The 110679-nt window shown below is 68.3% G+C and carries 109 protein-coding genes, 9 tRNA genes, 1 other RNA gene and 1 pseudogene (2 of these 120 cut by a window edge); 40 read left to right on the forward strand and 80 right to left on the reverse strand.

Going from position 1 to position 110679, the window contains the following annotated elements:
- Nucleotides 1-894 carry the beginning of an EAL domain-containing protein gene (locus LK996_RS02770; RefSeq protein ID WP_230525647.1) on the reverse strand. Its footprint begins 1953 nt before the window's first position, so only the first 894 of its 2847 coding nucleotides appear in the window; the start codon lies at nucleotides 892-894; its stop codon lies off the left edge, out of view.
- A gap of 265 nt (nucleotides 895-1159) precedes the next feature.
- On the opposite strand from LK996_RS02770, the gene LK996_RS02775 reads away from it, so the two are divergent.
- The 6 genes from LK996_RS02775 to LK996_RS02800 all read left to right on the forward strand — a co-directional run bounded on the left by LK996_RS02775 (nucleotide 1160) and on the right by LK996_RS02800 (nucleotide 6095).
- Complete coding sequence (locus LK996_RS02775) at nucleotides 1160-1723, forward strand: RNA polymerase sigma factor (RefSeq protein ID WP_230525648.1); 564 nt, start codon at nucleotides 1160-1162, stop codon at nucleotides 1721-1723.
- Nucleotides 1720-2538, forward strand: a complete 819-nt coding sequence (locus LK996_RS02780) for a hypothetical protein (RefSeq protein ID WP_230525649.1) — start codon at nucleotides 1720-1722, stop codon at nucleotides 2536-2538. Before LK996_RS02775 ends, LK996_RS02780 begins: the two co-directional genes overlap by 4 nt.
- Entirely contained in the window at nucleotides 2535-3122 is a 588-nt protein-coding gene (locus LK996_RS02785; protein ID WP_230525650.1) for an IMPACT family protein, read from the forward strand. Before LK996_RS02780 ends, LK996_RS02785 begins: the two co-directional genes overlap by 4 nt.
- Nucleotides 3122-4897, forward strand: a complete 1776-nt coding sequence (locus tag LK996_RS02790) for an ABC transporter transmembrane domain-containing protein (protein WP_230525651.1) — start codon at nucleotides 3122-3124, stop codon at nucleotides 4895-4897. Before LK996_RS02785 ends, LK996_RS02790 begins: the two co-directional genes overlap by 1 nt.
- 8 nt (nucleotides 4898-4905) lie before the next feature.
- Nucleotides 4906-5499: an HD domain-containing protein gene (locus tag LK996_RS02795; protein ID WP_230525652.1), complete on the forward strand. Its 594-nt coding sequence runs from the start codon at nucleotides 4906-4908 to the stop codon at nucleotides 5497-5499.
- Between the two features lie 164 nt (nucleotides 5500-5663).
- On the forward strand, nucleotides 5664-6095 hold the full coding sequence (locus LK996_RS02800; RefSeq protein WP_230525653.1) for a hypothetical protein: 432 nt from the start codon (nucleotides 5664-5666) through the stop codon (nucleotides 6093-6095).
- Nucleotides 6096-6104: 9 nt separating this feature from the next.
- Here LK996_RS02800 and LK996_RS02805 read toward each other — a convergent pair whose 3' ends face one another.
- The 18 genes from LK996_RS02805 to rpoE form a co-directional block, all read right to left on the reverse strand.
- Nucleotides 6105-6614, reverse strand: a complete 510-nt coding sequence (locus LK996_RS02805; protein WP_230525654.1) for a hypothetical protein — start codon at nucleotides 6612-6614, stop codon at nucleotides 6105-6107.
- 44 nt (nucleotides 6615-6658) lie between these two features.
- Nucleotides 6659-8263 carry an acyl-CoA dehydrogenase family protein gene (locus tag LK996_RS02810; RefSeq protein WP_230525655.1) on the reverse strand — a complete coding sequence of 535 codons (1605 nt, stop codon included), beginning with the start codon at nucleotides 8261-8263 and terminating at the stop codon, nucleotides 6659-6661.
- Between the two features lie 80 nt (nucleotides 8264-8343).
- On the reverse strand, nucleotides 8344-8550 hold the full coding sequence (locus LK996_RS02815; RefSeq protein WP_036169005.1) for a cold-shock protein: 207 nt from the start codon (nucleotides 8548-8550) through the stop codon (nucleotides 8344-8346).
- 112 nt (nucleotides 8551-8662) lie between these two features.
- Nucleotides 8663-9415 carry an S-methyl-5'-thioinosine phosphorylase gene (locus LK996_RS02820; protein ID WP_230525656.1) on the reverse strand — a complete coding sequence of 251 codons (753 nt, stop codon included), beginning with the start codon at nucleotides 9413-9415 and terminating at the stop codon, nucleotides 8663-8665.
- Nucleotides 9416-9417: 2 nt separating this feature from the next.
- Nucleotides 9418-9975, reverse strand: coding sequence for a hypoxanthine-guanine phosphoribosyltransferase (locus tag LK996_RS02825; protein WP_230525657.1), 558 nt, complete (start codon nucleotides 9973-9975; stop codon nucleotides 9418-9420).
- Nucleotides 9972-10970, reverse strand: coding sequence for a beta-N-acetylhexosaminidase (nagZ, locus tag LK996_RS02830; protein ID WP_230525658.1), 999 nt, complete (start codon nucleotides 10968-10970; stop codon nucleotides 9972-9974). The genes LK996_RS02825 and nagZ overlap by 4 nt, the downstream gene beginning before the upstream one ends.
- Before the next feature lie 37 nt (nucleotides 10971-11007).
- Complete coding sequence (gene rlmD / locus LK996_RS02835) at nucleotides 11008-12339, reverse strand: 23S rRNA (uracil(1939)-C(5))-methyltransferase RlmD (protein WP_255656223.1); 1332 nt, start codon at nucleotides 12337-12339, stop codon at nucleotides 11008-11010.
- A 191-nt stretch (nucleotides 12340-12530) separates the two neighbouring features.
- A complete protein-coding gene (locus LK996_RS02840) occupies nucleotides 12531-13199 on the reverse strand; it encodes a YdbL family probable chaperone protein (RefSeq protein ID WP_230525659.1) in 669 nt (222 codons plus the stop codon).
- 28 nt (nucleotides 13200-13227) lie between these two features.
- Nucleotides 13228-15252 (reverse strand): translocation/assembly module TamB domain-containing protein, encoded by a 2025-nt coding sequence (locus LK996_RS02845; protein ID WP_230525660.1) that lies wholly within the window; start codon nucleotides 15250-15252, stop codon nucleotides 13228-13230.
- 227 nt (nucleotides 15253-15479) lie between these two features.
- Nucleotides 15480-16208 (reverse strand): DNA repair protein RecO, encoded by a 729-nt coding sequence (gene recO, locus LK996_RS02850; RefSeq protein ID WP_230525661.1) that lies wholly within the window; start codon nucleotides 16206-16208, stop codon nucleotides 15480-15482.
- 3 nt (nucleotides 16209-16211) lie between these two features.
- Nucleotides 16212-17108, reverse strand: coding sequence for a GTPase Era (era, locus tag LK996_RS02855; RefSeq protein ID WP_230525662.1), 897 nt, complete (start codon nucleotides 17106-17108; stop codon nucleotides 16212-16214).
- A gap of 10 nt (nucleotides 17109-17118) precedes the next feature.
- Nucleotides 17119-17793 (reverse strand): ribonuclease III, encoded by a 675-nt coding sequence (gene rnc, locus LK996_RS02860; protein ID WP_230525663.1) that lies wholly within the window; start codon nucleotides 17791-17793, stop codon nucleotides 17119-17121.
- Complete coding sequence (locus LK996_RS02865; RefSeq protein WP_230525664.1) at nucleotides 17777-18157, reverse strand: DUF4845 domain-containing protein; 381 nt, start codon at nucleotides 18155-18157, stop codon at nucleotides 17777-17779. The genes rnc and LK996_RS02865 overlap by 17 nt, the downstream gene beginning before the upstream one ends.
- Nucleotides 18158-18191: 34 nt before the next feature.
- A complete protein-coding gene (gene lepB / locus LK996_RS02870) occupies nucleotides 18192-18989 on the reverse strand; it encodes a signal peptidase I (protein ID WP_230525665.1) in 798 nt (265 codons plus the stop codon).
- 44 nt (nucleotides 18990-19033) lie between these two features.
- Complete coding sequence (gene lepA, locus LK996_RS02875) at nucleotides 19034-20827, reverse strand: translation elongation factor 4 (protein WP_230525666.1); 1794 nt, start codon at nucleotides 20825-20827, stop codon at nucleotides 19034-19036.
- A gap of 66 nt (nucleotides 20828-20893) precedes the next feature.
- Nucleotides 20894-22444 carry a DegQ family serine endoprotease gene (locus LK996_RS02880; protein WP_343225845.1) on the reverse strand — a complete coding sequence of 517 codons (1551 nt, stop codon included), beginning with the start codon at nucleotides 22442-22444 and terminating at the stop codon, nucleotides 20894-20896.
- 60 nt (nucleotides 22445-22504) lie between these two features.
- Nucleotides 22505-23416 carry a sigma-E factor negative regulatory protein gene (locus tag LK996_RS02885; RefSeq protein ID WP_230525667.1) on the reverse strand — a complete coding sequence of 304 codons (912 nt, stop codon included), beginning with the start codon at nucleotides 23414-23416 and terminating at the stop codon, nucleotides 22505-22507.
- Complete coding sequence (rpoE, locus tag LK996_RS02890; RefSeq protein ID WP_230525668.1) at nucleotides 23413-24030, reverse strand: RNA polymerase sigma factor RpoE; 618 nt, start codon at nucleotides 24028-24030, stop codon at nucleotides 23413-23415. The genes LK996_RS02885 and rpoE overlap by 4 nt, the downstream gene beginning before the upstream one ends.
- Nucleotides 24031-24235: 205 nt before the next feature.
- Between rpoE and LK996_RS02895 the strand changes: the two genes are divergently transcribed.
- Nucleotides 24236-26287: a 3-hydroxyacyl-CoA dehydrogenase NAD-binding domain-containing protein gene (locus tag LK996_RS02895; RefSeq protein WP_230525669.1), complete on the forward strand. Its 2052-nt coding sequence runs from the start codon at nucleotides 24236-24238 to the stop codon at nucleotides 26285-26287.
- A gap of 148 nt (nucleotides 26288-26435) precedes the next feature.
- Here the strand turns inward: LK996_RS02895 and LK996_RS02900 are convergent, their stop codons facing one another.
- From LK996_RS02900 to LK996_RS02960, 13 genes are all read right to left on the reverse strand, one after another.
- Nucleotides 26436-26801: a PilZ domain-containing protein gene (locus LK996_RS02900; protein WP_230525670.1), complete on the reverse strand. Its 366-nt coding sequence runs from the start codon at nucleotides 26799-26801 to the stop codon at nucleotides 26436-26438.
- Nucleotides 26798-27775, reverse strand: a complete 978-nt coding sequence (locus LK996_RS02905; RefSeq protein WP_230525671.1) for a DNA polymerase III subunit delta' — start codon at nucleotides 27773-27775, stop codon at nucleotides 26798-26800. Before LK996_RS02905 ends, LK996_RS02900 begins: the two co-directional genes overlap by 4 nt.
- On the reverse strand, nucleotides 27772-28419 hold the full coding sequence (gene tmk, locus LK996_RS02910; RefSeq protein WP_230526815.1) for a dTMP kinase: 648 nt from the start codon (nucleotides 28417-28419) through the stop codon (nucleotides 27772-27774). Before tmk ends, LK996_RS02905 begins: the two co-directional genes overlap by 4 nt.
- A 23-nt stretch (nucleotides 28420-28442) precedes the next feature.
- Nucleotides 28443-29510 (reverse strand): endolytic transglycosylase MltG, encoded by a 1068-nt coding sequence (mltG, locus tag LK996_RS02915; protein ID WP_230525672.1) that lies wholly within the window; start codon nucleotides 29508-29510, stop codon nucleotides 28443-28445.
- Nucleotides 29507-30337 (reverse strand): aminodeoxychorismate lyase, encoded by an 831-nt coding sequence (gene pabC, locus LK996_RS02920; RefSeq protein WP_230525673.1) that lies wholly within the window; start codon nucleotides 30335-30337, stop codon nucleotides 29507-29509. Before pabC ends, mltG begins: the two co-directional genes overlap by 4 nt.
- A complete protein-coding gene (locus tag LK996_RS02925) occupies nucleotides 30334-31689 on the reverse strand; it encodes an aminodeoxychorismate synthase component I (protein WP_230525674.1) in 1356 nt (451 codons plus the stop codon). The genes pabC and LK996_RS02925 overlap by 4 nt, the downstream gene beginning before the upstream one ends.
- Nucleotides 31690-31694: 5 nt before the next feature.
- On the reverse strand, nucleotides 31695-32927 hold the full coding sequence (gene fabF, locus LK996_RS02930) for a beta-ketoacyl-ACP synthase II (protein WP_230525675.1): 1233 nt from the start codon (nucleotides 32925-32927) through the stop codon (nucleotides 31695-31697).
- Nucleotides 32928-33029: 102 nt separating this feature from the next.
- Nucleotides 33030-33269: an acyl carrier protein gene (acpP, locus tag LK996_RS02935; protein ID WP_036169052.1), complete on the reverse strand. Its 240-nt coding sequence runs from the start codon at nucleotides 33267-33269 to the stop codon at nucleotides 33030-33032.
- 123 nt (nucleotides 33270-33392) lie between these two features.
- Complete coding sequence (gene fabG, locus LK996_RS02940) at nucleotides 33393-34139, reverse strand: 3-oxoacyl-ACP reductase FabG (RefSeq protein WP_230525676.1); 747 nt, start codon at nucleotides 34137-34139, stop codon at nucleotides 33393-33395.
- Nucleotides 34136-35083 (reverse strand): ACP S-malonyltransferase, encoded by a 948-nt coding sequence (gene fabD, locus LK996_RS02945; RefSeq protein ID WP_230525677.1) that lies wholly within the window; start codon nucleotides 35081-35083, stop codon nucleotides 34136-34138. Before fabD ends, fabG begins: the two co-directional genes overlap by 4 nt.
- Before the next feature lie 107 nt (nucleotides 35084-35190).
- The gene (locus LK996_RS02950) at nucleotides 35191-36171 is read right to left on the reverse strand and encodes a beta-ketoacyl-ACP synthase III (protein ID WP_230525678.1); all 981 of its coding nucleotides are present in this window, start codon (nucleotides 36169-36171) and stop codon (nucleotides 35191-35193) included.
- A gap of 48 nt (nucleotides 36172-36219) precedes the next feature.
- Complete coding sequence (gene rpmF / locus LK996_RS02955) at nucleotides 36220-36411, reverse strand: 50S ribosomal protein L32 (RefSeq protein ID WP_230525679.1); 192 nt, start codon at nucleotides 36409-36411, stop codon at nucleotides 36220-36222.
- Between the two features lie 51 nt (nucleotides 36412-36462).
- Nucleotides 36463-36993, reverse strand: a complete 531-nt coding sequence (locus LK996_RS02960; RefSeq protein ID WP_230526816.1) for a YceD family protein — start codon at nucleotides 36991-36993, stop codon at nucleotides 36463-36465.
- A gap of 120 nt (nucleotides 36994-37113) precedes the next feature.
- On the opposite strand from LK996_RS02960, the gene LK996_RS02965 reads away from it, so the two are divergent.
- Both LK996_RS02965 and LK996_RS02970 read left to right on the forward strand, forming a co-directional pair.
- Nucleotides 37114-37479, forward strand: coding sequence for a hypothetical protein (locus tag LK996_RS02965; RefSeq protein WP_230525680.1), 366 nt, complete (start codon nucleotides 37114-37116; stop codon nucleotides 37477-37479).
- Between the two features lie 23 nt (nucleotides 37480-37502).
- Nucleotides 37503-38072 (forward strand): Maf family protein, encoded by a 570-nt coding sequence (locus LK996_RS02970; protein WP_230526817.1) that lies wholly within the window; start codon nucleotides 37503-37505, stop codon nucleotides 38070-38072.
- Between the two features lie 18 nt (nucleotides 38073-38090).
- Here LK996_RS02970 and LK996_RS02975 read toward each other — a convergent pair whose 3' ends face one another.
- Nucleotides 38091-39989: a glycosyltransferase family 39 protein gene (locus tag LK996_RS02975; RefSeq protein ID WP_230525681.1), complete on the reverse strand. Its 1899-nt coding sequence runs from the start codon at nucleotides 39987-39989 to the stop codon at nucleotides 38091-38093.
- 56 nt (nucleotides 39990-40045) lie between these two features.
- Here LK996_RS02975 and LK996_RS02980 point away from each other — a divergent pair, with 56 nt between their 5' ends.
- From LK996_RS02980 to LK996_RS02995, 4 genes are read left to right on the forward strand one after another with little or no spacing between them, the layout of a single operon-like run.
- The gene (locus tag LK996_RS02980) at nucleotides 40046-40996 is read left to right on the forward strand and encodes an AAA family ATPase (RefSeq protein WP_230525682.1); all 951 of its coding nucleotides are present in this window, start codon (nucleotides 40046-40048) and stop codon (nucleotides 40994-40996) included.
- A gap of 2 nt (nucleotides 40997-40998) precedes the next feature.
- Nucleotides 40999-41958, forward strand: coding sequence for a DUF58 domain-containing protein (locus LK996_RS02985; RefSeq protein WP_230525683.1), 960 nt, complete (start codon nucleotides 40999-41001; stop codon nucleotides 41956-41958).
- Nucleotides 41959-41971: 13 nt separating this feature from the next.
- Entirely contained in the window at nucleotides 41972-43894 is a 1923-nt protein-coding gene (locus tag LK996_RS02990; protein ID WP_230525684.1) for a transglutaminase TgpA family protein, read from the forward strand.
- Nucleotides 43895-43953: 59 nt separating this feature from the next.
- On the forward strand, nucleotides 43954-44463 hold the full coding sequence (locus LK996_RS02995) for a Slp family lipoprotein (protein WP_425493696.1): 510 nt from the start codon (nucleotides 43954-43956) through the stop codon (nucleotides 44461-44463).
- A 144-nt stretch (nucleotides 44464-44607) separates the two neighbouring features.
- Here LK996_RS02995 and LK996_RS03000 read toward each other — a convergent pair whose 3' ends face one another.
- From LK996_RS03000 to LK996_RS03025, 6 genes are all read right to left on the reverse strand, one after another.
- A complete protein-coding gene (locus LK996_RS03000) occupies nucleotides 44608-44961 on the reverse strand; it encodes a histidine triad nucleotide-binding protein (protein ID WP_230525686.1) in 354 nt (117 codons plus the stop codon).
- 26 nt (nucleotides 44962-44987) lie between these two features.
- Nucleotides 44988-45578: a recombination mediator RecR gene (gene recR / locus LK996_RS03005; protein ID WP_230525687.1), complete on the reverse strand. Its 591-nt coding sequence runs from the start codon at nucleotides 45576-45578 to the stop codon at nucleotides 44988-44990.
- Between the two features lie 22 nt (nucleotides 45579-45600).
- A complete protein-coding gene (locus LK996_RS03010; RefSeq protein ID WP_230525688.1) occupies nucleotides 45601-45921 on the reverse strand; it encodes a YbaB/EbfC family nucleoid-associated protein in 321 nt (106 codons plus the stop codon).
- Between the two features lie 49 nt (nucleotides 45922-45970).
- Nucleotides 45971-47770 (reverse strand): DNA polymerase III subunit gamma/tau, encoded by a 1800-nt coding sequence (gene dnaX, locus LK996_RS03015; RefSeq protein WP_230525689.1) that lies wholly within the window; start codon nucleotides 47768-47770, stop codon nucleotides 45971-45973.
- A 145-nt stretch (nucleotides 47771-47915) separates the two neighbouring features.
- An RNA gene (gene ffs, locus LK996_RS03020) (signal recognition particle sRNA small type) lies at nucleotides 47916-48012 on the reverse strand.
- 55 nt (nucleotides 48013-48067) lie between these two features.
- Nucleotides 48068-48160: transfer RNA gene (locus tag LK996_RS03025), tRNA-Ser, on the reverse strand.
- A gap of 212 nt (nucleotides 48161-48372) precedes the next feature.
- Between LK996_RS03025 and LK996_RS03030 the strand changes: the two genes are divergently transcribed.
- Entirely contained in the window at nucleotides 48373-48600 is a 228-nt protein-coding gene (locus LK996_RS03030; RefSeq protein WP_230525690.1) for a hypothetical protein, read from the forward strand.
- Here LK996_RS03030 and LK996_RS03035 read toward each other — a convergent pair.
- Genes LK996_RS03035 through LK996_RS03060 form a run of 6 tightly spaced genes read right to left on the reverse strand, consistent with a single transcriptional unit; the run spans nucleotide 48558 to nucleotide 52284 of the window.
- Entirely contained in the window at nucleotides 48558-48977 is a 420-nt protein-coding gene (locus LK996_RS03035) for a molybdenum cofactor biosynthesis protein MoaE (protein WP_230525691.1), read from the reverse strand. The genes LK996_RS03030 and LK996_RS03035 overlap by 43 nt on opposite strands.
- Nucleotide 48978: 1 nt before the next feature.
- Nucleotides 48979-49224 carry a MoaD/ThiS family protein gene (locus tag LK996_RS03040; RefSeq protein WP_230525692.1) on the reverse strand — a complete coding sequence of 82 codons (246 nt, stop codon included), beginning with the start codon at nucleotides 49222-49224 and terminating at the stop codon, nucleotides 48979-48981.
- On the reverse strand, nucleotides 49221-49715 hold the full coding sequence (gene moaC, locus LK996_RS03045; RefSeq protein WP_230525693.1) for a cyclic pyranopterin monophosphate synthase MoaC: 495 nt from the start codon (nucleotides 49713-49715) through the stop codon (nucleotides 49221-49223). Before moaC ends, LK996_RS03040 begins: the two co-directional genes overlap by 4 nt.
- A 1-nt stretch (nucleotide 49716) precedes the next feature.
- Nucleotides 49717-50757, reverse strand: coding sequence for a GTP 3',8-cyclase MoaA (gene moaA / locus LK996_RS03050; protein WP_230525694.1), 1041 nt, complete (start codon nucleotides 50755-50757; stop codon nucleotides 49717-49719).
- Nucleotides 50754-51518: an MBL fold metallo-hydrolase gene (locus LK996_RS03055; RefSeq protein WP_230525695.1), complete on the reverse strand. Its 765-nt coding sequence runs from the start codon at nucleotides 51516-51518 to the stop codon at nucleotides 50754-50756. The genes moaA and LK996_RS03055 overlap by 4 nt, the downstream gene beginning before the upstream one ends.
- A 1-nt stretch (nucleotide 51519) precedes the next feature.
- A complete protein-coding gene (locus tag LK996_RS03060) occupies nucleotides 51520-52284 on the reverse strand; it encodes a 3-deoxy-D-manno-octulosonic acid kinase (protein WP_230525696.1) in 765 nt (254 codons plus the stop codon).
- 24 nt (nucleotides 52285-52308) lie between these two features.
- Between LK996_RS03060 and LK996_RS03065 the strand changes: the two genes are divergently transcribed.
- Nucleotides 52309-53388, forward strand: coding sequence for a glycosyltransferase family 9 protein (locus LK996_RS03065; protein WP_255656255.1), 1080 nt, complete (start codon nucleotides 52309-52311; stop codon nucleotides 53386-53388).
- Between the two features lie 47 nt (nucleotides 53389-53435).
- On the opposite strand, the gene LK996_RS03070 is transcribed toward LK996_RS03065, so the two are convergent.
- Nucleotides 53436-53526 (reverse strand) — tRNA-Ser (locus tag LK996_RS03070).
- Nucleotides 53527-53644: 118 nt separating this feature from the next.
- Between LK996_RS03070 and LK996_RS03075 the strand changes: the two genes are divergently transcribed.
- Both LK996_RS03075 and LK996_RS03080 read left to right on the forward strand, forming a co-directional pair.
- Nucleotides 53645-54058: a DUF6165 family protein gene (locus LK996_RS03075; protein WP_230525697.1), complete on the forward strand. Its 414-nt coding sequence runs from the start codon at nucleotides 53645-53647 to the stop codon at nucleotides 54056-54058.
- Between the two features lie 148 nt (nucleotides 54059-54206).
- Nucleotides 54207-54911, forward strand: coding sequence for a PP2C family protein-serine/threonine phosphatase (locus tag LK996_RS03080; RefSeq protein WP_230525698.1), 705 nt, complete (start codon nucleotides 54207-54209; stop codon nucleotides 54909-54911).
- 134 nt (nucleotides 54912-55045) lie between these two features.
- Here LK996_RS03080 and dnaQ read toward each other — a convergent pair whose 3' ends face one another.
- The 3 genes from dnaQ to LK996_RS03095 are packed head-to-tail and all read right to left on the reverse strand — an operon-like array spanning nucleotide 55046 to nucleotide 56894.
- The gene (gene dnaQ, locus LK996_RS03085; protein ID WP_230525699.1) at nucleotides 55046-55780 is read right to left on the reverse strand and encodes a DNA polymerase III subunit epsilon; all 735 of its coding nucleotides are present in this window, start codon (nucleotides 55778-55780) and stop codon (nucleotides 55046-55048) included.
- Complete coding sequence (gene rnhA / locus LK996_RS03090) at nucleotides 55777-56232, reverse strand: ribonuclease HI (protein WP_230525700.1); 456 nt, start codon at nucleotides 56230-56232, stop codon at nucleotides 55777-55779. The genes dnaQ and rnhA overlap by 4 nt, the downstream gene beginning before the upstream one ends.
- Nucleotides 56229-56894: a class I SAM-dependent methyltransferase gene (locus tag LK996_RS03095; RefSeq protein ID WP_230525701.1), complete on the reverse strand. Its 666-nt coding sequence runs from the start codon at nucleotides 56892-56894 to the stop codon at nucleotides 56229-56231. The genes rnhA and LK996_RS03095 overlap by 4 nt, the downstream gene beginning before the upstream one ends.
- Before the next feature lie 47 nt (nucleotides 56895-56941).
- Here LK996_RS03095 and gloB point away from each other — a divergent pair, with 47 nt between their 5' ends.
- The 3 genes from gloB (at nucleotide 56942) to LK996_RS03110 (ending at nucleotide 59896) form a co-directional block, all read left to right on the forward strand.
- Entirely contained in the window at nucleotides 56942-57706 is a 765-nt protein-coding gene (gene gloB, locus LK996_RS03100) for a hydroxyacylglutathione hydrolase (protein ID WP_230525702.1), read from the forward strand.
- A gap of 68 nt (nucleotides 57707-57774) precedes the next feature.
- Entirely contained in the window at nucleotides 57775-59037 is a 1263-nt protein-coding gene (locus tag LK996_RS03105) for a lytic transglycosylase domain-containing protein (RefSeq protein WP_425493731.1), read from the forward strand.
- A gap of 70 nt (nucleotides 59038-59107) precedes the next feature.
- On the forward strand, nucleotides 59108-59896 hold the full coding sequence (locus LK996_RS03110) for an enoyl-ACP reductase FabI (RefSeq protein ID WP_230525704.1): 789 nt from the start codon (nucleotides 59108-59110) through the stop codon (nucleotides 59894-59896).
- A 123-nt stretch (nucleotides 59897-60019) separates the two neighbouring features.
- On the opposite strand, the gene LK996_RS03115 is transcribed toward LK996_RS03110, so the two are convergent.
- The 15 genes from LK996_RS03115 to LK996_RS03185 form a co-directional block, all read right to left on the reverse strand.
- Entirely contained in the window at nucleotides 60020-61987 is a 1968-nt protein-coding gene (locus LK996_RS03115; protein ID WP_230525705.1) for a SurA N-terminal domain-containing protein, read from the reverse strand.
- A 107-nt stretch (nucleotides 61988-62094) separates the two neighbouring features.
- A tRNA-Asp gene (locus LK996_RS03120) sits at nucleotides 62095-62171 on the reverse strand.
- A 77-nt stretch (nucleotides 62172-62248) separates the two neighbouring features.
- Nucleotides 62249-62323, reverse strand: a tRNA-Val gene (locus LK996_RS03125).
- A 16-nt stretch (nucleotides 62324-62339) separates the two neighbouring features.
- A complete protein-coding gene (locus LK996_RS03130; RefSeq protein WP_156641506.1) occupies nucleotides 62340-62612 on the reverse strand; it encodes an HU family DNA-binding protein in 273 nt (90 codons plus the stop codon).
- Nucleotides 62613-62767: 155 nt separating this feature from the next.
- Nucleotides 62768-65206: an endopeptidase La gene (gene lon, locus LK996_RS03135; RefSeq protein WP_425493697.1), complete on the reverse strand. Its 2439-nt coding sequence runs from the start codon at nucleotides 65204-65206 to the stop codon at nucleotides 62768-62770.
- A 295-nt stretch (nucleotides 65207-65501) separates the two neighbouring features.
- Nucleotides 65502-66788: an ATP-dependent Clp protease ATP-binding subunit ClpX gene (clpX, locus tag LK996_RS03140; RefSeq protein ID WP_230525706.1), complete on the reverse strand. Its 1287-nt coding sequence runs from the start codon at nucleotides 66786-66788 to the stop codon at nucleotides 65502-65504.
- Between the two features lie 119 nt (nucleotides 66789-66907).
- Nucleotides 66908-67534, reverse strand: coding sequence for an ATP-dependent Clp endopeptidase proteolytic subunit ClpP (clpP, locus tag LK996_RS03145; RefSeq protein ID WP_230525707.1), 627 nt, complete (start codon nucleotides 67532-67534; stop codon nucleotides 66908-66910).
- 31 nt (nucleotides 67535-67565) lie between these two features.
- Complete coding sequence (gene tig, locus LK996_RS03150) at nucleotides 67566-68858, reverse strand: trigger factor (protein ID WP_230525708.1); 1293 nt, start codon at nucleotides 68856-68858, stop codon at nucleotides 67566-67568.
- Nucleotides 68859-68971: 113 nt separating this feature from the next.
- Nucleotides 68972-69057 (reverse strand) — tRNA-Leu (locus LK996_RS03155).
- A gap of 35 nt (nucleotides 69058-69092) precedes the next feature.
- A complete protein-coding gene (locus LK996_RS03160) occupies nucleotides 69093-69410 on the reverse strand; it encodes a hypothetical protein (RefSeq protein WP_230525709.1) in 318 nt (105 codons plus the stop codon).
- Nucleotides 69411-69538: 128 nt separating this feature from the next.
- Nucleotides 69539-69614 (reverse strand) — tRNA-Lys (locus LK996_RS03165).
- A gap of 40 nt (nucleotides 69615-69654) precedes the next feature.
- A tRNA-His gene (locus LK996_RS03170) sits at nucleotides 69655-69731 on the reverse strand.
- A gap of 140 nt (nucleotides 69732-69871) precedes the next feature.
- Nucleotides 69872-71239, reverse strand: coding sequence for a hypothetical protein (locus tag LK996_RS03175; RefSeq protein ID WP_230525710.1), 1368 nt, complete (start codon nucleotides 71237-71239; stop codon nucleotides 69872-69874).
- Nucleotides 71240-71412: 173 nt separating this feature from the next.
- Nucleotides 71413-71489, reverse strand: a tRNA-Arg gene (locus LK996_RS03180).
- A gap of 19 nt (nucleotides 71490-71508) precedes the next feature.
- Nucleotides 71509-71585: transfer RNA gene (locus LK996_RS03185), tRNA-Pro, on the reverse strand.
- A 101-nt stretch (nucleotides 71586-71686) separates the two neighbouring features.
- On the opposite strand from LK996_RS03185, the pseudogene LK996_RS03190 reads away from it, so the two are divergent.
- Nucleotides 71687-72448, forward strand: a pseudogene (locus tag LK996_RS03190) (Bax inhibitor-1/YccA family protein).
- Nucleotides 72449-72571: 123 nt separating this feature from the next.
- Here the strand turns inward: LK996_RS03190 and LK996_RS03195 are convergent.
- The 3 genes from LK996_RS03195 to grxC form a co-directional block, all read right to left on the reverse strand.
- The gene (locus tag LK996_RS03195; protein WP_230525711.1) at nucleotides 72572-73597 is read right to left on the reverse strand and encodes an isocitrate dehydrogenase; all 1026 of its coding nucleotides are present in this window, start codon (nucleotides 73595-73597) and stop codon (nucleotides 72572-72574) included.
- 107 nt (nucleotides 73598-73704) lie between these two features.
- Nucleotides 73705-74097, reverse strand: coding sequence for a carboxymuconolactone decarboxylase family protein (locus tag LK996_RS03200; RefSeq protein WP_230525712.1), 393 nt, complete (start codon nucleotides 74095-74097; stop codon nucleotides 73705-73707).
- Nucleotides 74094-74378 (reverse strand): glutaredoxin 3, encoded by a 285-nt coding sequence (gene grxC, locus LK996_RS03205; RefSeq protein ID WP_230526819.1) that lies wholly within the window; start codon nucleotides 74376-74378, stop codon nucleotides 74094-74096. Before grxC ends, LK996_RS03200 begins: the two co-directional genes overlap by 4 nt.
- A gap of 168 nt (nucleotides 74379-74546) precedes the next feature.
- On the opposite strand from grxC, the gene LK996_RS03210 reads away from it, so the two are divergent.
- From LK996_RS03210 to ppx, 5 genes are all read left to right on the forward strand, one after another.
- Nucleotides 74547-76121, forward strand: a complete 1575-nt coding sequence (locus LK996_RS03210; protein WP_425493732.1) for a M48 family metalloprotease — start codon at nucleotides 74547-74549, stop codon at nucleotides 76119-76121.
- 127 nt (nucleotides 76122-76248) lie between these two features.
- Nucleotides 76249-76938, forward strand: coding sequence for a phosphate regulon transcriptional regulator PhoB (gene phoB, locus LK996_RS03215; protein ID WP_230525714.1), 690 nt, complete (start codon nucleotides 76249-76251; stop codon nucleotides 76936-76938).
- Nucleotides 76939-76948: 10 nt separating this feature from the next.
- Nucleotides 76949-78322 carry a phosphate regulon sensor histidine kinase PhoR gene (gene phoR, locus LK996_RS03220; protein ID WP_230525715.1) on the forward strand — a complete coding sequence of 458 codons (1374 nt, stop codon included), beginning with the start codon at nucleotides 76949-76951 and terminating at the stop codon, nucleotides 78320-78322.
- On the forward strand, nucleotides 78319-80403 hold the full coding sequence (gene ppk1, locus LK996_RS03225) for a polyphosphate kinase 1 (protein ID WP_230525716.1): 2085 nt from the start codon (nucleotides 78319-78321) through the stop codon (nucleotides 80401-80403). Before phoR ends, ppk1 begins: the two co-directional genes overlap by 4 nt.
- A 5-nt stretch (nucleotides 80404-80408) precedes the next feature.
- Nucleotides 80409-81938 carry an exopolyphosphatase gene (gene ppx, locus LK996_RS03230; protein WP_343225863.1) on the forward strand — a complete coding sequence of 510 codons (1530 nt, stop codon included), beginning with the start codon at nucleotides 80409-80411 and terminating at the stop codon, nucleotides 81936-81938.
- A gap of 13 nt (nucleotides 81939-81951) precedes the next feature.
- Here the strand turns inward: ppx and LK996_RS03235 are convergent, their stop codons facing one another.
- From LK996_RS03235 to LK996_RS03250, 4 genes are read right to left on the reverse strand one after another with little or no spacing between them, the layout of a single operon-like run.
- Entirely contained in the window at nucleotides 81952-84030 is a 2079-nt protein-coding gene (locus LK996_RS03235; RefSeq protein ID WP_230525717.1) for a prolyl oligopeptidase family serine peptidase, read from the reverse strand.
- Between the two features lie 15 nt (nucleotides 84031-84045).
- Nucleotides 84046-85881 carry a hypothetical protein gene (locus tag LK996_RS03240; RefSeq protein WP_230525718.1) on the reverse strand — a complete coding sequence of 612 codons (1836 nt, stop codon included), beginning with the start codon at nucleotides 85879-85881 and terminating at the stop codon, nucleotides 84046-84048.
- Nucleotides 85882-85900: 19 nt separating this feature from the next.
- Nucleotides 85901-86818: an ABC transporter ATP-binding protein gene (locus tag LK996_RS03245; RefSeq protein ID WP_230525719.1), complete on the reverse strand. Its 918-nt coding sequence runs from the start codon at nucleotides 86816-86818 to the stop codon at nucleotides 85901-85903.
- A 21-nt stretch (nucleotides 86819-86839) separates the two neighbouring features.
- Entirely contained in the window at nucleotides 86840-87250 is a 411-nt protein-coding gene (locus tag LK996_RS03250) for a GntR family transcriptional regulator (protein ID WP_230525720.1), read from the reverse strand.
- A gap of 195 nt (nucleotides 87251-87445) precedes the next feature.
- On the opposite strand from LK996_RS03250, the gene LK996_RS03255 reads away from it, so the two are divergent.
- Nucleotides 87446-88588 carry a glycosyltransferase family 4 protein gene (locus LK996_RS03255; protein WP_230525721.1) on the forward strand — a complete coding sequence of 381 codons (1143 nt, stop codon included), beginning with the start codon at nucleotides 87446-87448 and terminating at the stop codon, nucleotides 88586-88588.
- Complete coding sequence (locus LK996_RS03260) at nucleotides 88572-89102, forward strand: phosphatase PAP2 family protein (protein WP_230525722.1); 531 nt, start codon at nucleotides 88572-88574, stop codon at nucleotides 89100-89102. The genes LK996_RS03255 and LK996_RS03260 overlap by 17 nt, the downstream gene beginning before the upstream one ends.
- A gap of 239 nt (nucleotides 89103-89341) precedes the next feature.
- Here the strand turns inward: LK996_RS03260 and creD are convergent, their stop codons facing one another.
- The 3 genes from creD to creB all read right to left on the reverse strand — a co-directional run bounded on the left by creD (nucleotide 89342) and on the right by creB (nucleotide 92961).
- Nucleotides 89342-90700 carry a cell envelope integrity protein CreD gene (gene creD / locus LK996_RS03265; RefSeq protein WP_230525723.1) on the reverse strand — a complete coding sequence of 453 codons (1359 nt, stop codon included), beginning with the start codon at nucleotides 90698-90700 and terminating at the stop codon, nucleotides 89342-89344.
- An 85-nt stretch (nucleotides 90701-90785) separates the two neighbouring features.
- Nucleotides 90786-92228 carry a two-component system sensor histidine kinase CreC gene (gene creC / locus LK996_RS03270; RefSeq protein WP_230525724.1) on the reverse strand — a complete coding sequence of 481 codons (1443 nt, stop codon included), beginning with the start codon at nucleotides 92226-92228 and terminating at the stop codon, nucleotides 90786-90788.
- Nucleotides 92229-92283: 55 nt separating this feature from the next.
- Nucleotides 92284-92961, reverse strand: a complete 678-nt coding sequence (creB, locus tag LK996_RS03275; protein WP_230525725.1) for a two-component system response regulator CreB — start codon at nucleotides 92959-92961, stop codon at nucleotides 92284-92286.
- A 40-nt stretch (nucleotides 92962-93001) separates the two neighbouring features.
- Here creB and LK996_RS03280 point away from each other — a divergent pair, with 40 nt between their 5' ends.
- Complete coding sequence (locus tag LK996_RS03280) at nucleotides 93002-93856, forward strand: 23S rRNA (adenine(2030)-N(6))-methyltransferase RlmJ (RefSeq protein WP_230525726.1); 855 nt, start codon at nucleotides 93002-93004, stop codon at nucleotides 93854-93856.
- A gap of 3 nt (nucleotides 93857-93859) precedes the next feature.
- Here LK996_RS03280 and LK996_RS03285 read toward each other — a convergent pair whose 3' ends face one another.
- Nucleotides 93860-94807, reverse strand: coding sequence for a cation diffusion facilitator family transporter (locus tag LK996_RS03285; protein WP_230525727.1), 948 nt, complete (start codon nucleotides 94805-94807; stop codon nucleotides 93860-93862).
- A 114-nt stretch (nucleotides 94808-94921) separates the two neighbouring features.
- On the opposite strand from LK996_RS03285, the gene LK996_RS03290 reads away from it, so the two are divergent.
- From LK996_RS03290 to LK996_RS03315, 6 genes are all read left to right on the forward strand, one after another.
- Nucleotides 94922-95506, forward strand: a complete 585-nt coding sequence (locus LK996_RS03290) for a GNAT family N-acetyltransferase (protein WP_230525728.1) — start codon at nucleotides 94922-94924, stop codon at nucleotides 95504-95506.
- A 199-nt stretch (nucleotides 95507-95705) separates the two neighbouring features.
- On the forward strand, nucleotides 95706-99203 hold the full coding sequence (mfd, locus tag LK996_RS03295) for a transcription-repair coupling factor (RefSeq protein ID WP_230525729.1): 3498 nt from the start codon (nucleotides 95706-95708) through the stop codon (nucleotides 99201-99203).
- Between the two features lie 15 nt (nucleotides 99204-99218).
- The gene (locus tag LK996_RS03300; RefSeq protein WP_230525730.1) at nucleotides 99219-99668 is read left to right on the forward strand and encodes a DUF3592 domain-containing protein; all 450 of its coding nucleotides are present in this window, start codon (nucleotides 99219-99221) and stop codon (nucleotides 99666-99668) included.
- Nucleotides 99668-100330 carry a deoxyribonuclease V gene (gene nfi / locus LK996_RS03305; RefSeq protein WP_230525731.1) on the forward strand — a complete coding sequence of 221 codons (663 nt, stop codon included), beginning with the start codon at nucleotides 99668-99670 and terminating at the stop codon, nucleotides 100328-100330. Before LK996_RS03300 ends, nfi begins: the two co-directional genes overlap by 1 nt.
- A gap of 70 nt (nucleotides 100331-100400) precedes the next feature.
- On the forward strand, nucleotides 100401-100799 hold the full coding sequence (locus LK996_RS03310) for a hypothetical protein (protein WP_230525732.1): 399 nt from the start codon (nucleotides 100401-100403) through the stop codon (nucleotides 100797-100799).
- 19 nt (nucleotides 100800-100818) lie between these two features.
- Entirely contained in the window at nucleotides 100819-101679 is an 861-nt protein-coding gene (locus tag LK996_RS03315) for a pirin family protein (protein ID WP_230525733.1), read from the forward strand.
- A 199-nt stretch (nucleotides 101680-101878) separates the two neighbouring features.
- On the opposite strand, the gene LK996_RS03320 is transcribed toward LK996_RS03315, so the two are convergent.
- The 5 genes from LK996_RS03320 to LK996_RS03340 all read right to left on the reverse strand — a co-directional run bounded on the left by LK996_RS03320 (nucleotide 101879) and on the right by LK996_RS03340 (nucleotide 106665).
- Nucleotides 101879-102730 carry a pirin family protein gene (locus LK996_RS03320; protein WP_230525734.1) on the reverse strand — a complete coding sequence of 284 codons (852 nt, stop codon included), beginning with the start codon at nucleotides 102728-102730 and terminating at the stop codon, nucleotides 101879-101881.
- Between the two features lie 111 nt (nucleotides 102731-102841).
- On the reverse strand, nucleotides 102842-103426 hold the full coding sequence (locus LK996_RS03325; RefSeq protein WP_230525735.1) for a class I SAM-dependent methyltransferase: 585 nt from the start codon (nucleotides 103424-103426) through the stop codon (nucleotides 102842-102844).
- Nucleotides 103423-105597 (reverse strand): bifunctional 23S rRNA (guanine(2069)-N(7))-methyltransferase RlmK/23S rRNA (guanine(2445)-N(2))-methyltransferase RlmL, encoded by a 2175-nt coding sequence (gene rlmKL / locus LK996_RS03330; RefSeq protein WP_230525736.1) that lies wholly within the window; start codon nucleotides 105595-105597, stop codon nucleotides 103423-103425. Before rlmKL ends, LK996_RS03325 begins: the two co-directional genes overlap by 4 nt.
- Nucleotide 105598: 1 nt before the next feature.
- Nucleotides 105599-106126: an alpha/beta hydrolase gene (locus tag LK996_RS03335; RefSeq protein ID WP_230525737.1), complete on the reverse strand. Its 528-nt coding sequence runs from the start codon at nucleotides 106124-106126 to the stop codon at nucleotides 105599-105601.
- Complete coding sequence (locus LK996_RS03340; protein WP_230525738.1) at nucleotides 106123-106665, reverse strand: MOSC domain-containing protein; 543 nt, start codon at nucleotides 106663-106665, stop codon at nucleotides 106123-106125. Before LK996_RS03340 ends, LK996_RS03335 begins: the two co-directional genes overlap by 4 nt.
- A gap of 60 nt (nucleotides 106666-106725) precedes the next feature.
- Here LK996_RS03340 and LK996_RS03345 point away from each other — a divergent pair, with 60 nt between their 5' ends.
- The 5 genes in view from LK996_RS03345 to LK996_RS03365 are tightly spaced (at most 49 nt apart) and all read left to right on the forward strand, a layout consistent with a single transcriptional unit that may run on beyond the window.
- Nucleotides 106726-107301 (forward strand): N-acetylmuramoyl-L-alanine amidase, encoded by a 576-nt coding sequence (locus tag LK996_RS03345; protein ID WP_230526821.1) that lies wholly within the window; start codon nucleotides 106726-106728, stop codon nucleotides 107299-107301.
- Nucleotides 107298-108170, forward strand: a complete 873-nt coding sequence (gene tesB, locus LK996_RS03350) for an acyl-CoA thioesterase II (RefSeq protein WP_230525739.1) — start codon at nucleotides 107298-107300, stop codon at nucleotides 108168-108170. The genes LK996_RS03345 and tesB overlap by 4 nt, the downstream gene beginning before the upstream one ends.
- 1 nt (nucleotide 108171) lies before the next feature.
- The gene (locus tag LK996_RS03355) at nucleotides 108172-109062 is read left to right on the forward strand and encodes a hypothetical protein (RefSeq protein WP_230525740.1); all 891 of its coding nucleotides are present in this window, start codon (nucleotides 108172-108174) and stop codon (nucleotides 109060-109062) included.
- A 34-nt stretch (nucleotides 109063-109096) separates the two neighbouring features.
- Nucleotides 109097-110269, forward strand: a complete 1173-nt coding sequence (locus LK996_RS03360; protein ID WP_230525741.1) for an RNA polymerase sigma factor — start codon at nucleotides 109097-109099, stop codon at nucleotides 110267-110269.
- 49 nt (nucleotides 110270-110318) lie between these two features.
- Nucleotides 110319-110679: the beginning of an arginyltransferase gene (locus LK996_RS03365; protein WP_230525742.1), read on the forward strand. The gene runs 386 nt beyond the window's last position; only the first 361 of its 747 coding nucleotides appear in the window; the start codon lies at nucleotides 110319-110321; its stop codon lies beyond the right edge, outside the window.

The raw sequence follows: 110679 nt of genomic DNA on the forward strand, positions 1-110679 counted from the left end.
TTCGAGTTCGCTGCGCGCCTGGCGGCGATCGAGCGCGGTGAGGATGTGTTGCGCGACATACGACAGCAGCGCGCGGTCTTCGTCGCTGTAGCTCGCGCGATGTTCGTAGCTCTGCACCACGATCGCGCCGCACACCGTGCCTTCGCGCCGCATCGGCACGCCGAGCCAGTCTTCCGAATCGGGGCCGTGGGTCGGATCGTGCGGGATCTGCAGGCGCGCGCGCAGCGCGGCCGAGGGACCGAGCAGCGGTTCGCCGTGGCGCAGCAGCGCCATCGTCAGGCTCGTCGGGACTTCGGCGACGCCGATCTCGTGCGAGGGGTCGGCGATGTAGGGATCGTGGCGGTCGGCGAAATACAGGAAGCGCAGCGTCTGCCGCATCTCGTCGTACAGCACGATGAAGCAGTTCTCGGCGTACATCAGCCCGCCGACCACCGCGTGGATGCGGCGCAGCATCTCGTGCAGTTCGAGCTGCGATCCTGCGAGGTCGGCGATCTCGTACAGCGCCTGCTGCAGGCGTTCGCTCTTCTCGAGCGTCGCGATGCGCGAGCGCGATTGCCAGGCTTCGAGCGATGCCGCGACCGCGCGCCGCGCCATCGCCTGCCACGCATCGCGCAACGGCGTCACCACGCCCGACGCGCTCTGCGCGGCCAGCACGATTTCGCAACCCTGCTCGGTGGTCCAGTGATCGAGGATCTCGGCGTCGCGGGCGCGACCCTTGGTGCCGAGCATCGCGAGCGCGCGCGCGACCAGTGCCGCCGGTGCCGCGTCGTCCGCCGAATAGGCGTCGCCGCCGGAATCCCGCCAGCACACCACGACGCGGGCGTCGGCCGGCAACACTTCGCGGACCGAGCGCGCGAGCGCCGGTCCTGCGGATTGCGCCGCGGACCCCGTCATTCCAGCCAACTCCGGGCTGCGCACGTTTACGTCGTCCCCCCAGACATGGACCCGAGCATACAGCCTTCACGCCGTTGGTAGCGCCCCTCCGGAGGGAGGCCTGATGCGGGTCTCATGAACCGATGAACGGAAAAGGCGGGCGAATCCGGAACCCCATCGGCCACCGTCGAACGTTGGTCACCGGGTGAGCGCATCCACGACGACCTTCGCCATCGCATCCACCGGCCGCTTCCCCGCCCCCGCGCCAGCCCGTACGCTGCGCGCCATGGACGATGGGGCCCCGACCAGCGACGAGCAGCTGATGCTGGACTGGGTGGCCGGCGACGGCGCCGCGTTCGAGCAGTTGTACGGCCGCCATCGCACCCGTCTCTACCGGTACCTGCTGCGGCAGGTACGCGATGGCGCATTGGCCGACGAGTTGTTCCAGGACGTCTGGCAGAAGGTGATCATCGCGCGCACCAGCTGGGTGCCCGAGGCCGCCTTCGCCACGTGGCTCTATCGCATCGCGCACAATCGGCTGGGCGATCATTGGCGCGCGTCGAAGTACCGCCCGCCCGCGCCGGAAGACGCCGACGAGCGCGCCGCGCGCATCCCCGACCCCGACACGCCGGAGCGGCGATTGTCGGAGTTCGAACAACGCCGGCGGCTGCAGCTCGCACTCGATGCGCTGCCGCCGGAACAACGCGAGGTGGTGGTGCTGCGCCTCGAACAGGAACTGACCCTGGAAGAGATCGGCGCGATCACCGGCGCCGGTCGGGAGACGGTGAAATCGCGCCTGCGCTACGCGATGGACAAGCTTCGCGCGGGACTGGGATCGGACGACGCATGAGCACGCACGACGACAACGCGAGCGACACCGGCCTGACGCCGGAAGAGCGCGCGCTCGCGCGGCGCCTGTCGAAGATCGGGCCGCAGGGCGAGCCATCGGCTGCGCTGGATTCGCACATCCTCGCGGCGGCGCATGCGGCCGTGCGCCCGACCGTGGCGCCGCGTCGCAAGGTGTCGAAGTGGCCGGCGACGCTCGGCTTCGCGGCATCGCTCGCGATCGCATGCGGCATCGCGTGGCAGTTGCACCCCGTGCCGGAAGCGCCGCGGGAAGCGACGCAGGTGCTGGAGCACGACGAAGGCGTCGAGTATCGCGCGCCGCCGCCGATGCGCGCGCGCCCCGTGGCGCCCCGCGCGCTCAACATGCCCACGCCGCCGCCGGCCGAAGAAGCCGCCGCGCCGCGCCAGCGTGCGCGCATCCGTTCGGCGACGCCGGCCGATGCGCAGCGCAAGCCGCAGGCCTTCGCGATCGAAGGGCCGGTCGTGCTCGACGAAGCGGTGCATCCCGCGCCGCCTGCCGCGATGGCCGCGCCTGCCGCGCCGCCCCCGCCCTCCCCGCCGATGCAGGCGATGGAACGCGCCGACGCCGCCGCGCAGTCCGCGCGCCAGCGCGCCGAGCCCGAGTTCGCCGAAGCCGACGAAGAAGTCGTGCCGCCCGCGACCACCGAAAGTCCCGCGGTGCGCGACGCCTGGCTGCAACGCATCCGCGAACTCGTGCGCGACGGCCATGCCGACGCCGCACGCGAAAGCCTCAAGGCCTTCCGCGATCGCTACCCGGGCCACGCGATCCCCGACGATCTGCGCGCGCTCGAGGAATGAGCGACACCCTCGCCGGCCCCGCCTCGCATGCGATCGAGGTGAAGCACAGCCGTTTCCTCGCGCAGGCAACGCCCGTCGAATCGCCGGCCGACGCCCTTGCCTTCCTCGAAGAGCTCGCTCGCACGCCTGCGACGCACCACTGCTGGGCGTATCGCATCGGCGCCGAATACCGCTCGAGCGACGACGGCGAACCCGCGGGCACGGCAGGCCGCCCGATCCTCGCGGCGATCGACGGCCAGGGCTTCGATCGCGTCATGGTCGTGGTCACGCGCTGGTACGGCGGCGTGAACCTCGGCGCGGGCGGGCTCGTGCGCGCCTACGGCGGCGCCGCGGCCGAATGCCTGCGCACCGCGCCGCGCCTGCCGCTGATCGCCATGCGCGAGTTCGACATCCGCGCGCCGTTCGAAGACACCGGCGCCGTGCACGCGGCCCTCGCGGCGCACGGTGCGCAGCGGCTCGAAGACGCCTTCGACGCGGGCGGCCTGCGCGTGCGGGTGCGCCTGCCGGCCGATCGCGTCGACGCATTGGCCACGCATTTGCGCGACGCGACCCGCAACCGCGCCCGCATCGGGGACAATGGCTGATGGCTTCCCCCTCGACCGATATCGAAAAGACCGCGCAGGCCAAGGGCAAGTTGATCAGCCTGCGCGGCCTGTGGCCCTTCGTCCGCCGGCAGCGCGTGTTGTTCGTCGCGTGGTTGCTGGCGCTGTGCGCATCGTCGGCCGCGACGCTCGCGTTGCCCGTCGCCGTGCGCGGCATGATCGACCAGGGCTTCCGCAGCGCGACCAACATCGACGCGACGTTCGCGATGCTGTTCGGCGTGACCGCGGCGCTCGCGCTGGCGACGGCGGCGCGCTTCTACTTCGTCTCGCTGCTCGGCGAACGCGTCGTCGCCGACCTGCGCGAACGCCTGTATTCGCACCTGCTCGGCCTGGATCCCGCGTTCTTCGAGACCACGCGCAGCGGCGAACTCGTCTCGCGCCTGTCGGCCGACACCGAATTGTTGCGCAGCCTCGTGGGGTCGAGCATCTCGGTCGCCCTGCGCAGCTTCGTGATGGTGCTCGGCAGCATCGGCATGATGTTCGTGACCAGCCCGCGGCTGGCGACCTACACGATGATCGGCATCCCGTTGTTCGTCGCGCCGATCGTGATCGGCAGCCGGCGCCTGCAGAAGATGTCGCGGCAGAGCCAGGACCGCGTCGCCGACGCGAATGCGCTGGCGAGCGAAGTGCTCGGCAACATCCGCACCGTGCAGTCGCACGCGCGCGAACCCTACGAACGCGGGCGCTTCGTCGACGCGGTAGCGCGCGCCGTCGCCACCGCGCGCCGCCGCATCGGCATGCAGGCGATCGTCACCGCGGTCGCGATCACCGCGTTCTTCGGCGCGATGATCATCGTGCTGTGGTCCGGCGCGCACGATGTCGTGGCCGGCGACATGAGCGCGGGCACGCTCGGGCAGTTCGTGCTGTACGCGATGCTCGGCGGCGGTTCGGTCGGTGCGCTCGCGGAAGTCTGGAACGAAGTGCAGCGCGCGGCCGGCGGCATGGGGCGCATCAACGACCTGCTGATGCAACGCGCCGAACTGGTGGCGCCCGCGAATCCGACGCCGCTGCCGTCTCCAGTGCGCGGCGCCATCGATTTCGACGACGTGGTGTTCCACTACCCCTCGCGCGCCGATGCGCCCGCGCTGGAAGGTTTCTCGCTGCACGTGCGGCCCGGCGAAACCGTGGCGCTCGTCGGCCCGTCGGGCGCGGGCAAGAGCACGGTGTTCGCGCTGCTGCTGCGCTTCCACGATCCGCAGCAGGGCACGATCCGCATCGAAGGCGTCGACCTGCGCCAGCTCGATCCGTCGTCGCTGCGCGAATCGATCGCGCTCGTGCCGCAGGCGCCGACCATCTTCGCCGCCAGCGCCGGCGACAACATCCGCTACGGGCGCCTGGAAGCGAGCGACGCCGATGTCGAACAGGCCGCGCGTTCCGCCGAAGCGCACGAGTTCGTCACGTTGTTGCCGCAGGGTTACGCGAGCGAACTCGGCGAACGCGGCGCGCGCCTGTCCGGCGGGCAGCAGCAACGCATCGCCATCGCGCGCGCATTGTTGAAGGACGCGCCCGTGCTGCTGCTCGACGAAGCGACCTCCGCGCTCGACGCGCAGAGCGAACGCGCCGTGCAGCACGCGCTCGAAAACCTGATGCAAGGCCGCACGACGCTCGTCATCGCGCACCGCCTGGCGACCGTGTTGAAGGCCGACCGCATCGTCGTGATGGATCGCGGGCGCATCGTCGCGGAAGGCACGCATGCGGAACTGCTCGCGCAGGGCGGGCTGTATGCGGATCTCGCGAAACTCCAATTCCTCGATTGACCTTCTCGATGCAACCCGCTTCTATCCAGTACGCAGTCGACTTCATCCTCGAACTCGATCGCCTCAAGGGCGTCACCCGCAAGTCGAAGCCCGTCGGCCTCGACCGCTACGAGAACTCCGCCGAGCACAGCTGGCAGATCGCGCTGTTCGCGGGCGCGATGGCGGAGTTCGCCGACCCCGGCGTCGACGTGCATCGCGTGATGCAGATGCTGCTCGTGCACGACATCGGCGAGATCGACACCGGCGACACCATCGTCTACGACGACACGGGCCTGGCCGAACGCAAGGCCGCCGAGCGCGTGGCCGTCGAACGCATCTTCGGCATGCTGCCCAACGCACACGGCGCACGCTTCCTCGGCCTGTGGGAAGAATTCGAAACGGCCGAAACCCCCGAAGCGCGTTTCGCCCACGCCGCCGACCGCGCGATGCCCGTACTGCTGAACCTCGCCAACGGCGGCGGCAGCTGGGTCGAGAACGGCATCGCGTACGAACGCGTCATCGGCAAGGTCGGCCCGCCGATCGCCGCCGGCTGCCCGGCATTGTGGGAATGGCTAGCGCCGCAACTCGAAGACGCGCGTGCTCGAGGCTTCTTCGGCGCCTGAAAGCAAAACAGGGGCAAAAACAGGGGCAAAAACAGGGGTCAGAGCACTATTTCCCGCGGAAATGGTGCTCTGACCCCTGTTTTTGCCCCTGTTTTTGCCCCGTTCCTCACTTGCCGACGCGCCCCCGTCGGCGCAGATTCGGACACCCGCGCGGAGCACGTGCAATGCGCCTGTCTCCCCTCGCCCTCCTGGTCGTCGCGTGCGTGGGCCCCGCGCTCGCGCAGAACCCTTCCTTCTCCGACTCCGTCGCGATCTTCGAAGCCGCGGGCTACAAGCCGCAGGGCGCGCGCTGGGTCCGTTGCGAAGAAGATCCGCCGACCGCGGCCTACTCGCCCGGCAGCATCGAGTTGCAGGACTTGAACGGCGATGGCACTCGCGAAGCCTGGGTGCGCGAGAGCAGTTCGTTCTGCTACGGCGCCGCGGGTGAGCACGTCACGCTGTTGCGGCGCGACGGCGACAAGTGGGTGGTGTTGATCGAAAGCGCAGGCGTCGCGTTGCCGCATGCGACGAAGCACGACGGATGGCCCGACATCGAAGTCGGCGGGCCGACGGAGTCCGCGATGTATCGGTGGAACGGGACGGCGTACGGGCGCTAGGACGCGGAGTTACCGTTTCAATCGACAACCCGATTCACCTGGCTGCTTCGGTTGGAACCACAGCACGTCGCTGACGCGTTCGCCATCGAGCGCGACGTAGTCGTGCTTCCAACCCACGAGTCCATCGACATCCGAGTAGTAGAACTCGAATCCGCCGTTCTCCTGCACGGAGCGGATGACAGCGACCGGCACATCGCGCTCGCCGACTTTCACCGTGCGTTGCGAGGCCCGCTCGTATCGGGTGCCATCATCCGACCAGTCCTCCGTCGCGACTTCAGGAATCGCCAGGCGCATGTACGGGGACGTAAAACAGACGGGCCATCCGCCGCGCCGGCAGTCGACCATGCGATAGCCGTCCGACGTGACCACCAGCATGTCTTCATTGAGCAGCAACGCCGCGCCCATGCCCGATTCGCTCGCGTCCACGGTGTCGAACAGGAAGCCGCATGCCGAAGCCGGTTGCCCGGCAACACCCGCGCACAGCAGCAGAAGCATCATCGCCGCGAACTGTTTCGGCACCGTGCGAGCCCGCTGGAAATAGTGCTCTGACCCCTGTTTTTGCTTCACGGCAGCGCTCTCGCGAGGATGGCTTCGAAGGTCGCGTCGTTCGGGCGCAACGTGCCGAACGCGAGGCCATGCGCGCCCGCCAGTCGACTCTCGACGAACATCGGCGCGATCGCCGCATCGGCCTGCAGCAGCACCGACGCTTGCAACGCAAGCGCCATGCGTTCGACGAGCGTGCGCGCACTCGCCTCGTTGGGCGCGCGGAGCCATTCGCGCAGGCGGGTGATCTCGACGTCGAGCGCGGGGTGCAGTCCGGTCCAGAGTGCGTCGAAGAAGGCTTCCGCGGTTTCCGGCTCCTTGTGCAGCGCGCGCAACACGTCGAGGCACTGGATGTTCCCGCTGCCTTCCCAGATCGAATTGAGCGGCGCCTGGCGATACAGGCGCGGCAGGATCGATTCTTCGACGTAGCCCGCGCCGCCGAGGCATTCCTGCGCTTCGTTGACGAAGGCCGGGGCGCGTTTGCAGATCCAGTATTTGCCGATCGCGGTACCGATGCGCGCGAGGGCGGCTTCGCGCGGGTCGCGTTCGGCGGCGTCGACGGCGCGGGCGACGCGCATCGACAGCGCGAGCGCGGCTTCGCTCTCGATGGCGAGATCGGCGAGTACGTTGCGCATCAGCGGTTGGTCGATGAGCAACTTGCCGAACGCGCTGCGATGCCGCGCGTGGTGCAGCGCGTGCGCGAGCGCCATGCGCATCTCCGCTGCCGAGCCGAGCATGCAGTCCAGGCGCGTGAGCATCACCATGTCGAGGATGGTCGCGACGCCGCGGCCTTCTTCGCCGACGCGCGTGGCGCGCGCGCCCTGGAATTCGACTTCGGAAGACGCGTTCGACCAGTCGCCGAGCTTGTCCTTCAAACGCATCAGCGTGAACGCGTTCTTCGATCCGTCCGCGAGGCGTCGCGGCAACAGGAAGCACGTGAGTCCACCCGGCGCTTGCGCCAGCACGAGGAAGCCATCGGACATCGGCGCGGAGAAGAACCACTTGTGCCCGGTCAGCACGTAGTCGTCGCCCTCCAGCGGCACCGCGCGCGTGGTGTTCGCGCGCACGTCGGATCCGCCCTGCTTCTCGGTCATGCCCATGCCGATGGTGACGCCGGGCTTGTCGGCGATCGGGAGTTCGCTCGGGTCGTAGTGCGGTGCCGCGGCTTTGTCGGCCCATTCGGCGAGCGCGGGTTGCCGGCGCAGCGCGGGGATCGCCGCGTGCGTCATCGTCAATGGGCAACTCGTGCCGGGTTCGACCTGGTGGTGCAGGTAGCTCAGCGCCGCGCGCGCGACGTGCGCGCCGGGCGCGGGCTGCTCCTGCCACGACAGGCCGGCGACGCCGTGTTCGATCGCGGCCTGCATGAGCAGGTGGTAGTTGGGGTGGAACTCGACCCGATCGATGCGCGCGCCGAAGCGGTCGTGCGTGCGCAGGCGCGGGCGGTCGCGGTGGGCGTCGAACGAGAGCGCGTACAGCACGTCGCCGGCGAGCGCCCCGTACACCGCGACGCGTTCGGCGAAGGCACCCGCGCCTTCGCGCGCGAGGGCTTCGCGCAACGCGGCATCGTCGGCCCACAGGTCGCGCGGGGCGAACTCGGGCGGTTGGTTGGCAGGGGCGTCGGCCATCGCACGCAGCCTACCCCGACCCGCAATAAAAAAGCCCCGCTATTCGCGGGGCTTTCGAGGACGCGTTGGCGCCGCGTCGCTCAGGCGACGGGAACCACGCCTGCGGCTTGCGCGCCCTTCGGACCCTGGACGACGTCATAGCTGACGCGCTGGCCTTCCTGGAGGCTGCGGAAACCCTTGGAGTTGATCGCCGAGTAATGCACGAACACATCGGCGCTGCCGTCTTCCGGGGCGATGAACCCGAAACCCTTCGCGTCGTTGAACCACTTCACGGTGCCGTACTGCATAACCTGTCTGACCTCGTCTGGATGCGGTGACGTGCACAGGCGCGGGGGCATCCTTGCGCACGCGCCGAGTATGCATGAGCGTGAACGGTTGGCAACAGAGGTGAAGCGGACCTCACCCGGCCAAAATCGAACGCAACAGCGGGGGGATGCCGGTGGAAGCGGTTTCAACGTTCGCGAGCACCTCGGCCATCGTGATCTCGGCTTCGTCGCCGCAGCCCGCGGCCCAGTTCGCGACGATGCCGAGGCACGCGTATTGCAGGCCCAATTCGCGCGCGAGGCCCGCTTCGGGCATGCCGGTCATGCCGACCAGGTCGCAGCCGTCGCGGCGCATGCGGGCGATCTCGGCTTTCGTTTCCAGGCGCGGGCCCTGGGTCGCGCCGTAACAGCCGCCGTCGACGAGTGCGACGCCGCTTCGCTGCGCTGCAGCGAGGATCTGCGCGCGCAACGCAGGAGCGTATGGATCGCCGAAGTCGACGTGCAGCACGTCGGTGCCGGGCTCTTCGCTCAGCGTCGAGATGCGACCCCACGTGTAATCGATGAGCTGGTCCGGGCAGGCGAGCACGGTCGGGCCGAAGCGCTCGGTGATGCCGCCGACCGTATTGAGCGCGAGCACGCGCGTGGCGCCGATCATCTGCAACGCGACGAGGTTGGCGCGGTAGTTGATCTTGTGCGGCGGCACGCCGTGTTCTTCGCCGTGGCGCGCGAGGAAGGCCACGCGGTGGCCATCGATGCGGCCCACGCGCAAGGGACCCGACGGGAACCCGTAACGCGTTTCCGGCAGGTGGCTTTCGACGTCCGTCAGTTCGGCGATGCGATACACGCCGGTGCCGCCGATCACTGCGAGCGCAAGGTCCGCGTGGTGCATGCTCATTCCTCGTCGAGGGCGTAGATCGCCGGCAGGTTGCGGCCCTGTTCGTAGTAGTCGAGCCCGTAGCCGTAGACGTAGCGATCGGGCACGACGAGGCCGGAGTAGTCGGCCACGAGGCCAGGCACGCAGCGGTCGTGCGCCTTCACCGCGAGCGCGGCGATGCGCACGTCCTGCGCACCCTGCCCGCGCACCCATTCGCGCACGGCCATGAGCGTGTGGCCTTCGTCGACGATGTCGTCGACCAGCAGCACGCGACGGCCGCGCAACGGCGTCGCCGGACGATGCTTCCAGGTCACTTCGCCGCCCGAGGTCGCGCCGCGATAGCGCGAGGCGTGCAGGTAATCGAATTCGAGGTCGAGCCCGCGCGCGCCGAGTTCGAGCGCGAGCGCGCCGGCGAACGGCAGTCCGCCGTTCATCACCGTCAGGTACACCGGCACGCTGCCCGCGAAGTCGTTGCGGATGCGCACGGACATCGCGCTGATCGCGGTCTCGATCGCGCGGCGGTCGTGGACGATCGACGACCGCTTCAACGCATCGGCGAGCGTCGGCCGGCTCATGCGATGTCGCCGCCGAAGCGCGCGTGAAGGTCCTGGTAGCGCGTGTCGGCGAGCAGGCCTTCCCACGCGAGCGGACCACGACCGATCAGGCCGGCGAGCGCCATCGTGTTGAGCTTGCGGCCTTCGACCGCGGCGAGCGAATCGGCGACGAGGTCCGGCGCGCACACCAGCACGACGTCGCACCCGGCATCCAGATGCGCATCGATGCGCGCCTTGACGCCGCCGGCGGAGAACGCCGCCGCCATGCCGATGTCGTCGGAGAACACGACGCCCTTGAAGCCCATTTCGGCGCGCAGGATGTCCTCGATCCACACCTTCGAATAGCCGGCGGGTTCGGGCGCGACCTGCGGATACACCACGTGCGCCATCATCACCGCGTCGGCGCCGGCGTCGATGCCGGCGACGAAGGGCATGAGGTCGAGCGCGCGGATCTCGTCGAGCGTGCGCTTGTCGATCGCGTCGTCGTAATGCGTGTCTTCGAGCACCGAGCCGTGGCCGGGGAAGTGCTTGAGCGTCGCCGCCATCTCGGCCGCGTGCATGCCCTCGACATACGCGCGGGTGAACTCGGCGACGATCTGCGGCTCGGCGGAGAACGCGCGATCGCCGATCGCGCGATTGCCGCGCCCGAGGTCGACCACCGGCGCGAAGCTCAGGTCCACGCCGCTGGCGCGCACTTCGCTCGCCATCAGCCACGCGTGTTCCTTGGCGAGCGCGATCGCGCCGTCGGGGTCGCGGCCGTACAACTTGCCGAACTGGTCGAGCGACGGCAGCGCGCTGTAACCGTCGCGGAAGCGCTGCACGCGGCCGCCTTCCTGGTCGACGCACACCAGCTGCGGGCGCGGCGCCGCTTCGCGGATCGCCTGCGACAACTCGGCGACCTGCACGCGCGAGGCGAAGTTGCGGGTGAACAGGATCACGCCGGCGCACGCGTCGTGCTGGAGCCAGTCGCGCTCCCGGGCGGTGAGTTCGGTGCCGGCGATGCCGATCACGAGCATGCGATGGATTCCTTGCGAGAGGGGTCGATCATAGCGGTCAGCGCGGTTCGAACATCGCGATGCTCTCCACGTGCGCGGTGTGCGGGAACATGTCCATCACGCCCGCCGCGCGCAGCTTCCAGCCGCGCTCGTTCACGAGGTAACCGGCGTCGCGCGCCAGCGAACCGGGGTGGCAACTCACGTAGACGATGCGCTTCAGGCCGTCGAGGGGAAGTTGTTTCAGCACGACGTCGGCGCCGGAGCGCGGCGGGTCGAGCAACAGCCGGTCGAAGCCCGCGCGCATCCACGCGTGCGAGGCGAGGTCCTGGGCCAGATCGGCGGCGTGGAAGTCGACGTTGCCGAGCTTGTTGTGCTCGGCATTCTCGCGCGCGCGGCGGATCAGGCCCGCGTCGCCTTCGACGCCCACCACTTCGCCCGCGGTGCGCGCGAGCGGCAGCGTGAAGTTGCCGAGGCCGCAGAACAGGTCGAGCACGCGATCGCCCGACTGCACGTCGAGCAAATCGAGCGCATTGGCGATCATGCGTTGATTCAAGCCCGCGTTGACCTGGATGAAGTCGAGCGGACGGAACAGCAGTTCCAGGTCCCACGCCGGCAGCGTGAAGGCGAGCTTCGCCGAGTGACCGAGCGCATGCACCGTGTCGATGCCGCCGGGCTGCAGGAAGATCGCGAAATCATGTTCGTTGCCGAAGGCTTCGAGCGCGGCGAGATCGCGCGGCGACAGCGGTTGCAGGTGGCGGAACACGAGGGCGATGGTGTCGTCGCCCGCGATGAACTCGATCTGCGGGATGTCGCGGCGACCGTCCATCCCGTCGACCAGCGCCGACAACGCGGCGACCTTGAAGCCGATCTCCGGGATCGTGGTGTGGCATTCGCGCAGGTCGGCGACGAAGCGCGGATCCTGTTCGCGGAAACCGACCAGCGTCTTGTCCTTCTTCTCCACGCGGCGCACGGAAAAGCGGCCCTTGCGGCGATAGCCCCACGCCGCATCGACGAGCGGCGGCAACACCGACTCCGGCGTCACGTGACCGATACGTTCGAGGTTCTCCAGCAGCACACGCTGCTTGGCGTGGATCTGCTTCGCTTCGTCCAGGTGCTGCAGCGCGCAACCGCCGCAGGTGCCGAAGTGCGGGCAGCGCGCGGGCACGCGATCCGGGGACGCGACGAGCACGTCGAGCGTTCTTGCTTCGTCGAAGCTGCGATGGCGCGCGGTCTGCTGCGCGACGACGGTTTCGCCCGGCAAGGCGCCTGCGACGAACACGGCCTTGCCGTGGCCTTCCGACTTCGGATCGGGCCGGCGGGCGACGCCGCGGCCGTCATGGGTGAGGTCGGTGATCTGGACTTCGAAGGGGGTTTGGTCGAGGCGGGCCAAGCGGGACTTCGGTGTAGGCGTGGGGGCGGTGATTGTCCCATCCCTTGGTCGTAAAGCGGGGAAACGGGAAACGAGAAGCGGGAAACGGGAGATCAGCGCCCACTTCGGCCGATGGCGTATCGGCCGAAGCGAAGTCTTCCCTCCCGTTTCCCGCTTCTCGTTTCCCGTTTCCCGCTTCCCGCTGTTACGCCTTACTTCTGCTTCCAAGCCCCCGAAGCATCCTGATACCACCAGCCGCCGCGGGCGCTGTCGACCCACTGCTTGGCGAACACGGTGCGGATGTTCTTTTCCCAATCGGGGTGGCCGTTGGCGACCGCGATTTCCTTGTAGACGGCCGCGCGATCGCGGTTGTCGTCGGCGACGGCCTTCTGCATGCCGACGCGGTCCTTCAGTTCGAGCGAACCCGGATCGCGCAGCACGACGAGGCCGTCCTTGCTGAAGCCGAGCGCGCCCATGTCGAAGCCCTTGCGCAAGGTCGCGTCGAAGCGCGACGCCATGCGCGCCTGGATCGCCTGGATCGCGGGCGTCTTGATGGTGATGTCGGGCTGCGCCTGCGCATGCGCGGTGCCGATGCCGACGAGGCTCAGCGGGTCGATGCGGCGCAGGAGGCTGGCCATGCCGCCGCCGTTGGGCTTGTTGTCGGCTTCCGGCTTCGATTCTTCCGGCTTGGCTTCCGGCTTCACGCCGTTGGGCAGTTCGTCGCCGATCACCTTCTCGACGAATTCCTTCGCCGCTTCCTTCGCCTCGGCGGCGGGGAAGTAGACGTTGATCGTGACGCACGCGCTGAGCAGCACCATGGAGGCGAAGCCGGCGGCGGTGGGCGCGAGTTTGCGGCGGCGTGCGTGGCGGGTGGAAAACATCGGGAACTCCCCTTGCGGTGGTTGGGTGTCAGCGGACTTCGGGTGTCACTTCCCCGCCGGCGACCGCGGACAGGCGGTCCACCAGCGTAGGCCAATCGACGTTGTCGTGGATGCCGACGACGCTCAGGCGCGGGATGCCCGCCCCTTCCACGATAGTAAAAGTGTCGCCGGCTGAATGCAGGCCCCGCATCGTGCAGACTTCGTTCGCGAGGCGACAGCCGATGCCGATGCGGCGATAGCCGAAATCGTCGAACAGGCCGATCAGCTGCGACTGCAGGCTGGAGACGAAGGACGCGTCGCCCACGCTCGAGATGCTCTGCACCGCGCGCTGGCTGATGCGGCGCGGCCCCCTGGCGGCCGTGTCGGTGTGAAGGTCGGCGTCGAAGGCGGTCACGCTCCAGTCGACAAGGCGGAGTTGGTCGATGCGTCCGTCCAGGCGCCCGGTGATGCTGCCGAAGTCGAACACTTCGGTGAGCGCCAGCAGGTCGAGGTCTTCCAGGCGCAGGTCGGCAGCAACGGTGGGCGCAACGCCGAACGGGCGTTCCATCGACAGCGACGACACGTCCACGCGTCCGTCGAACACCGCGAGCGACAGGCCGCCTTCGAAGTCGAGCCGTTCCTTCGCGTAGTGCGCGCGCGGCAGGCGGCCGGTGAGCTTGCCGCGGAACGCGGGCGCGCCGAAGGTCGTCGCGATCTTGCCGACATCCAGGCCTTCGACTTCCAGCGCGAACACTGCATCGGCGCCCTGCCCGTCCGCCGGCGGGCGCAACGTCATGTTCTCGAAGCGCAGCGTGCCGTCGAGGAACGACACGGGCACCGCTTCGACCAGCGAGATCGCGCCGCCTTCGCTGCGCATCGGCAAGCGCGCCGCGCCGAACGCGAGTCCGTACAACGCACCGTCGCGCCACGACAGCGCGCTGTCGACGGGGGCGGTGCGCGAGAAACGCAGTTCGCCGTCGAGGCCGTGGAAGGTGAAGCGCTTCGCGGTCGGATCGTAGATGTCGACGGCGTGCGGGACGACGCTGAAGGATTGCAGCGCGTCGTTTTCGAAGTGGAGGTGGCCTTCCAGTGCGCCCGACACTTCGAGGTCGCCAAGCCCCGCGTTGCCGAGCGGGCCGGAAAGATAGCGGTCGCGCACCGGCGCGAGGTCTTCGCTGCGCAGCTTCACGTCGAGCAGGCGCATCGTCGCGTCTTCGGCGAACGCGGCGCGGCCGCGCACGTCGAGCACGTTGCCGTCGGTCCATGCGATCGAAGGGAGCGACCAGCCGATGCCATCGCGTTGTTCGCCGGTGATCGCGAGGTGGATCGGCGATGTCGGTAACGCGACGTAGGCACTGCCCGCGAGCACTTCACCGCCGCGCAGCGTGCCGTCGAGCGTGAGCAACGACGGTCGCGGTGCATCGAACAGGCGATAGTCGAAGTCGAACGTCCCCGCGAGGTTGTCGGCGGCGACGCTCGCATCCAGCGTTTCGAGCTTCACGCCAGCGGCCTGCAAGCGGCCGGCGATGCGCAGCGGGCCCCGGGTCGGCGCTTCGACGTTCATGCGACCGTCGACGGTGCCGCCCTGCAGGCGCGCGTCGGCCCAGCTCTTCGACAGCAGGCCCTGCGCCCACGCGATCGGTACGCGCGTGAGATCGATGCGCGTGAGGTCGGGCGTCGCGGTGTCGCGTTGCACGGCGAGCGTGCCGCGGCCTTGCGACAGGGTCGCCTTCGTCGCGGCTTCGTCGAACGCGATGGCGAGGCGGAACGATTGCCTTCCCGCGCGCAGCACGCCGTCGCATTGCCAGCCGTGCGCGTCGACGCGCGACAGCGGACAGGTCCACGCGAGATTGCGTGCATCGAGCGCGAGATCGGGCGCCTGCACGCGGCCGGCGTGGAGGACGAGCGTGCCTTGCGCGGCGTTCGCCGGCCAGTCGAGTTGGACGTGGACGTCGTCGAGCGTCGCGATGGGCAGGCGGATCTTCGCGATGTCCGCTTCGAGCGTGCGCGCGTGCGCGATGCCGGCGAAGGCCAGCAAGGCGAAGAGGGCGAACCGGCGCGCGTGGAGGGGCATCGGGCGGAGGATGCGGTCAGCAGCGGGAAAAGGGAAACGGGGAGCGGGAAACGGGAAACGAGAAGCGGGAAACGGGAGTTGAACGTTCGTCGATGCCGGCTTTCGATACGCCGAAGATCGACCTTCGGCTATTCGACAACGAGGACCGACGTCCTTTCCCTCCCGCTCCTCGTTTCCCGTTTCCCGTTTCCCGTTTCCCGTTTCCCCGTTTCCGGCGCTGCGCCCCCTCACCGCGACCCCAACCGCCCCAACTCCACCAACATGTCCCACGACTTCAACCCCTTCGGCCCCAGGTGATGCGCGAGCACGACCCGCATCGCACGCCGCAGGCTCGCAAGGTCTTCCGCATCGGGCTGCACATCGGCGGCGAGCGCGAGCAGCGCCCTTCCGGTCGCGGCCGTGTCGCGATCGCCCTGGCCGCGATCGAGGCGCACGCGGCGCGCGCCCTGTTCGGGATCGAGGCGATAGCGCGCGGCCGGATCGATCGGCACGTCGTCCGCATCGACGTCGAGCGCGAGGCCGAACCCCAGCGCATCGAGCAGGTCACGCTCGAAGCGGCGCAGCGTCCACGCGATCGGCGCGTCGCTGCCGAGGCCCGCGCGCATCTCGCCGTAGGCGTCGTACAACTCGGGCAGCGGATCGCCGCGCGGAGCGAGGCGCAGGACGAGTTCGTTGACGTAGAACGCGGCGAGCGTCGCATCGCCCTGCAACAACGGCGCGGCGTCGAGCGCTTCGGCGTTGCGCAATTGCGCGAGCTCGCCGCGCAGCACCGCGTCGAGGCGGATGTGCTGCATCGGTTGCAGCGCGGCGCGCAGCACGTGGCGTTTCGGGCCCTGCACGCCGCGTGCGATCAGGCCGAGTCGGCCTTGTTGTTCGCCGAGCACTTCGACCAGCAGGCTGGTTTCGCGCCACGGACGCGTATGCAGGACGTACGCGGCTTCGCCGGCGATGCGCACGCGTCAGTCGTGGTATCCGAGCGTGCGCAGCGCGGCTTCGTCGTCCGACCAGCCTTCGCGCACGCGCACCCAGGTCTCCAGGAACACCTTGCCGTCGAACAGGTGCTCCATCTGCTCGCGCGCGCGCTTGCCGATCTCGCGCAGGCGTTCGCCGCCCTTGCCGATCACGATCGCCTTCTGCCCGTCGCGCTCGACCCAGATGACGGCGTTGATGCGCCACATCTTGCCGTCGAGTTCGAACTTCTCGATTTCCACCGTCGTCGCGTACGGCAGTTCCGCGCCGAGCAGGCGCATCAACTGTTCGCGCACGAGTTCGCCGGCGAGGAAGCGCTGGCTCTTGTCGGTGATTTCGTCTTCGCCGTAGAGCGGCGGTTGTTCGGGCATCAGCTTGAGCAGGTCGTCGACGAGCGGCTCCAGGCCCTTCTTCTTCAACGCGGAGATCGGATGCACGGCGGCGAAGTCGCGGTCTTTCGCGATCTCCGCGAGGAACGGCAGCAGCGCGGTCTTGTCCTTGACGCGGTCGACCTGGTTGACCGCGAGCACGACCGGCACGCCGGCCTGCTTCAACGCGTCGTAGGCGAGCGTGTCTTCGTCGTCCCAGCGGGGCGCTTCGATCACGAGCAACGCGGCGTCGACGCCTTCGAGCGCGCCGCGCGCGGCACGATTCATCCAGCGGTTCATCGCGCGCTTCTGTTCGCGATGCAGGCCGGGCGTGTCGACGAGCATCAGCTGGCCGTGCGGGAAGGTCGCGATGCCGAGCAGCCGATGGCGCGTCGTTTGCGGCCGGTTGGAGGTGATGCTGATCTTGAAGCCGACGAGGGCGTTGACGAGGGTCGACTTGCCCACGTTCGGGCGGCCGATGACGGCGACGTGGCCGGCGCGGTGGGGGGAGTTGGTCATGGCGGGAATTCTAGACCCCGATCAGCTCCAGCACGCAGTCCGCGGCGAGTTGTTCTGCCGCGCGGCGCGAAGTGGCTTCGCCCTCGCATTCGAACGGGGGATCGGTGGTCGTGCAGGCGACGCGGAAACGCTTGGCGTGTTCGTCGCCGCTTTCGCCGATGAGCTTGTAGACGGGCAGCGGCTTGCCGCGCGCCTGCAGCCATTCCTGCAGGCGGGTCTTCGCGTCCTTGCCGATCTTGTTGGGCGGCGGCAGCGCGGCGATGGCGGTGTCGAACCACGGCAGCACGGCGGCGCGGCAGGCTTCGTAACCCGAGTCGAGGTGGATCGCGCCAACGATCGCTTCGACCGCGTCGGCCAGGATCGAATCGCGCCGGTGTCCGCCCGATTTCATTTCGCCGGGACCGAGCACGAGATGCGCGCCGAGATCCATGTGCCGCGCGATCGCGGCGAGCGCGGACTCGCGCACGAGTTCGGCGCGGGCGCGGGTGAGCGTGCCTTCGTCGGCCTTCGGCCACATCTGGTAGAGGGCTTCGGCGACGATCAGATTGACGAGCGCGTCGCCCAGGAACTCCAGGCGCTCGTTGTGCAGCGGCGCGGCGCTGCGGTGCGTGAGCGCCTGCGCCAGCAGGCCCGGATCGACGAAGTCGTATCCGGGCAGGCGGAAGGCGTCAGTCTGCCGGACCACCGTGGGTCAGGTCCTTCTCGGCGACGAAGTTACCGACGACGTCGAGGTTGGAGATCATCGGGCGGCGCACTTCGTACGACACCGTCATGTGCCAGCCACCGTCGGCGCGCTCGATCTTGACGTTCTCCGGCTTCACGTTGTCCGAGTAGTTCACGTAAAGGCGGCGGAAGAACAGGCTCTTGATGCGGTCTGGCGTCGCGTTGTTGATGCCCGGCTCGAGTGCGAGGCCGTCCATCGACTTCTTGACCGAAAAGAACTCCAGGTACATCGGGACCACCTTCATCCCGACGTAGATGAACAAGCCCGCCACGCCGAGGATCAGGATGAATCCCAACAGCGTGATGCCGCTTTGATTGCGCTTCATGTTGCTCCCCTTCCCCATGTGTATGCAGCGCCCCTTACGGAATGCTCGAGCCGATCCTCGAGAAATCCACGCCGCCCGCTTCGCTGTCCCAGTTCAGCCAGATCAGGAATGCCTTTCCGCGGAGGTTTTCCTCCGGCAGGAAGTGCACGGCCCAGAAACGACTGTCCTCGCTATTATCACGATTGTCGCCCATGACGAAATAGTGTCCGGGCGGCACCGTCCATTCCCCTTCCCCTTGAATCGAGAACGGGGAATCGCCGCGTTCGAGGACGGGGTGCGGCCGCCCCGGCAAGTCTTCCTGCAACAGGCCCGCGCCGGTCATGTCCGCGCCCTGCCCCTTGCCGACATAGTCGCCGATCGGCTGGTACTGCAGCGGGACGTCGTTCACGAACACGGTGTTGTCCCGGTAGGCGATCGTGTCGCCCGGCAGGCCGATCACGCGCTTGATCCAATCCTGGTCCGGGTGGTGCGGCGGACGGAAGACCACCACGTCGCCGCGCTTGGGCTGGCCGATCTCCAGGAACTTCCTGTTGTTGATCGGCAGGCGCAGGCCGTACGCGTACTTGTTGACCAGGATGAAGTCGCCGATCAGCAGCGACGGCATCATCGAGCTCGAAGGAATGCGGAACGGCTCGGCGACGAAGCTGCGAAGCCCCAGCACGATGGCGAGCACGGGGAAGAAGGCGCGCGAGTAATCGACGAGGATCGGTTCGCGTTCGTCCAGCAACCCGGCGCGCTCGCGGCGGGCCTTGGCGAAGAAGAGCTTGTCGACCAGCCAGATGATCCCGGTGAGCAGGGTCAGCACCACCAGGATCGTTTCGAACCACACCATGCCGGCTCCTTCGGGGCCCGCTCCGGGCCTTGGTTGGGCGAAGCTTACTTGTTATCGACCTGCAGGACGGCGAGGAAGGCTTCCTGCGGGATCTCGACGCGTCCCACCTGCTTCATCCGCTTCTTGCCCTCTTTCTGTTTCTCGAGGAGCTTCTTCTTGCGGGTGGCGTCGCCGCCGTAGCACTTGGCCAGCACGTTCTTGCGCAGCGCCTTGACCGTGCTGCGCGCGATGATCTGCGAGCCGACCGCGGCCTGGATCGCCACGTCGAACATCTGCCGCGGGATCAGCTCGCGCATCTTCTCGGTGAGGTCGCGGCCGCGACGATCGGCGTGCGCGCGGTGGGTGATGATCGAGAGCGCGTCGACCTTGTCGCCGTTGATCAGCGTGTCCACGCGCACGAACGGGCCGGCCTGGAAGCGCACGAAGTGGTAGTCGAGCGAGGCGTAGCCGCGCGACACGGACTTCAGGCGATCGAAGAAGTCGAGCACGACTTCCGCCATCGGCAGCTCGTAGCTGATCTGCACCTGCGAGCCCATGTAAGTGATGCCGATCTGCGACCCGCGCTTTTCCTCGCACAGGGTGATCACGTTGCCGACGTAGTCCGGCGGCGTGAGCACGTTCGCGCGGATGATCGGCTCGCGGATTTCCTCGATCGTGTTCACCGGCGGCAACTTGGCCGGGTTGTCGAGCGGCATCGTCGAGCCGTCGGTCTTGAGCACTTCGTAGATCACCGTCGGCGCGGTGGTGATCAGGTTGAGGTCGTATTCGCGCTCCAGGCGCTCCTGCACGATTTCCAGGTGCAGCATGCCGAGGAAGCCGCAGCGGAAGCCGAAGCCCATCGCCTCGGAGCTTTCGGGCTCGAAGCGCAGCGCGGCGTCGTTGAGTCGCAGCTTCTCCAGCGCTTCGCGCAGCGCCGGGTAGTCCTCGGCGTCGACCGGGAACAGGCCCGCGAACACGCGCGGCTGCATTTCCTGGAAGCCGGGCAGCGGCTTGGTCGCCGGATCCGACGCAAGCGTCAGCGTGTCGCCGACCGGCGCGCCATGCACGTCCTTGATCGACGCGGTGATCCAGCCCACCTCGCCGGCGCCGAGCTTCGCCAGCACCTTGCGCTTGGGCGTGAACACGCCGACCGAATCGACCAGGTGCGTGCGACCGGTCGACATCACGAGCATCTTCGTGCCGGGGACGAGTTCGCCCTGCATCACGCGCACGAGGCTGACGACGCCGAGGTAGTTGTCGAACCACGAGTCGATGATCAGCGCCTGCAGCTTGTCGGTGTCGCGCGGCTTCGGCGGCGGGATGCGCTGCACGATCGCTTCGAGCACGTCGGCGACGTTGAGGCCGGTCTTGGCGCTGATCGCGACCGCGTCCTCGGCGTCGATGCCGATGACGGCCTCGATCTCCTTCTTGACGCGATCGACGTCGGCGGTCGGCAGGTCGATCTTGTTGAGGACCGGCACGACTTCCAGGCCCTGCTCCACCGCGGTGTAGCAGTTGGCGACCGACTGCGCTTCCACGCCCTGCGCGGCGTCGACGACGAGCAGCGCGCCTTCGCACGCGGCCAGCGAACGCGAGACTTCGTAGCTGAAGTCCACGTGGCCCGGCGTGTCGATGAAGTTGAGCTGGTAGGTGACGCCGTCCTTCGCCTTGTAAGGCAGCGAGACGGACTGCGCCTTGATGGTGATGCCGCGCTCGCGCTCGATCGGGTTCGAGTCGAGCACCTGCGCCTCCATCTCGCGGGCTTCGAGCCCGCCGCAGAGCTGGATGATGCGGTCGGCCAGCGTCGACTTGCCGTGGTCGACGTGGGCGATGATGGAGAAGTTGCGGATGTGCTGCATCAGGAGGCGGGGGCCGTGAAAAAAGCGCGGCATTATCGCACAGCGCCTACCCCCGCCCCTTCTGCATCATTGGTCCTGTGCCGCGGCGCGCGGGGAAACCGCGATGTAGCGGCTGCTGCCGCCGCGCTGGACCAGCAGCATGGCGGTGTCGCCCGGCTTCAGTCCTGACAGTTCGCGGTCCAGCTGCGCCACCGAGCCGACCGAGTTGCGGCCGACCGCGAGGATGATGTCCCCCGGCTGCAGGCCGGCGCGGCGCGCGGCGAGGCCTTCGATGCGCGCGATCTCCACGCCCTCGTCGTCCTGCAGGCCCATGCGGCGGCGCTCGGTCGGGTCGACCGCTTCGCCGACGATGCCCAGCGGATTGCGGTAGGTCGGCGCCGGCGCGGCCGATGCCGGGATCGCGCGCGGTTCGGCCGCGGCGAGTTCGCCGAGGACGACGGTGACGTCGCGCGACTTGCCGTCGCGCATGATGGTCAGCGTGGTCTTCGCGCCCGGCGGCATCGCACCGACCAGCGGCGGAAGCGACGAGGCGTCCTCGATCGGCGTGCCGTTGAACGCGCGGATCACGTCGAGGCGCTGCACGCCGGCCTTCGCGGCGCCGCTGCCCGGCTGCACTTCGCGCACCAGCGCGCCGCGCGTGTCGGGCAGGCCGAGCGCCTTCGCCTGTTCGTTGTCGATGCCTTCCAGGCCGATGCCCAGCAGGCCGCGGCTCACCCGGCCCTTGCTCTTGAGCTGGTCGACCGCGTTCATCGCGACGTCGATCGGGATCGCGAAGCTCACGCCCATGTAGCCGCCGGAGTTGCTGAAGATCTGCGAGTTGATGCCGACGACCTGGCCGCGCGTGTCGAGCAGCGGACCGCCCGAGTTGCCGCGGTTGATCGCGACGTCGGTCTGGATGAACGGCACGTACTGCTGGTTCGCATACGGATTGGAACGACCGACCGCACTCACGATGCCCGCGGTGACCGAATGATCGAGGCCGAACGGCGAACCGATCGCGACCACCCACTGCCCCGGGCGCAGCGAACGCGAATCGCCGACGCGCAGCATCGGCAGGCCGTTCGCGGCGATCTTCAGCAGCGCGACGTCGGACTGCTCGTCGCTGCCGACGACCTTCGCCTTGAACTCGCGGCGATCCGACAGGCGCACGGTGACTTCGTCCGCGCCATCGACGACGTGGTGGTTGGTCAGCACGTAACCGTCGCCGGAAATGATGAACCCGGTGCCCATCGACACGCCGCGCTCGCGACCGCCGCCAGGCGGTTGCTGCGGCATCGGCAGGCCGGGACCGAAGAAGCGGCGGAAGAACTCCGGCATCTCCTCGTCTTCGTCCATCGCGGGGTTGGCGCGCTGCTGGTTGCCGCCCCCGATGTTCGCTTCGATGTTGACGACCGCGGGGCCGACCGAATCCACGAGATGGGTGAAGTCCGGAAGTCCGGTCACCATCTGCGGCGCGGGCGCGGCGATGGTGCCCTGCGCGGGCGCCTGCGGCGCGTTCTGTGCGAACAGGCTGGTCGTCGCGAACACCGCGGTCGTGGCGGCGGCGGTGGCCGCGACGAGCAGCGAGTTGCGAAGCGTGGTGTTGCCGAGAATGACGTTGCGATACGGAGTGCGCATCGGGACCGGGGCCTCGATTGGAATCGTTGTGGACGGGATGTCGGGTGTGCGGCGAATGCGTTACGGCTGCGGCGGCGGCGTGTCGTCGTTCGCCGCATCGGCCGGCTCCAGCGACGGCGGCGGCGTGAACGGATAGAACGTGGGGCCGGCCGACGTGTAGTCCGCCGCGACCGCGCCGCTGCCGCCGAGCTGCGGCAATACCGCGCGCGGCCATTGACGCGTGACGGTCGCGGGCGTGAATGCACCGCCGGCCGCCGTCTGCGCGGGCGTGTCTAGCGCGACACTCGTCGTCGCTTCCGGCGCACCGTTGGCGACCATGCGCACGGGTTGCGCGACTTCGCCGGTGATCGGCGCATCGTTGGCGGCGACCGCGGTGCCCACGATGCGATCCGTCGCGGCGCGGCCGCGTTCGACGTTGCGCGAGCGTTGCGCAATGCGTTCGGTCATCGGGCGCGCGGCGGCGACCGCGGCGACCGCGGCGGTCGCCTGCTGCAAATCGGGGTCCGGCGCCGACGGCGCCTGTGCGGGGGCTTGCGCGGGTTGCTGCGTCGCGGGCGCGGTGGCGACCTGCACGTCGGACGTCGCCTCACCGCCGCTCATCGGCATGCGCGCGAGGAAGAACGCAACGAGCGCGGCCGACGCCGCGAGCCCGACGCTGCCCCAGCGGAACTGCCTGCGTTGCTGCACGGCGGGCGCGGCGTGGTTCGCAACATCGGAGCGCATCGCATCGGCGCGTACCGCGTCGTGCACGCGCTGCGGGAACGACGCCGAAGCGCCCTGCCCGCGCAGCGCATCGCCGATGCGTTGCCAGCGTTCGCAGGAGTCGCGCCAGGCCTGGTCGTGGTCCAGGCGCTTGAGCGCGAAGCGCGCGGCGTCGCCGACGAGTTCGCCGTCGAACAGCGCACTGAGCGCTTCGCGATCGGACGCGGGGTGGCTGGAACCCGGGGGATGACTGTTATGCGTGGTGTTCATCGGCTGGCACGCTCGCGTTTCGGTTCGGTCTCGAGCAGGGGACGCAATTCTTCGTCGATGGCTTCGCGTGCGCGGAAGATGCGCGAACGCACGGTGCCGATCGGACACTGCATCCGCTCGGCGATGTCTTCGTAGCTCAGTCCGTCCACTTCGCGCAGGGTGATGGCTTCGCGCAGTTCCGGCGGGAGCCGGTCGACCACGCGCATCACCGTCTTCTCGATTTCCTGGCGCATCAGCTCGCGCTCCGGTGTGTCGGTGTCGCGCAGGCGGATGCCCGAATCGAATTGTTCGGCGTCGGTGACGTCGATGTCGTCGGTCGGCGGTCGGCGGTTGTGTGCGACAAGGTGGTTCTTCGCTGTGTTGACTGCAATCCTGTGGAGCCAGGTGTAGAACTGCGCATCGCCACGGAAGTTCCCGATCGCGCGATAAGCGCGGATGAAGGTGTCCTGGGCGACGTCCTGGACTTCGCTCCAGTCGTGGATGTAACGCGAGATCAACGCCTGCACCCGATGCTGGTACTTGCGCACCAGCAGATCGAACGCAACGCTGTCGCCGCGCTGCACCCGGGCGACCAGCGCCTGGTCCAGTTCCTGCGATTCGTGTTCGGTGGCCATGGCCGTGCCGAATCTCCTGTAATGACGGCTCGGCCAGGGGCCGGGCCTTGGGACAAGCCCGCGGCTGGAAAGTTCAACGCGCCGTGCGCTGGGCGACGGGCGCGGCTGACGGGTTCACGGGACTTTAATGGGGACGGCATTGACGCCAGTCAAACGACGCCCGGATCATACGATCTTCCCCGTACCCTCACGGATGGTGGCCTGCATGCTCGCTGGTCTCGACGGATTGCGCTTCCGCCACTGGCGCGCCGAATCCGCAGCCGACGGCATCGTCGTGCTCAGCTTCGATCGCGACGGACAGCCGGTGAACACGTTCGCGCAGGACGTGTTGCTGGAACTCGACGCGATCGTCGAACGCCTCGCACTCGATCCGCCGAAAGGCCTGGTCGTGCGTTCGGCCAAACCTGCCGGCTTCATCGCCGGCGCGGATATCCGCGAGTTCCAGTCGTTCGACCAGAAGGGCACGGTCGCCGATGCGATCCGCCGCGGCCAGCAGGTGTTCCAGCGCCTGGCTGAATTGCGCTGCCCCACGGTCGCTGCGATCCACGGACATTGCATGGGCGGCGGCACCGAGATCGCGCTCGCCTGTCGTTATCGCGTCGCATCGAACGATGCGTCGACGCGCATCGGCCTGCCGGAAGTGAAGCTCGGCATCTATCCGGGCTGGGGCGGCAGCGTGCGCTTGCCGCGCCTGGTCGGCGCGCCGGCCGCGTTCGACATGATGCTGACGGGCCGCACGTTGTCGGCGTCGGCGGCGAAGGCGATGGGTCTCGTCGACAAGGTCGTCGAACCGGCGATGCTCACGGACGCGGCGATCGAACTCGCGCGCAAGGGCACGACGCGTCCGCTCCAACAGCGCGCGCTCGCATGGCTCACCAACACGTGGCCCGCGCGGCAACTGCTCGCGCCGATGCTCGTCAAGCAAGTCGCACGCAAGGCGCGCAAGGATCACTACCCCGCGCCGTATTCGATGATCGAAACGTGGCGTCGCAGCGGCGGCGGCATCCAGTCGCTGCTCACCGCCGAACGCAAATCGGTGGTCAAACTCGCTTCGACGCCGACTGCGCGCAACCTCATCCGCGTGTTCTTCCTGCAGGAGCGCCTGAAGGGACTCGGCGGCAAGGACCACGGCATCGTGCGCGTGCATGTCGTCGGCGCCGGGGTGATGGGCGGCGACATCGCGGCGTGGTCGGCCTACAAGGGCTTCGAGGTCACGCTCGCCGATCGCGAGCAGCGTTTCATCGATGCGGGTCTCGCGCGCGGGCAGGCGTTGTTCGACAAGCGCGTCAAGGATGCGGCGAAGCGTCCCGCGGTCGCGGCGCGCCTGCGCGGCGACCTGTCGGGCGAAGGCGCGGCGAGCGCGGACCTGGTGATCGAAGCGATCATCGAGAACCCGGAAGCCAAGCGCGCGCTGTATGCGCAGGTCGAGCCGCACCTCAAGCCCGATGCGCTGCTGACCACCAACACCTCGTCGATCCCGCTCACCGAACTGCGCGACCACCTCGCGCATCCTGCGCGCTTCGGCGGACTGCACTACTTCAACCCGGTCGCGATGATGCCGCTGGTGGAGATCATCCACCACGATGCGATGGCGCAGGACACCGAACGGCGCCTGGCCGCGTTCTGCCGCGCGATCGACAAACTGCCGGTGCCCGTCGCGGGCACGCCGGGCTTCCTCGTCAATCGCGTGTTGTTCCCCTACATGCTCGAAGCGATGGCCGCGTACGCGGACGGCATCCCCGGTCCTGCGATCGACAAGGCTGCGGTGAAGTTCGGCATGCCGATGGGCCCGATCGAACTCGTCGACACGGTGGGCCTCGACGTTGCGGCGGGCGTGGGACGCGAACTCGCGCCCTTCCTCGGCTTGCCGATTCCCGCGGGCCTGGAGAACAAACTCGAATCGGGCAAGCGCGGCAAGAAGGACGGCCAGGGTTTCTACACCTGGGAAGAAGGCAAGCCGCGCAAGCCGGAACTGCCGAAGGACTACAAGGCGCCGGACGATCTCGAAGATCGCCTGATCCTGCCGCTGCTCAACGAATCGGTCGCCGCACTGCACGACGGCGTCGTCGCCGACGCGGACCTGCTCGACGCGGGCGTCATCTTCGGCACGGGCTTCGCCCCCTTCCGCGGCGGCCCGATCGCCTACATCCGCAGCGTCGGCGCCGATGTCCTCCTCGCACGCCTGCGCGCGCTGGAAGCGAAGCACGGTGCGCGTTTTGCACCGCGCGCGGGGTGGGATTCGCCGGCGTTGCGCTGAAGCAAAACGGGAAGCGGGAAACGGGAAACGAAAAGCGGGAAACGGGAGTCCGACCTTCGCTTCGGCTGACAGATCCGTCGGCCGAAGTAAGTGTTGGACTCCCGTTTCCCGCTTCTTGTTTCCCGCTCTTTGTTTCCCGCTTTCGCACTTACATCGTATGCGTCGGCTTATCCGCGTTAAGCGTCCCCGCCAGGATCGTCTCGATCTTCTGCTTCACCGCTTCGCCTTCGGCGCTGTCGGCGAACTGCACGCCGATGCCGGCGGCGCGGTTGCCCTGCGCGCCCGGGGGCGTGACCCACACGACCTTGCCGGCGACCGGCAGGCGATCTTTTTCTTCGAGCAGCGTGAGCAGCAGGAAGACTTCGTCGCCGAGGAAATAGCGCTTGGGCGTCGGCACGAAGATGCCGCCGGTTTTCAGGTACGGCATGTACGCGTTGTACAACGCCGCCTTGTCCTTGATCGCGAGCGACAGGATGCCCTGCCGTGCCCCGCCTGCCCCTGCGACTGCGCTCATGTCCTGCCCCCTCGTGCGACTTGCGCCGGCGCATCGCCGCGCCATGCCAACAACAGTTCCGTGACCGCGAGGTCCGCGCGCACCGTGGTGCGCAGCAGGTCGCGGGTGCGGTTCGCGGCGTCGAACCACGCGGCCAGCCTGCGGGTTCGCCCCGGATCGGTCAAGCCGGAGGCCCGCTGCAATGCGAGGTCCGCCGCATGACGTAGACGCAATTCCGCGAACTCATCGGCCACCCACGCCTGCGCGGTGGTGAGCGCGGAAGCCTTGCCCTGTTCGAGACTGTCGAGGTCGCGCGCGACTGCACGGCGCAACGCGAGCCCGCCGCCGCTCGACCATTCATGCGCAAGGCCGGGATGGCCGCGCGCAGCGTCGAGCGCTTCGGTCGCCGCTGCCGCGGCGTGGCCTTGCGTCGCGAGCCAGGCGAGCGCTTCGTCGCGCGCCGGCAGGCGGAATTCGACGCGATGGCAACGACTGCGGATCGTCGCCGACAGCCGCGCAGGGTGTGCGGTGAGCAGCCACAGGTAACGACCGGGCTGCGGTTCCTCGAGCGTCTTGAGCAGCGCGTTCGACGCGGCGTGGTTGATCGCGTCCGCCGGATCGATGATCGCGACCTGCGCGCCGCCGTACTGCGGCGTGAGCGCGAGGCGCTCGGACAGTTCGCGGACCTGGTCGATGACGATCTCGGTGCGCAGCTTCGTCCCTTCCTTGTTGGGGATGAAGGAAACGTACGCGTAATCCGGATGCGTGCCCGCGGCGATCAGGTGGCAACTGCGGCATTCGAAACACGGCTGGCCGTCCGCCGCGGGCTGGCGACACAACACGCGCTGCGCGAGGCGTTCGACCACCGCGCGCTTGCCGATGCCCGCAGGCCCCGCGAACAGCACGCCGTGCCCGAGCCTGTCGGCCTCGTGCACCGAGACGAGGTGGTCGTACACGCGCGCCTGCCACGGCGCGAGCGGCGCGCGCGCGGTCATGCGGTGGCGTCCATGTAGTGCTGCAGCAACGCGACGGCGCGCCGCGCGACATCGTCGGCGGAGGCGGAGGCGTCGATCACGCGGATGCGTTCGGGCTCGGCTTGCGCGCGCGCGAGGTACGCCGCGCGCACGCGTTCGAAGAAGTCGTCGCGCTCGGATTCGATGCGGTCGGGCATGAGGTCGCGCCCGCGCGTGCGTTCGCGGCCTTGTTGCACGCCGAGATCGAGCAGCAGCGTCAGGCCGGGATGGATCATGACGAAGCGCCGTTCGAGTTCGGCGATCACCGCCGGATCGAGGCCGCGTCCGCCGCCTTGGTAAGCGAAGCTCGAATCGGTGAAGCGATCCGACAACACCCACGCGCCGCGTTGCAGCGCAGGCAGGATCGTTTCGCGCACGTGCTGCGCGCGCGAGGCGAACATCAGCAGCAGTTCCGTTTCCGGCGAGGCGGGCTCGTGGCCCGGATCGAGCAGCAGCGTGCGCACTTGTTCGGCGAGCGGCGTGCCACCGGGTTCGCGCGTGCTGACGACTTCCGCGCCGGTGGCGAGCAAGGCGTCGCGCAGGGCGCCGAGCACGGTCGACTTGCCCGCGCCTTCTCCGCCTTCGAGCGTGATGAAGCGCGGTTGCGACACCGGCGTTTGCGACATCGGCGATTGCGCGACTGGTTCGTTCATTGCGCCTTCTGTTGCCGTGCGCGGTAGCGCGTCATGTACGCGCGCCACGCGGCCTGGTGTTCGGTGTAGGTGCGGCTGAAGACGTGGCGGCCGCTGCCGTCGCCGACGGCCATGAAAAAGAGCGTGTCCCCGCCGGCGGGATTGACCGCGGCGCGCAGCGCATCGACGCCCGGCATCGCGATCGGCGTCGGCGGCAGGCCCGCGCGCTTGTACGTGTTGTACGGCGTGTCGGCGAGCAGGTCGGACCTGCGGATGTTGCCCGCGTACGCGCTGCCCATGCCGTAGATGACGGTGGGATCGGTCTCCAGGCGCATGCCGAGCTTGAGCCGGCGCGCGAACACGCCGGCGATCTGCGGGCGTTCGTCGGCGACCCCGGTTTCCTTCTCGACGATCGACGCGAGCACCAGCGCTTCGTCCTTCGTGGCGAGCACGTTGTCCTGCGCGCGGTCTTCCCACGCCGCGTCGAGCGCCTTCGCCATCGCCGCGTGCGCGCGACGCAGGATGTCGAGGTCGCTGTCGCCGCGCACGAACAGGTAGGTCTCCGGCAGGAAGCGGCCTTCCGGATGCTGGCCGGCGTGGCCGAGCTTCGCCATCAACTCGACGTCCGACAGCGCGCCGGTTTCATGCTGCAGGTCCTTGTTGCGCGCGAGCGCGGCGCGCAGCTCGCGCATGTTCCAGCCTTCGACGATCGTGAACCTGCGGTTGAGCACCTTGCCGTCGCGCAGCGCGACGAGCAGCGCGCGCGGCGTCATGTCGGGCGTCAACGCGTATTCGCCGACCTGGATCTTGTTGGCCGCACCGAGTTGGCGCGCGAGCGCCTGCCATTCGAGGCGATGGCCGACATCGACGCCGGACTCGCGCAGGCGCGCGATCACGGTCGGCAACGCATCGCCGGGTTCGACCATGAGCGTGTCGCCCTGCTCGATGCCGGTCAGCGGCGCGTCGGCGAAGCCCGTGTAGCGGTCGTAGGCCCAGTACGCGCCTGCGGCGAGCGCGATGAGCACGATCAGTACGAAGAGCTTCGACATTCCACCGGCGCGACGCCGGCCGTGACTGCGTGTCATGCCATCTCCTGGTCGAAGGCCGGATGCGCGCGCGCCAGGCGCCGCCGCAGGTCCGCGACCGCGGGATGCGGCGCCCACGCGCGCGCTTCGAGCCGGGCGACCGGCAGGATACCGCGCACCGCGTTACACAACAGGATGGCGTCGGCGGTTTCGAGTTCGGCCGGGTCGATGCGCGTTTCCGCCGCGCCGGTTTCCGACAGGAGCCACGCACGACATGTGCCGGCGATCCCGCAACGGTCGACGCGCGGGGTCGCCCAGCGATCGCCGTGCAGCACGAACAGGTTCGCCGACGTGCCGCACACGACGAAGCCGTCGATGCTGCGCAGCAGGCCTTCGTCGATCCCCGGATCCGACCATTCGCCGCGCGCGACGACATGTTCGAGCCGGTTGCAGTGCTTGAGTCCCGCGAGCGCCGGCTGCAACGCCAGGCGCGTGTCGCACCAGCGCAGCACGAGGCCATCGGGGCGCGGCAGCGGCGGGATTTCGTGTCGCGAGACGCGCCACAGCGGCAGTGCATCCACGTCCGGCGCATAACCACGGCCGATGCCGCCGCGCGAGACGATCAGCTTCGCGGCGCCATCGGCGCCATCGGCGAAGAGCTCGGCGAGCGCGCGTTCCATCGCGCCGACGTCGGGCACGGGAATGCGCAAGCGGGCCAGTCCGTTCGCGAGCCGGGTGAAATGCACGCCCCACCAAGGCAGCGTGCCGCGATGCACGCGCATGGTTTCGAACACGCCGTCGCCGTACGCGAAGCCGCGCGCGTAACCGGGCAAGTGGTCGATGCGATCGTCGCCGAGGAATATCTGCTCGACCGGGCCCGCGATCATGCGTCGACCCCGAGCCCGCGCAGCAGGCCGCGCGCCTTCGCGCGCGTCTCGTCGAGTTCCTTGCCCGGCACCGAGTCGATCACGATCCCCGCGCCGGTGCGGAAGCGCAGCGTCTGCCCTTCCAACGCCGCGCTGCGGATCAAGATGTTGAAGTCCATGTCCCCGTCCCGGTTCAACCACCCGAAGGCTCCGGTATACGCGCCGCGCCCCCGCCCTTCCAGCGCGGCGATGATCTGCATGCAACGGACCTTCGGGCAACCGGTGATCGTGCCGCCGGGGAACACCGCGCGCAGCACCGCGCCCGGCGTGGCTTCCGGCAGCAGGCGGCCGCGCACGTTGCTCACGATGTGGTGCACGTGCGCGTAGCTTTCGACCGTCATCAACTCGTCGACTTCGACGGTGCCGGGCAGGCACACGCGGCCGAGGTCGTTGCGTTCGAGGTCGATCAGCATCACGTGTTCGGCGCGCTCCTTCGGATGACCGACGAGTTCGCGGATGCGCGCGGCTTCGTCGTCGCCCGGGCTGCGCGGGCGCGTGCCGGCGATCGGGCGCGTTTCGACGGCGTCGCCGCGCACCGAGACGAGGCGTTCGGGCGAAGAACTGACGACGGCCCAGCCATCGCCCGCGAACAAACCGGCGAACGGTGCGGGATTCGCCGCGCGCAAACGCGCATGTAGCGCCGCGGGCGCGAGTGGTGCGTCGAACGTCGCGCGCCAGCCGCGCGAAAGATTGGCCTGGAACACGTCGCCCGCGGCGAGGTGTTCGAGGATGCGTTCGACGCCGTCGGTGAATCGATGCGGCGCATCTTCTTCCAGCGATGCGGGCGCGCGCCAATCGGGCAGCGGCGCGAGCGAACGCGAAGCGGCGATGTCGGCTTCGATGCGATCCAGCCACTCCGCGTGGCCGGCCTCGGCGATCGCGACGCACTCGCCGGTCGCGTGGTCGCGCAGCACCGCCGCCGGGCAACGCAGCGCGCACGCGATCGGCAATGTGCCTTCCGCGTCGGGCAGGTGCAGCACCGGTTCGACTTCGCCCGCGAGTTCGTAGCCGAGGAACACCGCCCAGCCGCCGCGGAACGGCCAGCGCGGTTCCTCGCGCGGGAGTTTCAATGCGGCGAACGCACGATCGAGGACCTCGAGGAAGCCGCCCTCGTGCACGCGATCCTCGTGATCGCGCACGACGCGGTCGGCGTCCAGGCGCAGCGCTTCGCCGTTGGTCGCGAGCAGCAAATCCCAGCGTCCCTGCGCCGTCCCGTGCGCGCTCGATTCGAGCAGCACGGGCCAGCGCGCCGGCGCCTGGCGATGCAGGGCCAGCAAATCGAGGGATGGGTCGAGTGCTCGCGTTACGAGCATGGCGTTCAGATGCGGCGGAACACCAGCGAACCGTTGGTGCCGCCGAAGCCGAAGCCGTTCGACACCGCGATGTCGATCTTCTTCTCGCGCGCGACATTGGGCACGTAGTCGAGGTCGCAACCTTCGCCTGGGTTCTCGAGGTTGATGGTCGGCGGAATGATGTTGGCGTGCAGCGCCATCACCGAGAACACCGCTTCCACGCCGCCGGCGGCGCCGAGCAGGTGGCCGGTCATCGACTTCGTCGAGCTGACCATCGTCTTGTACGCGTGGTCGCCGAGCGCGCGCTTGATCGCGAGCGTTTCGGCCACGTCGCCCAGCGGCGTCGAGGTTCCGTGCGCGTTGAGGTATTCGACCTGGTCGGGGTTGATCTTCGCGTCCTTGAACGCCGCCGCCATGCAGCGCGCGGGGCCGTCGCCGTCTTCGCTCGGCGCGGTCATGTGGAACGCGTCGGAGCTCGCGCCGAAGCCGGCGAGCTCGCAGTAGATGCGCGCGCCGCGCGCCTTCGCGCGTTCGTATTCCTCGAGGATGAGGATGCCCGCGCCGTCGCCGAGCACGAAGCCGTCGCGGTCGCGATCCCACGGGCGCGAGGCGCGCGTCGGATCGTCGTTGCGCGTGGACATCGCCTTCATCGAGCAGAAGCCGCCCATCGAGGTCGGCGTCGAACCGCGCTCGGCGCCGCCGGCGATCATCACGTCGGCGTCGCCGTGCTGGATCATGCGCATCGCCATGCCGATCGAATGGTTCGACGTGGCGCAGGCGGAGACGGCGGAGAAATTCGGGCCCTTCGCGCCGGTGATCAGCGACACCTGGCCGGGCAGCATGTTGATGATGGTGCTGGGCACGTAGAACGGCGAGATCTTGCGCGTGCCGCCCTCGTGCGCCTTGATGGTCTGTTCCTCGATGCCGAGCAGGCCGCCGATGCCCGAACCGATGAGCGCACCGATGCGCTCGGCGTTCGAATCGTCGACCACGATGCCCGCGTCCTCGAGCGCCATCAGCGCGCCCGCGACGCCGTAATGGATGAACTCGTCCATCTTCTTCGCGTCCTTCGGACCCACCCAGCGGGTGATGTCGAAGTCGCGCACTTCGCCGGCGATGCGCGTGGTGAGCGTGGATGCGTCGAAGTGCGTGACCGGGCCGATGCCCGAACGCCCGTTGACGATGCCGTCCCACGTGCTCGCCAGGTCATTGCCCAGCGGCGAGACGACGCCCATACCCGTTACGACGACACGACGCATACCGAACTCCTTGATTCGTTCCCGCGATACGCCGGCGCATGCCGGCCTACAAACGCACAGGGCCGCGATCGCGGCCCCGTGTCGGCTCCATCAAGGACAGGCTCAGGCCTTGACGTGGGCCTTGATGTAATCGATCGCCTGCTGCACCGAGGTGATCTTCTCGGCCTCTTCGTCCGGGATCTCGCACTCGAATTCTTCTTCGAGCGCCATCACCAGTTCGACGGTGTCGAGCGAGTCGGCGCCGAGGTCGTCGACGAACGAAGCGCTGTTGGTCACTTCTTCTTCCTTGACGCCAAGCTGTTCGATGACGATCTTCTTGACGCGTTCTTCGATGCTGCTCATGGATCGTGCTCCTCCAGGGAGTCTGTTCAGGCGGGTAGTGTAGTGGAAGCCGGGGGGCGGCGCGTGGAGGCCCTTGCCCGGCGACCGGGGGTGCTCGGGGGGCCCTCGGGGGCCTCCCTGTCGTTACGGCATGTACATGCCGCCGTTGACGTGCAGGGTTTCGCCGGTGATGTAGGCGGCGGCCGGGCCGGCGAGGAAACCGACGGCGCGGGCGATGTCCGCCGGCTCGCCGAGGCGGCCCAGCGCGATCTGGCCGACCAGCGCGGCCTTGGCGTCCTCGGGCAGGCTCGCGGTCATGTCGGTGGCGATGAAGCCGGGCGCGACCACGTTCACCGTGATGCCGCGGCTGCCGATTTCCTTCGCTAGCGACTTGCTGAAGGCGATGATGCCGGCCTTCGCGGCGGCGTAGTTCGCCTGCCCCGCATTGCCGGTGACGCCGATGACCGAGGCGATGTTGATGATGCGGCCCTTTCGCGCCTTCATCATGCCGCGCATGACGGCCTTCGACGTGCGGTAGACGCTCGACAGGTTGGTGTCGAGGATCGCCTGCCAGTCTTCGTCCTTCATGCGCATCAGCAGGTTGTCGCGCGTGATGCCGGCATTGTTGACGAGGATGGAGACGCCGCCGAAGTCCTTCGCGATCGCATCGATGAGCGCTTCGATCGACGCTGCGTCGGTGACGTTGAGCATGCGGCCGTGGCCGCCCTTCGACGCGAGGCGTTCGCCGATGGCGGCGGCGCCCGCATCGCTGGTCGCGGTGCCGATGACGGTCGCGCCCATCGAAGCGAGTTCGTCCGCGATCGCGGCGCCGATGCCGCGGCTCGCGCCCGTGACGAGTGCGACTTCTCCCTTCAACACTTGATCGCTCATGCCTGGCTCCATTCGTTGCGCGCGGCGTCCATGTCGGCAGGCGTGCCGATGGCGCGCGCGTCGATCGACTTGTCGATGCGCTTGATCAATCCGGTGAGCACCTTGCCCGGGCCGCATTCGGCCATGCGCGTCGCGCCGCGCGCGGCGAGCGCCTGCACGCAACCGGTCCACTGCACGGGGAGGTACAACTGGCGCACGAGCGCGTCGCGGATCGCCTGCGCGCCTTCGTGCACTTCGGCGTCGACGTTCTGCACGACCGGGCGGTCGGGCGCCGACCACGCGAGCGCGTTCATCGCTTCGCTCAAACGGTTCGCGGCTTCGCGCATCAGCGGCGTGTGCGACGGCACGCTGACGGCGAGCTTCACCGCCTTGCGCACGCCACGCTCGGCGAGCAATTCGAGCGCGCGATCGACCGCGGTCGCATGGCCGCCGATCACGATCTGGCCGGGCGAGTTGAAGTTGGCGGGCACGACGATCGCTTCGCCCGATGCTTCCTTGCAGACTTCGAGCACGAGCGCGTCTTCGGCGCCGAGCACGGCGGCCATCGCACCGGTGCCGGCGGGCGCCGCGTCCTGCATGAGCTGGCCGCGCAGGCGCACGAGCTTCGCGCCGTCGTGCAGCGACAGGCTGCCCGCGGCGACGAGCGCGGCGTATTCGCCGAGGCTGTGGCCGGCGAACATCGACGGCTGCGCCCCACCCTGCGCCTGCCACGCGCGCCATGCGGCGACGCCGGCGGCGAGCAGCGCGGGCTGCGTGAATTCGGTCTTGTTGAGTTGCTCTTCCGGACCGTGCTGCGACAGCGACCACAGGTCGGCGCCGGCGCCCTCGGAGGCTTCGGCGAACGCTTCGCGCACGCAAGCGTCGCGCGCCGCGAGTTCGGCGAGCATTCCGACCGATTGCGAGCCCTGGCCGGGGAACACGAAGGCGAGTTGGAGGTTGCTCACGCGGTCACCCGTGCGAAAGAGGGCGGCATGATACGTGCGTTCATCGTCGAACGTCTGTACGACGACGTATTGTCAAACGCTTGTTTGCGAACGCGAAACCCGGCGGCTCAATAGCGCAGCAGCGCCGAGCCCCAGGTGAAACCGCCGCCGAAGGCTTCGAGCAGCAGCAGTTGCCCGCGCTGCACCTTGCCCGAACGCACCGCGGCGTCCAGCGCCAGCGGCACCGAACCCGACGACGTATTGCCGTGCTTGTCGACGGTGACGACGACGCGTTCCATCGGCATGTCCAGGCGCTTGGCCGTGGCTTCGATGATGCGCAGGTTGGCTTGGTGCGGGATCAGCCAGTCGATGTCGTGGCGATCCAGGCCGTTGTGTTCGAGCGTCTCTTCGACGACCGAGTCCAGCGCCTTCACGGCGTGCTTGAACACGTCGTTGCCGCTCATGTTGATGCGCACGCCGGCGTTGGGCTCGTTTTCCTTGAAGCCCACCGACACGCCGACCGGATTCCACAGCAACTCTTTCTTGCTGCCGTCGGCATGCATGTGCGTGCTGAGGATGCCCGTCTCGGTGTCCGCCTTGAGCACGACCGCGCCCGCGCCATCGCCGAACAGCACGGCGGTGGTGCGATCGTTCCAGTCGACCATGCGGGTCAGCGTTTCGGAGCCGATCACCAGGGCGGTCTTCGCGGCACCGGAACGGATGAACTTGTCGGCGATCGTCAGTGCGTAGACGAAGCCGGAGCACGCCGCGTTGACGTCGAAGGCCGGGCAACCGGCCGCGCCGAGGCGGTGTTGCACCAGGCACGCGGTCGACGGGAACACGAGGTCCGGCGTCGTGGTGCCGAGCACGATGAGGTCGAGCTCCGATGCCTGCACGCCCGCGGCTTCGAGCGCGCGAACGGCGGCGTGGTACGCAAGGTCGCCCGTGGTTTCGCCATCGGCGGCCACGTGGCGCTGGCGGATGCCGGTACGCGCGGCGATCCACTCATCGCTGGTGTCGACGACCTTCGCGAGGTCGTCGTTGGTGACCACTTTTTCCGGCAGATAGCTGCCGGTACCGGCGATGCGCGCGAACACTTGCTGGGTCATGCCCCTGCCCTGTGCGGGATGCCGGCGCGCTCGGCGCCGGCAGGATCGTCATTCTTCGACGATGCGGCTCTTCGAGGGGACGACCTTCTTGCCGCGGTAGTAACCGTCGGCGGTCACGTGGTGGCGCAGGTGCGTCTCGCCCGTGGTCGGGTCGGTCGCCAGCTGCTTGGCGGTCAACGCGTCGTGCGAACGGCGCATGCCCTTCTTGGACGGGGAAACACGGGACTTCTGGACAGCCATGGTCTTGCTCCGATGAAAACTTTGTAATTGTCGCTGGAGGCCCGACGCGGGTCAGGACTCCGGTTTGCCTTTCAACGACGACAGCGCCGAAAACGGGCTGGCGCGCTGCAGTTCTTCTTCCGTTGCGGTCCAGTCGCGCTCGACCGCCTCGGTACCGGGCGCCACGGGGACCACGGGCACGGCGAGGATGAGTTCGTCCTCCACCAGCTCCGCGGGTCGCAGCAGGCCGTCGTTGCCGACCAGCAGCGCCTCGTAGCCTTCCGGCAATGCGTTTTCCCCTTCCTCGTCGCGGATCAGGCCGAGCCGCTGCACGATCTTCACCGGGTAAGCGAACCGCTGCAGGCTGCGCTGGCATTCCAGCGGCAGCTTTGCGTCGATGCGCAACTCGACGAAAGGGACGCGCAACGCGTCTTCGCCGAATTCGACGTAGACGCGTGCGCTGCCATCCGTATCCACGAGCGCGCCTCGCAGCCTCGGCATGTCGGACAACGGCAACACACCCTCGAAGGTGCGCTGCGTCGCGACCATGCGCCAGGCATCCAGCTGTTCCGGAAGCCGGCCTGCGGACGAATCGGCGGACATAAGCCGGGAATTGTTAGTCAACGACCCCGGGTGTGTCAAACCGGGACGCCTTCGAACTGCTTGATCCGGCAGGGAATACGGCGTCAGACTGGCGCCGACCTTCACAATGGGCGTTCCCGCTTGACCACCACCTTGTTGATTCTGCTCGCTGCGGTGGTCGCGGCGTTGCTGGCCCTCATGTTCCGCACGCACACCGGCCGCACCCGCCGCGAGCGGGCGGTGGGCGAACTGCTCGACGCCGCCGACGCCCTGGAAGCCCGCCTGCGCACCGCGCGCGCCGAGATCGAAGCGGTCGCCGGCGACGACGACAACCCCATCCAGGTCGCCCTGCGCGAGATGCTGCGCCAGCGGCTGTGGCTGCAGCAGAACGGCCAGACCGCGACGCTGCGGGAACTGGACACCGTGCGCGCCTCGATCGACCAGGCCCGCGGCCGCATCGAGACCCAGCTCGAGCGCATCGAACGCGCCCGCGCCCCGCAGACCTGAACGACCGCATGCAACCCGCTCCCGTGAGGCTCATCCTGGCCTCGACCTCGCCGTACCGGCGTGAGCTCCTCGCGCGCCTGCGGCTGCCGTTCGACGTCGTGCGGCCGGAGGTCGACGAGACGCCCGCCCCCGACGAATCCCCCGCCACGCTCGCCCTGCGGCTGGCGCGTGCGAAGGCCGCCGCCGTCGCGGGCGCGCATCCCGACGCCTGGGTGATCGGCTCCGACCAGGTCGCCGATCTCGACGGCGCGCCGCTGGGCAAGTCCGGCGGCCGCGACGCGGCCATCGCGCAACTGTCGGCGATGTCGGCGCGCGCGGTAGTGTTCCGCACCGCGATGAGCGTGCAGCGCGGCGACGTCGCCTTCGATGCGGTCGATTGCACGCGCGTGCGTTTCCGAAAGTTGGCGCTCGACGAGATCGAACGTTACGTCGATGCCGAACAACCGTTTGACTGCGCCGGCAGTTTCAAGTCGGAAGGCTTCGGCATCGCATTGTTCGATGCGATCGAAACGCAGGATCCGACTGCGCTGATCGGGCTGCCGATGATCGCGACGGCGCGGTTGCTGCGCGCGGCCGGGTTCGCGTTGCCTTAGCGCGCTTGCCTTGATCCGCTAGTCGACGATCCGCAGCGGCTGCTCCGGCCATTCCTCGATCGCGCCGTCGTTGCCGACCAGGCGCAAGCCCAGCCAATGCAGGCCCGGCGACACAGCGCCGGCGCGCACGTGCGCGGTCCACGCGACATACGGATGGTTCGGATCGTTCGAATGCCGCCAGAACGCGCGGATGCCCGCATCGGCCTGGCCGTAGTCGGCAGTGCCGATCGTCTTGCCGTCGAGCGTGATTTCCACGCGCGCGATGCCGACGCCGTCCTTGAACGCCCAGCCCGTGACTTCGAAGTTGCGCGACACGCGCGCGCTTCGCTTCGGCGTGTCGATGTAGGCCATCGCAGGCGTCGTGCAGTCGCCCTTCGCGCGCTGCGCCGGCAGCTTGAACAACAGGAATCGCTGGCGACCGTGGTCGATCTGCACCACGCGCGGCGGCGGCAGCGGACCCAGTTTGTCGCACAGCGCGTGGTAATGCGCGAGCAGGTCGCGGTAGCGCACTTCGCTCGCACCCACCACGAGCAGCAGGGGTTGCTCGCCCAACGACGCGCGATCGTGCGCGAGCAGCTTCCAGACGTCGAGTTGCGGCGCGCGGCCGTGGCGTTCGTTGAGGACGTGCGGCAGCACCGCGATGTCGGGATCGTTCAGCGCGAAGCCGAGTTCGGCGCCGATCTTGAAGTTGTCGGCGACGACGCGGGTGCCCGGCGTGCGTTCGATTTCGTCGCGCACCGCGTCCGCCAGTGCGTCCCAGCCGGCGAAGTTCGCCGGATACCACTTCGCCGCGGCGAAGCGCGCGCGCGCCGTGGTGCTCGCGACGACCAGGTAGTACGAACAGAACACGACCAGCCCCGCGACGGCGAGCGACCACGTCGCTCGACGCCAGCCGCGCGGCCACTGCGCGAGCGTCGCCGGCACCAGCGGCAACAGCGCGTACAGGCCCGGCAGCGTCCAGTGGAAACTCACGCGCTCGTTGTCGGCGAAGAACGCGAGCACGCCGAACACGATGACGGTGAGTCCGCCGAGCAACGCGCAATAACGCGCGAACGCGCGATCGTCCGCGCCCTGCCCCGCCCACCCGCGCACCGCGGCATGCGCCATCGCCGCGAACAACAAGGGCGTGGCCAACAACGCCTGCACGACGAAGAACCACGCGCCGTCGAAATGGAATCGCCACGGATGCCGGTCGACGAGCTGGAAGCGCAGGCCCGCGTCGGCGTTGTCGATGTTCCAGACGATCAGCGGCACCCACGCGATCGCGCCGACCGCGAGCGCGACCCACACGCGCACGTCCTTCAGCAGTGCGCGGCCGCGCGGGATCGCGAGCATCGCGACGAGGCCGACGCCGATCACCGCCGCGAAGCGATAGTGGCTGAGCGCACCGATCGCCAGGCCCGCCGCGAGTTCGAGTGCGCCGCCGGCATCGACCTTGCGCAACAAGCGTCCGCCCGCGTGGATGCACAGCAGCGTCGCGAACGCGATCGGCACGTCGGGCAACGCGAGCAGGCCGAGCAATCCGCCGAGCGGCAACAACACCGCGAGCAGGCCCGCCTGCCACGCGAACACGTCACCGCTGCGGTCGTCGGTGTGCTCGTCGCTCGCGCGCGGCGCATGCGCCTGCCGCGCGATGCGCACCACCAGCCACGGCAACGCCGCGCCCAGCAGCAGGAATGGCCAGCGCAGGCCGAAGACGTTGGTGCCCGCGACCGTCGTGCCCAGCCGGGCGAGCCATGCGGTCAGGCCCGGCAGGTCGGAATAGGCGAGCGCGAGGTGCCGCCCTTCCTGCCAGTAGAAGGCTTCGTCGACGAAAGGCGGCAGGCGCGCGGCGACGAGCAGCTTGGCCACCGCCACGAGGCCCCAGGCCCACAGGAAGGCGCGCTTGGCGCGATGTGCGTCTTGTTCGTTCCGCATCCACTCGGCCCCTCGTACACTCCGTCGACCCGGTCGCCCGCCAGCAGGAAGCCACGATGTCCGCACTCCCGGCCGCGAAGATGCTACCCGATGCGCTCCGCCAGGCACTCCATGACGCGCAGGCGCAGGTGAACACTCTGGTCCTGGGCAAGGCGCAGGAAGTCCGGATGGCCTTCGTCGCGCTGCTGTCCGACGGCCACCTGCTGATCGAGGATCTCCCGGGCCTGGGCAAGACCACGCTCGCGCACGCGATGGCCGCGACCCTGGGCCTGGGCTTCCAGCGCGTGCAGTTCACCTCCGACCTCTTGCCGGCGGACATCCTCGGCGTGTCGGTGTTCGATGCGCAGGCGCGCCGCTTCGAATTCCATCCCGGCCCGATCTTCGCGCACGTGCTGCTCGCCGACGAGATCAACCGCGCGCCGCCGCGCACGCAGAGCGCGCTGCTGGAAGCGATGGCCGAACACCAGGTCACCGTCGACGGACGCACGCACGTGTTGCCTTCTCCGTTCTTCGTGATCGCCACGCAGAACCCGGTCGATCTCGCGGGCACGTATCCGCTGCCCGATTCGCAACTCGATCGTTTCCTGCTGCGCCTCACCCTCGGCTATCCGGGCGAAGACGCCGAGCGCGCGCTGCTCTCCGGCACCGATCGCCGCGAACTGATCGCCAAGGCGTCGCCGCTGCTCGGCAACGCGGACGTGCTCGCGCTGCGCACCGCCGCGAACGACGTGCACGCGGGCGATGCGCTGATCGGTTACGTGCAGGCGCTGCTTGCGCGCAGTCGCCGGCACCCGGGCGTGCGCGTCGGCCTGTCGCCGCGCGCGGGACTCGCGTTGCTGCGCGCGGCGCGTGCGTATGCGCTGCTGCTGGGGCGCGAACACGCGATCCCGGAAGACGTGCAGGCACTGTTCGGCGCGGTCGCCGCGCATCGCCTCGTCGCCGACGCGGACGCGGGTGACGGCGCTTCGCTCGCGCGCGCCATCCTGCACGCGGTGCCCGTCGACTGACCATGCGCAACCGATTGCGCGCGTTGCGCGAATGGATCGAGCGCTTCGCGCGCCCGCGCGGACCGGAGGCGTTGCCGATCGAACTGCACCGCGGCCGCATCTACGTGCTGCCGACGCGGTTCGGCCTGTTTTTCGGCGTCGCGCTGATGGCGATGGGCCTGGGCGCGCTGAACTACAACAACAATCCGGCGCTGCTGTTGATGTTGCTGCTCGCCGGCGCCGCGCAGACGAGTTTGCTGAGCGCGCACCTGCAACTGAGCGGATTGCGTTTCGTCGCGGTCGGCGCCGATCCGGTGACCGCGGGCCAGCCGATCGTGGTGCGCGTGCATGCGCGCGCCGGCACGCGCGGGCGCGAACGTCGCGGCCTGCGCGTGGATTGCAGCGAGGGCGATGGCCGGCTGTCGCTCGTCGAAGGCGTGGGCGATGTGGAAGTCGCGTTGCCGACGGTGCGCCGCGGCTGGTTCGACGTGCCGCGATTGCGCGTGTCGACCACGCGTCCGCTCGGCCTGGTGCGCGCGTGGTCGTGGATCTGGCCCGAGCAACCGCTGCTCGTGTATCCCGCACCCGAACTCGACGGCCCGCCCCTGCCCGAAGGCAACGGCGAAGCGGCAGCCGCGCGCCTGCATCCGCTCGGCGACGACGTACACCACCTGCGCGCGTACCGTCGCGGCGATCCGCCGCGCACGATCGCGTGGAAGCCGACCGCGCGCCTCGGCAACCTGATGGTGCGCGAATACGAACGCCCGCAGTCGGCCGACATCGTGCTCGACTTCCACCTGCTGCACGGGCTCGACACCGAAGCGCGCATCCGCCGCCTCGCCCGCTGGGTCGACGAAGCCGAGCGCGATGCTCGCCGCTATCGGCTGCTCGTGCCAGGCCACCCGCCGATCGGACCCGCGCACGGTCCCGCGCATCGACACGCGTGCCTGCGCGCGCTCGCGCTGTTGCCGGGGCACGCATGAAACTGGGGCACGCATGAGACTGGATCCGCGCACGCGCGCGATCGTGCTCGGCGCGGGGGCGGCCTGCATCGTGCCGTTGTTGTTGCAGTTGCACACGCAACTCGCGATCGGCATCGCCATCGCGGGGCTCGCGGTGGCGCTCGGATCGTGGCGGCGACCCGCGGCGGGCTGGGTGCGCGTGGTGCTCGCGCTCGCGCTGGCGACCGCGGTGTTCGCAGTGATGGGCGTCAACTTCGGACGCGACACGGGCTGCGCGATCCTCGCGGCGATGCTCGCGGTGAAACCGGCGGAGACCGACAGCCTGCGCGATGCACGCAGCCTGCTGGGCTTCGCGTTGTTCGCACCGTTCGCGACCTTCCTGCTCGACCAGGGGCCGGTGTCGCTGTCGCTCGGGTTGATCGCGGTCGTGTGCGCGCTGCTCGCGATGCAGCGCCTCTCCGACCTGGAATCGGGCGAGGTGCGCGACGCGACCCCGACGTGGAAGCGCGTCGCCGGCGTCGGCCGCATGCTCGCGCTCGGTCTGCCGATCGCGCTCGCGGCGTTCTGGTTGTTCCCGCGCCTGGCCACGCCGTTGTGGGGCGTGCCGGATCGCGCGATGGCGCGCCCGGGCCTGGCCGACAGCATGACGCCCGGACGCTGGGAAGACATGTTGTTCGACGACACGCCGGCCGCGCGCGTGCGCTTCTTCGGGCCGGCGCCGTCGCGCGATGCGATGTACTTCCGCGGGCCGGTGTTCTCCGATTACGACGGCCGCACCTGGTCGCGCGGACGCTGGACGAACGCGTACTCGCCGGCGGCGGTGCAGCCTTCGCGCGTGCGCTGGGATTACGAGATCTCGCTGGAGCCGACCGATCGCTTCCAGCTCGTCGCGCTCGATCTTCCACTCGACGCGCCCGAGGCCGCGTCCATGGGCGAGGACCGCACGCTGCGCGCGCAGCGCCGGCTCGATTCGGTGACGCGCTGGCGCATGCAATCGGGCCCGGTCGCGCGCTTCGGCGACGCGCTGCCGCCGTACGTGCGCGAGCGCAACCTCCAATTGCCGTCGGGCTTCAATCCGCGCGCGGTGACGCTCGGCCGCCAGTGGCGACAGGACGCGGGCGCCGACGACGCGGCGATCGTGCAGCGCGCGCTCGCATGGATCCGTCGCGACTTCGGTTACACGCTCGAGTCGTCGCTGGCCGGGCGCGACGCGGTGGACCAATTTTTGTTCGTCGACAAGCGCGGGTACTGCGAGCAATTCAGTTCGTCGTTCGTCGTGCTGATGCGCGCGGCGGGCATTCCCGCGCGCGTGGTCGGCGGCTACGCGGGCGCGGACTTCAATCCGATCGGCGACTACTGGATCGTGCGTCGCTCCGACGCGCACGCCTGGGCCGAAGTGTGGTTCGACAAGCGCGGCTGGGTGCGCGTGGATCCGACCGCCGCGGTCGCGCCGGAGCGCGTGTTCGACACCCTGGAGGACCGCGCCGCCGCGGGCGACCTGCTGGAGACGACGCTGCTACCTGTGCGCAACGTCGGCGACTGGATGTTGAACGGGTGGAACGACTTCGTGCTCGGCTTCAACGCCGAACGGCAGCGTGCACTGCTCCGCCCCATCGGCCTGCCCGACCTGGATTCGGAAGCGTTGCTGCTGGTGTTCTCGCTCATTGCCCTGCTCTGCCTCGCCGCGACCGTCTGGCTGCTCAGCCGCGACGTGCGCGAACGCGACCCGGTGCTGCGCGCGTGGCGCCGCCTGGGCAAACGCTACGACCGTCTCGGCCTGGCCCGCGCGCCCCACGAACCCGCGCTCGACTGGGCCGACCGCGTGCACGCGGCGCGCGCCGGGGGCGACGCGGCCTTGCGGGCGCTCGGCGTGCGTTTCAGTCGATGGCGGTACGGCGCGCAACCCGACGAAGGGCTGAACGCCCTGCTGCGCGACCTCAAGGCGCATCGCCCATGACCGGCCGTGCGCGTATCGTGTGCATCATCAGGCGTCCCCCCGGGCGCGTTTTCCAGGAGATGGCCATGAAGTTCCGAATCCCGGCACTGGGCCTGGCGGCCCTCCTGCTCACAGCTTGCCTGCTCTCAGCATGCGTGACCCAGCCCACCCCCCTGCAGGGCGAGGGCTACACGGCGGTCACGCCGCGCGACGCGTCGAGCGCCGAATTGACCGGCCAGCCCGTGCGCTGGGGCGGCCGCATCGTGCAGACGATGCCGCAAACCAACAACACCTGCTTCGAAGTGATCGCCACCGCACTCGACACGTCGGCGCGCCCGACGTGGAACTCCGACCAGGACGACGGTCGCTTCATCGCCTGCCGCACCGGCTTCTACGATCCGGCGGTGTTCGAACCCAACCGCGAAGTCACGTTCACCGGCCACATCGACGGCTACGACACGCGCAAGATCGGCGGCTTCGACTACCGCTTCCCGCGCGTGGCCGCCGACGTCGTGTACCTGTGGCCGATCCGCGAACGCGTGGACGTGCTGACGTATCCGCCGCCGTGGCCGTGGTGGGGGTACTGGTAAAAGAAGCGGGAAACGGGAAACAAGAAGCGGGAAACGGGAGAGAAGCCTCTGCTTCGGCCGACACTTCGTCGGCCGAAGTGAACTTAGCTTTCCCGTTTCCCGCTTCTTGTTTCCCGCTTCTCGTTTCCCGTTTCCCGCTCTTGCTCAGCGCGACGTACCGAACCGACCCAGCGGCGCGCCCGCAAGCAAATGCAGGTGCAACTGGAACACCGTCTGCCCGCCGTGCGCGTTGCAGTTGATGACGACGCGATAGCCGTCCTCGGCGAAGCCTTCCTTGCGCGCGTATTCGGCCGCGGCGTAGGCGAGCTTGCCGACGATGTCGGACTGCGACGGCTTCATCGCGTCGAGCGTGCGCACCGATTCCTTCGGCACGAACAGCACGTGCACCGGCGCCTGCGGCGCGATGTCGCGGAAGGCGAACACGTGGTCGTCCTCGTAGACGATGTCCGCGGGGATCTCGCGACGGAGGATGCGGTGGAAGATCGTGTCTTCGCTCATGGCGCTGCTCCTTGTGGCCTGAGTCCTTACGGCATTTCGCTGCGCGTGCCGAACGCGTGCGACAGCGTGCCGCGGTCGACGTACTCGAGTTCGCCGCCGAGCGGCACGCCGTGCGCGAGCCTGCTCGGTCGCACGCGATGGCGGCGTGCAAGCTGCGCGAGGTAATGCGCGGTCGCTTCGCCTTCGACGGTGGGATTGGTGGCGATGATCAGTTCCTGCACTTCGCCTTCGGCCAGGCGCGCATCGAGCAGGTCGAGGCCGAGTTCCTTCGGGCCGATGCCGTCGAGCGGACTCAGGCGCCCCTGCAGGATGAAGTAGAGGCCGCGATACCCGGTGGCCTGTTCGATCGCGAGGCGGTCGGCGGGCGATTCCACCGCGCACAGCAGGTGCGCGTCGCGCGAGGCGCTGGCGCAGATCGCGCAGATTTCGGTTTCGCTGAAGTCGCGGCAGCGCGCGCAATGGCGGATCTGTTCGACCGCCTGCGCGAGCACGTCGGCCAAGCGCTTGCCGCCCACGCGCTCGCGTTCGAGCACGTGGTAGGCCATGCGCTGCGCGGACTTCGGGCCGACGCCCGGCAGCACGCGCAGCGCTTCGATCAGTTGATCGATCAGTGCCATTCCGTAGCAGCCTGCGGTTCGATCAGAACGGCATCTTCATGCCCGGCGGCAACTGCATGCCGGCGGTCGCCGCGGACATGCGCGCCTGCGATTCTGCGTTGACCTTGTTCACCGCGTCGTTGAAGGCGGCGGCGATCAGGTCTTCGGCCATCTCGGGATCGGACAGCACGGACGGATCGATGCGCACCTTGCGGCATTCCATGCGGCCGCTGATGGTGACGTTCACCATGCCGCCGCCGGAGGAGCCTTCGACTTCGATCTTGGCGACTTCTTCCTGCGCGCGCTGCACGTTTTCCTGCATTCGCTGCGCTTGCTGCATGAGTTGGGCGATGTTTCCACGCATGGGGGTGTGCTCTTGCCTGGGTGTGGGGAGGTGAAGCAGGACGACGCGATCAGGCGTCGTCGAAGGGACGGATGGAATCGGGAACGACGGTCGCGCCGTGGCGCTGCATCAGGCGCTGCACGTCGGGATCGGCGAGGAAGGCCTGTTCGGCGGCGACCTGGCGCGCATCGCGTTCGCGCGTGTTGCGCTGGTGCAAGGTCTCGCCGCTCGCGGCCTCGGCTTCGAACCTGATCTGCGGCGCGGCGCCGAGATGCGGTGCGAGCGCAGTGGCGAGGCGCTTCACCAGCCCTTCCGACTTCAGGTGGTCGTCGGCGGACGACAGCGAAAGGCGCAGGACGCCATTCTCGTAAGCGACGAAACCGGCGTGCGCGGCGAGCTCCTTCGCCGGGCCGCCGAGCGGGAGCTGGACGACGAGGTCGGTCCAGGTGGTGGCGTCGAGGGTTGCGGAGGAAGCGGCAACGGCGGCAACGGCTGCAACGGCGGGAACGGGGATCGGGGAACGGGGAGATGCGGGTTCTGCGCTTCTCTCGGGTTCGGGAGCGGAAGTCGACGGTGTAACAGGCGCAGTCGTATGCATCGACGGAGTCGCAGGCATCGATTCGCGCGCGGTCGTCGCCTGGCGCGCAGGCGTCGAAGGCGTCGCGTCCCGCATCGGCGCGGAAGCCAGCGCTTCGCGCGCAGCCGCCGGCCCGCGTATCGGACCCGTCTTCCCCGTTCCCTGTTCCCTGTTCCCGCTGCCGCTTCCACTTCCACCCGAAGCGCCGGCATCACCGCCCGGCCGGAACGCCAGCATCCGCAACGCCGTCATCTCGAACCCGGCACGCGGGCTAGGCGCCAGCGCGAGATCGCGGCGTCCGTTCAAGGCCATCTGGTACCAGAGCTGCACGAGTTCCGGGCGCAGTTTCGCGGCGAGTGCGTCGACCGGCACCGCATCTTCCTCGACCGATGCGTCCTTCACCAACTGGCGCACCTGCACGCGGTGCAACGCATCGGCGAATGCGTCGAGCACGCCGTTCCAATCGGGCGAGTAGTCGGCGAGCGTCGCGACGAGATCGAGCACGCGTGCGCCATCGCCGTCGGCGAGCGCATCGAGCAGGCCCGCGACCTGCGTGCGATCGACGGTGCCGAGCATCGTGGCCACCGCGCTGTCGTCGAGTTGTCCGCCCGTATAGGCGATCGCCTGGTCGAGCAACGACAGGCCATCGCGCAGGCTGCCGTCGGCGGCGCGCGCGAGCTGGCGGATCGCGCCGGGCTGCGCGGCGATGTCTTCCGCGGCGAGGATCCTGGTGATCTGGCCGGTGATCTGCGCCTCGTCCAGCCGCTTGAGGTTGAACTGCAGGCAGCGCGAGAGGACGGTCACCGGCAACTTCTGCGGATCGGTCGTCGCGAGCAGGAACTTCACGTGGCCCGGCGGTTCCTCCAGCGTCTTGAGCAGCGCGTTGAACGCCGACTTCGAGAGCATGTGGACTTCGTCGATCAGGTAGACCTTCACGCGCCCGCGGCTGGGCATGTACTGCGCGTTGTCGATGAGTTCGCGCACGTCGTCGACGCCGGTGTTGCTGGCCGCGTCGATCTCGAGCAGGTCGACGAACCGCCCCGCATCGATGTCGCGGCAGGCATTGCACTCACCGCACGGCTCGGCGGACGTGCCGCGCTCGCAGTTCAGCGACTTCGCGAAGATGCGCGCGATCGTGGTCTTGCCGACCCCGCGCGTCCCCGTGAACAGGAACGCATGGTGCACGCGCCCCGAATCGAGCGCATTGGTGAGCGCACGCACCACGTGCTCCTGGCCGACCAGCTCCGCAAACCGCCGGGGCCGCCACTTCCGCGCAAGGACGAGATAGGACATGGGGGAATGATGCCACGCGCGAGGGACATTCAGACCCCGACGGCCGCGTCGGGTGGAACAGCCCCTTCTGGTAGAAGGGGCGCGCGTCAGCGCGGGTAGTCGGCATGCAACCCCTTCAGAAAGTTTGCTCCGCAAAATGGCGATGACCCCGCCGACTGACCTCGGCGCCCGCATCGACCGATACCGTTGCTGCCTTCCGGCCCTGGCGGGATTTTCGATCTAGCGTCGCGAGGGGCCGACGGGGCCACCATAGGACTGTTCGATGCAACGGCCCGACGTGCGGGCCGCTGCGGGATGTGGCGGAGAGAGCGGGATTCGAACCCGCGAAGCGGGGTTTAGCCGCTTACACACTTTCCAGGCGTGCTCCTTCAACCACTCGGACACCTCTCCGCGGAACCCGGGCGAGCTGGACGTAGCCTCGGTTGGGGCGCGGATTTTAGCCTTCTGCCACCTGCCGGGACAAGCGCGCTGCTGGCTCGGGGCGAACTCGGCTGCGTTCCCTTCCCACTCACAGTCGGGGGCGTATCAAGGATCTGCACAACGGCGATCCCATAGCGCCGTCGACCTCGGGCCTCCGTGCAGCTCCATGACGGACGGCCATCATGAACGACGAAATCAACCGCCCGATGGGCGGTGACGCGCTTGGCGCGCGCCTGGAACTTGCGCGCGTCGAAAGCGAGCGCTTGCGCGTGCAGCATCGCGAGGTGTCCGAGACACTGCATCGGACCGTGGACGCGCTCAACCGCTTCATCTTCACCAGGACCGATGCGGAGGATGTCGCCGCGCCTCAGTCCGAAGGATGCAGCCAGCCGGCGTCGCCTTCCGCGTAGCGCTCGTGTTTCCAGATGGGGACGCGGGACTTCACTTCGTCGATGACGAAGCGGCAGGCAGCGAAAGCGGCATCGCGATGCGCGGCGCTGACGCCGACCCACACCGCGAGTTCGCCGATCGCGAGATCCCCGGTGCGGTGGACGCAACGTGCGTCGAGGATGTCGAAGCGCGAGCACGCCTCGTCGAGGATGCGTTCGCCTTCGGCCTCGGCCATCGCGGCGTAGGCCTCGTATCGCAAGCCTGTCACGGCGCGTCCGTCGTTGTGGTCGCGCACCCAGCCTTCGAAGCTCGCGTAACCGCCGACGCGTGCGTCGAGCAGTTCCGCGCGCAACGCGGCGACGTCGAACGGGATTTCCGACAGTCGGAACCGCGCCATCTCAACCGCCCGAGACGGGAGGAATGAACGCGATCTCGCTGCCGTCGCGGGGTGCGTCTTCCCAGCGCGCGAATGCGCCGTCGACCGCGACGCGCAGGCGTTCGACCGGCAACGGGAAGCCGTGGCGCGCGCGCAGTTCCAGGTACAGCACGCGCAAGTCGGGCGCCTGCGTGTCGAAGGATTCGCTCTCGACCTCGGCGAAGTCGCGCAAGGAGGCGAAGTACAGCACGGTGACGTGCGCGCTCAACCGATCTCTCCCACGTCGCGCTTGCCGCCGCGCTTGCCGACGAGTTTCGCCGGGCCGATCACGATCGCGTGGGACAGCGCCTTGCACATGTCGTAGACGGTGAGTGCGGCGACCGTCGCGCCGGTGAGCGCTTCCATCTCAACGCCCGTGCGATGGGTCGTGCGCACCGTGCAGGTGATGTGGAGATCGCGCACGCCGGCCCAGTCGATCTCGAACCTGCATCCGTCGATCGGCATCGGGTGGCAGAACGGAATGAGTTCCCACGTGCGCTTGACCGCCATGGTGCCGGCGATGATCGCGGTGTCGACGATCGCGCCCTTCGCGCTGCGCAGGCCGCTGGCGCGCAGTTGCGCGGCGATCTCGGGCGGGAAATGCACGCGGCATTCGGCGCGCGCCTCGCGCGCGGTGATGGCCTTGTCGGACACATCGACCATCGCGGGACGACCGTCGGCGGACAGATGGGTCAGCGTCGCCTTGCGCTTCGTCGGCATGTCAGCCTCCCACCAGGTACATCTCGACGTGGCGCCGGGAAGCGCTCGCCGCGCCGCGGATCTCGCTGTAGCGATCCGCGCGGCGCATCCACGCATGCGCCACCGCATCGACCACCGCGTCCTCGCCGTGCTGCAACGTCGCGCGCAGCGGCTGGCCTTCGGCGGCGAACAGGCACGTGTACAACGTGCCGTCCGCGGAAATGCGCGCGCGATGGCAGTCGCCGCAGAACGGCGCGGTCACCGAACTCACGAAGCCGATCTCGCCCGCGCCGTCGGCATACGCGTAACGCGCCGCCACTTCGCCGCGATAGTTGGGATCGAGCGGACGCAACGGCCAGCGCGCGTGCAGCATGTCGCGCAGTTCGGCGGAGGGCACGACCGCGTCGCGACGCCAGCCGTTGCAAGTGCCGACGTCCATGTATTCGATGAAACGCAGCACGTGGCCGCGTTCGCGCGCGAATGCGGCGAGCGGCAACACCTGCGATTCGTTGACGCCGCGCTGCACGACGCAATTGAGCTTGATCGGCGCGAAGCCCGCGGTCGTCGCCGCCGCAATACCCGCGAGCACGTCGTCGATGCGCCCTCGCCCGCCCGACATCGCGGCGAAGATCGCAGGATCCAGCGCATCCAGGCTGACGGTGATGCGATGCAATCCCGCGTCGCGCAATGCCTGCGCGTGATGCGCGAGCAGGCTGCCGTTGGTGGTCAGCGCGAGGTCTTCGATCCCTTCGATGCGCGCCAGGCGCCGCACGAGATCCGGCAGGCCCTTGCGCAGCAGCGGTTCGCCGCCGGTGAGGCGCAGCTTGCGCACGCCCAGGCGCGCGAATCCGCGCACCAGCGTTTCGATCTCGTCGAACGACAGACGCGAGGCCGCATCGAGCCCGTGGTCGTCGGGAATGCGGTCGGCCGGCATGCAGTACGGGCAACGGAAGTTGCACGCATCGATCACCGACAGGCGCAGGTCGCGCAGCGGGCGGCCGAGCGCGTCGTGCGGCGCGAGCGGCGTCGCGTGCGTCGGGAAGCTGGACAGCGGTGCGCTCATGGCATGGGGGCGGTGACGGCGGTCGGCGCCGGCAACGGTACGAGTTCTCCTGCGCGCGCGATGCGATGGCCGCGCGCTTCCAGCGTCGCGCCGTCGGCGGCGCTGGCGTAATGGTACAGGCGACAGCGCGACAGGAGTTCCGCGGGGTATTCGCGTTCCAGATCGTCGATGCCGCTGTGCGAGGGATTGCCGTGCAGCGCGCAGTCATGGAACACGAGTTCGCCTTCGTTGGCGAACTTCGCGAGCTGCTCGGCGATCGGCCGCGTGTCGCCGGTCCACGCCACGCTTCCGCGCAGGCGCAGGCCGAAGCTGGTGTCGGGCCAGTGGTGGCGCGTGGCGAAGACTTCCAGGCGCACGCCGTCGTGCCAGAAGTGGTCGCCGACCGGGACCACGCGGAACGCGTCCCAGAAGTTCGCGCCGCCTTCGGCGATCGCATTCGGGTACGAGCCGATGCGCTGCTGCAGCAGCGGCACCAGCGGCGCGGGAACGTAGAGCTTCACTTCGCCGCGCAGCGCGTCGTTCCAGTACACCGAGCCGAACAGCCGTTCGAAACCGCCGACATGATCCAGGTGCGCATGCGTGATGAACAACGCGCGCGGCGGCGCACCGTAGTGCGCGAGGTAATGCGTCAGCCCGTCGTTGCCGCAATCGACCGTGAGCCAAGGCGCGCCGTCGCGCTCGATCGTCGCCATCGCCGAACCGAGTTCGGTGGCGAAGGCATTGCCGACGCCCTGCAGGCGCAAGGACCATGTCGCGGCCATCTCAGTAACCCTTGTCCCACTGCGACTCGTAGGCGGCGCGCAGGCGCGCGAAGTCGCGTTCGACGTCTTCGTTCGCGCGTTCGCCGCGCAGCTTGACGAGCGAACGCTTCAGGCGCGCGAGGTTGTTCTCGCGCCAGCGCGTGGCGGGAATGCGCAGGGCGCTGCGGTCGAAGTCGATCATCCAGCCGTTGCCCGCATCGTCGAAGAGCAGATTGTGGGCATTGAGGTCGGCATGGTCGAGGCCGGCGCGGTGGAAGCGCGCGATCAGCCTGCCGGCCGCGTCCCACGGCGCGGTCTCGCCGATGCGGGTAGCGAGGTGACCGAGGGAGTGCACGTGGTCGATGCGTTCGATCAGGATCGCGGCGCGGTAACGATGGCCCTTGCGCACGTAGTAGGCGGCGATCGGCGCGGGCACGGGCAACTGCTTTGCGCGCAATGCGCGCAGCAGGCGGAACTCGGCGAAGCTGCGCACGCGGTCGTTGCCGCGCCACAGGTGGCGGTCGTGGCTGATGCGCGCGACCAGGCCGCCGCGCAGGTAGTGGCGCAGCACCGCGTCGCCGAAGGGCGCATCGACGAACCACGCCGCGCCCCGCCCGCCCGTCGACACCGGGCGCGCATGGCTGCCCCAGTGCTGCGGGTCGAACCATTCGGGCAAAGCGTGCGCAACGCCTGCTTGCCGCAGGCGAGTGCGGTCGAACAGAATCGCCCCATACCCCAGCCCCTCGCGGAACGGCGTCAGGCTTTCATTGGCATCGAACGCGGCCATGTCCGAGCGAGTCTAGCAAGCAACATGCCTGCCCCGTCTGCCCAGTCCATCCCGGCTCCGCCCCGCAGCCTGTGCCTGCTGCGCCTCTCCGCGCTCGGCGACGTGACCCACGTCGTGCCGTTGGTGCGCACGATGCGGCAGGCGTGGCCCGAGACCGCGATCACCTGGGTCATCGGCACCGGCGAGTTCAAGTTGCTCGAAGGCTTGCCCGGCGTGGAGTTCCTCGTCTACGACAAGCGCAGCGGTGTCGGCGGCATGCTCGCATTGCGGCGCACGTTGCGCGAACGGCGTTTCGATGCGCTGCTGCAGATGCAGGTCGCCTTGCGCGCGAACCTGTTGTCGGCGTGCATTCCCGCCGAGCGCCGCATCGGATACGACGCTTCGCGTTCGAAGGATCTGCACGGGCTGTTCGTCGATGAGCGCATTCCCGATCGCCCCGGCATCCACGTGCTCGATGCGATCGGCAGCTTCTGCGAGCCGCTGGGCATCGTGCAGACCGATGTCGCCTGGAACATGCCGGTGCCCGAATCGGCGCACGCGTGGGCGCGCGCGCAATGGCCCGACGACGGGACGCCGACGCTGGTCGTCTCGCCGTGTTCGAGCCACGTGTTGCGCAACTGGCGCGCCGAGCGTTACGCGGCCGTCGCCGACCACGCGGCGTCGAAGGGATGGCGCGTCGTGTTGTGCGGCGGGCGCAGTGCGCTCGAACGTTCGACGAGCGACGCGATCATCGCGGCGATGCGCACGCCCGCGCTCGACCTCGTCGGCAAGGACACGCTCAAGCAACTCCCCGCCCTGCTCGCGCGGGCGGACCTGGTGATGACGCCGGACTCCGGCCCGACCCACATCGCAAACGCGATGGGCGCCAAGGTGCTCGGCCTGCACGCGCCGAGCAATCCGCGGCGCAGCGGGCCCTACTCGGACCTGCGCTATTGCGTCGACCGTTACGACGACGCGGCGCGCAAGTTCCTCGGCAAGCCGGCCGATGCGCTGCCGTGGGGGACGAAGATCGAGCGCGAGGGCGCGATGGACCTGGTCACCGTCGACGATGCGATCGCGGCGCTCGAACGATTCTGTTCGGACCGGCGCGCGGGCCGGTACTGACCGGCGCCTGAAAAGAAAAACGCCCCGTTCAGGGGCGTCTTCTTGTGTGGCGGAGAGGGAGGGATTCGAACCCTCGGTGCGCTATAAACGCACGCCTGATTTCGAGTCAGGTACATTCAACCGCTCTGCCACCTCTCCTGAAAGCGGGCGTGCCCGGCAAAACAACCCCGGGCGGCGGGCCGTGAATGATACGGGCGCGCGTCGCGCGGGACAAGCCGGATAGACTGTGCGCCCCACTTCGCCGCGGCATACCCTCATGACCACCGAACTCCTGGTTCCCGTTTCCTACGGCGAACTGCTCGACAAGATCGCGATCCTGCAGATCAAGTCCGAGCGCATGAGCGATCCGGCGAAGCTGGCCAATGTCCGCAACGAACTCTCCGCGCTGGAGAAGACCTGGATGGCGCACCCGGCCGCCGGCGGCGACGTCGCCAAGCTGCGCGCCGACCTCAAGGCGGTGAACGAGCGCCTGTGGGTGATCGAGGACGACATCCGCATCAAGGAGAAGGCGAAGGCGTTCGACGAGGAATTCGTCCGCCTCGCCCGCGCGGTCTACTTCGAGAACGACGAGCGCGCGCGCATCAAGAAGGACATCAACCTCGCGCTCGGCTCGACGTACGTCGAAGAGAAGTCGTACCAGGATTACGGCAAGCGCGACGCGACGCCCTGACCCCCCGGCGATCCATCGGCCCCCGTACGGAACTCGTGACCGCCAGCCCGGTTCAAGAGATTCGCGTCGCATGCACGGCCGGATCGCAACGATCATGCCGTTGTTGCCTGCAAGCCCCCCCGCGCGCCCACCCTCCTCGGCTTCGACCATGATCGAATTCGGACACCTGACCCACGTCGGACTCCGTCGGGAGTTGAACGAGGACACGTATTACGGCGACAGCGAACTCGGGCTGTGGCTGGTGGCCGACGGCATGGGAGGACACGAGTACGGCGAAGTCGCCAGCGCGCTCGCGCGCGAGACCATCGTGCGCGAAGTGCGCGACGGCACGCCGCTCGCCCAGGCGATCCGCATCGCCGACGAGGAAATCATCCGCGCCTCGCGTCGCCGCAACGACGCGCTGCCGATGGGAACGACCGTCGTCGCCGCGCGCGTGACGGGCAATCGCTTCGAAGTGGCCTGGGTCGGCGACAGTCGCGTCTACATCTGGCGCGAAGGCCAGCTCGCACAGTTGTCGCAGGACCACAGTTACGTGCAGGAACTGATCGCGCAGGGCGCGATTTCCGCCGAACAGGCGCGCAGCCACCCGCACCGCAACGTGGTGACGCAGGCGCTGGGCGTCACCGATCCGAACCAGCTCAACGTCGAGACCATGACCGGCGAACTCCGCCCGGGCATGCAACTGCTGCTGTGCAGCGACGGCCTCACCGAGGAAGTCGACGATCGCAACATCGCGACGGTGCTGGGGCACGACGAGTGCAGCGCGCAGGAGTGCGTGGATACGCTCGTTGCCGCGGCGCTGGATGGCGGCGGGTCGGACAACGTCACTGTTGTCCTCGTTCGCCGACATTGAGGACGGGAAACGGGAAACGGGAAACATGAAGCGGGAGGGATATCCCTGCTTCGGCTCGCAGGCCCGCATGCCGAAGTGAAGCCTTCCCTCCCGCTTCTTGTTTCCCGTTTCCCGTTTCCCGCTTCTGTCCTTCGCTAGACCGGCAACGCCTCAGCCGGCGCGTCTTCTTCGAGCAACGCATCCCACACCGCGCGGCCGCCGGCCTTCTTGCGCAGTACGGCCAGGCGCGCGTCGTGCGCGGCGAGTTCTTCGGCGTTCGCGGTGATGCGCGGGCGCGGGCCGCCGCTGGCGACGAATTCGGCGATGACTGCGCGGCTGGCGTCGGCGGCGGCGGCGAAGCCGATCTCCCCTTGGCCCGACGTCAGCGCGAGGTAGGCCTCGGCGAGCAGTTGGGCGTCGAGCAGCGCGCCATGCAGGTGGCGGTGCGAGTTGTCGACGCCGAGGCGGCGGCACAACGCGTCGAGCGAATTGCGCTGGCCGGGGAAACGCTGGCGCGCGAGTTCGAGCGAGTCTTCGACACCGCAACGATCGCGCACGCGCCCCAGGTGCGTGCCGATGCGCGAGAGCTCGGAGTCTAGGAAGCCCAGGTCGAACGCCGCGTTGTGGATCACCAGTTCTGCGCCTTCGATGAAGGCGAGGAATTCGTCGACGACCTCGGCGAACTTCGGCTTGTCCGAGAGGAATTCGAGCGTCAGGCCCGTGACTTCCTGCGCGCCGGGTTCGAACTGGCATTCGGGGTTGAGGTACTTCTGGAACGTGCGCCCGGTGGGCCGCCGTTCGACCAGCTCCACGCAGCCGATTTCCACCACGCGGTTGCCCTTCTCCCAGGACAGTCCGGTGGTTTCGGTGTCGAGCACGACCTGCCTCATTGCGCTTGCATCCCCTTGAATCGCGTTGCTTCGTCGCGCGCCAGCTGGTCGACGCGCTCGTTGTCCGGATCGCCGCTATGCCCCTTCACCCACCGCCAGTCGATGACGTGGCGCGCGGTCGCGGCGTGCAGGCGTTCCCACAGGTCGCGATTCTTGACCGGATCGCCTGCCGCTGTCTTCCAGTTGCGACGGATCCAGTTCGGCATCCACTCGTTGATGCCCTGCTTCACGTACTGCGAGTCGGTGAACAGGACGATCGAACACGGCTCGGTGAGGGATTCGAGCGCGCTGATCGCCGCCATCAGTTCCATGCGGTTGTTCGTCGTGAGGATCTCGCCGCCGACGACTTCGCGCTCCTTGCCCCGATAACGCAGCAGCGCGGCCCAGCCGCCCGGTCCGGGATTGCCGAGGCATGCGCCGTCGGTGTGCGCCTCCACCTGCTTGCGCGTCATGCGGCCGGCACGCCGGGCTGGAAGCTGATGGCGGGCCGGGAGCGGATCGGGGTCAAGGGCACGACGCGTTTCTCCGCGCGTAGCAAGAAGGCTGCGCGCAAGCCTGCGCCCTGTTGCAGGGACGCATTGGGGATGGGTTTCCAGCGCGGGCCGACGCCCTGCGACACCGCCTCGGGTTCGAGGCCGGCGTTGCGCAGGCGACGGCGCCAGCGGACGGGTTCGGAAGCGCTCGGTCCCTGCCGCAACCAGCGGGCGCGATAGGGGGCGAGCGGATTGAGAGTCAGCAGCCACAGGCGGCCGCCGGGCACGAGGACGCGCGCGGACTCCTCGAGGATCGCCTCGGGCACGACCGAGCCGTCGGCGACGTGCTGCAGCACGACGGTGCCGACCGACTCGGAAGCCAGCGGCAGCGGCAGCGCGCAGCGCATCGGGCCATGGAAGTATCCCCCGGCCACGAACAGCGGCAACTCGCGCTCGCCCACGGCCGCGAGGCCGCCGACGGGCATCAGGCGCAGCCAGGGCTGGCCCGGACGCTCGGCCGCGGCCAGCCGCACCACGTCGTCCTCGCTGTCCAGGATCGCCCGCCCGGCCGCGCCCGCAAACCAATCGCCCGCCAACGGGGAGGCTTGTTCAGGTTGACGGGGGAATCCGGGGAGCGGCATGGTCCCTATTCTGCTGGAAGCGCGCCATCCGCTGGAGACCCAAGTCGATGCGACTGCGACCGCTGCCCGCATTCGAGGACAACTACGTCTGGGCCCTCACCGACGATGCAGGCGCCGGGCTGGTCGTCGATCCCGGCGACGCGACCCCGGTCCTGCGCGCGATGGGCGAAGGCCTGCGGCTGCGCGGCATCCTGCTGACGCACCACCACAACGACCATATCGGCGGCGTGCCGGCGATCCTGGCCGAGCTCCCCGACCTCCCGGTGATCGGCCCGCGCGACGAACGCGTCACCACGGCGACCGGGATCGTGGGGGCCGGCGACGTCGCCCGCATCGACGATTGGGTCTTCGAGGTCCATGAGATCCCGGGTCATACCGTGAGCCACATCGCATTCCACGGCCATCAAGTCTTGTTTTGCGGGGACACCCTCTTCAGCCTCGGCTGCGGCCGCTTGTTCGAGGGAACGCCCATGCAGATGCTGGACTCGCTGGATCGCCTTGCCGCCCTGCCCGGCGGCACGCGGGTTTGCTGCGGCCATGAATACACCGTCGCCAACGCGAGCTTCGCGCTGGCGGTGGAACCGTCGAACGCCGACCTCCAGGCGCGCAGCGTGGAAGCACGCCGCCAGCGCATGGAAGGTCGCGCGACGGTGCCGTCCACGATCGACGAGGAGCGGGCCTGCAATCCGTTCCTCCGCGTCGACGTTCCCGAGGTGCGCGGCGCTGTCGCGCGCCACGTGGGACGCCCGCTGCAGGATCGCGTGGACGCATTCGCCGAATTGCGGCGCTGGAAAGACGGGTATCGCGCATGACGGTCCGCATGCGACCGGCATGCAGGCTCGCCGCGGGCCTCGCGCTCGCGATGGCGATGTCGCCCGCGATGGCGGCGGCGTCGCAGGAAATCCCGAAGTCGCGGCCGACGCAGGCCGCCGTCACGATGTCGAACGACGCGCCGGCCAACGGTGCGACGCCCGACGGCAACGCATCGAGCGGCCTCCCGTCGAACATGCGCAGCGGCCGCGACATCTACGCCTCGTTCCGCGATGGGCTCGCAGATCCCGGATGCCCCAGCGGGGGCAGCGTGCGCTGGAAGCAGCACTTCGCCGCAGCGCCGCGTCGCATGGCGAGTCCGAACGACGACGTGCTGCCGCTGTTCGGTTACGTCGTCGACGCCGTGCGCGAAGCGCACCTGCCGACCGAATACGCGCTGATCCCGTTCGTCGAAAGCGGCTATCGCCCCGGCGCGCGCAGCCCGAGCGGACCGACCGGCCTGTGGCAGTTCATCGCCGTCACCGCGAAGAACCACAACGTGCCGATGCGCGCGGGCTACGACGGTCGCCTGTCGCCGGTGGATTCCACGCGCGCCGCGGTGCGCTACCTCAAGACGTTGCACGGCATGTTCGCCGGCGACTGGCGCCTGGCGGTGATGGCGTACAACGCGGGCGAATACCGCGTGCTCGGTTCGCTGCGCCGCGCCGGCCAGAACGCGCGCAACGCGAAACCCGAAACGCTGCCGGGCCTGTCGCCGATCACGCACGCCTACGTGCAGAAACTGCGCGCCTTGTCGTGCCTGCTCGAGCAGGCGGACGATCGCGAAGAATGGTTGCGCGCGCTCGATCGCCCGGTGGCGCACCTGGAAGCGCAACCGCTGCCGAAGTCGGCGACGACGCTCGACACGTGGGCGCGCGCGAACGGCCTCGATGCCGCGCAGGTTCGCAAGTTCAATCCCGCCTACGCGAACGGGCGCGTGCCGCCGCGCAAGGACGATCGCGCGATGCATGTCCTCGCGCCCGCTGCATCGTCGTCGGCATCGGCGCTGGTCGCACGCATCGCACTCGATACGCCGGCGAACGGAGGCGCGACCGAAGCGAGCGTGCCGAACGTGCGCGGCGCCAGGGCCGACGCCGCACTCGGCGCCGTCGTCGGCGAAGCCACCGTCTCGACCGCCGCACGCCGCTCGCACACGGTCGCGCGCGGCGACTCGCTGTCGGCCATCGCCCAGCGCTACGGCGTGGCGATGAACGAACTCATCGCCCGCAACAAGCTCGACAAGAAGGCGAAGCTCCGCGTTGGCACGGTGTTGCAGATCGACGCCGACATGCCTGGCGACGCCACGCCCCCCGATCCTGCGGCTGGCCCCTGACGCGCCACGCAGGCACACTTGGCACCCCCGGCCGGCGCCGTTGCGCCGGAACCGCAACATCGGAGGTTCCATGGGTTTCCTGCAGGGCAAACGCGCGCTCATCACGGGCATCGCGAGCCAGCGTTCGATCGCCAGCGGCATCGCCGAGGCGATGCACCGCGAAGGCGCCGAACTCGCTTTCACCTACCAGAACGAAAAGCTGAAGTCGCGCGTCGAAGACGCCGCGAAGGAATACGGCAGCGACATCGTCATCCCGCTCGACGTGGCCGACGATGCGCAGATCGCCAACTGCTTCGCCGAACTCGGCAAGCGCTGGGATCACTTCGACATCCTCGTGCACGCGATCGCCTACGCGCCGCGCGAAGCGATCGAAGGCGAGTTCCTCAATGTCACGCGCGAGAGCTGGAACATCGCGCACGAGATCTCGGCCTACTCGCTCGCGGGCATGGCCAAGGCCGCGCGCCCGATGATGGCGAACCGCAACGGCGCGATCGTCACCCTGAGCTATCTCGGCGCCGAACGCGCGCTCGCCAACTACAACGTCATGGGCGTGGCGAAGGCGAGCCTGGAAGCCACGGTGCGTTATCTCGCGCTCAACCTCGGTCCCGAAGGCACGCGCGTCAACGCGATCTCGGCTGGCCCGATCAAGACGCTCGCCGCGGCCGGCATCGCGAACTTCCGCAAGATGCTCGGCCACGTCGAGGAATACGCGCCGATGCGCCGCAGCGTCACGATCGAGGATGTCGGCAACGTCGCCGCGTTCCTGTGTTCGGATCTCGCCGCGGGCGTGACGGGTGAAGTGACCTACGTCGACGCCGGTTACAACATCCTCGGCATGACGGGGATCGAAGGGGTCTGACGATTTCCGGGATTCGGGATTCCGGGATTCGTAGAAGCAAAAAAAGCCCGGCGAGAGCCGGGCTTTTTGCTGTCTGCGTTTTGCTTTTCCGAATCCCGAATCCCGGAATCCCGAATCCCAGCCTTAAAGTCGCTCTTCCGCCACCTTGACGTCCATCGACTTGCGCATCGTGGCGATGAACGCCTTCGCGTCGTCCGCGCCGCCCGACTGCGCGAGCTGGCGCTGCAGCACCATGCGTTCGTCGGCCGTGGCCTTCGACGGATCGCCTTCGACGACCTTGCTCACCGCGAACACGACGTGGCTGCCGTCGTCGAGCGCGACGAAACCAGGCGACACCTTGCCCGCGGCCGGCGCGGGAACGCCGAAGTAGGCCTGGGTCGCCTTGCGGTCGGGCAGCGGTGCGCCGCGCGAGGCATTCGGCATGTCGACGGGAACCAGGCCCTTCTCGGCGGCGGCGGCCGCGAGCGGCGTGCCGGCCTTGAGCTTGGCGAGCATCGCTTCGGCGGCAGCTTCGCCCGCCTTGCGCGTGCGCTCGGCGCGGATCGACGCGACGATGCGGTCGCGCACCTGCGCCGGCGTGAGTTCGCGCGCGGGCACGTGGTTGGTGACGCGCAGCATGACCACGTGGTCGGGCGCGAGCTCGACGAGGTCGCTCACCAGGCCGTCCTGGATCGCCGAGTCGGAGAACGCGGCGCGCTGCACGGCCTTGTTCGCGGCGATGCCGGCGGCGCCGTCGCGACCGAACGGACCGAGCGTGTTCACCGCAAGCTTCGCTTCGCCCGCGGCGGGTGCGAGCGCGGTGGGATTCTTGTTGACCAGGTCGACGAGCTTCGACGTCAGGTCGTTGAACGCGCGTTCGCGATCGGCTTCCGCCTGTTCCTGCGCGAGCTGCGCGTGCGCTTCCTCGAACGTCTGCTGCGTCGCGCCCTTCACTTCGCGCACCTGCAACACGTGCCAGCCGAAGTCGGTGCGCACGGGGCCGCTGATGTCGCCGGCCTTCATCGCGAACACCGCGTCTTCGAACGGCTTTTCCATCACGCCCTTGCCGACCCAGCCGAGGTCGCCGCCGTTCGCCTTCGACACGGCGTCGTCGGAGTTCGCCGCAGCGAGCGCGGCGAAATCGGCGCCGGCCGCCTTCGCTTCGGTCGCGAGCTTGTTGGCCTTCGCTTCGGCCGCCTTCTGCGCGGCGGCGTCGGCGTCCTTCGGCACGGCGACCAGGATGTGCGAGACGAGGCGTTCGCCCGAACCACCGAGCGTGCCCTTCTCCTTCTCGAAGCGCTGGCGCAGCGTCGCTTCGTCGGCCGCGGGCACGGCGAGCGTTGCGGCGTTGACTTCGACGTATTCGATCGTCACCTGTTCCGGCGCGCGGAACTCGTTGCGGTGCGCCTTCCAGTACGCGTCGATTTCCTTGCCGGTGACCGGGCCGGTGTCGGCCGCCTGCGGCGGCAGCACCACGAACGACACGCTGCGCTCTTCTGCGAGCAGCTTGAGCAGGCGATCCATTTCCGCCTTCGTCACGAAGGCCGAGTCGTTGAGGCCGCGCGGCAGCAGTTCGACCTGCAGGCTTTCGCGGATTTCGTTCTCGAAGCCGCGCGGCGTCAGCTGCTGCGAGGACAGCGCGAGCTGGTAACGATCGGCGTTGAACTTGCCGTCGACCTGGAATGCGGGGAATTCGAGGATGGTGCGCTTCACTTCGGCGTCGCTGACGGTGACGCCTGCGCGCGAGGCGGCCATCTTCAGCACGCGCTGGTCGATCAGCTGCTCGAGGATCGCGCGCTTGTTCTCGGGCGTTTCGAACGCGCGCGGATCGTAGTTCTCGCCGAGCTGCTGGCGCTGCGCCTGGCGCGCGTTCTCGAATGCCTGGCGGAATTCGTTCGGCGTGATCTCTTCGCGCTGCCACATCGTCGAGACGGGCCAGAACGACGGTGCGCCCGCCCACCACGTCGGCGGCGCCTCGATCTTGGCCACCCAGTTTTCGCTCGACTGCTGCATGTACGACTCCACGCCGAAGAAGGCGAAGGGAATCGTGAGCAGGCCGAGGATCACCGAGGCGATCCAGCCGGAAGTCTTCTCGCGGAGTTTCTGCAGCATTGAGGTACGGGCCAGGTGCGTGAGCCGCGCAGTGTAGCCGCTTCGCGCGGCGGCGGCTGGCCGGGAAAAACAAAAGCGCCCTTTCGGGCGCTTTGTCTTGGAACTAGTGGCGGAGTGGACGGGACTCGAACCCGCGACCTCCGGCGTGACAGGCCAGCATTCTAACCGACTGAACTACCACTCCGCGGAGCCCGAAATCATACACAAACCAATTCGGGAGTGGCAACACTTGATGCAACAAAAAACGAAAATCGAATCGAGTGGTGGGTGCTGAGGGGATCGAACCCCCGACCCTCTCCGTGTAAAGGAGACGCTCTACCGCTGAGCTAAGCACCCGTTCCGATTGCGAAAATCAGTTGACCGCGTCCTTCAGCGCCTTGCCGGCCTTGAACGCGGGGTTCATCGACGCTGCGACCTTGATCGTTTCGCCGGTGCGCGGGTTGCGACCTTCGCGCGCGGCGCGCTTGCGCACGGCGAACGTACCGAAGCCCACGACGGTGACGGTGTCGCCCTTCTTCAGGGCCTTGGTGATCGCAGCGATCACCGCGTCGACGGCACGGCCGGCATCGGCCTTGGTCAGTTCGGCGCCTTCGGCGACGGCATCGATCAATTCGGCTTTGTTCATGCTTGGAACTCCCGGATGGAAACCGCTGATGGGGACCGGGGCAGGCCGATGCGCGCGCAGGTTGCGCGTGCATCCTTGGCTGGCGTTCCCCGGTCGACAAGCCGTTGCGCGGTGCTACCGGCAACGGCGGACGCGGTTTTTATACCAGCCGAACGTCAGTGCGTCACGTCCGGCTGCGCGGGCGTGGGCTTCGCCGCCGGCGCGACCTCGGCTTCCGGGACGCCGCCCAGGCTACCGGCCGCCGCGGTCGGCGCGAGCGGGCGTTCCAGCGCGAGATCGAGCACTTCGTCGATCCAGCGCACCGGCACGATCTTCATGCCGGTGGTGACCGCCTTCGGGATGTCCGCGAGATCCTTGCGGTTCTCCTCGGGGATGATCACCGTGCGGATGCCGCCGCGCATCGCCGCGAGCAACTTCTCCTTCAAGCCGCCGATGCCGAGCACCTTGCCGCGCAGCGTGATCTCGCCGGTCATCGCGACGTCGGCCTTGACCGGCACCTTCGTCAGCGTCGACACGAGCGCGGTCGCCATCGCGATGCCCGCGGACGGGCCATCCTTCGGCGTCGCGCCCTCGGGCACGTGGAGATGCACGTCGTACTTGGTGAGGAAGTCGAGGTCGATGCCGAAGCGATCGGTGCGCGCGCGCACGACCGACAACGCCGCCGACGCCGATTCCTTCATCACGTCGCCGAGCTGGCCGGTGAGGATCAACTGGCCCTTGCCCGGCACGAGCGTGGATTCGATCTGCAACAGGTCGCCGCCGACTTCGGTCCACGCAAGACCCGTGACCAGGCCGATCTCGTTTTCCTGTTCCGCCCGGCCGTAGTCGTAGCGGCGTACGCCGAGATACTTGTCGAGGTTCTTGCTCGTGACCGTGACCGTGCCCGCCTTCGCCTTCTTCTTGGCGCCGGCGAGTGCGAGTTCCTTGACGACCTTGCGCGCGATCTTCGCGATCTCGCGCTCGAGGTTGCGCACGCCGGATTCGCGCGTGTAGTAGCGCACGATGTCGCGGATGGCGCTCTCGGCGATCTTCAGCTCCTCGCCCTTCAGGCCATTGGCCTTCAGCTGCTTGGGCACGAGGTAACGCATCGCGATGTTGAGCTTTTCTTCCTCGGTGTAGCCCGGGATGCGGATCACTTCCATGCGATCGAGCAGCGGACCCGGGATGTTGAGCGAGTTCGACGTGGCGACGAACATCACTTCCGAAAGGTCGAGGTCGACTTCGAGGTAGTGGTCGTTGAACGCGCTGTTCTGCTCGGGGTCGAGCACTTCGAGCAACGCCGAGGACGGGTCGCCGCGGAAGTCCATCGACATCTTGTCGATTTCGTCGAGCACGAACAGCGGGTTCTTGCTGCCGACCTTGTTGAGGTTCTGCACGATGCGGCCCGGCATCGAACCGACGTACGTGCGGCGATGCCCGCGGATTTCCGCTTCGTCGCGGACGCCGCCGAGCGACATGCGCACGAACTTGCGGTTGGTGGCCTTCGCGATCGACTGGCCGAGCGACGTCTTGCCGACGCCGGGCGGGCCGACGAGGCACAGGATCGGACCGCGCAGCTTCTGCACGCGCGCCTGCACCGCGAGATATTCGAGGATGCGTTCCTTGACCTTCTCCAGGCCGTAGTGGTCCTGGTCGAGCACGTCCTGGGCGACCTTGAGGTCCTTGCGCACTTTCGTGCGCTTCTTCCACGGCACGCCGAGCAGCCAATCCAAATAATTGCGCACGACCGCGGCTTCGGCCGACATCGGCGACATCTGCTTGAGCTTGCCGAGTTCGGCGCGCGCCTTCGCCTCGACGGGCTTGGGCATGCCGGCTTCGGCGACCTTGCGCGCGAGTTCGTCCAGGTCGTTGGGCTGGTCGTCGATCTCGCCCAGCTCCTTCTGGATCGCCTTCATCTGTTCGTTGAGGTAGTACTCGCGCTGGCTCTTCTCCATCTGCGACTTCACGCGGCCGCGGATGCGCTTTTCCAGCTGCTGCACGTCGATTTCGCCTTCGACGAGACCGACGAGGAGCTCGAGGCGACCGCCGACGTCGAGCGATTCCAGCAGGCGCTGCTTGTCGGCCATGCGCACGCCGAGGTGCGCGGAAATGGTGTCGGCGAGGCGGCTCGGATCGTCGATGCCCGCGAGCGTCTGCAGCAGCTCCGGCGGCAGCTTGCGATTGGTCTTGACGTACTGCTCGAACAACGACATCAGCGAGCGTGCGATCGCTTCGACTTCGCGCGTTTCGCGCGTGGATTCGGAGTCGACCACCGCACCCTTGCCGCTCAGTGCGCCGTCGCGTTCCTCGACATCGGTGACGCGCGCGCGCGACAAGCCTTCGACCAGCACCTTGATCGTGCCGTCGGGCAGCTTCAGCAACTGCAGCACCTGGGCGAGCGTGCCGATCTCGTGCAGGTCCTTCGCGCCGGGCGCGTCGGTGTCGGCGGACTTCTGCGCGACCAGCAGGATGCGCTTGTCGGATTCCATCGCCATGTCGAGCGCGCGAATCGATTTGTCGCGCCCGACGAACAAGGGAATGACCATGTGCGGAAACACCACGACATCGCGCAGCGGCAGCACCGGCAGGTCGAAGGTTTCGGCATGTTGCGTCATGGGGACTCCGGCAGGGACGTGAAGGACGGACAGGCTTGCAGCGCGGTGAACGGCAGGCCGCGGAAGACCTGCCGGGCCACGATAGCGGGCGGCAAGTCAACGCGGCGCGCAGTGCGCGCTCGAGTTCGGTTATGGGGCGTGCGGAAGGCGGATGCAAGCGCCGGTTCGCACATCCGGGATGCGCTCGGCAGCGTGCCGTTCCACGTGCGGACGAACGGTGGCGCGCCCGTCGTTCGGACGGGCGGCAGCAGCGGGCAGAGGGGCGGGCCGTCGACGGGGTCGGCGGCCCGGGGCCTCATTCGGCGCCGGCGGCCTTCGGCGTGGCCGGAGGCGTCTGGTAGATCAGGTACGGCTCGGACTTGTGTTCGATCACCGACTCATCCACGACCACCTTGCTCACGTTCTCGAGCGACGGCAGTTCGTACATGGTGTCGAGCAGCACCGATTCGACGATCGTGCGCAGGCCGCGCGCGCCGGTCTTGCGCTTGAGCGCCTTGCGGGCGATCGCGTTGAGCGCGTCGGGGCGGATTTCCAGTTCCACGCCTTCCATTTCGAAAAGCTTGCGGAACTGCTTGCTGATCGCGTTCTTCGGCTCGGTGAGGATCTTCACCAGCGCCGGTTCGTCGAGCTCCTCGAGGGTCGCGACCACCGGCAGGCGGCCGACGAACTCGGGGATCAGGCCGAACTTGATCAGGTCTTCCGGTTCGACTTCCGACAGGATCTTGCCGACATCCTGCTTGCGCTCGGAGCTCTTCACCTTCGCGCCGAAGCCGATGCCGCCCGCTTCCGTCGAACGCTGCTGGATGATCTTGTCCAGGCCCGCGAACGCGCCGCCGACGATGAAGAGGATGTTGCGCGTGTCGACCTGCAGGAATTCTTGCTGCGGGTGCTTGCGGCCGCCCTGCGGCGGCACGCTGGCGACGGTGCCTTCGATGAGCTTGAGCAGCGCCTGCTGCACGCCTTCACCGGAGACGTCGCGCGTGATCGACGGGTTCTCGCTCTTGCGCGAGATCTTGTCGATTTCGTCGATGTAGACGATGCCCTGCTGCGCCTTCTCGACGTCGTAGTCGCACTTCTGCAGGAGCTTCTGGATGATGTTCTCGACGTCCTCGCCCACGTAGCCGGCTTCGGTCAGCGTCGTCGCATCGGCGATGGTGAACGGCACGTTGAGCAGGCGCGCCAGCGTTTCGGCCAGCAGCGTCTTGCCCGAACCGGTCGGACCGACCAGCAGGATGTTCGACTTCGCCAGTTCGACGTCGTCGTTCTTCTGCCGGCTCTCGATGCGCTTGTAGTGGTTGTACACGGCCACGGCGAGCGTCTTCTTCGCGCGCGACTGGCCGATGACGTACTGGTCCAGCACGTCGAGGATCTCGCGGGGCTTGGGCAGGTGGCTGCGAGCCGACTGCGCCTTCTCCTCGAGTTCCTCGCGGATGATGTCGTTGCAGAGCTCGACGCATTCATCGCAGATGAACACGCTCGGGCCCGCGATCAGTTTGCGGACCTCATGCTGGCTTTTCCCGCAGAACGAGCAATAGAGGATCTTGTTGCTGTCGCCGGATCGGCCTTGACGGTCTTCGCTCATTCCCCACACCTGCTTCGGCCACACGGTTGCGGCCCGAGAATAGCATCCGCGGCCCGGTTGTCTACCGAGCCTCGAATGCGTGAAATTGGTTCCACGACCAGGGGTTCAGGCCTGCTGATTCAGGCCGCCTGGATCGAATCGTCCGGCCGGCGCTCGAGGACCTGGTCGACCAGGCCGTATTCACGCGCGGCTTCGGCGCTCTTGAAGTTGTCGCGCTCGGTGTCGCGGGCGATGGTCTCGAGGGCCTGGCCGGTGTGCTTGGACAGTATCTCGTTCAGGCGCTGGCGCAGGGTCAGGATTTCGCGGGCGTGGATGTCGATGTCCGTCGCCTGGCCCTGGAAGCCGCCGAGCGGCTGGTGGATCATCACGCGCGAATTCGGCAGCGCGTACCGCTTGCCCTTCGCGCCCGAGGCCAGCAGCAGCGCGCCCATCGAGGCCGCCTGCCCGACGCAGATCGTGCTCACGTCCGGCTTGATGTACTGCATGGTGTCGTAGATCGCCATGCCCGCCGTGACGATGCCGCCCGGCGAGTTGATGTACAGGCTGATGTCCTTCTCGGGGTTTTCCGCCTCGAGGAAGAGCATCTGGGCGACGATCACGTTGGCGACGTGGTCGTCGATCCCGCCCACGAGGAAGATCACCCGCTCCTTGAGCAGACGCGAATAGATGTCGTACGCGCGCTCGCCGCGACTGGTCTGTTCGACCACCATCGGCACGAGGTTCAAGGCTTTCGTTTCGAGGCTCATGGGTTCTCTCTGATGGACCGGCCCGTCGATATTACTGTCGGATCGCGTCCTGGAAGGAAAGTGCCTGCTCCGTGTGCGTGGCGCGCTCGGCGATCCAGTCGATCACCTGCTCTTCCATCACGCGCGACTGCAGACCTGCCATGAGCTGGGGATCGTTGCGGTACAACTCAATGACCTGCTCGGGTTCTTCGTAGGTCGAAGCGATCAGGCGCATCGTCTCGTTCAGGCGGCGCTGGTCGAGGCGCAGGTCGTTGCGGCGCGCGATCTCGCCCACCAGCAGTGCGACCAGCACGCGCTTGCGCGCGGCGTCCATGAACGGGGTCTGGTCGACGACGACCTGCTGGCCCTGGCGGCGGGCCTGCTCGGCCATGCCGTTGGCGAGCGCGCGCGCTTCGTTCTCGACGGCGCGCGGCGGCATTTCGACGTGCGCGTACTTCGCGGCCAGTTGTTCGCCGACTTCCTTGCGCAGGCGCTGCATGAGCGCGCCCTTGAGCTCGCGCGCGAGGTTGCTGCGGATTTCGGTGCGGAACTGGTCCATCTCGCCCGACTTCACGCCGAAGCTGCGGATGAACGCCTGGTCGACTTCCGGCATCACCGGCTCGGAAACTTCGAGCGCCTTGATGTGGATGTCGACCGACTTGCCGGCGAAATCGGCGATGCGCCATTCGGCCGGGAACTCGACCTTCACGGTCTTCTCGTCGCCCGGGGCCATGCCGACGACGGCTGCCTCGAGTTCCTTGAGCATCGCGCCGGAACCGACGACGGTGCTGCCCTTCTCGGCGCCTTCGGCCGGACGGCGCACGCCGTCGACTTCCGACCAGTTTTCCATCGTGACCATGTCGCCGTCCTTCGCCGCGCGCTCGACGCGGGTCCAGCTCTGGCGCTGCATGCGGAGGTTGTCGATCATGCGGTCGATGTCGGCGTCTTCGACGTCCGACGTATGACGCACGACCTGCAGGGCCGCGACGTCGATGTCGCCGAAGTCCGGCACGATTTCGAACGTGGCGACGAACGCCAGCTCGCCCTCGCCCGCTTCGGTGCTCGGCACGATCTGCGGCGCGCCGGCCAGGCGGAGTTCGTTCTCGCGAACGGCGCCGTCGAAGCTCTCGCGCAGCATGCCGTCGAGGATTTCCTGGCGGACCTGGTCGCCGTAGCGCTGCTCGATCACCTTGGTCGGGACCTTGCCGGGGCGGAAGCCCTTGATGCGCGCGGTGCGCGCGATCTCGCGCAGGCGACCGCCCACCTGGGTGTCGACGTTTTCCGCCGGGAGGCGGAAGGTCATGCGGCGTTCGAGGTTGCCGAGGGTTTCGACCGAGACTTGCATTGCTGGGAGCTCTTCGATGATTGGATGACGGGCCGGCGGCGGGAACCGCGGCCGGCGGAACGGGGTAGTTTGGCCGAAAGCGGCCCGGGCCGCCACCTGAGCGGCGCCGCGAATGGTGCGAAAGCCGGGACTCGAACCCGGACGGGGGTTGCCCGCCAGAACCTAAATCTGGTGCGTCTACCAATTCCGCCACTTTCGCGCAGCGGCATTGTGGCAAAAAGACGCCGGCGAGGCTCAGTTGCTGGTGCGTTCCACCGAAGCCCGCACCGCCACGTCCCTGGAGAAATCGACCCGCAACGTCTGCGGCCGCCCGGATTCCGGACTGGTGCCGATGTTCCAGCTCGTCGAGTCGGGCTGGCGATAGCCGGCTCCGAGCATCCCCTCCACCTCGCCCCTGGACTTGCCGATCAGCACGCGTCGCGAGACGAGGTCGGCGACAAACACGTGTCGCTCGAGCGGGTCCGTCTGCCTCCAGCTTTCCGCCGTGAAGCGGCTCCCGTCGTTGCATGCCGCGAGCATGAGGAGCACTGCCAGCACCAGGATCCGTCGCATCGTCAGCCTCCCCCAGGTCGAGTCGTCAAATTACGGAAACGCCGCGAGGCCTTCCGTGCGGCCGGTCGCGAACCGCATCGCGTGTCGAGCGGGCAAAAAAAAGACCTGGCCGAAGCCAGGTCTTGATTTGGTGGGCCGTCAAGGATTCGAACCTTGGACCTATTGATTAAGAGTCAACTGCTCTACCAACTGAGCTAACGGCCCGTGCGGCGCGCATTGTAAACAAGCGAACCACGAAACGGAATGGGGTGGCTGAGGGGACTCGAACCCCCGACATCTGGAATCACAATCCAGTACTCTAACCAACTGAGCTACAGCCACCACGGCGCTCGCGTTGCACTGCGAGCGGCCGGCTATTTTTCAGGAGTTGGCCCGGGGATGCAAGCCGCCGGGGCGACTTCGCCGCCCCGGACGACCCTTCGGCTTCCACATTCGGGTCGCCGTTCAGTCAATCGATCACTTCAGAACGTGTAGGCGCACGGCGTCGGCGACAGCACGCCCGCACCGTTGTTCAACTCGTCCAGATAGTTCTTCACGCGTTCCTGCGCGGCGCGGTTGGGGTCTCCCGCCAGCGTCACGCCGTCGGCGCCGAGCAACGCATTCGCGTCGTCGATCAACTGCGACACCGTGCCGCCGTACGGCACGTAATACGCGCTGCCCGACACGAAGCCCGCTTCCACGTTCAAACGCATCGCCGCCAGTTGCACCGACAACATGTACGCCATGTTGGTGGCGGTGCCGTTGAGCAGCCACGTGCGGAATCCGGCGTACGCGGTCGGATCGAACGCACTGCCGTTGGCGTTGCGCAGGTTCAGTGCGGCGAGGATCGCGAACTCGGAGGCCATCGAACCACCGTCGTTCAACTGCGCCTGGCCGTTCTTGTTGCTCCAGAAGCCGAGCGTGTGGCCGCCGCTGGGGATCGTGCAGTAGTTGCCGAACGCGATGTTCGTCGTCTGCCCCGCGACCACGGTCAGCGGACCGCCCGGATTGATCGGCGAACCATCGTGGCCTGCGAACAGCGTGGCGGAGTGGTGCCAATTGGTTTCGAGCGGCAGGCCTTCGGCGACGTAGTAGTCGTTCGCGGGCACGAGGTCGTCGAACACGGTCCAGCCGTCGACGCCGGTGAACTGCGTCGAGTCGACCGCCTGGCTGAAGGAGATCAGGTTCATCTCCCAACCTTGCAGGAACACTTCGCCGTCGTCGTACGCACCGTTCGCATTCGCGTCGTAGAACTTGAGCGCCTTGATCTTGCCGAGCGGCGGCGGCGGAACGACGTCCTTCACCTTGAAGTTGTCGGTCTTGATGTTGCCGCCGACGAAGCCGCGTTCCTGGCACGACACGAGGTCGAGCCCGAGGTCGGTGCACGTCGCGACGTAGTCCGACACGCGCGTGATCCACAACTTGTAGACACCGCCGCCGTTGGGCGTGTCGTCGAACGGAATGACCTGGATCGCGAGGCTCCCGCACGGGCCGACGCCACCGACAGGATGCGTGCCGAGGTTCTCGCTGATCACGCCGCCCGCGACGCGGACCTTGCGGTCTTCGACTTCGTCGGAAGACAGGCGCTGCGCACCCGACGGATCGGTGACCTGGAAGTAGTAATCGCCCGCGTCGAGATCGCCGCCGTTGCAACCCGGCGCATTCGCCGGACCGCCATTGAGATAGACGTCGCTCTTCGCGTCGTACTGGTTCGCGTTGACGGTGGTGCCGTCGAGCGTGCTGGTGTAGATCGCGCCGTTGATCGCTTCGGCGTTGGCCGGCGAGACGCTCGAAAGCGCGCACGCGACGAAGGCCGCCGCGAGCGCGCGCGGCAATGCATTGTTGCTCATTGGAGTAGGTGTCCTCGAAGGGAAGCGCGACGTCCGCCTCGGCCTCGCGTCCCTCGGGCCTACCGCATGAATGAAGTCACAGCTTCCCTTCACGCAAAGATCACCGCGCGCAGGACGACACACCGCACCGACGGTCAGATCCGACAGACGAGTGGCGCGAGCATCGCGACCCTTGGCGCGCCCGACAGGACTCGAACCTGTAACCGCCGGCTTAGAAGGCCGGTGCTCTATCCGGTTGAGCTACGGGCGCTTCGCGGCGAAGACGAGAGTGGTCGGGGTAGAGGGATTCGAACCCCCGACATCCTGCTCCCAAAGCAGGCGCGCTACCAGACTGCGCTATACCCCGACGGTCGCGGGAATTCTGTGGAGCGACCCGCGCCCTGTCAACGCGCGGCGCCTCGGCTATGCTGCGGACGGATCCGACCAACACGACAGGGGAGTCACCCGATGTTCCGCAGCGGAAATCCCGCCCTCAAGGAAAACACCTTCCTCGACGCCGCCTCCGGCACCGTCGTCACGCGCGACGGCGAGGTCATGACCCTCAACGGCACGGTCCACAAGACCGGCCTGCTGTTGTTCCTGGCGGTGCTGACGGGCGCCTTCGCCTGGAACAGCATCGAGATCACGCCCGAGGGCATGTCGCCCAACGGCATGCTGTACCTGGTCGGCGGCGTGGTCGGCGGGTTCGTCTTCGCGATGATCACGATCTTCAAGGCCAGCTGGTCGCCGGTGACCGCGCCGCTGTAAGCGCTGTTCGAAGGCCTGGCGCTCGGCACAATCTCGGCCATCTACGACGCGCGCTTCGACGGCATCGTGCTGCAGGCGGTGATGCTGACCATGGGCACGCTGTTCGCGCTGCTGATGGCGTACCGCAGCGGGCTGATCCGCGCGACGGAGAACTTCAAGCTGGGCGTCGTCGCGGCCACGGGCGCGATCGCGTTGATCTACCTGGCATCGATGATCGGCGGCATGACGGGCTGGTTCCAGGTGCCCTACCTGCACGACTCCGGTCCGATCGGCATCGGCATCAGCCTGGTGATCATCGTCGTCGCGGCGCTGAACCTCGTGCTCGACTTCGACTTCATCGAGAGCGGCGTCGAACAAGGCGCGCCGAAACACATGGAGTGGTACGGCGCGTTCGGCCTGATGGTCACGCTGGTGTGGCTGTACCTGGAATTCCTGCGCCTGCTGTCGAAGCTGCGCGACTGAGGGACTGCGCGACTCGCGGCGCTGCACTTCGCGAATCGCACATCGCACCAACGAAAAACGGCGCCGCGAGGCGCCGTTCTTCTTTCAACACTTGCGCCCGGGATCAGGCCGCGGCGCAGGCGCTTATACGGCGCGACTTGCAATCGCCTTCGCGAACGACATCGTGTTGCCTTCGCCGCCGAGGTCCGGCGTCAGCGAATCCTTCGCTTCCAGCGTGGCGATGATGGCTTCGCGCAACTTCGCCGCCTTGTCGGTCATGCCGAGGTGGTCGAGCATCTGCGCCGCGGCGAGCAGCAGCGCGCACGGATTGGCGACGCCCTTGCCCGCGATGTCCGGCGCCGAGCCGTGCACGGCTTCGAAGATCGCAGCGTCCGTGCCGATGTTCGCGCCCGGGGCGAGGCCCAGGCCGCCGACGAGGCCGGCGCACAGGTCGGAGATGATGTCGCCGAACAGGTTGGTCGTCACGATGATGTCGAACTGTTCCGGCTTCATCACCAGCTGCATGCAGCAGTTGTCGACGATCATCTCGTTGCACTGGATGTCGGGATATTCCGCCGCGACCGTACGTGCGGTCTTGAGGAACAGGCCCGACGTCGACTTCAGGATGTTGGCCTTGTGCACGACCGTGACCTTCTTGCGGCCGGTGCGGCGCGCGAGTTCGAACGCGTAACGCACGATGCGCTCGGAGCCGCGACGCGTGACCTTCTGCGTGAGCACCGCGGTCTCGCCGTCTTCCGACAGCATCTGGCCTTCGCCGATGTACGCGCCTTCGGTGTTCTCGCGCACGGTGATCAGGTCGACGCCGCTCGGGAAGCGCGACTTCGTGTTCGGGAAGCTCTTCGCCGGGCGCACGTTGGCGTACAGGTCGAAGCGCTTGCGCAGTTCGACGTTGATCGAGCTGAAGCCTTCGCCGACCGGCGTCGTCAGCGGGCTCTTGAACGCGATGCGGTTCTTGCGGATCGAATCCATCGTCGCCGCCGGCAGCAGTTCACCGACCTTCTCCAGCGCCGTCATGCCCGCGTCGGCGAACTCGTACTGCAAACCGAGTTGCATCGCGTCGAGCACGTACAGCGCGGCGTCCATGATCTCGGGGCCGATGCCGTCGCCCTTGAGGACGGTAATGGTGTGTTGCGCGGGGGTCTGGGTCATTCGTGGGGTCCGGACGAGCGGACGGCACGCCTGGGGCGTGCCGTCGGGGTTCTTGTGAGCCCGCGATTATGCCAGACGGGGCGGGCCCACCGTCCGCCGGCGTAGGGTCAGCCGTGGTCGTGGGCCGGGACCGAAGCGGCCTCGCCCTGCTCGAGCTTGTCGAGGAAATCCACCGCGCGCCGCAGGTGCGGGATCACGATCGAGCCGCCGACCACCAGGCCGACGGAGAAGGCCTCGAACATCTCGTCGCGGTTCACGCCGGCCTCGCGGCACTGGGCCACGTGGTAGCTGATGCAGTCGTCGCAGCGCAGGACCATCGAGGCGACCAGGCCCAGCAGCTCCTTGGTCTTCACGTCGAGCGCGCCTGCCTGGTAGGTCTGCGTGTCGAGCGCGAAGAAGCGGCGGACAACCTGGTTGGGTTCGGCCAGGATCCGCTCGTTCATGCGCTTGCGGAACTCGGTGAACGCGTGGACGCGGTCCGCTTCGTCGCTGCCGCTCATGCGCCCACCAGCAGCGGTTCGAACTTGCCCGCGCGGTGCAGCGCCATCATGTCGTCGTAGCCGCCCACGTGGGTTTCGCCGACGAAGATCTGCGGGACGGAGGTGCGGCGGGTGCGTTCGACCATCTTCTCGCGCTCGCCGGGCGCGGTGTCGATGCGCACTTCGGTCCAGGCCAGTCCCTTGCTCTTCAGGAAGTTCTTGGCGGCCACGCAGTACGGGCAGATGGCGGTGCTGTAGATGGTGATGATGGGGTTGGTCATGGGGTCGGAAACTCGGAGCATGGTGCGATGGTCAGCAATATGGGCCGCGACGCGGGCCATTTCCACCCCTCGGGGGATGCGTGCGTGCAACACTGCGTACGCGTCCGCGGTTTACGAAACGCTCGAATTAATAACCGGTTCACCCGCCCCGTGCGAGGAAGCCCTGTGCACGCCAACTCTTCACATCCCCTGCTCCGCTTCGCGCTCGCCGTGCTGGCCACCGTGGCCATCGCCGCGCCCCTGGACGCGCAGAACCGCAGCGCCAAGCTTCCCGACATCGGTTCCTCCGCCGGCCGGGTCCTCAACCCGGCGCAGCAGTCGGAATACGGCGCGATGACCCTCGCGCAGCTGCGCCACTACGGCTACGTACTCGACGATCCGCTGCTCGAGCAGTGGCTGCAGTCGGTCGGCCATCGCCTCGCCGCCAACAGCGACAAGCCGAAGCAGGACTTCAACTTCTTCCTGCTGAAGGACCGCCAGATCAACGCGTTCGCCACGCTGGGCGGGTACATCGGGACCAACGCGGGCCTCGTGCTCGCGGCCACCCGCGAAGACCAGGTGGCCAGCGTGCTCTCGCACGAAATCGCGCACGTGACCCAGGACCACGTGCTGCGCGGCGTCGAACGCGCGCAGCGCGACAGCGTGCCGATCCTGCTGGCGATGCTCGGCGCGATCATGGTCGCGCAATCGTCCGGCGGCAATTCGTCCGACGACGCCTCGATGGCCGCGCTCTCCGCGGGCCAGGCGCTGATGTACCAGCGCCAGATCGACTACACGCGCGACAACGAAGCCGAAGCCGATCGCATCGGCATGCAGACGCTGTCGCGCGGCGGCTACGACCCGAAGGCGATGGCCGAATTCTTCACCACGCTGCAGGGCTGGGTGCGCGCGAATCAGGGCGGCGAACGCGAACGGACACCCGATTACCTGCAGACCCACCCGATCACCGTCACCCGCATCAGCGAAGCGAAGGAACGCGCGTCGACGATGCCGTCCGGCACGAACTTCGCCGCACCGACCACCTCCAACCCCGCGCTCCCCGGCAACCTGCGCCTGTCCGCCGCCTCGCTCGCGCCCGCGGGCACCGGCGAATTCGGCTGGGCCAGGGAACGCCTGCGCGTCTTCAGCGCCGACACGCCTGCGCAGGCGGTGCGCGAATACGAAGGGATGCGCTTGAAGGCGCCGCTCGACGACGCGCAGCGCTACGGGCTCGCGCTCGCGCGCAACGAAGCCAACCAGCCTTCGGCGGCGATCGCCGAACTCGCGCCGCTGCTCGAGCGCAATCCGAACGACACGTGGCTGCAACTGGCGATGGGCGAATTCGAAGCCCGCGCCGGCAAGAAGGTCGAGGCCGACGCGCGTTTCCAGAAACTCGTCGACCGCATGCCGCGCAACCGCCCGGTCGTGCTGACCTACGCCAAGGTGCTCGGTGAACGCGGCGACGCTGCGTCGGGCAAGAAGGCGCAGGCGATCCTGCGTCCGCTGGCGGCCGTCGCCTCGGACGATCCGGTGTACCAGGAGACCTTCGGGCGGGCGAGCGACCTGGCCGGGGACCCGATCCGCGCCGGCGAAGCGCACGCCGAGGCCGAATACCTCAACGGCCGCCCGGAGCGCGCGCTGGTCCAGCTGGAGAACCTCAAGAAGCGCAGCGACCTCGATTACTACGCGCGCTCGCGCATCGACGCCCGCATCGACGCGATCACCCCGACGGTGCTCGAGTTGCACCGCCAGGGCGTGAAGGACGAGTCCCTGGGGCGCAACTAGCCGCCCGACGGTGGAATGAGCGGAACAAGACCGTCCGGTGACGATGTCACCGGGCCGTCACAAATCCGTCGTCTACTGGCACCATGCCCGCACGAGGCGGGGCCTGCCGGGGTGGAACCCCAACGTCATGCTCAAGCGCATCCTCATCGTCGACGACGAACCCGCGATCCGCGACATGGTCGCGTTCGCCCTGCGGAAGGCCGAGTTCGAACCGGTCCATGCCGGTGACGCGCGCGAAGCGCAGACCGCCATCGCCGACAAGGTCCCCGACCTGATCCTGCTCGACTGGATGCTGCCAGGCACCAGTGGCCTGGAGCTCGCGCGCCGCTGGCGCAAGGAACAGCTCACGCGCGAAGTGCCGATCATCATGCTCACGGCGCGTGGCGAGGAGAACGACCGCGTCGGCGGCCTCGAAGCCGGCGTCGACGATTACGTGGTCAAGCCCTTCTCCGCACGCGAACTGCTCGCGCGCATCCGCGCGGTGATGCGCCGCTCGCGCGAGGACGACGAGGAAGGCAGCGTCAAGGTAGGCGCGCTTCGCATCGACGGCGCCGCGCACCGCGTGTTCGCCGAGGAAGCACCGGTGCAGATCGGCCCGACCGAATACCGCCTGCTGCATTTCTTCATGACCCACCCCGAGCGCGTGTACACCCGCTCGCAGTTGCTCGACCACGTGTGGGGCGGCAGCGTGTACGTCGAAGAGCGTACGGTCGACGTGCACATCCGCAGGCTGCGCAAGACCCTCGAACCGCACCAGCTCGATCCGATGGTGCAGACGGTGCGCGGCGCAGGCTATCGCTTCTCCGCCGCGGTCTAGACTGCGGGCCATGCCACCGCGCGCCCGACTGACGTGGACCCGCACCCTCGGCCAGCTCGCCGCCATCCTCGGCGGCGCGGTGGTCGTGGGGCTGCTCGTGGGTTATCCGTGGCCGGTCGTGACGATCGCCGCGCTCGGCATCGTCGCGTGGCATTACGCGCGACTGCATGACGTGCTGTCGCGCCTGTCGGCCGGTGCGCGCATCCGCCCGCCCACGGGCGACGGCGTGTGGAACGAACTCGACCGCCTGCTGCATCGCAGCCAATCGGACGTGCGCGCACGCAAGCGGCGCCTCATCGACATGCTACGCGCGTATCGCGCCGCGGCGATGGCATTGCCCGACGCGGTCGTGGTGATCGAACGCAACAGCCAGCGCGTGCAATGGTTCAACCCCGCGGGCACGTCGTTGCTCGGGCTGCGCTATCCGCGCGATGTCGGCGCGCCGCTCGGCGAACGCCTGCAATCGATGTCGATGTCGCGCTGGCTCGCCGCCGGCCGCAACGCCGAACCGCTGCTCGACACGCCCTCGCCCGTCGACGCCAACGTGCGCCTGAGCCTGCGCCTGATCCCGTATTCCGACGAACTGTGGCTGCTGGTCGCGCGCGACGTCACCAAGCTGATGCGGCTGGAACACATGCGGCGCGACTTCGTCGCCAACGTGTCGCACGAACTGCGCACGCCGCTGACCGTCGTGCACGGTTACCTCGACCTGCTCGACCCCGCCGACAACCCCGAATGGGCGCCGATGCTCGCCGAGATGCAGCGACAGTCGCAGCGCATGACGCAGCTGGTCGAAGACCTGCTCACGCTCTCGCGCCTGGAAGCACAGGAAGGCGTGGTCGACGATCCGGTGTCGATGGCCTCGATGCTCGCGACGCTTCGCCGTGAAGCGGAAGCCTTGAGCCAGGGCCGCCACCTCGTCCTGTGCGAAGACCTCACCGTGCAGACCGGCCTTGCGCTCGACCTGCGCGGTTCCACCAAGGAATTGCACAGCGCGTTCTCCAACCTCGTCAGCAACGCGGTGCGCTACACGCCGGCCGGCGGCACGATCACGATCCGCTTCGCGCCCGAAGGCGCGGGCGCGATGCTGTCGGTCACCGACACCGGCTACGGCATTCCCGCCGCGCACCTGCCGCGCATCACCGAGCGTTTCTATCGCGTGTCGACCAGCCGTTCGCGCGAAAGCGGCGGCACGGGCCTCGGCCTTGCGATCGTCAAGCACGTGTTGCAGTTGCACGGCGCACGCCTGTCGATCCGCAGCGAAGTCGGCCAGGGCAGCACGTTCGCGTGCCACTTCGCCGCCGATCGCGTGATTCCGCGCGATGATCCCTTCGACGCGCCCGCTGAGGCAGAATCGCGCCACGTGCCCGTACCCAAGCCATGAACGCCGCCCTCGACACGCCCCAGGACGTCGACCCGCTCCGCGACCCCGCGTTGTACTTCAATCGCGAACTGTCGCAGCTCGACTTCAACTTCCGCGTCCTCGCGCAGGCGCGCGATCCGCAGGTGCCGCTGCTCGAGCGCCTGCGTTACCTGTGCATCTCGTGCACGAACCTCGACGAGTTCTTCGAGATCCGCGCCGCCACCGTGCGCCACGCGCAGGACTTCGGCGTGCCGCCCGGTCCCGACGGTCTCGCGCCGGCGACGGTACTGAAGGAAATCCACGCGCGCGCGGCCGACCTCGTCGACTCGCAGTACCGCTGCTGGAACGAGGAACTGCGCCCGCAGCTCAACGATGCCGGCGTGCGCATCCTCCCGCGCGATGCCTGGAACGCGAAGCAGACGCGCTGGCTGCGCGACTACTTCCGCGACGAAATCCTGCCGGTGCTCTCGCCGCTCGGCCTGGATCCCGCGCACCCGTTCCCGAAGATCCTCAACAAGTCGCTCAACATCGTCGTCGTGCTGAAGGGCAAGGACGCGTTCGGCCGCGCGGGACACCTGGCGATCGTGCGCGCGCCGCGTTCGTTGCCGCGCATCATCCAGATTCCGCCGGAAGTCACCGGCGGGCCGACCGATTTCGTGTTCCTGTCCGCGGTGCTGTCGGCGTTCGTCGACGAGCTGTTCCCCGGCATGGAAGTGAAGGGCGCCTACCAGTTCCGCGTGACGCGCAACTCCGAGCTGATCGTCGACGAGGAAGAAGTCGAGAACCTCGCGCTCGCGTTGCGCGACGAGCTCATCGGCCGCGGTTACCTGCGCGCGATGCGCCTGGAGATCGCCGAGCAGTGCCCGAACGACATCGTGCGCACGCTGCTGGTGAACTTCGACCTGCCCGAGAACGCGGTCTATCGCATCAACGGCCCGGTCAACCTCAACCGCGTCATCCAGGTGTACGACCTGGTGCAGCGCCCCGACCTGAAATACATGCCGTTCCAGCCGCGCGTGCTGCGCGACATGGACAGCATGTTCGAACGCGTGGCGGAAGGCGACGTGCTGCTGCACCACCCGTTCGATTCCTTCGCGCCCGTGCTCGAGCTGATCAAGCAGGCGGCCGAAGATCCGAACGTGCTCGCGATCAAGCAGACGCTGTACCGCACCGGCAAGGACTCGCCGATCGTCGACCAGCTCGTGCAGGCCGCGCGCAACGGCAAGGACGTCACGGTCGTGGTCGAACTGCGCGCGCGCTTCGACGAGGAAGCCAACCTCGGCCTCGCCGACCGCCTGCAGGATGCGGGCGTGCAGGTCGTGTACGGCGTCGTCGGTTACAAGACGCACGCCAAGATGTTGCTGATCGTGCGGCGCGAAGGCCGCAAGCTGCGCCGCTACGTGCACCTGGGCACCGGCAACTACCATTCCGGCACCGCGCGTGCGTACACCGACTTCGGGTTGATCACCGCCGATCCCGACATCGGCAACGACGTCGACCTGATCTTCCGCCAGCTCTCGGGCCTGGCGCCCGCGATCAAGCTCAAGCGCCTGCTGCAATCGCCGTTCACGCTGCACGCGGGCGTGCTCGCGCGCATCGATCGCGAGACGAAGCACGCGCGCGCCGGCAAGCCCGCGCGCATCGTCGCCAAGATGAACGCGCTCAACGAACCGCAGGTGATCCGCGCGTTGTACGCGGCGTCGCAGGCGGGCGTTTCGATCGACCTGATCGTGCGCGGCGCGTGCGCATTGCGTCCCGGCATCCCGGGCATTTCCGAAAACATCCGCGTGCGCTCGATCGTGGGCCGCTTCCTCGAACACCATCGCGTGTACTTCTTCGCCAACGACGGCGACCCGGAGCTGTATTGCTCCAGCGCCGACTGGCTCGAACGCAACCTGTTGCGCCGCATCGAAACCGGCTTCCCCGTGCTCGAGCCGGAACTCGCCGAACGCGTGCGCGAAGAAGCGCTGATCAACTACCTCGCCGACAACGTCAACGCGTGGTCGCTGCAGGAAGACGGTCGCTACGAACGCGTGCAACCGGTCGGCGACGAGATGCCGCATTCGGCGCAGGGCTGGCTGCTCGCGAAGATCTGCATGTGAACGAGATCCTCGCCCGCCCGCGCGCCACCGCCCTGCCCTTGCAGGACGGCGACCTGCTCGCCGCCGTCGACCTCGGCTCCAACAGTTTCCACATGGTGGTCGCGCGTTACGTGCTCGGCCAGCTGCGCGTGGTCGATCGCATCCGCGACATGGTGCGGCTCGCCGAAGGCCTCGATGCGAAGGGCGGGCTCGATGCGGCGGTGCTGCGACGCGCGCTCGAAAGCCTCGAACGTTTCGGCCAGCGCCTGCGCGACATCCCGCCGCAGCGCGTGCGCGTGATCGCGACGAACACCGTTCGGCAACTCGCGGTGCCGTCCGCGTTCCTGCTGCCCGCGGAAACCGCGCTCGGCCACGCCATCGAAGTCGTATCAGGCCGAGAGGAAGCGCGCCTCGTCTACCTTGGCGTCGCGCACGCGCAACCGCCGAAGCCCGGTGAACTGCGCCTGGTGATCGACATCGGCGGCGGTTCGACGGAATGCATCATCGGTTCGGGGCTCGAAGCGATCGAGCGCGAAAGCCTGCAATTGGGGTGCGTCGCGACCACGCGGCGCTTCTTCCCCGACGGCAAGTTGTCGCGCAAGCGCTGGAACAAGGCGCTGACCGAAGTGAGCGCGGAGTTCCAGCAGTTCGCGAACCTGTACCGCGCGCTCGGTTGGCAGGAAGCGCTGGGCTCGTCGGGCACCAACAAGGCGATCGGCGATATCTGCGCGGCAATGAAACTCACCAAGGGCGCGGTCACCGCGCAGGCGTTGCCGCAGGTGCGCGATCGCCTGCTGCAGGCCGAATCGATCGACAAGATCGACCTGCCCGGCCTGCCGGCCGAACGCAAGCCGATCATCGCCGGCGGATTGCTCGTGCTCGAAGCGGCGTTCGACGTGCTCGGTTTGGAACGCATGGCGGTGAGCAAGGCCGCCCTGCGCGAAGGCGTGCTGTACGACATGCTCGGCCGCGGCGGCGCGGACGATCCGCGCGACGCCTCCGTTGCGGCGTTGATGCAGCGTTACGGCATCGACCCCGGCCAGGCGCAACGCGTCGAAGACACCGCGATGCAACTGTTCGACGCCACCTGCGACGAATGGGAGCTGACCGGCGACGATCGCGCAATGCTTTCGCGCGCGGCGAACCTGCACGAACTCGGCCTCGCCATCGCGCACAGCCAGTACCACGTGCACGGCGCGTACGTGCTCGAACACTCGGATATCGCGGGCTTCTCGCAACAGGAACAGCGCCTGCTCGCCTCGCTCGTGCGCACGCATCGCCGCGGCATCCCGAAGAGCGCGTTCGACGCGATCCCCGACCGCCTGCTCGCGCGCACCAAGCACATCGCCGCGCTGCTGCGCATCGCCGTGCTCCTGCATCGTTCGCACGAAGCGGACGCCGTGCCGCGCATCGACGCGAAGGTCGACGGCGAAACGCTCGAACTCACCCTCGACAAGCGCTGGCTGGACCAGCGCCCGCTCGTACGCCAGGACATCAGCGGCGAACCCGAGGACGCCGCCGACCTGGGCGTGACGCTGCGCATCGACGCCGCCTAGTCGCCGAAGTCGACTAGTCGCGGAAGTCGCTTCCGCGCAGCAGCAAATCCTTCCCCAGCGTCGCCTTCAAGCCGGCACTCGGCGCTTCGGGCGCAGCGCCGCCCAGGCGTCGATGCAGCAGGCGTTCGATGAGGTACAGGTAGGCCTCGCGCGTGCGCGGATCGCTGACCGAATGGCGCGCGTCGGGATCGACGAGCAACGTCACGTCCTTGTTGCGCACCTGCAATGCCGCCGCGTAGTGCAGCACGCTGCGGATCGGCACGCGTTCGTCGTCCGCGCCGGCGAGCAGCAGCAGTGGACGCGTCATCTTCTCTGCGTTGCCGATCGGCGACTGCGCGCGCAAACGTTCGAGCACCGCGGGGTCGGCGGGATCCAGGTCGAGCAGGCGCATGCTCGTCGACATCGGGATGCCCGTGGCCATCTGGTCGACCGACTGCGAATACCAGCGCAGCACCCAGCCGAAATCGGCGGGCGGCACCGCGGCGACGCCGACGCGGAACAGATCGGGCTGGAACGTCAGCCCGATCAACGTCGAATAACCACCGAACGACGCACCGACGATGCCCGCCTTGTTCGCATCGCCGATGCCCTGCGCCGCGAGGAAGCGCACGCCGTCGACGATGTCCTGTTGCACGCGGCCATTGCCGAAGTCGCCCTTGCCCGCGCGCATGTACGCGCGACCGAAGCCGGTCGAGCCGCGGAAGTTCGGCTCGAACACGACGTAGCCGCGATTGGCGAGCATCTGCGAGACGCTGGAAAACTCCGGCCCGAAGCGCGAGAACGGCCCGCCATGCACGTGCGCGACGATCGGCGCGCGCGCGGGATCGACGCCGTGCGGCACCAGCACGTATCCGTGGATGGTCATGCCGTCGGTGGCGCGATACGCGAACGGGATCTTGCGCGACAACGCGGCGGGGTCCAGCGCAGGAGCAGGTTTGCCGCGCCAGCGCGTGCCGACGTCGACGAGCACGTCGCGGAAGGCGCCCGTCGCCGGATCGTAGGCGTGCAGGCGTTCGCCCTTCATCGTCGTCGCGCGTTCGTGCACGAGCCACTGCGTCGTGCCGACTTCGATGCGCAGGTTGCGATCGGGCCAGCGCGCTTCGATGCGTGCGACGTGACGTTGTGCGTCGGGCGTGAGGCCATAATTGGCGGCGACCGTGCTGCGATAGCCGGCCACCATCGGTTGTTGCGTACGCGCGTCGAAGGCGACGTCCTGCAGGTCCGCTTCGCCGCGCGGGTCGGCATGCAGCGTCGTCAGCGTATCGTCGGCGTTGAGGCGCGCGAGGCGGCGATGGTTCGCACCGACGTCGGTGAGCAGCGTGGCTTCGCGGCCATCGGCCGACGCGGCGAGCAACCCGCAACGTTCGAGATCGACGCACCGCATCGCGCGCACCGGCGTGTTGCCGCGCATGCGATACACAGCGTAGTGCGCGTTCTCCACGCGCGTGAAGAACGCCAGGCGTCCGCGCGCGTCGACGGCGACGTCGACGAGTTGCTTCGCATCCTCGCGCACCAGTGTCTCGCGACCCTGTGCGTCGATGCGCCAGATGCGCCAACGCTTCGGCAGGCGCGAGACGATCGGCGGGCTTTCGAGCAGCAGGACGGCCGCGGGCAATGCCGGATCGGCGCCGAGCAGTTCACGCGGCCAGCGACCGCCGAGTTTCGCGATCGCACGCGATCCGCCCTGCCCCGCCATCGCGAGCGCGAACACCTGGCGCGGCGATTCGAGGAACACCCAGCGCGCGTCGCGGGACCAGGCGAGCGACGTCGCGTCGGTGTTCGGCAGCAGGCGCACGGGCTTGCCGCCCTGCATCGGCGCGACCCACAACGCGCGATTGCGTCCTTCCTCGCGCAGCCACGCGACGCGGCGACCATCCGGCGACAGCCACGCGCCGACAAGTTCCGATGACGCGAGGAACGCAGTGCGCGGCAACTGGCGCGCCTTTGGTTGCGCGCTTTCCTTCGCCACTTCCGCTTGCAGCGCCTGCACATCGAGCGGATCTCGCGGCGCCGCATGCGTCGCGCCCGCCATGCACACCGCCATCGCGAGGGCGAACACGCCCCGCCCGATCCATTCCGGGAAACCGATCATCGACTTGTCTCCAACTCAGGCGGTGGCGGGCAGCGCGTCGACGACGATGTCGTCCACGGTCTCGCGCTTCGGATACAGCAGCCACAGCGTCATCAACGCAGGCAGGCTTGCGATCGCACACACGACGATCCATGCGATGCGCGCGGCCGGCGACAACGCCGTCTGTCGCGCACGCCACCACGCACCGATCGCGGACAACAGCATCAGCGCGCCAGCGAGCACCTGGATCGCGCGCGGGATCGGCGCGGGTTCCTTGCGCAGCGGCGCCATGCCGTCGGCGAACGCGTTCTTCGCGGCGCGTTGCACGGCGTACACGACGGGCGACGGGAACCAGTTCTGGTAACGCCACGTATCCGGGTAATCGCGGACCACGTCACGACGCGCGACGGTTCGCACGCGACCCGCATCGTCGACATGCACGATCTGCTGGAACGGCAGCGCACCTTCGGCGTTGTAGGACGAACGCACGTAGGCGAACGACAGCAGCCAGCCATCGATCAGTTCCATCGCATCGACCCGCTGCAGGTCGCCGACTGCGCCGGGCAGCGGCACGCGTTGGCGCGGTTGCAGCACGCCGTCGTCGTTCTCCAGTTCGCGCGCGTCGTAGAAGTACAACGCACGATCGCTGAGCACCGCGACGGCGTCGCCCGCTTCGCCGTACCCGGTGAAGATCTCGCCCGCGGGCAACCGCGCACGCGGCAGCACGAGGCGCGCATCCTGGTCGTACTGGTAGACCGTCGAACGATCGATCAGCACGCCCTTCGGCCCCGGCATCACCGGCGCGGGGAACGGACGATCGCCCGCAACGCCGAGCGAACCCGCGGGACGACGGTCGACCAGGCTGTAGCCCTCGAAGCGCATCGTGTCGTGGCTGAAGACCCAGCGGATGCGATGCTCTGCGTCGTCGAACTCCATCGGCGCCAGGTTCATCAGCTGGCCGCGTGCGGGCATCGTGCGCATGCCGGGGCCGACCGCGAAGATCTCCGAGATCTGCGCCTGCTCGCGCCACAGCGGCGCGTTCGCGTCGCGACGTTCAACCAGCGCGTCGTCGCGCAGGCCGAGGCGGAACACGTCCTTGCCTTCCGCGTTCTCGAGTTCCTTCTCGCCGTTGGCCTGCGGCACTTCGATGTTGTTCGGATGCGAGCCCTGCGCGATCCACACGAACTCCACGCCGAAGCCGACCAGCACGATCACCATCCACATCGCGATGTGCATCGGCGCGGCGATGATCGCGGTACGCGCGGGACCGCGCGGCGCCGCGCCGAGATCGGGCTTGAACGCGACCAGCACCATCGCGGCCAGCCACGCCATCGCGAGCAGTTGCAGCAGCAACGCGCCGACGCCCGTCGCTTCCGACGCCGCGAACAACGCGAGGAACACGAGCGCGCAGAAGCCCACGCGCCGATCCGACAACATCAGGAAGCAGCCGGCGAGATACGCGCAGACCGCGATCATCCACGCCGAGCCGATCAGCAACACGTGGCGCACGTCGACCACGCGCGGCGTCATCCCCTCCTGCCATCCGGCAACGATCAGCGCGGGCAGCAACACGCCGACCGCGAGCAGGATCGCGGCCGCACCGACGAGCGCGACCGCGATCTTCCAGTGCGCGATCGGTCGATGCAGCAGGTTGAGCCATGTATTGGGGCGCCGATACCCGCCCATCTGGTACAGCCCGAGCAACAGGCCCAGCGCGCCGTACACGCTGGCGAACACCTGGTAGACCATGTCGGGCTGCTGCGCGAGATCGACCACGCGCGTGAGGAATCCCAGCACCACGAGGTTGACGACGAAGCACCCGATCGCCCACCAGCGGAAGCGGAGCAGTTCGGCTTTCAGCAAATCCATCATGACAATCGCTCCGATGCGGTCAGGCATGCGCCTTGGTGGGCGCGGCGTGGTTCTTGGCGAGGAAGCCGTTGACCGCGCGGTCCAGGCTCACGGGCATGCTCTGCACCGAGCGCGCGCCGCTGGCGCGCAGGAACTCGGCGAACTCGTCGTCCTGGTCGAGCACGAGGTAGTGGTGCAAACCATCGAGGCGCTGCAATTCCAGCAGGCCCGGCACGGTGCGCGGATCGGGACCCTTGAACGGAATGTCGGCGATCCAGTACGTCACGCGCGCGCAGAAATCGTCGGGCGCCGACATGTGCATCAACTTGCCCTGCTCCAGGATGATCAGGTTGTCGGCGACGCGCTCGATCTCTTCCATCTGGTGCGAGCAATAGATCACCGTGCACGCTTCGGCGGCGTTGCTGTACATCAGCGATTCGAGGAACGCGCGCTTGGCGACGACGTCGAGGCCGAGCGTCGGTTCGTCGAGCACCAGCAACTCGGGTCCCTGCGCGAGTGCGAGCGCGAGGTTGAAGCCCGCGCGTTCGCCGCGCGAGAGTTGCGCGACCTTCTGTTCCGGCAACACGTGGTAGTGGCCGAGCACGTTGCGGAACGCGTCTTCATTCCAGCGCGGATACTGGCGACGATGCATGTCGGTCACCGCGTTCACGCGCATCCAGCCCGGCAGCGTGTGTTCTTCGTTGACGAAGCCGGTGCGGCCGCGGTCTTCCGGCGTGAGGCGTTGCGAATCGCGGCCGAGGATGCGCGCGCTGCCCGCGGTCGGCGGCAGGAAACCGAGCAGGATGCGGAACAGCGTCGACTTGCCGGCGCCGTTCGCACCGACCACTGCGTGGATGCGGCCGCGCGGCACGCGCAGGTCGAGATGATCGAGCGCGAGCTTGCGCCCGTAGCGCTTGCTCAGCGCCTGCGTCTCGATGACGTATTCGTTGTGGCTCATGGGCGTTCGGTGTCCGTCGTGTCAGGCGCTTTTGCGGGGCGCAAGCGCAAGAAATTCGTGGTGGAGGCGCGCCTGCACCTCGTCAGGCGCGAAGTCGAGTGCGATCACGTCGTGCAGGAAGCGCTGGATCGCCTCGTCCAGGCGGCGCGAACGCTCCGCGTCGCTCAATCGCTGGCGCGGCGGCGCGACGTACAGGCCCAGGCCCTGCCGCGATTCCACCCACCCTTCGGCGGTGAGTTCGGCGTAGGCCTTGGCGACGGTGTTCGGGTTGACCGTGAGCTGCTGCGCGAGGCCGCGCACGCTGGGCAGCTGGTCGCCGGGCTCGAGTTCGGCGGTCGCGATCTTCATGCGTACCGCGTCGACGATCTGCTTGCTGATCGGCCGGGGGTCGCCGGTCGCGATCTGCAGCATCAGGGCCTGGGTCCGGGCCATCGAGGTGTCCTATGTGTACTGTGGTGACTAGTACAGTAGGAACAGTGCCGGATGTCAAGCGCAGTGGGGATCAACGCCGACGAACGGTCCCAGTCGACGGCCGGGCCCATCCAAACGCAGGAGGGATCGTTTACATGACAGCCCGGTCATCCCCGCGAAACCCGCGCGTCATGGCCCGCGCCCAGCCTGCGCGGCATGCGCTACGCGATCGTCACCGAAACCTGGCCGCCCGAGATCAACGGGGTCGCGCTGACCGTCGAAAGCCTCGCGCACGGTCTGCGCGCCCGGGGCCACGCGATCGATCTCGTGCGTCCGCGCCAACCGCACGACGGCGACGAGGTCGACGACACCCTCCTCGTCCGCGGCTTCCCGTTGCCGCGCTATCCCGGCCTGCGCTTCGGTGCGCCGGCATTGCGCACGCTCGCCAATCACTGGCGCGCGCAGCGACCGGACGCAGTGTACATCGCCACCGAAGGCCCGCTCGGCTGGGCCGCGCGCCGCGCCGCGCGCGCGTTGAACGTGCCGGTCGCCACCGGATTGCACACGCGCTTCGACCATTACATGCGCGACTACGGGTTCGGCTTCCTCGAACCGATCGCGATGCAATGGATGCGCCGCTTCCACAACGCGGGCGATGCGACGCTGGTGGCGACGCGCGAATTGCAGGACGACCTCACCCGTCGCCGCTTCGCGAACCCGATGCGACTGGCGCGCGCGGTGGACGGCGTGCTGTTCCATCCAAGCAAGCGCGACACGCGACTTCGCGAATCCTGGGGCGCGGGCGACGGCACGCTCGTCGCGATCCACGTCGGCCGCATCGCGGCGGAAAAGAACCTGACGCTCGCGCTCGCCGCCTTCCGCGCACTGCAACGCGTGCGGCCGGAAGCGCGCATGGTGTTCGTCGGAGAAGGCCCGTTGCGCGCTTCGCTCGCGGCCGCCAATCCCGACATCGTGTTCGCCGGCCTGCAGCGCGGCGAAGATCTGGCGCGCCATTTCGCGAGCGGCGATCTCTTCCTGTTCCCGAGTCGCAGCGAAACGTTCGGCAACGTAACCCTGGAAGCGATGGCCAGCGGCGTGCCGACCATCGCCTTCGACTACGGCGCCGCGCGCGAGCACCTGTGCAACGGCGAACACGGCATGCGTGTGCACGACGGCGACGCCGCCGCGTTCGTCACCGCGGCGATGCACCTGGCCGCGGACGACGTGCTGCTCCGTCGCATGCGCACGAACGCGCGCGCGGCCATCGAACACCTGCATCCCGACCAGGTCGCCGCCGAATTCGACGCCCTGCTGCAGTGGCTCGCCCGCCGGAGGAATCCGCATGCGCAACTTGCCTGACATCGATTCGTCGTGGTGCCTGAAGGCGAACCATTGGTGCGAACGCCGCAAGGTGCGCAGCGTGTTCGCGGTCGTCAGCAGGCTCGGCGACGGCGCGGCATGGTATGCGTTGATGGCCGTGGTGATTGCCGTCGACGGACGCGCTGGGTTGTTCGCCGCCGCGCATCTCGCCGTGACCGGGGCGATCGCACTCGGCCTGTATGCGTGGTTGAAGCGGTGGACGAAGCGGCCTCGCCCATTCGCGAGCGACGCACGCATCCATGCGTGGGTCGCGCCGCTCGACGAGTTCAGTTTCCCTTCCGGCCACACGCTGCACGCGGTGGCCTTCACGCTCGTCGCGCTCGCGCACTATCCGGTCCTCGCGTGGGTCCTCGTCCCCTTCGCGTCGACGGTCGCCGTGTCGCGGGTGGTGCTCGGGTTGCACTATCCGAGCGATGTGCTCGCCGCCACTGCGATCGGAACGTGCATTGCCTCGCTGTCGCTGTGGTGTGTGCCGGGCGCGACGCTCTTTTGATTTGTTCAGAAGCAAAAGCCGTGGCGATTTGATGGGCGGAGGGGCATGCATGCGTGTATCCCCCTTCGCCGGTCCTGGCAGCGCCATCCATGGCCAGCCAAAGACCGGGCGCACGGCCATCCATGGCCGTGCTCTGCGGGGGATACACGCATGCATGCCCCTCCGCACCTCACTTCACTGCCTTCCCTTCTGATCGATTCAAAGATCAAGAGCGCACGACGACATGCGAGCAGCGCGTGTCACACGGCTTCGCCGATGCGTTGGCGCTGGAGGGCGTACCAGTCGACTTTGCGGGTGATGACCATGATCGCTGCGAGGATCAGGAACAGCAGGCCGGCGCCGAGGACGAGGGCGTTGTCTTCGGAGATGAGGACACCGTAGAGCGCGGCGTAGAGGGTGGCGAGCATGGTGGCGAAGCCGAGGCCTCGGGTGGTGCTGCGCAATACCGCGCTCAGGTAGAACCCCAACAGGCCGATGCAGGCAGCGGCCGAAATCAGATACGCGGCGCCGAAGCGGATGTGTTCGCTCAGGCTCACCAAAAGCAGGAAGAAGATCGCGAGGGAGAGGCCGACGAGGCCGTACTGGATGGGGTGGATCGGCAGCTGCTTGATCAGTTCGAACATGAAGAAGCCGACGAAGGTCAGCAGCACGAACAGGATGCCGTACTTCGTCGCGCGGTCGGCCAGCGTGTAGGCGTCCACCGCGTCGAACAGGGTCACGCCGACGGCGTCGATCGACTCGGTCATCTTGTCTGCGCCGCGCGTGGCGCCCACGCGCAGCAGCGTCGATGCATCGGGGGCCGCGAGGAACTCGGCCTGCGCGCTCGTCGCCAGCGACGAGATCTCCCAGCGCGCGCGGAAGCCGTTCTTGTCGACGGTGCGCGTGCGCGGCAGGAAGTCGCCGCCGAAGATTGGATCCGGCCACGTCGACTGCAGCGCGAAGCGGTTGTCGCGCGCGATCGGCACCAGCGCGATCGCTTCGGTGCCGCCGATGACACCATCGAAGGCGACGTCGAGCGCGAGCGTTTCGCCAGCGCGCGGCGGCGCGAGTCGTGCATGCACGCCGCCCAGCGACCGCGCGCCGAATCCCGCCGCGAGCGGCAACGATCGCCCGTCGACCTTCAGTGACGGCGTGCCCACGAAGCCGCGCACATCGGACACACCAACGGCCACGTAAGGCCGCCCGATCCGCCTGGGATGGACGCCATCGACGGGAATGCGCGCCTGGATCGCGGCGCGCGAATGCATCGTGAGTTCGTACACGGGCACGCGATACAACCCGCGCTTGCGCGTGTTCGGTGCAAGCGTGCCGTCGACCTGCAGCGTCGACGGGAAGAACGTCCACGCCCCCGTCTGTTCGCGCAACACCTTGCGCGATCCCTGCGGGCCGACTTCCTGCTGCTCCACCAGTTCGACGTAGGGCACGACGAGCACGGGGCCGAGCACGGCCTGCTTGCCCGCGTGCGTCGCGGCGACGTTGGCGATCGCTTCCGCGCGGTACTGCTCGCGCTCGGCGATGGTGCCGCGGATGGCGAGGATCGGGATCAGCAACCCGATTGTCAGGAAAAACACGATGACGAATTTCAGTGCCAGGCGCATGACGGCTCCTTGCCGTTTTGACATGCGCGCAGCCTCGCGCCGACGCGTGCGCGGGCGATGGCGGGATTGTGTGGCGGGGGTGAAGTCAGGCCGCGGGGAGGTCGAGCGTCGCGATCGCGCCGCCGCCTTCGCGGTTCGCCAGGGCTGCCGTGCCGTCGTGCAGCGACGCGACTTCCGCGACGAAGCACAGGCCGAGGCCGCTGCTGCGGCTGCCGCCCTCGGGACGCGGCAACGAATAGAAACGTTCGAACACGCGCGGCATCGCGTAATCGGGAATGCCGGGGCCGCGATCCGCCACCGTGAGCACGACGCGCTCGCCGTTGCGCGCGATGTCCAGCGCAATGGTCGAGCCCGCGGGTGCGAACGCCGCCGCGTTCTCGATGAAGTTCGCGATCGCCTGCCGCAGCAGGAACGCATCGCCTTCGACGAACGCAGGCGCGATGCCGCCGTGTTCGACGCGCACGCCGGCCTCGCGCATGCGTTGCGTGCATTGCGCGACGGCCTCGCCCGCGAGTTCCGCGAGGTCGACGCGCTCGCGCGTTTCCAGCATCTGCCGATGTTCCACCGCCGCGAGCGCGAGCAGCTTGTCGATCATCTGCGCCAGGCGCTCGCTTTGCGTGCGGATCGATGCCGCGAAGCGCGCGCGGTCCGCGTCGGCCATCGGGCGATCGGCGTTCGCGTCCTCGAGCAGTTCCGCGCTGCCGCGGATCGCGGCGAGCGGACTCTTCATCTCGTGCGTCAGCGTATGCACGTACTGCTCGACGTACTGCTTGCCTTCCAGGCGCGTGCGCATCGTTTCCAGCGCCTGGCCGAGGTCGCCGAACTCGCCGCTCGCCTTCGGCGGCGTCGCGCGTTCGCCCGCCGTCACCGCGTGCGCGTAACGCTTCAGCGCACCGAGCTGGCGACCGAACCACCACGCCGTGAGCAGCCCGATCAACAACGCCGCACCCATCAACAACCAGCCCCACTGCATCACCTTGCGCTGGCTGCGTTCGATGAACGGCGCGAGCGTCTGGTTCGGCTTGGCGACGGTGAGCACGCCCACGATGCGGCCGTCGGCGCTTTTCAACGGCGCGGCGACGTGCATGACGGTCGAGTTCGGATCGTTCGGATCGCTGCGCGTGGAGCGCGCACCGTACTTCCCGTGCAGCGTGAGATAGACGTCGTTCCAGCGCGAGTAGTCCTTGCCGACGTCGCGGCCGAAACTGTCGAACACCACGACGCCGCGCGCATCGGTCACGTACACGCGCGTGGCCGTGCTGCGTTTTTCAAAGCCCCAGATCGCTGCGCCGAGATCGCGCGCCTGCATGGCCTTCACGCGTTCGGCGAAGCGGCCATCGGCGATGTGGCCGGCGAGGAAATCGTCGGTGGCCAGTTCGGCGAGCACGTTGGCGGTCTCCACCAGCGTGTCTTCCATCGCCTGGCGCACGCCGGGCTTCACTTCGGCGACGAACACCCGCGCGAGCAGCAACGCCGCGAGCGCGACGATCGCGAAGTAGCCGAGGAAGACGCGCAGGCCGATTCTCAAGGGATCGTCCTCAAAGGATCGTGCTCAAAGGATCGTGCTCAAAGGGCCGCCCGCATCACGTTTCGATCGAATACCCGAGCCCGCGATGCGTACGGATCGGATCGCCCTGCGGGTCGACCGCGTGCAACTTCGCGCGCAGCGTCTTGACGTGCGTGTCCACCGTGCGGTCGCCGCTTTCGAGCGCGTCGCCCCACACGCGGTCCATCAGTTGCGCGCGCGTGAGCACCGCGCCCGGGCGTTGCAGCAACGCGGCGAGCAGGCCGTATTCGTAGCGCGTGAGGTCGAGCCATCGTCCGCGCCAGCGGATGCGATGGCCGTCGGCGTCGTGCTCGAACCCGTTGCCCGAGGCCGCGGGCGCGGCGGCGGTCGCCTGCGCCGATGCGCGACGCAGCACCGCGCGCACGCGGGCCACCAGTTCGCGCGGCGAGAACGGCTTGGTCACGTAGTCGTCGGCGCCGAGTTCGAATCCCAGCACGCGTTCGGCTTCCGCCGCGTGCGCGGTGAGGAAGATCACCGGCAGGTCGCCGCCGCGACGCAGTTCGCGGCACAGCGCGAAACCGCCGAGGTCGGGCAGGCCGACGTCGAGGATCGCCAGGTCGAAGCGCCCTTCACCCGACACCTTCAGGGCCTCGCCCGCGGTGAGGCAGTGGCGCACGTCGAAGCCGTCCTCGCGCAGCGCATAGGCCACGGTGTCGGCGATGGGGGCTTCGTCTTCCACGAGCAGCAGTCGCATGCGCGGAGCATAGCCCGGCCACCGGCTATGCTGCGCGGCCATGAACTACCGCCACGCCTTCCACGCCGGCAACCACGCCGACGTGCTCAAGCACGTCGCCCTGCTCGCGCTGTGCGACGCCCTGCGCGCCAAGCCCGCGGCCTGCTTCGCGCTCGACACGCACGCCGGGCGCGGCCTGTACCAGCTCGACGCCGACGCCGCGTTGCGCACCGGCGAGGCCGAAGGCGGCGTGGCCCGGCTCGCCGGCGCGCGCGATCCCGGCATCGCGCGCTACCTCGACGCGGTCGCGGCCTGCCGCGCCGCGCACGGCCCGCAGGCCTACCCCGGCTCGCCGTGGCTGCTCGCGCACGCGCTGCGCGAACAGGACCGCATCGCCTGCTGCGAACTGCAGCCGGAGGAAGCCGCGGCATTGAAGGAGGTCTTCCGCAACGATCCGCGCGTGGCGGTGCATGCGCGCGACGGCTATGCGGCGATGAAGGCGTTGCTCCCGCCGCGCGCGGGCGAAGTGCGCTTCGCGCGCGGGCTCGTGCTGATCGATCCGCCTTACGAAGCGCAACTCGAGGAATTCGACACGGCGATCGCGGCGTTGCGCGACGGCTTGTCGCGCTGGCCGCAGGCGACGTACGCGCTGTGGTATCCGATCAAGTTGCGGCGTTCGCTGCAGCCGTTCTACCGCACGGCGGCCGCGCTCGATGCGAAGTCCGTGCTGGCGATCGAATTGCTGGTCCGCCCCGACGACTCGCCGCTGCGCATGAACGGCAGCGGCCTGCTGATCCTCAACGCTCCGTGGCAGTTCGACACGCAGTTCGCGCCGACGATGCGCGCGATGCGCGGCGCGCTCGAAGAACCGGCTGGCGGCGACGCGCGCATCGAGTGGCTGCGCGCGCCTGCCTGAGTATCAAGGCGCCGATGCCGCGTAATCCTGGTCCGTGCCGCCAGTTCCTTCCATCTCCGGCTCGAAGAAACTCCACCGCACCGTCGGGAAGCGTTCCTTCATCCCCGTCTCGATCTCGTTGATCCCGTCGATCATTTCGCGCGGCGTCCCGGTGTCGCGCATCTCCGCGTGCACCGACACCATCATCTCGGTGCCCAGCTGCAGCGTGATCAGGCTGCGCACGCGCGCGATCTGCGGACGCGACTCCAGGTATTCGCGGATCGCCTGCTGCGTGTGCCAGTCGACGCTCTGCCCGATCAGCAGCGCCTTCACTTCGACCGCGACGAATACCGCGACGACGATGAGCAGCCCACCGATCATGATGCTGCCCAGCGCATCCCACATCGGGTCACCGGTGATCACGGCGAGCATCACGGCAACCAGCGCGAACACCAGGCCCAGCAGCGCAGCGAGGTCCTCGCCGAAGATCACGACGAGTTCGGCCTGGCGGCTCTCGCGGAACCAGCGCCACAGCGAACGATCGCCGCGCGACTTGTTCACTTCCTGCATGCACGCACGCATCGACACGGATTCGGCGATGATGCCGAACGTCAGCACGCCTGCGGCCCAGGGCCAGTTCGCCAGTTTCCCGGGATGCGAAAGTTTGTGGATGCCCTCGTACAGGCTGAACATGCCGCCGACCGAGAACAGCATCAGCGCGACGAGGAACGACCAGAAATAAATTTCCTTGCCGTAACCGAGCGGGTAATCCGGCGACGGCGGCCGCTTGGCCTGCTTCATTCCCAGCAGGAGCAGCAACTGGTTGCCGCAATCGGCGAGCGAGTGGACCGTCTCGGCGATCATCGCGCTGGAATTGGTGAAATACGCGGCCACGCCCTTGGCGCAGGCAATCGCGAAATTCGCCCCGAGGGCGAAGAAGATGGCGCGGGTGGAGTCGCCGGAGCCTGCCATGGCGTTGGGTTACATGAATGGGAATGGCCTGCGAGTCTAACTTGGGCATGCGAACGCCCGTGTCGTCGCCCGTCGTAGAGCCAAGCTTCACTTCGCCTCTGGCATGGTCGCTGAATGGCGGCCCGCAACCGACTCCCTCCGTGGCACGAGCAGATCCGGCTCAGCAATGGCCGTGAAGTGCTCATCCGACCGATCCGGCCCGCCGATGCGGACCCGCTGCGGCAAGGCTTCGCCCTGCTCGAGCCCGACGAGATCCGCCAGCGCTTCCTGCATGCGGTGCGTGAATTGACGCCGGAAATGGCCGACAAACTCGCCCGGCCCGATGCCAAGCGCGAGTTCGCGCTGGTCGCGGCCGAGCCGCTCCCGCCCGGCGAAGCGCTGGTCGGCGCGGTCGCCCGCGCCTCGATCACCGAGTCGGGCCGCGAAGCGGAGTTCGCGATCCTCGTCAGCCATTACATCGCCGGCCTCGGCCTGGGTCGCCACCTGATGCGCCGCCTCGTGCGCTGGGCGAAGGGCCGCCGCCTCGAACGCCTGTGCGGCGACGTGCTCGAACACAACCAGCCGATGCTGGCGCTGGCGCAGTCGCTGGGCTTCCGTCGCGAACAGACGGACGAGCCGGGATTGGTGCGCGTGGTGCTGGATCTGCAGCCGGGGCGCGGGACGCATGTGCATGATCACGACGAGCCGCAGGCTGCATAACGCAAGCGCGGGAAACGGGAAACAAGGAGCGGGAAACGGGAGATCGAAGTGCGCTTCGGTTGTCGGGAATGCGCGCCGAAGCGAACGCTGATTTCCCGTTTCCCGCTTTTCGTTTCCCGTTTCCCTCACCGGCTACACTTCCCTCCCCTCCCGCTGGCCGCACCCGCGTCCCGGCGGTGCTCTCCTTTTCGCGCCCCGCATGACCGACACCAACTTCCCCGCCCCGCCCCTTCCCCGCGCCGGTCACGCGCGCGCATGGTGGCGCGCGCCCGCGTCCGGGTCGGCGCTCGCCTTCCACATCGCACGCGCGGCGCGTGCGCACGACGGTCCGCTGCTCGCGATCGCGAAGGACAACCACGGCGCGCACCAGCTCGAAGCGGACCTGCGCACGCTGCTCGGCGACGACGACGCATTGCCGGTGCTGCCGTTCCCCGATTGGGAAACGCTGCCCTACGATCAGTTCAGCCCGCACGCCGACATCGTGTCGCAGCGCCTCGCCGCGTTGCTTCGCCTGCCCGCGTTGAAGCGCGGCATCGTCGTGGTGCCCGTGCAGACGTTGTTGCAGCGCGTCGCGCCGGTGCGTTACGTGATCGGCAATACCTTCGACGTGCGCGTGGGCCAGACGCTCGACCTCGACGCGGAAAAGCGCCGCCTCGAATCCGCCGGCTATCGCCACGTGCCGCAGGTGTTCGACCCGGGCGACTTCGCGGTGCGCGGCGGCCTGCTCGACGTGTATCCGATGGGCGCGCACGAGCCCTATCGCGTCGAACTCTTCGACGACCAGATCGATTCGATCCGCGCCTTCGATCCGGAATCGCAGCGCTCGCTCGACAAGGTCGACGCGGTGCAACTGCTGCCGGGCCGCGAAGTGCCGCTCGACGATGAAGCGCGCAAGCGTGCACTGGATGCGTTGCGCGATCGCTTCGACATCGACACGCGGCGCAGCGCGCTGTTCCAGGATCTGAAAGCAGGCCTGGCGCCCGCTGGCATCGAGTATTACCTGCCGCTGTTCTTCGAGGCCACGCGCAACGAAGGTACGAGCGCGACGCTGTTCGAATACCTCGGCGACCGCATGCTGCCGGTCGTGTGCGACGGCGCGCTCGCGTGCGCCGATGCGTTCTGGACGCAGACCGCCGAACGCTACGAGCAGCGCCGCCACGACATCGAACGCCCGCTGCTGCCGCCGACCGAGTTGTACCTCTCGCCCGATGGATTGCGCGAACGCCTCAATGCGCGTCCGCGCATCGACGTGCTCGGCCGCGAAGAAGCGAAGGGCGAGCAGGCGCACGCGCTCGGCGACCAGCCCGCGCCCGACGTGCCGGTCGCCGCGCGCGAAGCTGGCGCCGGTGCGCTGCAATCCTTCCTGTCGACGTATCCGGGCCGCGTGCTGATCGCCGCGGATTCGGCGGGCCGTCGCGAAGCACTGCTCGACGTGTTGCACGCCGCGGGCCTGAAGCCGGACGTCGTCGCCGGCTGGCATGCGTTCCTCGCCGGCGACACGGGCTTCGCGATCGCGGTCGCGCCGTTCGAGGACGGCTTCGCACTCGATGCGGAGATCGCGGGCGGCAAGCCGCTCGCGGTGCTCACCGAACGCCAGCTGTTCCCCGAACGCGCTTCGCAGCCGCGCCGCCGCAAGCGCGCGGGCCGCGAACCCGAACAGATCATCCGCGACCTCGGCGAACTCACCGAAGGCGCGCCGATCGTGCACGAAGACCACGGCGTCGGTCGCTATCGCGGGCTGATCACGCTCGAGGCCGGCGGCACGCCCGGCGAATATCTCGAGATCGAATACGCGAAGGGCGATCGCCTGTACGTGCCGGTCGCGCAACTGGATCGCATCTCGCGCTACTCCGGCGCGTCGCCCGAAACCGCGCCGCTGCATTCGCTCGGCGGCGAGCAATGGACGAAGGCGAAGCGCAAGGCCGCGGAGAAAGTCCGCGACGTCGCCGCCGAATTGCTCGAAATCCAGGCCAAGCGCCAGGCGCGCGCGGGCATCGCGCTGGATCTCGATCGCGCGATGTACGAACCGTTCGCGGCGACCTTCCCGTTCGAGGAAACGCCGGACCAGCACGCGGCGATCGAAGCGGTGATCCGCGACCTGTCCTCGTCGCAGCCGATGGACCGCGTGGTGTGCGGCGACGTCGGTTTCGGCAAGACCGAAGTCGCGGTGCGCGCGGCGTTCGTCGCCGCGGCAGCGGGCAAGCAGGTCGCGGTGCTCGTGCCGACGACGCTGCTCGCCGAGCAGCACTACCGCAACTTCCGCGATCGTTTCGCCGACTGGCCGATCAAGGTCGAAGTGCTCTCGCGCTTCAAGAGCACGAAGGAAATCAAGGCCGAAATCGACAAGCTCGGCGAGGGCAAGATCGACGTCATCGTCGGCACGCATCGCCTGTTGCAGAAGGATGTGCGGTTCAAGGATCTCGGCCTCGTCATCGTCGACGAAGAGCAGCGCTTCGGCGTGCGCCAGAAGGAAGCGCTGAAGGCGCTGCGCGCGAACGTGCACCTGCTGACGCTCACCGCCACGCCGATCCCGCGCACGCTCAACATGGCGATGGCCGGCCTGCGCGACCTGTCGATCATCGCCACGCCCCCCGCGCATCGCCTCGCCGTGCAGACCTTCGTCACGCCATGGGACGGCGCACTCCTGCGCGAAGCGCACCAGCGCGAACTCGCGCGCGGCGGCCAGGTGTACTTCCTGCACAACGACGTGGAGACGATCGGACGCATGCAGCGCGACCTGCAGGAACTCGTGCCCGAGGCGCGCATCGGCATCGCGCACGGACAGATGCCGGAGCGCGAACTCGAAAAAGTGATGTTCGACTTCCACAAGCAGCGCTACAACGTGCTGCTGTGTACCACCATCGTCGAGTCGGGCATCGACATTCCCAACGCGAACACCATCGTGATGAACCGCGCCGACAAGCTCGGCCTGGCGCAGATGCACCAGTTGCGCGGCCGCGTCGGGCGTTCGCACCATCGCGCGTATGCGTATCTCGTCGTGCCGGACAATCGCAGCATCACCAGCGATGCGCGCAAGCGCCTGGATGCGATCGCATCGATGGACGAACTCGGCGCCGGCTTCACGCTCGCCACGCACGATCTCGAAATCCGCGGCGCGGGCGAACTGCTCGGCGAGGACCAGAGCGGGCAGATGGCCGAAGTCGGCTTCAGCCTGTACACCGAACTGCTCGAACGCGCCGTGCGTTCGATCCGCCAGGGCAAGCTGCCCGACGAAGATCCTTCGTTCGAGCGCCAGGGCGCGGACGTCGTGCTCAACGTGCCTGCGCTGATCCCCGACGATTACCTGCCCGACGTGCACGCGCGCCTGACGCTGTACAAGCGCATCAGCAGCGCGCGTTCGCCCGAGGAATTGCGCGATCTGCAGGTGGAGATGATCGATCGCTTCGGCTTGCTGCCCGATGCGGCCAAGCACCTGTTTGCGATCGCCGAACTCAAGCTGCAGGCCACGCGCATCGGCATTCGCAAGATCGACCTGGGTCCCGGCGGCGGGCGCCTGCAATTCGAGGCCAAGCCCGACGTCGATCCGCTGACGGTGATCCAGTTGATCCAGAAGCAGCCGCAGCACTACGCGATGGACGGCCCCGACAAGCTGCGCCTGAAGCTGGAGTTGCCCGATGCGGCCGCGAGGGTGCAGGCTGCGCGTGGGCTGCTGACCGCGTTGCAGCGGGCGGCCTGACAGGGGGATTTTCGAATGCTCACCATGGCGCAATGGACGCTCCTCGCCGCGCTCGCGCAGTTCGCGCTGGCCAGCTACGAGGCGTGGCGCATCCACATGGGCCTCGCCTCGCGGCAATGGCCGCAGGTGATCGGCAAGGTCGGCAAGGTGTGGCAGGAAGACGACTTCGTGCAGGACGTCGGCGACAACGAAGGCACGCATTCGGTGCATGCGCGTTACCGCTACCAGGTCGGCGCGCGATGGTACGACGGCAAGCGCTTGAGTTACGGCGTCACCGACCGGATCCGGTTCAACGAAGCGCTCGACCTGATGCACGGCCTGCGCGCGGGCACCGACGTCGACGTCTACTACGATCCGGACAATCCGCGGCGCGCGGTGTTGTTCCCCGGCAGTTCGACGGGGAACGTGGTGCTGCTCGCGACATGGATCGTCGGCGCGGTCCTGACGATGTGGTTCGCCTCGTGATGTCGACGCACGAGCCCAGCCCGCTGGATCCGTGGGACGGCACGCCCGCGCACGCGCGCGCGATGCAGGACATGCTCGCCCGCCGCGTGATCGTGCGCGACGGTTTCCGCAAGCCGCCGCGCCTGGTCGCCGGTGTCTCGGTCGCGATGGAAGACGACGGCACGCGCACGCGCGCGGTCGCGGTGCTGGTCGATCCCGAATCGCTCGACCTAATCGACGCGCAGATCGCGCACGTGTCGGCGACGACGAAATACGTGCCGGGCTTCCTGTCGTTCCAGGTGATGCCCGCGTTGCTGCGCGTGCTCGACATGCTGCCGCACATGCCCGACCTCGTGCTGGTGGACGGCGACGGCATCGCGCATCCGCAACGCTTCGGCCTGGCTTCGCACTTCGGCGTGGTGACGGGCCTGCCGACGATCGGCGTCGGCCAGAAACTGCTGCTCGGCACCGCCGCGGACCTGCACCAGGTGCGCGGCGCCTACACGCCGCTGCGCGAACACGGCGAACAGATCGGCTGGGTGTTGCGCAGCAAGCCCGAAGTCGCGCCCGTCATCGTGTCGCCCGGCCATCGCGTGGCGATGGCGTCGACGGCCGACATGGTGATGAAGTTCACCGCCGACGAGCGGATGCCTGAACCGCTATTGCTGGCGCAACGCTTCTAGAACGCTGCGGGCCGCGCACCGTCACGAAGGCGGCGCTAGACTCGACGGCCTCGCAAACGGAGCTTGCCGCATGATCCGCACGACCCTTGCCGCAGTGATCGCGGCCGCCGCCCTGACCGCCTGCGCCAGTTCGGCGGCGTCATCCGAGGACAGCGCGATGCGCACGATCGCCACCGGCACGAGCACGACGATGCAACAAGGCGAAACCGTGCGCCTGCCCGATGGCGCGACGCTGCGCTTCGTCGCCGTGCCGCAGGATTCGCGTTGCCCGCCGAACGCGCGTTGCATCCGCGCGGGCGATGCGGACCTCGAATTTGTCTTCGCGATCGCCGGCGGTCCGCAGGCGACCGTGAAGGCCAATCTCCCCGAAGCGCCGTCGAAGAACATGGGCGCATGGCGCCTGACCGTCGAAGACCTCGCGTTCGAAGAACGTCCCCCCGTCACGTTGCGCATCGATCCTGCGAACTGACCCCTACGAGACCACGCGCATGACCACGCTCGTCGCTCCCCGCATCCACGATCTCGGCGGTTTCGAAGTGCGCCGCGCCGTGCCGTCGATCCAGGCGCGCAGCGTCGGTCCGTTCGTGTTCGTCGACCACATGGGCCCCGCGTTGTTCGAACCGGGCCGCGGCATCGACGTGCGGCCGCATCCGCACATCGGGCTGGCGACGGTGACGTTCCTGTGGGCAGGCACGATCACGCATCGCGACACGCTCGGCAGCGTGCAGGACATCCGCCCCGGCGACGTCAACTGGATGACCGCCGGCCGCGGCATCGCGCATTCCGAGCGCACGCCCGCGGGCACGCGCGAAGCGCCGCATCCGTTGCACGGCATGCAGACGTGGGTCGCGTTACCGAAGTCGCACGAGGAAGTCGAGCCGGCGTTCTACCACCACGCCGCCGATTCGCTGCCGTTGATCACGCAGCCCGGCGTCACCCTGCGCGTGATCGCGGGCCGCGGCTTCGGCCACGAATCGCCGGTGAAAGTGTTCGCCGGCACGTTCAACGTCGCGGTCGACATGGCGCCCGACGCGGAACTCGACGTCGACACGACCGCCGTCGAGCGCGCGATCTACGTGCTCGAAGGCAAGCTGCAACTCGACGGCGCCGACATTCCCGCGCAGCACCTGGTGGTGCTCGACCGCGGCGCGCGCCACAAACTGCGCGCGAACAGCATCGTCAAGGCGATGCTCTTCGGCGGCGAACCGCTCGATGCGCCGCGGCACATGTGGTGGAACTTCGTGTCGTCCTCGAAGGACCGCATCGAGCAGGCGAAGCAGGATTGGCTCGACGACAAGTACGGCAAGATCGAAGGGGAGACGGAGTTCATTCCGTTGCCCGATCGCTGAGCGGGAAGGCGGGAAACGGGAAACGGGAAACGGGAAACGAAGAGCGGGAAACGGGAGGAAAGACCAGCTTCGGCCGACAGACCTGCGAGCCGAATCGAAAGCAACTCTCCCGTTTCCCGCTCCTCGTTTCCCGCTCCTCGTTTCCCGCTCCTTGTTTCCCGCTCCTTGTTCCCCGTTTCCCGTTTCCCGCTCTTACGCCTCAAAACTTCCCTTCCTGGAAATCCACGAACGCCTGCATGATCTCTTCCTTCGTGTTCATCACGAACGGGCCGTAACGCGCCACGGGTTCGCGCAGCGGGCGACCGGCGACGAGGATCAGTCGCGCGCCGTCGGCACCCGACGACACCGCGAACGTTTCGCCACCGCCAAGCACCGCGAGTTCCTGCGTCGCGAGCGGGCGCTTGTCTTCGCCGTCGCCGACATCGGCGCTTCCTTCGAACACATACGCGAACGCGTTGTGGCCTTCGGGCAACGGGTGCGCCCACGATGTATTCGGCGCGAGCGTGATGTCGAGGTACACGGGCGACGTGGCCGGCTGCACGATCGGGCCGCGCACGTCGCCGACGCTCCCTGCGATCACCTTGACTTCGACACCGGCAGCGGGCGTCGCGACCGGGATGCGATCCGGTGCGAACTCCTGGTACTGCGGCGCGTCCATCTTGTTCGTCTTCGGCAGGTTCACCCACAACTGGAAGCCGCGCATGCGGCCTTCCTGTTGCTCAGGCATCTCGCTGTGCACGAGGCCGCGACCGGCGGTCATCCACTGCACGCTGCCCGGCACGAGCAGGCCTTCGTTGCCGTGGTTGTCGCGATGGCGCATGCGGCCGTCGAGCATGTAGGTCACCGTCTCGAACCCGCGGTGCGGATGATCGGGGAAACCGGCGAGGTAGTCCTCGGCCTTGTCGGTGCCGAACTCGTCGAGCATCAGGAACGGGTCCAGCATGTCGAGCTGGGGCGTGCCGATGACGCGCGTGAGCTTCACGCCCGCGCCGTCGGACGCAGGCATGCCGCGAAGCTTGCGGGCCACGCGGGCGTAGGACTGGGTGGACATGGGACACCTCCTTCGTTGCGAAGCTGGAACAGTGGCGGCGATGCGCGCGCGTTGCCAGTGCCGCCGATGGAACGCAGGGTTGTGGCCGGTCCGGTGCGTGGTGCGCGAGACTTAGGCTGCGCGCTCGTACACGTAGACCGTCGCGGGCGGCACGTTGCGCAGCACGAAGTCGCCGCGATGCACGACCAGGCCCAGCGATTCCTGCACCGATTCGGCGACCGGCGGTTGCGCGCCGTAGGTGAACTGGATGAAGCGGCCGCCCGGCCGCAGGCTGGCGAAGGCCTCGAACAGGATTTCCTGCTGCGTCTCGACCGGCATCGCGAGCAGGCCGAGGCCGGAGATGATCGCGTCGACCGGCCCTTGTCCGAGGAACCCGCAACGCGCGGCGACGGCGCGCAGGTCGCGCGCGTCGCCGAGCGCGACGCGCACCGCGGGAAAGCGTTCGTGCAGGTGTTCGTGCAGTTCTTCGCTGAGTTCGACGACGAGCAGGTTGTCGCCGCGCACACCGTGCGCGAGCAAGGCGCGCGTCAGCGCGCCGGTACCGCCACCGAGTTCGATCACGCGCTGCGCGCCCTTGGGAAGTTCGGCGAGCATCGCCATCGCCAGTTCGCGGCTCGACGGCACGACGGCGGCCGTGCGCAGCGGATCGCGCAACCACTGGCGGAACAAGGCCCACCAGTTTCGCGCCGCGCTCATCCGCGTGCGTCCATTCCCAGGCGCCGCATGCGCCAGCACTTGTGGATGCGGGCGTTGCGCTCGAAATCCGGCGGGATCGTCGCCGGCGTCACGTCCTCGATCGACGCGATGTCCGACAGCGCTTCTTCGTCGAGGCGGAAGCGGCGGAAGTTGTTCGAGAAGTACAACGCGCCGCCCGGCGCCAGGCGCATCAGCGCGGCGCGCAGCAGGCGCACGTGTTCGCGCTGCACGTCGAAGTCGGCGGCGCGCGCGGAGTTCGAGAACGTCGGCGGATCGCAGAAGATCAGGTCGTAGTCCCCGCGGTCGGCGAGCAGCCATTGCATCGCATCGGCCTGTACGAGGCGGTGACGGCCGCCGCCGATGCCGTTCTCCTGCAGGTTGTCGGACAACCACTGCAGGTAGGTGCCGGACAGGTCGACGCTGGTGGTGCTCGACGCCCCGCCCTTCGCGGCCTGCACGGTCGCCGCGCCGGTGTAGCAGAACAGGTTGAGGAAGCGCTTGCCGCCGGCTTCGCGCGCGAACTGCAGGCGCAGCGGCCGGTGGTCGAGGAACACGCCGGTGTCGAGGTAGTCGAACAGGTTCACGCGCAGGCGCGCATCGCCTTCGCGCACGACGAGCGTTTCGCCGCGGCGATCGAAGCGGCCGTACTTGCTGCCGCCCTTGCCGATGCTGCGCGTCTTCAGCGCGATGCGTTCCTTCGGCAAGCCGAAGACTTCGCGCGCGGCGGCGAGCAGTTCGTTGAGGCGCTTGCGCGTGGTGGCTTCCGGAATCTCGGCGGGCGCGGCGTATTCCTGCACGTGCAGCCATTGTTCGCGCTGCTCGCCCGTTAACGTCGGGGCTGCGATGTAGACATCGATCGCGGCGGCGTACTCGGGCAGGTCCGCGTCGTAGGCGCGGTAACAATCGACGCCCTCGCGTTCGCGCCAGGCCTTGAGCTTCTTCAGGTTCTTGCGCAGGCGGTTGGCGACCATCTGCGCGCCTTCCGACAACGCCGGCGTGTCGGTCGCGCGTTCGCGATGCGGCGGCGCGACGGGGTCGCAGACGATCAGCGTGCACTCGATCGCGCCGTTGAAGAGCTGGTAACGCTTGTTCGCGCGCAGGCCGGTGGCGCGCGCGAGTTCGTCGTCGCCGCACAGCAGGCTCGCGCGCCATTCGGGCACGTTGCGGCGCAGCGCGTCGCCGAGTGCGCGATACAGCATCGGATCGGCGGCCAGGCGCGCGTCGTACGGCGGATTGCAGACGACGAGGCCGCGCGCCCCGGCGTCGGTCGCGTGCGTGAGCGATTCGACGGGCGCCGCGCGCAGGTCCATCACGTGCGCGACGCCGGCCGCGTGCGCGTTGCCGCGCGCGGCTTCGAGGATGCGCAAGTCGATGTCGCTGCCGAAGAACGCCGGGCGCAGCGCGAGCAGCCCCGCGTCGCGCCGGCGTTCCGCGTCTTCGACCATCGTCTTCCATCCGGCGACGTCGAACCCGCGCCACCGCGTCGGCGGCAACGCGCCGTGGCTTTGCAGGCCCGGCGCGACGTCGGCCGCCATCAACGCCCCTTCGATCAGCAGCGTGCCGCTGCCGCACATCGGATCGAGCAGCGCGCCACCGTCGCGATACACCGCCGGCCACTGGCCGCGCAGCAACACCGCGGCCGCGAGGTTTTCCTTCAACGGCGCCTCGCCCTGCGCGCGGCGCCAGCCGCGACGATGCAGCGGACCGCCGCCGAGATCGATCGACAGCGTCGCGCGCCCCTTGCGCACGACGAGGTTGAGGCGCACGTCCGGCGATTCGACATCGACGTCGGGACGCGCACCGGTCTTCTGGCGCAGCACGTCGACGACCGCGTCCTTCACGCGTTGCGCCGCGTAACGCGCGTGCGTCAACGCATCGCCCGAGACGTGCGCGTCGACCGCGAGCGTGTGCCCCGGCCCGAGGTGCGCTTCCCAATCCACCGCCGCGGCGCCCGCGTACAACGCGTGTTCGTCCGCGCAATCGAATTCGGCGATCGGCCACAGCACGCGGCTCGCCAGGCGCGAGAACAACACCGCGCGCTGCGCATCGGCCAGCGTGCCTTCGACGTTCGCGCCCGCCATCGTCGCGGTCGCGCGCTCGCAACCGAGCGCGAGCAGTTCGTCGGCGAGCAGGTACTCGAGTCCCTTGCCGCAGCTGGCGAAGAATTTCATGTCAGAGCTTCGCGAGCAGCGCCGCGAAGGCCTCCGCGCTGGTGTCGACGTTCTCCGACAGGCGATGTCCGTCGTCGACGAGCAGCAGCGACGCGCGGCGCATGTGCGCCCAATTGATGACGTCGCCCGCGGGAATCAGGTCGTCGTCCCAACCGTGGATGATCGACGTCGGCACCATCGCCGCATCGATCGGATGCGCGGCGTTGAGCGCGATCGGCGGCGCCATCAGGAACAGGCCCGCGACCGGCACCTGCAACGACACGTGTCCCGAGATCCACGCACCGAGGCTCGAGCCGGCGAGCACCAGCGGGCCCTTCGCCGCGGCCGCCTGCGCGAGGCCGAGCAGGCGTTCGAGGCGCGCGGCGACGTCGCCGAGATCGCTCACCTCGCGGCGCCCGTCGAGATCGGTGAAGTCCGGGCGTTCGCAGGTCCAGCCGTAATGCTCGGCGACCACCGCGAGCGCGGTGACCTTGGTCGCATCGGGGCCGCTTTCGAAGCCGTGGGAAAGAATGCAATGGCCGCGCATCAATCGTCGTCCCTGATGTCGTCAGTGATGATGTCTTCCGTGAGTTCGAGTGCCGACACGGGATCGCCGACGCGGAACGCGCCGCCTTCGACGATCCGCGCGCACAACCCGCCCATGCCGCGCATCGCGTTGAACCCGCCCGGACCCAGCGCTTCTTCCATGCGCGAGCACGGATCGCAGGTGTCGGTGCCTTCGAGCACGACGTCGCCGATGCGGAACCGCCGCCCCTTCAACGCAAGCAACGGAATGCCGGACACGACGACATTCCGGCGAAGCAACGCGGGCGCGACCGCATCGTGGCCCGCGAGCGCCGCGATCGCAGGCAGGTGCTCGGCCTGGATCAGCGTGACGCCGCGCTTGCCGCTGCCGCCCGCGTAGCGATCGCCGACCAGGCCTGCGCCGGTCTTCGCTTCGACCGACTCGGCCGCGCGCATCGCGACGTCGCGCTTCGGCCGCAGGCCGATCCACTCGACGCGACCGGCGCGCGGCAGCGTCGCCATCAGGCGACCGAGCGCGGAACCGGGGGGTGGGATCGTCGCCATGGGGGTCGCGGACGCAATGGGGGGAAACCCGCGAATGCTAGCATCGCGGCCATGCTGCCCATGCCTCCACCCGCCCTCGACCTCATCGTCGAAACGCAGCCGCTGCCCTACGAAGCGCGGCTCGAAGCGCGCCCGCGCGCGCAGATCGACCTCGTCGTCGTCCACTGCACCGAGCTGCCCGACCTCGCCACCGCGCGCGAATTCGGCGAGCGCGTGCTGTACGCGGGATCCGGCACGGGCAACAGCGGCCACTACTACATCGACCGCGACGGCAGCGTGCACCTGTGGGTGTCGCCCGAGCGCGTGGCGAACCACACGCGCGGCTACAACCCGCGTTCGATCGGCGTCGAACTCGTGAACACCGGGCGCTACCCGCACTGGCTGCACGCCGCGCACCAGGCGATGGACGAGCCGTACACCGAAGCGCAGATCGTCGCGCTGGTCGCGCTGCTGCAGTCGCTGGTGGACGAATATCCGTCGCTGCGTTCGATTGCCGGCCACGAAGACCTCGACACGACGACGGTGCCGGCGGAAGACGATCCGACACGGCAAGTCCACCGCAAGCGCGACCCGGGCCCGTTGTTCCCGTGGCATCGCATCCTCGACGCGACCCCCCTCAAGCGCCTGACGCCATGACCGCCCCCGTTTCCGAACTCATCGAACTGCTCTCGCTCGAACGCCTCGAAGACAACCTCTTCCGCGGGCAGAGCCGCGACATCGGCACGAAGTACGTGTTCGGCGGACAGGTGCTCGGCCAGGCGCTGTCGGCCGCCCAGGCCACGCTGACCGAACCGCGCAGCGCGCATTCGCTGCACGCGTACTTCCTGCGCGCGGGCGACATCGAACATCCGATCGTCTACAACGTGGAACGCACGCGCGACGGCGGCAGCTTCTCGGTGCGCCGCGTCACCGCGATCCAGCACGGGGAAACGATCTTCTTCCTCGCAGCGTCCTTCCAGCGCGTCGAAAGCGGCCAGGCCGAGCATCAACTCTCGATGCCCGAAGTACCGCGGCCCGAGGACATCGCCCCGACGCCCGACCCTTCGCCCGAGCAACTCGCGAAGCTGCCGGTCAAGGTGCAGCGCTGGTTGTCGCGGCAGGGGCCGTTCGAGTTCCGCCACGTGTATCCGCGCGACGAGCTCAATCCGCCGAAGCGCCCGCCGTATCAGCAAGTGTGGTTCAAGCTTTCCGAACGCGTGGGCGATGCGCCGGAGCTGCATCGCGCGTTGCTCGCGTACGCATCCGACTTCCACCTGCTCGGCACGGCGACGTTCCCGCACGGCATCAGCTATTACCAGCCGAACGTGTTGATGGCCTCGCTCGATCACGCGCTGTGGTTCCATCGCCCGTTCCGCGCGGACGAATGGCTGCTGTATTCGATCGACAGCCCGAGTGCGCAGGACGGTCGCGGCCTCGCGCGCGGCCAGGTCTTCGATCGCAACGGGAAGCTTGTCGCGAGCACCGCGCAGGAAGGCCTGATCCGCGTGACCGCGAAGGAAAGCTGACATGCGGCAGGTGTTTTCGAGCGCGCGCCTGGAGAACGTCGAAGGCATCGCGAAGATGCTGGAGGAACACGGCATCGAGGTGCGCATCACGCATGGCCGTTCCTACAAGGGCGGCTGGGGCGGACGGCGCACGTATCGCGATGAAGAGCGCGGTGGACCGCTGCCCGCGGTATGGGTGATCAAATCGGAAGACCAACCGCTCGCGCGACAGTTGTTGCGCGATGCGGGCTTGCTCGACACCACGCGCGGCGGCAGCGACAGCTATCTGCCGGACGCGTCGATCCATGGCGGCGGTGGCGGAGAAGTTCGTGTCGCGACGCCGACGCGGCGTGCGTTCCGATACAAGATCGGATTGCTGATCGCGATCGTCGTGGCGGTCGCACTGGCGTGGATGGCGTCGTCGCGCATGGGCAAGACGCCGACGACGACGCAGGCGCCTGCGGCAACTGCGCCCGCTGCGACTTCGACCGGTGCGCTCGCTGCATCGGCGACCGTCGCGCCCGCGATCGCCGCGCCCGCCGAGGTCGACCCGGTTCCCAACGCCTACCCCGTCGACACACCGCCCGCGCTCGCGACGACGCTCGCCGCGGTCGAACTCGCGACGCACGCCACGCCCGTCGCGTGCCTGCGCATCGACGGCACGCCCGCGACGCCCGACATCACCGCGACGCTGCCGAAGACCACGCGCTTCGAGTGCACCGACGTCGCCGATGCGCAGGTGCTGGTCCTCGACGTGCGCGGCTATCGCACCGACGGTTCGGGCACGGGCACGGTCGAGTTGGCGGTCACCAGCGCCGCTCCCTCGGGCCAGGCCACGACCCAGGTCCGCACGCTGCTGGTGCGCCGGACCGAGCTGCAGTGGCGCGTGCTGCGCGTGCTGTCGGTCCGCTGAGTCACATTCCACGCGCGGCGACGTCACGGTTGGCATGGACACCACCATCGACCAGCTGATCCGCCTCGAACTCCCCGCCGCCCGCGACGGGGACCGCGCCGCCTACGGGCGCATCGTCGCCGCCTGCCAGAACACGGTCACCGCGATCGCCCTGGCGATCGTGCGCGACGTGCCGAGCAGCGAAGACATCGCGCAGGACGCGTTCCTCAGCGCGTGGCAACACCTGCGCCGCCTGCACAACGCCGACAGCTTCCTGCCGTGGCTGCGCCAGATCACGCGCAACCTCGCGCGCGATCACCTGCGTGCGAACAAGCGCGCGCCGTTTCGCGTCGACTTCGCGTCCAGTGACCGCATGGAGGCAGCGATCGCATCCGCCGCCGACCCCGCGCCATTGCCGCCCGATGCGCTGATCGACGAAGAGCGCACGCGCGCGGCGGCCGAACTGATCTCCGCGCTGCCGACGGAAAGCCGCGAAACCCTGTTGCTGTTCTATCGCGAAGGCCAGAGTTCGCAGCAGGTCGCGACGTTGCTCGGCCTGACGGATGCGGCGGTGCGCAAGCGTTTGTCGCGCGCGCGCCAGATGGTGCGCGACGACCTGCTCGCACGTTTCGGCGAGTTCGCACAGTCCTCCGCACCCGCTGCGGGCTTCGCGACGATCGTGACGAGTGCGCTGGTGCTGGCGAGCCCTCCCGCCGCGGCCGCCGGCATCTTCGGGACGGGGACCGCGGCCGCTGCCGGCGTCGGCGCGAAGGCGGTGATCAAGGCCTTCGCGGGCGCGGCGATCGGGATCGGCCTGGCGCTCTTCGTCGTGTACGCGGCGATCCGCATGGAGCTCACGAAGCAACTCAAGGGCGCGGTGGATGCGGAAGAACGCAAGGCGCTGAAACGATCGGCCGCGATCAACACACTCGCGTCGGTCGGCTACATCGTGGGGCTGTTCTGGGTCACGCACGACACGCAGGGATGGATTCCTTCGGTCGTCACGACGTGCTTGTTCATGGGCACGGTGTTCTGGCAGACGGCGGTCGTCCAGCCGCGCGCGATGGCGCGCCGCCATGCGCTCGAAGCCGCCCGCGACCCCATCGGCGCCGCGCGTCGGCGACGCAGCGAACGCTGGAAGTGCTGGCTCGGCATCTCGTGCGGCGTCGTGGCCGGATTCGGCGGGCTGCTCGCGGGACTCGTGGGGTCCGGGCGCCTGACCTTCTGAACACGAGCTTCAACAACGCCTTCGCATCCGATGGCGCTATGCTCGGGCCATGGGCGCCAACAACACCCCGGACCAGGACGAACTTCGCGTCTTCCACACCGGCGACCACGCGTGCGGCTATTGGCCCACGCGCATCGCACGCGATCTCGTGCTCGATCCGCGCGACCCGCGCATGCCCAACCTCTATCCGATGGCGCTGGGCTGGGGATTCCGCCGGTCGGGCGACATCGTGTACCGCCCGCATTGCCAGGGATGCCGCGCGTGCGTCGCGGTGCGCATCCCGATCGACCAGTTCGTCCCCGACCGCAGCCAGCGTCGATGCCTGGTGCGCAACGCCAACGTCGAAGCGCGCGTCGTGCCGGCCGAACGCACCGACGAGCAACTCGCGCTCTACCAGCGTTACCTGCGCG

Origin of the sequence: Noviluteimonas lactosilytica (assembly GCF_020866925.1) — a bacterium.
Classification (GTDB): Bacteria; Pseudomonadota; Gammaproteobacteria; order Xanthomonadales; family Xanthomonadaceae; genus Noviluteimonas; species Noviluteimonas lactosilytica.

Excerpts from the sequence above, each read along its gene's own strand:
- LK996_RS02775 (WP_230525648.1), top strand. The coding sequence starts at position 1,160 with ATGGACGATGGGGCCCCGACCAGCGACGAGCAGCTGATGCTGGACTGG.
- LK996_RS02780 (WP_230525649.1), top strand. The coding sequence starts at position 1,720 with ATGAGCACGCACGACGACAACGCGAGCGACACCGGCCTGACGCCGGAA.
- LK996_RS02785 (WP_230525650.1), top strand. The coding sequence starts at position 2,535 with ATGAGCGACACCCTCGCCGGCCCCGCCTCGCATGCGATCGAGGTGAAG.
- LK996_RS02790 (WP_230525651.1), top strand. The coding sequence starts at position 3,122 with ATGGCTTCCCCCTCGACCGATATCGAAAAGACCGCGCAGGCCAAGGGC.
- LK996_RS02795 (WP_230525652.1), top strand. The coding sequence starts at position 4,906 with ATGCAACCCGCTTCTATCCAGTACGCAGTCGACTTCATCCTCGAACTC.
- LK996_RS02800 (WP_230525653.1), top strand. The coding sequence starts at position 5,664 with ATGCGCCTGTCTCCCCTCGCCCTCCTGGTCGTCGCGTGCGTGGGCCCC.
- LK996_RS02810 (WP_230525655.1), bottom strand. The coding sequence starts at position 8,263 with ATGGCCGACGCCCCTGCCAACCAACCGCCCGAGTTCGCCCCGCGCGAC.
- LK996_RS02815 (WP_036169005.1), bottom strand. The coding sequence starts at position 8,550 with ATGCAGTACGGCACCGTGAAGTGGTTCAACGACGCGAAGGGTTTCGGG.
- LK996_RS02820 (WP_230525656.1), bottom strand. The coding sequence starts at position 9,415 with ATGCACCACGCGGACCTTGCGCTCGCAGTGATCGGCGGCACCGGCGTG.
- LK996_RS02825 (WP_230525657.1), bottom strand. The coding sequence starts at position 9,975 with ATGAGCCGGCCGACGCTCGCCGATGCGTTGAAGCGGTCGTCGATCGTC.
- nagZ (WP_230525658.1), bottom strand. The coding sequence starts at position 10,970 with ATGCTCGTGATCGGCATCGCCGGCACCGAACTCACCGCCCGGGAGCGC.
- LK996_RS02840 (WP_230525659.1), bottom strand. The coding sequence starts at position 13,199 with ATGTTTTCCACCCGCCACGCACGCCGCCGCAAACTCGCGCCCACCGCC.
- LK996_RS02845 (WP_230525660.1), bottom strand. The coding sequence starts at position 15,252 with ATGCCCCTCCACGCGCGCCGGTTCGCCCTCTTCGCCTTGCTGGCCTTC.
- era (WP_230525662.1), bottom strand. The coding sequence starts at position 17,108 with ATGACCAACTCCCCCCACCGCGCCGGCCACGTCGCCGTCATCGGCCGC.
- LK996_RS02865 (WP_230525664.1), bottom strand. The coding sequence starts at position 18,157 with ATGAAGCGCAATCAAAGCGGCATCACGCTGTTGGGATTCATCCTGATC.
- lepB (WP_230525665.1), bottom strand. The coding sequence starts at position 18,989 with ATGGTGTGGTTCGAAACGATCCTGGTGGTGCTGACCCTGCTCACCGGG.
- lepA (WP_230525666.1), bottom strand. The coding sequence starts at position 20,827 with ATGCAGCACATCCGCAACTTCTCCATCATCGCCCACGTCGACCACGGC.
- LK996_RS02880 (WP_343225845.1), bottom strand. The coding sequence starts at position 22,444 with ATGCGCACTCCGTATCGCAACGTCATTCTCGGCAACACCACGCTTCGC.
- LK996_RS02885 (WP_230525667.1), bottom strand. The coding sequence starts at position 23,416 with ATGAACACCACGCATAACAGTCATCCCCCGGGTTCCAGCCACCCCGCG.
- rpoE (WP_230525668.1), bottom strand. The coding sequence starts at position 24,030 with ATGGCCACCGAACACGAATCGCAGGAACTGGACCAGGCGCTGGTCGCC.
- LK996_RS02895 (WP_230525669.1), top strand. The coding sequence starts at position 24,236 with ATGCTCGCTGGTCTCGACGGATTGCGCTTCCGCCACTGGCGCGCCGAA.
- LK996_RS02900 (WP_230525670.1), bottom strand. The coding sequence starts at position 26,801 with ATGAGCGCAGTCGCAGGGGCAGGCGGGGCACGGCAGGGCATCCTGTCG.
- LK996_RS02905 (WP_230525671.1), bottom strand. The coding sequence starts at position 27,775 with ATGACCGCGCGCGCGCCGCTCGCGCCGTGGCAGGCGCGCGTGTACGAC.
- tmk (WP_230526815.1), bottom strand. The coding sequence starts at position 28,419 with ATGTCGCAAACGCCGGTGTCGCAACCGCGCTTCATCACGCTCGAAGGC.
- mltG (WP_230525672.1), bottom strand. The coding sequence starts at position 29,510 with ATGACACGCAGTCACGGCCGGCGTCGCGCCGGTGGAATGTCGAAGCTC.
- pabC (WP_230525673.1), bottom strand. The coding sequence starts at position 30,337 with ATGATCGCGGGCCCGGTCGAGCAGATATTCCTCGGCGACGATCGCATC.
- LK996_RS02925 (WP_230525674.1), bottom strand. The coding sequence starts at position 31,689 with ATGCTCGTAACGCGAGCACTCGACCCATCCCTCGATTTGCTGGCCCTG.
- fabF (WP_230525675.1), bottom strand. The coding sequence starts at position 32,927 with ATGCGTCGTGTCGTCGTAACGGGTATGGGCGTCGTCTCGCCGCTGGGC.
- acpP (WP_036169052.1), bottom strand. The coding sequence starts at position 33,269 with ATGAGCAGCATCGAAGAACGCGTCAAGAAGATCGTCATCGAACAGCTT.
- fabG (WP_230525676.1), bottom strand. The coding sequence starts at position 34,139 with ATGAGCGATCAAGTGTTGAAGGGAGAAGTCGCACTCGTCACGGGCGCG.
- LK996_RS02950 (WP_230525678.1), bottom strand. The coding sequence starts at position 36,171 with ATGACCCAGCAAGTGTTCGCGCGCATCGCCGGTACCGGCAGCTATCTG.
- rpmF (WP_230525679.1), bottom strand. The coding sequence starts at position 36,411 with ATGGCTGTCCAGAAGTCCCGTGTTTCCCCGTCCAAGAAGGGCATGCGC.
- LK996_RS02960 (WP_230526816.1), bottom strand. The coding sequence starts at position 36,993 with ATGTCCGCCGATTCGTCCGCAGGCCGGCTTCCGGAACAGCTGGATGCC.
- LK996_RS02975 (WP_230525681.1), bottom strand. The coding sequence starts at position 39,989 with ATGCGGAACGAACAAGACGCACATCGCGCCAAGCGCGCCTTCCTGTGG.
- LK996_RS02980 (WP_230525682.1), top strand. The coding sequence starts at position 40,046 with ATGTCCGCACTCCCGGCCGCGAAGATGCTACCCGATGCGCTCCGCCAG.
- LK996_RS02985 (WP_230525683.1), top strand. The coding sequence starts at position 40,999 with ATGCGCAACCGATTGCGCGCGTTGCGCGAATGGATCGAGCGCTTCGCG.
- LK996_RS02990 (WP_230525684.1), top strand. The coding sequence starts at position 41,972 with ATGAGACTGGATCCGCGCACGCGCGCGATCGTGCTCGGCGCGGGGGCG.
- LK996_RS02995 (WP_425493696.1), top strand. The coding sequence starts at position 43,954 with ATGGCCATGAAGTTCCGAATCCCGGCACTGGGCCTGGCGGCCCTCCTG.
- LK996_RS03000 (WP_230525686.1), bottom strand. The coding sequence starts at position 44,961 with ATGAGCGAAGACACGATCTTCCACCGCATCCTCCGTCGCGAGATCCCC.
- recR (WP_230525687.1), bottom strand. The coding sequence starts at position 45,578 with ATGGCACTGATCGATCAACTGATCGAAGCGCTGCGCGTGCTGCCGGGC.
- LK996_RS03010 (WP_230525688.1), bottom strand. The coding sequence starts at position 45,921 with ATGCGTGGAAACATCGCCCAACTCATGCAGCAAGCGCAGCGAATGCAG.
- dnaX (WP_230525689.1), bottom strand. The coding sequence starts at position 47,770 with ATGTCCTATCTCGTCCTTGCGCGGAAGTGGCGGCCCCGGCGGTTTGCG.
- LK996_RS03030 (WP_230525690.1), top strand. The coding sequence starts at position 48,373 with ATGAACGACGAAATCAACCGCCCGATGGGCGGTGACGCGCTTGGCGCG.
- LK996_RS03035 (WP_230525691.1), bottom strand. The coding sequence starts at position 48,977 with ATGGCGCGGTTCCGACTGTCGGAAATCCCGTTCGACGTCGCCGCGTTG.
- moaC (WP_230525693.1), bottom strand. The coding sequence starts at position 49,715 with ATGCCGACGAAGCGCAAGGCGACGCTGACCCATCTGTCCGCCGACGGT.
- moaA (WP_230525694.1), bottom strand. The coding sequence starts at position 50,757 with ATGAGCGCACCGCTGTCCAGCTTCCCGACGCACGCGACGCCGCTCGCG.
- LK996_RS03055 (WP_230525695.1), bottom strand. The coding sequence starts at position 51,518 with ATGGCCGCGACATGGTCCTTGCGCCTGCAGGGCGTCGGCAATGCCTTC.
- LK996_RS03060 (WP_230525696.1), bottom strand. The coding sequence starts at position 52,284 with ATGGCCGCGTTCGATGCCAATGAAAGCCTGACGCCGTTCCGCGAGGGG.
- LK996_RS03065 (WP_255656255.1), top strand. The coding sequence starts at position 52,309 with ATGCCTGCCCCGTCTGCCCAGTCCATCCCGGCTCCGCCCCGCAGCCTG.
- LK996_RS03075 (WP_230525697.1), top strand. The coding sequence starts at position 53,645 with ATGACCACCGAACTCCTGGTTCCCGTTTCCTACGGCGAACTGCTCGAC.
- LK996_RS03080 (WP_230525698.1), top strand. The coding sequence starts at position 54,207 with ATGATCGAATTCGGACACCTGACCCACGTCGGACTCCGTCGGGAGTTG.
- dnaQ (WP_230525699.1), bottom strand. The coding sequence starts at position 55,780 with ATGAGGCAGGTCGTGCTCGACACCGAAACCACCGGACTGTCCTGGGAG.
- rnhA (WP_230525700.1), bottom strand. The coding sequence starts at position 56,232 with ATGACGCGCAAGCAGGTGGAGGCGCACACCGACGGCGCATGCCTCGGC.
- LK996_RS03095 (WP_230525701.1), bottom strand. The coding sequence starts at position 56,894 with ATGCCGCTCCCCGGATTCCCCCGTCAACCTGAACAAGCCTCCCCGTTG.
- gloB (WP_230525702.1), top strand. The coding sequence starts at position 56,942 with ATGCGACTGCGACCGCTGCCCGCATTCGAGGACAACTACGTCTGGGCC.
- LK996_RS03105 (WP_425493731.1), top strand. The coding sequence starts at position 57,775 with ATGGCGGCGGCGTCGCAGGAAATCCCGAAGTCGCGGCCGACGCAGGCC.
- LK996_RS03110 (WP_230525704.1), top strand. The coding sequence starts at position 59,108 with ATGGGTTTCCTGCAGGGCAAACGCGCGCTCATCACGGGCATCGCGAGC.
- LK996_RS03115 (WP_230525705.1), bottom strand. The coding sequence starts at position 61,987 with ATGCTGCAGAAACTCCGCGAGAAGACTTCCGGCTGGATCGCCTCGGTG.
- LK996_RS03130 (WP_156641506.1), bottom strand. The coding sequence starts at position 62,612 with ATGAACAAAGCCGAATTGATCGATGCCGTCGCCGAAGGCGCCGAACTG.
- lon (WP_425493697.1), bottom strand. The coding sequence starts at position 65,206 with ATGACGCAACATGCCGAAACCTTCGACCTGCCGGTGCTGCCGCTGCGC.
- clpX (WP_230525706.1), bottom strand. The coding sequence starts at position 66,788 with ATGAGCGAAGACCGTCAAGGCCGATCCGGCGACAGCAACAAGATCCTC.
- clpP (WP_230525707.1), bottom strand. The coding sequence starts at position 67,534 with ATGAGCCTCGAAACGAAAGCCTTGAACCTCGTGCCGATGGTGGTCGAA.
- tig (WP_230525708.1), bottom strand. The coding sequence starts at position 68,858 with ATGCAAGTCTCGGTCGAAACCCTCGGCAACCTCGAACGCCGCATGACC.
- LK996_RS03160 (WP_230525709.1), bottom strand. The coding sequence starts at position 69,410 with ATGCGACGGATCCTGGTGCTGGCAGTGCTCCTCATGCTCGCGGCATGC.
- LK996_RS03175 (WP_230525710.1), bottom strand. The coding sequence starts at position 71,239 with ATGAGCAACAATGCATTGCCGCGCGCGCTCGCGGCGGCCTTCGTCGCG.
- LK996_RS03195 (WP_230525711.1), bottom strand. The coding sequence starts at position 73,597 with ATGACCCAGACCCCCGCGCAACACACCATTACCGTCCTCAAGGGCGAC.
- LK996_RS03200 (WP_230525712.1), bottom strand. The coding sequence starts at position 74,097 with ATGAGCGGCAGCGACGAAGCGGACCGCGTCCACGCGTTCACCGAGTTC.
- grxC (WP_230526819.1), bottom strand. The coding sequence starts at position 74,378 with ATGCTCCGAGTTTCCGACCCCATGACCAACCCCATCATCACCATCTAC.
- phoB (WP_230525714.1), top strand. The coding sequence starts at position 76,249 with ATGCTCAAGCGCATCCTCATCGTCGACGACGAACCCGCGATCCGCGAC.
- phoR (WP_230525715.1), top strand. The coding sequence starts at position 76,949 with ATGCCACCGCGCGCCCGACTGACGTGGACCCGCACCCTCGGCCAGCTC.
- ppk1 (WP_230525716.1), top strand. The coding sequence starts at position 78,319 with ATGAACGCCGCCCTCGACACGCCCCAGGACGTCGACCCGCTCCGCGAC.
- LK996_RS03235 (WP_230525717.1), bottom strand. The coding sequence starts at position 84,030 with ATGATCGGTTTCCCGGAATGGATCGGGCGGGGCGTGTTCGCCCTCGCG.
- LK996_RS03240 (WP_230525718.1), bottom strand. The coding sequence starts at position 85,881 with ATGATGGATTTGCTGAAAGCCGAACTGCTCCGCTTCCGCTGGTGGGCG.
- LK996_RS03245 (WP_230525719.1), bottom strand. The coding sequence starts at position 86,818 with ATGAGCCACAACGAATACGTCATCGAGACGCAGGCGCTGAGCAAGCGC.
- LK996_RS03250 (WP_230525720.1), bottom strand. The coding sequence starts at position 87,250 with ATGGCCCGGACCCAGGCCCTGATGCTGCAGATCGCGACCGGCGACCCC.
- LK996_RS03255 (WP_230525721.1), top strand. The coding sequence starts at position 87,446 with ATGCGCTACGCGATCGTCACCGAAACCTGGCCGCCCGAGATCAACGGG.
- LK996_RS03260 (WP_230525722.1), top strand. The coding sequence starts at position 88,572 with ATGCGCAACTTGCCTGACATCGATTCGTCGTGGTGCCTGAAGGCGAAC.
- creD (WP_230525723.1), bottom strand. The coding sequence starts at position 90,700 with ATGCGCCTGGCACTGAAATTCGTCATCGTGTTTTTCCTGACAATCGGG.
- creB (WP_230525725.1), bottom strand. The coding sequence starts at position 92,961 with ATGCGACTGCTGCTCGTGGAAGACGAAGCCCCCATCGCCGACACCGTG.
- LK996_RS03280 (WP_230525726.1), top strand. The coding sequence starts at position 93,002 with ATGAACTACCGCCACGCCTTCCACGCCGGCAACCACGCCGACGTGCTC.
- LK996_RS03285 (WP_230525727.1), bottom strand. The coding sequence starts at position 94,807 with ATGGCAGGCTCCGGCGACTCCACCCGCGCCATCTTCTTCGCCCTCGGG.
- LK996_RS03290 (WP_230525728.1), top strand. The coding sequence starts at position 94,922 with ATGGCGGCCCGCAACCGACTCCCTCCGTGGCACGAGCAGATCCGGCTC.
- mfd (WP_230525729.1), top strand. The coding sequence starts at position 95,706 with ATGACCGACACCAACTTCCCCGCCCCGCCCCTTCCCCGCGCCGGTCAC.
- LK996_RS03300 (WP_230525730.1), top strand. The coding sequence starts at position 99,219 with ATGCTCACCATGGCGCAATGGACGCTCCTCGCCGCGCTCGCGCAGTTC.
- nfi (WP_230525731.1), top strand. The coding sequence starts at position 99,668 with ATGTCGACGCACGAGCCCAGCCCGCTGGATCCGTGGGACGGCACGCCC.
- LK996_RS03310 (WP_230525732.1), top strand. The coding sequence starts at position 100,401 with ATGATCCGCACGACCCTTGCCGCAGTGATCGCGGCCGCCGCCCTGACC.
- LK996_RS03315 (WP_230525733.1), top strand. The coding sequence starts at position 100,819 with ATGACCACGCTCGTCGCTCCCCGCATCCACGATCTCGGCGGTTTCGAA.
- LK996_RS03320 (WP_230525734.1), bottom strand. The coding sequence starts at position 102,730 with ATGTCCACCCAGTCCTACGCCCGCGTGGCCCGCAAGCTTCGCGGCATG.
- LK996_RS03325 (WP_230525735.1), bottom strand. The coding sequence starts at position 103,426 with ATGAGCGCGGCGCGAAACTGGTGGGCCTTGTTCCGCCAGTGGTTGCGC.
- rlmKL (WP_230525736.1), bottom strand. The coding sequence starts at position 105,597 with ATGAAATTCTTCGCCAGCTGCGGCAAGGGACTCGAGTACCTGCTCGCC.
- LK996_RS03340 (WP_230525738.1), bottom strand. The coding sequence starts at position 106,665 with ATGGCGACGATCCCACCCCCCGGTTCCGCGCTCGGTCGCCTGATGGCG.
- LK996_RS03345 (WP_230526821.1), top strand. The coding sequence starts at position 106,726 with ATGCCTCCACCCGCCCTCGACCTCATCGTCGAAACGCAGCCGCTGCCC.
- tesB (WP_230525739.1), top strand. The coding sequence starts at position 107,298 with ATGACCGCCCCCGTTTCCGAACTCATCGAACTGCTCTCGCTCGAACGC.
- LK996_RS03355 (WP_230525740.1), top strand. The coding sequence starts at position 108,172 with ATGCGGCAGGTGTTTTCGAGCGCGCGCCTGGAGAACGTCGAAGGCATC.
- LK996_RS03360 (WP_230525741.1), top strand. The coding sequence starts at position 109,097 with ATGGACACCACCATCGACCAGCTGATCCGCCTCGAACTCCCCGCCGCC.